Genomic DNA, 115343 nt, shown 5'->3' with positions numbered 1-115343 from the left:
AGTGAACGCCACGGCCAGCCAGATCGCCTTTACCTATACCCAAATGGGCGCGCGGGTGTATGGCACCTTCAGCAAGTTCCAGGCCTCGCTCAACTTCGACTCGGCAAACCCCGCCGCCGCCCAGGCGGCATTGATCATTCAACTGGACAGCATTGATGCCGGCAGCAGCGACGCCAATACCGAGTTGCAGAAACCGGGCTGGTTCGACACCGCTCAATACCCGGTGGCGAAGTTTGAATCCACCAGCGTCAAGGCCATCGATGACAACCGCTACGAGGTCTCAGGCAAGCTGACGCTCAAGGGTCAGACCCGTGACGTCAGCGCGTTGATGGTGTTGAGCGAACAAAACTCCATCGGCGTGTTCAATGGCGAATTCATTCTCAAGCGCGCCGACTTCAAGGTCGGTGAAGGTGAATGGGCCGATTACGGCGTGGTGTCCAACGACATCAACATCAAGTTCCGCATGGTCGCGCCCGAACAGTAAGCCGCTTCACAAATGCTTCAATGGATTGCCCAGGTCCTTGATGTACTCGTCACCCAGGGCGGCGGCCGCGATGGCATTCAGGTGGGTGCCATCGGTGGTGAACAGAATGTTTCCGGCGACGCTGGGTCGGCATTCCGGCTGGCACAGCGCGTCATTGGGGTCGATCAGCACCACAGCGGGAAATTTCCGTTTGATCGTGTATTCAATGCGCTCGGCGTGGGACTCCGCCGGTTTGAAGGTCATCGCTTGCAGGTTCAGGTGATGCAGTTTCATCACGCGCAATTCGTTGACCTTGACCCGGCCGATTTCGGCGAACGGCTGAACCACGATCACCACCTTCACCCCGGCATCCAGTAGCTCTTTGACGGCGCTGAAGTAAGCCTGATCCATGCTGTCCGTCAGGTCTTCCCGCTGTTCGTTGTGAATGCTGTAGCGCTGATTCCAGTGATCGTAGGCATTCCAGAAATTAGACAGGATGGCGATGCGCTGTTTCTTCGCAAATTCGAAGCGCTCCGTCGAGTACTTGATAATGGCCTCGGCCTCGGCTGGCGACGCCTTGCTTTGCGCGTCGACCACAAAAATGCCGGGGATCGACGGCGTCGAACTCATGGTGCTGTCATGGATCATCAGCCCGGCATCGACGGCCAGGGCATTGATGAACGGCGCGTAGGCATTGGCGAATGAGTCACCGATCAGCACGCCATCGAGGGTTGTTTTCTGCGGTCCGAGGTGACAATCCTCAACGTTGCCCACCACCCCGGCTTCCATGCATTTGCTGCGAATGGTGTGGGAATTGTTCTGCTCTTGAAGCTCCGCCACCGCCTGGTCGGCATCGGAACGAAAACCGTCGTGGGTCAGAATCAACGTCACCATGCCGACGGCGCACAACGAAGGCAGCACGTACAAACCGCCGAACACCCTGTTGAACTGTCCGGCCTTGATCACCCGGAACGGTCTTTCGACGAAGTGATAACTGATCACCGAGGCAATAAACGCGCCGGCCAGCAGCAGGCAGGCATTGCCCGCCGTCAAGGCAATGCCCTGGTACTCGGCAAGGATCAGCACCGGCCAATGCCAGAGGTACAACGAGTACGAAATCTTGCCGACATAGGTCACCGGCGCCAGGCTCAACAGGCGGGTAACCACTCCAAGGCGGTCGGTCATTCCAGAGGCGATCAGCAATGCCACGCCGACACAGACAGGCACGGCATTCAAACCGGGAAAGGTCGAGGATTCATTCAAGGTTATCGCACTGCCGATGATCAATCCGACGCCCAGCAACGAACAGGCTGTGGGATATTTCATGATCGTCGCAACCTTGTCGGCAGCGATCGCCAGGTAACAGCCGATCAGCAACTCGAAAAAGCGGAACGGCAACAGCAAATAGGCGGCATTGCGATGTTGGTGGGCAAACACTTCGGACAACGCCAACGAGCCGATAAAGATCCCGGCAATCACCCACGCGGGTGAAAGCCTGTGCCTGAATTTGAACAGCACGATGAGCAGAATCGGCCAGACCACATAGAACTGCTCTTCCACCGAGATCGACCAGGTGTGCAGCAGCGGCTCGTAACCCGCCGAACCGAAGTAACCGGTGCCCAACAGGAAGTAAACGTTACTCAGTCCAATCAGCGAATAGAGCGTACTTTTGGCAAACGAGATCAACTCATCGGCAAACAGAAAGTGGCTGCAGTAGATGAATAAGCACAACAACAAAAACACATAAGCCGGCAACAAGCGCTTGATTCGCCGCTCATAAAACCCGCGAAAGGTGAAAACCCCGGCGTCGATTTCCCTGGCGATGATGGAGGTGATCAAATAACCGGAGATCACGTAAAACACATCGACCCCGACAAACCCGCCCCACACCGGAAACCTGGCGTGATACAGCGCCACCAGTACGACCGCGATCGCGCGCAAGCCATCGATGTCCGGGCGATACGCCGACGTGCGAGGTAGAACAGTGGCAGGCTTCACGCAAGAGACTCCCTGTACTAATGCCGCTTAATTGCCCATTAGTAGCAGTGCATCTGCGCAAGAGAAATTGAATCTCGCTATTCAATCTGCGGGAGATAACCGCTGGCTGACGCCAGATCGCTGGCTAGTGGTGTGTCAGGTCTGGCGCCTGTTCACCACAAACAGACCGGCTTGCCTCCAACGGATACAATCAACCCTGCAAAGAAATATTTTTCCAAGGGGCACTCAAATGGCGCTTTTCAGCAAGAAAACCCTGGTACTGGTCTTGAGCCTGGCGGCCCTGCTCACCAGCATCGATAGCTATGCCACCACCAAAGCCCAGGCCAAACCGGTGGCGGCGCAAAAGCTTTCGACGTTAGACGGCAAATTTTCCTTCAGTCTGCCCAAAGGTTATGTCGCCAACGCGATGCCGGCCGGCAAGGAAGAAAGCAACACCGCGGGCGCGACCGGCACCATGTACGTCAGTCAGACCGACCGACGCGTGATCATCGCCGCCGAGAATAAGCTGTCGGAAGGACTGCCCACAGGGAATAACGACGATGCGTTCCTCGACAGCGCCGTCACCGGCTTCGTCAACCAGCAAACCAAGGCGCTGGGCAACTTCAAGCAAACCGGTGAAAACCGCTTTACCAGCAAGGGCCTGGGTGTGCGGGAGATCGACAGCACTGCGACCATGGGCGGCGGCGCCACGTTGAACACTACCTTCCTCGCCGGTTCCGGCAATCGGGTGTCGGTGGTTCAGGTGATTTCACGCGCTGATGATCAGGCCGGCCATGCGGCGCTGATCAAGCGCATTGTCGATAAGCTGCGGGCGCCCTAGCAGGCTCAGGACTTCACGTTAAACAGCGAATCCAGCGAGCTGTCGAACTGTTGCAGCGCGCTGACCTGCACGGTGTGTTGCTGGTTGATCACGGCGGCAATTTCCGGGGCGTTTTTGTTCTGCGCCCACACCGATGCCATGCTCTGGTCTGCATGACCTTCGGCCTTGCCAATGTAGTTGAGTTGCGCGTCGAAGAACTCGGCGACAATGCTCGCCTTGACGTCGGCGCTCTGGGCGCTGACCAGCGTGCTGCGGGTATCGAGCATCACGATTACGTCAGGCCGGGCCGCCATCAGGCTGTCGAGGTTGTCGTAGAACGTGACCGAGGCGAACTGCGCTTGCAGTGAGGTTTTGAACCAGTCGATGGCCAGGCTCGGCTCGGAACTGGAGATATAAGCCTGCTGCACCTGTTCATCGAGCTGTTGGCTGTTTTGCGCAACTGAATGGTAATGCTCGAGGTAGGCCTGATTGGCTTTGGTGTTCTCACTGAACACCACCGCAACGGACTGGGTGTGCCTCAGCGCGGAGGTCGAGGTCTGGGTCGCAGAGCGCAACAGACCGTTCTGATGATCGGAATAGGTCGACTTGCCGGGCGCGGCACAGCCTGCCAAGGCGACAATAAGGGTGAGCAGCGCGGCAATACGAATCTTCATTTCCCTTCTCCTGGGTGCCTCGTTTGGCAGAGTGGCATCTTGCCGCAACTCAGAAAAAACCCCGCGTCCTCTGTGTCAATGGTGGGTATCGACCAAAGCGATAGAGAAGCTGAATAGAAACACGGTCCCTGCAGGAGCTGCTGAAGGCTGCGATTGCGCCGTGTCATGGGAATCGCTTCGCAGCCTTCGGCAGCGCCTACAAGGGATTGCATTCTTAAGCGGCTATTTTGCCGACGCCAGCGCCTGCCCTTTCACCTGCCAGCCACCGCCCAGCGCCTTGTAGATCGAGACCACGCCGCGGTACAGATCGGTCTCGCCCTGGGCCTGGGCATCTTCAGCGCTCAGGCGTTCGCGTTCGGCATCCAGTAACACCAGATAATCCACCGTGCCTTCCTTGTACTGAATCGCCGCCAGGCTGGCCGCCGCGCGGCTCGACTCGCTTTGCTGGATCAACGACAGCAAGCGTTGCTGACGCTTGCTGTAGTCGCTGAAGGCGTTCTCCGACTCTTCCAATGCCAGCAGCACCTGCTGTTCATAGGTCGCCAGCGCGCCTTCAGCCTCGGCGTTGGCGCCACGAATCCGCGCCCGCACGCTGCCCAGATCGAATGCCGGCCAGGTGATGCTCGGCCCAAGGCCCCATGCTCTGGCCGCGCTGGAGCCTATTTGCGAACCCCGCGCCGCCGTAAAGCCGAGGAAACCACTCAAGCTGACCCGTGGGAACAGGTCGGCCGTGGCCACCCCGATGTTGGCCGTGGCGGCGGCCAGATGACGCTCGGCGCTGCGGATATCAGGGCGACGGCGTAACAACTCACCCGGATCACCAATCGGCAAGGCCTTGGAAATCGCCGGCAATTGCGCCGGCCTCAAGTCGACACTCAATTGTTCCGGACGCTCACCCAATAAGGTAGCGATCCGATTCCGTTGGCGAACCTGCTCGGCCTGCAGTTGCGGAATGGTGGCTTCAACCGCAGCGTAACGCGCATCGGCACGCATCACGTCCAGCTCGTTGCCGACCCCGGCGTCACGCATACTGACCGTGACCTTGCGTGATTCACCCTGATTGTTCAGGTTCTGCACGGCAATTTTTTCTCGCAGTTGCGCGCCGCGCAGCTGACCGTAAGCATCCACCAGTTCCGCAATCATGGTCACTTGCAGTTGATGCAGGTCCTCCCTGGCGGCATCTTCCTCGGCATTGCTGGCCTCCAGTTCGCGCTTGATGCGGCCGAACAAATCGATCTCCCAGGCCATGTCCAGCCCCAGGTCATAGCGCTCGGTGTTGACGCGTTTATCAGTGAGGCCCGGCTGCTGCGACTTGCCCAATTCACTGCTGACGCTGCTGGTGACCACCGGACGCGCATCGTTTTCGATGTCGTCACGGATCGCCCGAGCCGCCTTCAATCGGGCGAAGGCCACCCGCAGATCGCGGTTGCCTTCCAATGAGGTAGCGACCATCCGGTTCAAGGTCGGGTCTTCGAACTGCTGCCACCAGACCGCATCGAACTGGCGGTGGTCGTACTTGACCTTGTCGTTTTGCACGCCGGCATTATCCAGGGTCGCGGCCGCGGTTGGCGGGGTCTTGTAGTCCGGGCCGACGGCACAGGCCGCCAGCGCCAGGGTCAGCAGACTTGGCATAAAAAGCTTCAACAGATTCATCAATGCGACTCCACGGCAGCGGTCATCGAAGGCTGTGCCCTGGCTGCTTTACGCGCCTGCTGACGGCCCACGAAGTTGCGGATCAAGACAAAGAACACCGGGGTCAGCAACAGACCGAAGAAGGTCACCCCAAGCATGCCGGAGAACACGGCCACACCCATGGCGTGACGCATTTCCGAACCGGCGCCGGTGGATGTCACCAACGGCACCACACCCATGATGAACGCGAACGAGGTCATCAGAATCGGCCGCAGACGCTGACGGCAGGCATCCAGTACCGCGTCCAGCGGGGTCATGCCGTGGTCCTGTTTCTCTTTGGCAAACTCGACGATCAGGATCGCGTTCTTACAGGCCAGGCCCACCAGAACGATCAAGCCAATCTGGGTGAAGATGTTGTTGTCGCCCTTGGAAATGATCACCCCGGCAATCGCCGACAACAGGGTCATCGGCACGATCAGAATCACCGCCAGCGGCAGGCTCCAGCTTTCATACAGGGCCGCCAGCACCAGGAACGCCAGCAGCACGCAGAGCGGGAACACCAGCAACGCCGTGTTGCCGGACAAAATCTGCTGGAACGTCAGGTCGGTCCACTCGTAGGTCATGCCGTTGGGCAACTCCTCCTTAAGCAGCTTCTCGATGGCGATTTGCGCCTGCCCCGAGCTGTAGCCAGGAGCCGCACCGCCGTTGATTTCAGCGGTGATGAAACCGTTGTAATGCATCACGCGATCTGGCCCCGAGGTCGGGCTGACTTTGACGAAGGTCGCCAACGGGATCATTTCCCCAAGGTTGTTGCGCACCTTCAACTGACCGATCTGCTCAGGCTCCTGGCGGAACTGTTGCTCGGCCTGGATGTTCACCTGATAAGTACGGCCAAAGCGGTTGAAGTCGTTGGCGTACAGCGAACCGAGGTAGATCTGCAGGGTGTCGAAAATGTCGCTGATGGCGACACCATGGGTCTTGGCTTTCTCACGGTCGATGGCCGCCTCGACCTGCGGCACGTTCACCGTATAGCTGGTGAACAGGTTCGCCAGTTCCGGCACGCTGCGGCTCTTGGTGATGATGTTCATCGTTTCTTTGTAAAGCGCTTCGTAACCCAGGTTGCCACGGTCTTCGATTTGCAGGCGGAAACCGCCAATGGTGCCCAGCCCTTGAACCGGGGGTGGCGGGAACACCGCTGTGTAGGCTTCCTGGATGCCGCCGAACTTGGCATTCAACGAAGCCGAAATCGCCCCGGCCGAGAGGCTTGGATCTTTGCGCTCATCGAACGAACTGAGACCGATAAACGCGATGCCGGCGTTGGGGCTGTTGGTGAAACCGTTGATCGACAGCCCGGGGAACGCCACCGCGCTATCGAAGCCGGGTTCTTTCATCGCGATGTCGCTCATGCGCCGAATCACTGCTTCGGTGCGATCAAGGCTCGCGGCGTCCGGCAACTGGGCGAAGGTCACCAGGTACTTTTTGTCCTGCGTCGGCACAAAGCCGGTCGGGGTGGTATTGAACCCCATCCAGGTCATGGCAATCAGGCCGCCGTAGACCACTACCGCAATGCCGCTGCTGCGGACCACCCGGCTGACCGTGCCGACGTAACCATGGCCAGCTTTTTCAAAGAAACGGTTGAACGGACGGAACAGCCAACCACCCAACACGGCGTCGAGGAACTTCGAAAAACGATCCTTCGGGGCGCCATGGGCTTGCAGCAACACGGCCGCGAGTGCCGGCGACAAGGTCAGCGAGTTGAACGCCGAAATCACGGTCGAAATCGCAATCGTCAGGGCGAACTGCTTGTAGAACTGACCGGTCAGGCCGGAGATAAAGGCTGCCGGGACGAACACCGCACACAGCACCAGCGCCGTGGCAATGATCGGACCGGTGACTTCGCCCATGGCCTTGCTGGTCGCCGCCTTGGGTTCAAGGCCCAGCTCGATGTTACGTTCGACGTTCTCCACCACCACGATGGCATCGTCGACCACAATCCCGATGGCCAGCACCAGGCCGAACAGCGAAAGCGCATTGAGCGAGAAGCCAAACAAATGCATGACGGCAAAGGTGCCGATCAACGATACCGGCACCGCCACCAATGGAATAATCGACGCACGCCAGGTTTGCAGGAACAGAATAACCACCAGCACCACCAGAATCAGCGCTTCGAACAGCGTGTGTACCACCGCCTCGATCGAGCTGCGGACGAAGATGGTCGGGTCATAAACGATTTCGAAATCCATGCCTTCCGGGAAGCTTTTCTTCAGCTCCGCCATCTTGGCGCGAACCTGATCCGAGATAGCAATCGCGTTCGAGCCAGGGCGCTGGAAGATCGGCATCGCCACCGCTTCCTGGTTGTTCAGCAGTGCACGCAAGGCGTATTGATTGGAGCCAAGTTCGATGCGAGCGATGTCTTTGAGGCGAGTGATTTCGCCGTTGGCACCGCTGCGAACGATAACGTTCTCGAATTCTTCTTCGCTGACCAGTCGGCCCTGGGAGTTGATCGACATCTGAAAGCTGGTGGCGTTGGGCGCGGGTGGCGCACCCAGTTGACCGGCGGCGATCTGCCGGTTCTGTTCACGAACGGCGTTGACCACGTCGGTGGCGGTCAGGTTACGCGAGGAGGTCTTCTCCGGGTCCAGCCAGATACGCAGCGAGTAATCGCCCATGCCGAACAGCTGCACATCACCGACGCCGTTCAAACGCGCCAGCTCGTCCTTGACGTTGAGAATCGCGTAGTTGGACAGGTACAGCATGTTGTAGCGCTTGTCCGGCGACACCAGGTGCACCAGCATCGTCAACTCGGGCGAGGCCTTGTCAACGGTGATGCCGATGCGGGTCACCTCCTCCGGCAACTTGGGTTCGGTGCGGGTTACACGGTTCTGCACTTGAACCTGAGCGTTGTCCAGGTCGGTGCCGAGGGCGAAGGTCACGGTCAGCGTCAGCTTGCCGTCAGCGGTGGATTGCGAGGACATGTACAGCATGTTCTCGACGCCGGTAATCGCCTGTTCCAAGGGTGCGGCGACGGTTTCGCCGATGACCTTGGGGTTGGCGCCTGGGTAGTTGGCGTGCACCACCACGGTCGGCGGCACCACTTCGGGGTATTCGCTGATCGGCAACTGGAACAGCGCGATCGCCCCGGCGATCAGGATCAACAACGACAGGACTGCCGCGAAGATCGGTCGAGTGATAAAGAATTGCGAGAATTTCATTTCACCCGTCCTCAGTTATGTGGCGCGGCGGCGCTGGCGATTTTCGGCAGCGCGACGGACTTGTTGTCAGCGGCGTTGCTGGCTTCCAGCGCCTGGCGGTGTTCGGCCAAGGCTGTCATGGTTTCCGGGCTGGCCATCGGTGTGTCTTGCGGGTCGACGCCCGCGCCAGGACGCACACGCTGCAAACCGGCAACGATGATTCGCTCGTCTTTCTGCAAGCCGCTGCGCACGATGCGCAGGCCTTCGAGCTTGGGCCCCAACTCCACCGAGCGATAAGTGGCTTTGTTGTCCTTATCGAGGACCAGCACGAATTTCTTGCCCAGGTCGGTACCGACCGCGTCGTCCTTGATCAGCACCGCTTCATAGGTCGCGCTGCCGACCAGCTTCAAGCGGGCATACAGACCGGGGGTGTAGCTGCCGTCGCGATTATCAAACACCGCGCGGCCACGGATGGTGCCGGTCTTCGGGTTGACCTGGTTATCGACGAAGTTCATCTGCCCCAAGTGGGTGTTGCCATCTTCGTTGGACAGGCCCATGTACACCGGGGTGGTCTGGCCGCGCTGACCGTTGCGCGCCAGTTGGGTGTACTTGAGGAACACCCGCTCGTCGGCGTCGAAGTAGGCGTAGACCTTGTCAGTGGAAACCACGCTGGTCAGCGGCGTCTGCTCGGCGGTGACCATGTTGCCGGCGGTGATTTCGGCACGGCTGACGCGACCGGAAATCGGCGAGGTGACGCGGGTAAAACTCAGGTTCAAGCGCGCCAGATCCAGTTGCGCCTGCACCGCAGCAACACCGGCGCGCGCTTCTTCGGCGGTGGTGGTACGGGTTTCGGCCAATTCTGCGGAGATGGCATTGCTGGTCAGCAGGCGCTGGCCGCGCTGGGCTTCATTGTTGGTCCGCGAGACGGTGGCACGAACCTGCTGCAGTTGGGCTTCGAGGCGGTGCACCTCGGCTTCGAACGGCCGTGGATCGATCTGAAACAGCAGGTCGCCCTTCTTCACCAGCGCGCCATCGACGAACGCCACGCTGTCGATCTGGCCAGTGACCCGTGGCCGAATGATCACGGTCTCCGGCGCTTCGAGACGCGCTGTGACTTCGTCCCATTCGTTGACTGGCTGGGTCAATACCTTGGCGGCGGTGACTTTGGTAGCTGCCGATGCCACGGCCTGGGTGTTTTGCGGGCTCCGTTCACAGGCGGCGAGCGTGATCACGGCCGCAGCCAGCGCGGAGTAACGGAAGAAGGACAACGACTGTTTCATGGAGCTCACCGCCTATTGATTTTAGGAATGAGCGGATTCTGGGTCAGTCGGTCCAGCGGGACGAATTGAACAAAACGAAACCTTACATCAACAATAATGATAGTTGTAATTATTAATAAAAAACGCTCTGTAATAGGCGTTACAGAGCGGTTAAAGCCGGGTCATGCGTGCTCCGTTTCCGCCATATAGGTGACCATCCTCGAGCGCAGCCAACGTTCTGCCGGGTCGAGGTCCTTGCACGAGTGCCACACCAGGTGCAGGTCATATTCAGGCAAGCCCACGGGAACCGGCTCTGCGCGAATCTCACCGCTTTGGCTGAACACGTGCGCCGTGTAGTCGGGGACCACCGCGATCAAGTCAGTGCCGGCCAATAACGCTCCCAACCCATTGAACTGCGGCACCACCAACATCACCTGGCGTTTGCGTTTCAGCGCTTCCAGGGCGGAATCAACCACCCCCAGCACGCCGCCGAGGAACGACACCATGGCCTGCGGGCGGGCGCAAAACTGGTCGAGACTCAACGCCCCAGGTGCCGAATCGCCACGGATCATCACCGTGCGTATCGGCCTGAGGATCTTGCGCTTGGCGGCGGCCGGCAAGTCGCGGGTGTGGGCAATGCCCATGGAAATTTTGTGCTCGGCGATCAGCCGCGGCATGGTCAGGTAATTTGCCCGGTGCACCACCAGCACGATCCGTGGCGCTTCAATGCGCAGGTGTTTGAGCAGGCGCGGGAGCAAGGCGAACTCCACGTCATCGCTGACCGCAATATGGAACACCCCTTCTGCGGTGCTCGGGTCAAACACCGGTCGCGGCGCCACCGCCTGGGTAATCGAATCCAGCGCCGGCTCCAGCAAGGCGGCAATCTCGAAAGAGCGCGCGGTCGGCTGCATCAGGCTGCCGGCACGCACAAACAACGGGTCGCCGAACAACTCGCGCAGACGCGCCAGGGTCGAACTCACTGCTGGCTGGCCGAGAAACAGGCTCGCAGCGGCCTGGGTGACGCTGCGTTCGCGCATCAAGGCTTCAAACACCACCAGCATATTCAGATTGATGTGACGCAAATGGTGGTGGTTCACGTTGCGCGCTCGATCAACGCGCCCAGGGCTGTGCGCACCTCACTGAGGATTTCCTGCGACAACGCTGGATCGGAGACCGCCCGCGACAGGCTCAAGGCGCCGACACAGGAGGCCACCGCCAACAATGCCGTCGAACGTTGTTTCTGCGGATCCTGATGGCCAGCCGGCTCTGTGAACCCGGCAATCCGCGACTTCAATTGATCGGTAAAGGCATCACGCACGGCCATGCTTTCGCGACTCACTTCGCTGACCGTGGCACTCAGCTCACAGCCTTCGCCAGGCATATCGCGATGTGTCCGCGAAAGATAAATGCCCACCGCCCGCATCAGGTCATAGTTGCCGGGTTCAAGACGGTCCAGCGAGGTCGACGCCGCGCGTATCGCTTCGACGACCAATTCGTCGCGGGACTTGAAGTGGAGGTAGAATCCCCCCACGGTCAAGCCCAGCTCACTCATCACGCCTTTGATTGCGATGCCTTTGATCCCGTCTTCACGGATCATCCGTGCCGCCGTGGTGATGATTTTCTGCCGGGTTTCGGCGGCTTTTTGCGGAGTGTATCGACTCATGATGGATGGCCCGTGCGCATTGCAATTTTTACATGACGGATGTAATTATTATAGAACTACAAGCGATCCGAACCAATGTCAATCGCACGCGACGACAGGAGCGCAGGCATGAAGGTCACTAAAGAGAAAGCCGCAAGCAACAAAGCCTCGATTCTGCAGGCCGCTGCCAGGCTGTACCGCGAGAACGGCATCGAAGGCATCGGCATTGGCCAATTGGCGCGTTCCGTGGGCCTGACGCACGGTGGTTTCTATGGCCAATTCCCCGGAGGCAAGGAGCAACTGGCGGCCGAAGCCATCGGACAAATGTTCGAACCCAACCTCAGTTCTTTCCAACAAGCCGAGACCCTAGAGGAGATTGTTGACGACTATTTGTCGACGGCTCACCTCGACGACGTCGGCATCGGCTGCCCGATTCCGGCACTCGGCGCCGATATCGCGCGCCTGCCGGATTCCGCCAAACAGCCCTTCACCGTCGGCGTACTGGCGATGATGGACGCCATCAAGCCGCTGACCGGCAGCGAGGACGATGCGACACAACGTCTGCGCGCTGCGCAGGTCCTTGCATCGATGGCCGGCGCGGTGCTGATTGCCCGTGCCGTGGACGATCCTGAGCTTTCGCGCTACTTTCTCGAAGCCGTCGCAACGGCGTGGAATGCGCAAGCAGCTGAATAAACCCGGCGCATCCGCTCAGTTCAACCGGGAGTGGCAGCATGCTCGACAGCCAGATCAGTGACGGTCTCGATACGCTCTGCCAACTCATGGCGGAAAAACCGTTCGTGGTGCTAACCGGCGCGGGGATCAGTACGCCTTCCGGAATTCCCGACTACCGCGACAACGAGGGCGTGCGTCGCGGCAAGTCGCCAATGATGTATCAGGAATTCATCAGCGCGCCCGAGTCGCGCCGGCGTTATTGGGCGCGCGCCATGTTGGGCTGGCCGCGTATTCGCAAGGCCCAACCGAATGCCGCCCACCACGCCCTGGCGACCCTGCAATCACGGCAGCAGATTACCGGGGTGATTACCCAGAACGTCGACACCCTGCATGATCAGGCCGGCAGCCCGGAGGTGATCGAATTGCACGGCAGCTTGCATCGGGTGATTTGCCTGGATTGCTCGCAGCAGATCGATCGCCAGGCCGTGCAGTTGCTCATGGAAGCGCAAAATCCGTACTTGTCCGGAATCGATGCGCAACAGGCGCCCGATGGCGACACCCTCCTCGACCCGGCGTTCGAAGCGCATTTCCAGGTGCCGCGCTGCCCGTTCTGTAACGGTGAACGTTTGAAACCCGATGTGGTGTTCTTTGGTGAGAACGTAGCCCAGATCACCGCAGCAAAAGCGACCTTGAGTATCGATCAGGCCGCGGGGCTGTTGGTGGTGGGCTCGTCACTGATGGCCTATTCGGCGTTTCGTCTGTGCAAGGCCATGGCTGATTTACACAAACCGTTGATCGCCATCAACTTCGGCAAGACCCGCGCCGATGATTTGCTGGACCTGAAAATCGAGGCCTCTTGCGAGCTGCTGTTACCGCGAATTGTCGAGCGTTTGACCCACTGATTAGTCTCACTTGCATCCCCTTCGCCAGCCTCTACGCTCTAGTGACCATTGTCTGGCTCGAGGGCCTTCATGAGCACTTTCAAAGACCGGCTGAAACTCGGCAAGGACGCGCGTAAAGACTGCCCGCGCAGCTCGCAGAACGAAGTGGGCAACATTGATCGCGACCCGATCCCGCTGATCCAAAACTCCAGTGAGGGCCGGGTCAAATCACTGGTCGAATTGCGCTACGGGCGGATGCTGGTCTCGCCGTTCACTTTCTATCGCGGCAACGCCCTGTTGCAGGCCCACGACCTCGCCAGCACACCGAACATGGGCATGACGTTCCCCATTTGCGGCGACTGTCATCTGATGAACTTCGGCGGCTTCGCCACCCCGGAACGCAACCTGTTGTTCAGCGTCAACGACTTCGACGAGGTGCATCCCGGCCCTTGGGAATGGGACCTGAAGCGCCTGATCGCCAGCTTTGCGGTAGCGGCCCGCGACCTGCGCCACGGAGCTTCGGTGGAAGAACAAGTGTGTCGCGAAGTGGTGGCCTCGTATCAGAAAACCATGGCCATCTGCGCCAATCAAAGTGCCCTGGACATCTGGTACGACTCCATCACCTACGAGGACTTGCTCGAACAAGCGAAGACCAAGGCGACGATCGAACAGGTCGAGCGCTCGATGCAGAAAGCCGAACGCCGCACTCACGCCGAACTGCTGCCGAAAATGACCGCAATCGATGAGCACGGGCACCTGACGATTCGCGATGACCTGCCGGAGATCTTTCACCTGCACCACGCCACCTCGTTGCTGGACGCCAGCGATGACTGGTTGACCGCCCACAGTTGGCATTCGATCTACGACACCTTCATGCGCGACTACCGCGCCACGCTGGCCGGCGACCGGCGCGAGCTGCTGGGGCGCTTCGAGGTGCAGGACATGGCGTTCAAAGTGGTGGGCGTCGGCAGTGTCGGCACCCGCTGCCTGGTGGCGTTGCTGACGGATAATCAGCAACGGCCACTGTTCCTGCAATTCAAGGAAGCGCGGCAATCGGTGCTGGCGCGTTACATCAAGGCCAAACCGCGTGCCCGGCACAACGGTCAGCGGGTAGTGGAAGGCCAACGCTTGATGCAGTCCGCAAGCGACCTGTTCCTCGGCTGGACCACAGGTCCCAATGGCCGACAGTTTTACGTCCGGCAATTGCGCGACATGAAAATCTCGGCGGAACTGGAGACCTTCGACGCCGACACCTTCGCCGCCTATGCCCGCGTCTGCGCCCGCGCCCTGGCCGGTGCACATGCCAAGGCATCGGGACGCGCGGCGGAAGTCAGCGGCTACATCGGCCGCAGCGACACCCTTGCCGATGCACTGCTGCGTTATGCCAAGGACTACACCGATCAAAACGAACACGACTTCGAACGCTTCCAGCAAGCCTGCCGCAAAGGCCGCCTGATCGCTCGCTCGGAAGCAGATTTTGCGGCGGATCATTTGCCATAACTGGCGAGTTGTCTGTAGGAGCGAACGTGTTCGCGAGGCGGTTTGCATGACACACCGCGTCTAACCGCTCGCTAACACGTTAGCGCCTACAGAGTGCCCGCCTTCAACCTGGTCGCCGGCCACTGTCACTGTGAACCAACAGCGCACAGGCCCCCGCCACCAGGCAGACGCAGGCGGCCACCATCACCGCGCCATGAAAGGCCCGAGTCAGTGACGCCCCCTGGTACGCCAGCACCTGGCCCAACAACGCGGTGCCTACCAGACCACCGGTGCGGGCGATGGCGTTGTTTAGCCCCGAGGCCGAGCCCGTGTGTTTTTTATCGACCGACGCAAAGATAGCCGTGGTCAGTGGCGCCACGGTGAAACTCATGCCCAGGGCGATCATCCCCAGCGCTGGCAACACCTGAGTCCAGTAACCAACGTCCGCCCCGATCCGCAACATCAGCAGAAACCCTGCGGCCACCACCGACGGCCCGATGATCAGAAACAGCCGCGTGCCAAAACGTCCGGCAAGGCCGCCGAGCCAGGGCGAGACCACCGCCAGCAGCAACGGCAGCGGCAGTAACGCGGCGCCAGCCTGGGTGCTGGAATAGCCGCCGGCGACAATCAATACATAAGGCAACAACACCAACAGACAGCCCAGCGCGCCGTACAGCAGGAAGGTCAGCAGGGTCAAACCGACAAAATCCGATGAACCGAACAGCGTCAACGGCATCATCGCCGCTTCGCCCTTTCGCCGTTCGCAGACGACAAACAGCAGCAACAGCAGCGTGCCGAGCAGCAGACCGATAACGCCCTCAGTGGTCCAGCCTTCCGGACCGGTCACGCCAATCAGCGCCCAGGTCACCGCTCCCAGACCAACAGTGGCCAACAGCGCGCCGGGCCAGTCCAGCGAGATCCCGCCCACTCGCAGCGGGTCTGGCTGGACGTTTCGCAACGCCAGGTAAATCGCTGCACTGGCCAGTGGGATATTGATGAAAAAAATCATCCGCCAACTGAAGCTGTCGATCAGCCAACCACCCAGAATCGGCCCACCGGCGCCGGTCGCCGCACCGGCCGCCGCCCAGATGCCAATGGCACGCCCGCGCCTTTCGCCCTCGAACGTTACCCCGAGAATCGCCAAACTGTTGGGCATCAAGAACGCCGCACCGATGCCTTGGGCAAACCGCGCGGCAATCAAGGTCTGGAGATTCGGCGCCAGACCGCAGACCACCGACGCCAGCGCGAACAGCACAATGCCCAGCACCAGCATGCGCCGCCGGCCAAAACGATCGCCCAGCGAACCGCCGAGCAGCAACAACGCGCTGAGGGGCAACAGGTAGCCGCCAATCAGCCATTGCAATCCCGCATGATCAGCGTCCAGGCTGCGGCCGATGGCAGGCAGGCCGACGTTGACCACCGAGCTGTCGATGAACGCCAGACTGGAAGCCAGCACACAGGTCACGAGGGTCAGGATGCCACGGCGATTCATGGGCTAAGGCCTTTATCAATGCAGTCCGATGCGCTGCGCGATGAGTCATCGGCGAGTGCGTATTTCACCACGGTATCCGATCAAATGCTCTCGCGTGTCGAAGCCGAGTCATAACACCCCCTCTGCGCTCAATAACGCTTAAACTGCGCGCCTCACGTAGCAACGATTGACAGTCGAACCATGAATACCGATGCCCTCGCAGTCCTCCAGCAGCACCTGACCGACGCCCTGAACGCCAAGCCCGACGAAGCCCGCCGGCTGTTTCACGGCCGAGGCCACCTGTGGCCGGGACTGGAAGAGGTGACGGTCGACTGGCTGCAAGGCGTGGTGCTGGTGTCGCTGTTCAAAGCACCTGGCGCCAGCGAGATGGCTGGTTTGCGCGCACTGTTGGCCGAGCTGATCACCACCGCTGCCTGGCAGCAGGCTCAGCCGCACGCCCTGCTGTTGCAGCACCGCTATCTGCTGGAGAGCACCACCGAGTGGCTGCTGGGCGACACGTTTGACAGTGGGGTCATCACCGAGAACGGCCTGCAGTACAAGCTGGACTTCGGCCGCAACCAGAACACCGGGTTGTTCCTCGACATGCGTTACGGACGGCGCTGGGTGCAAGCCCAGGCGCAAGGCAAGCGGGTGCTGAACCTGTTTGCCTACACCTGCGGCTTTTCGGTGGCGGCGATTGCCGGTGGCGCGGAGCACGTGGTCAACCTGGACATGGCCAAGGGCGCGCTGAATCGCGGGCGGGAAAACCATCGCCTGAATCGACATGACACGAATCGCGTCAGTTTTCTCGGGCATGACCTGTTCAAGTCTTGGGCGCGGATTAAGCGCGACGGCCCTTACGACCTGATCATCATCGATCCGCCATCGTTTCAGAAAGGCAGCTTTGTCCTGACCAAGGATTATCAGCGCGTGCTGCGGCGCCTGCCGGAACTGCTCAACCCCGACGGTGTGGTGATGGCGTGTATCAACGATCCGGCCATCAGTGCCGAGTTTCTGATCGACAGTATGGCCACCGAAGCGCCGGCCCTGAGTTTCCAGCAACGCCTGGAAAACCCGCCGGAATTCGCCGACCTGCTGCCGGAAGGTGGCTTGAAGGCGTTGATTTTTACCCTTAACTAAGGCGTCTACGCGCTGGTTTCAGGGGGTGCTTTGGCGGACGTCAGGTAGTGACGAAGCAGCTCCCTGAACTCGGCCAACAACACCGAGCGGGTCGCTGGTTCTTCCTCGGCGATTGCCGGAATCGCTTTCAGGGTGTGCAACAGGATCGTCGCCATTACTGTGGATTTCGCCTCGGAAATCGCCGGCAATGCAGTGCGCAACAGGCTGGCAACACTGGCGCGTAACGCCTCGCGAAAACGCTGGCGGACATCCAGTCCCGCCCCGCGCGCGTCGACCAGGGTCAACACCATGCTACGGCGCGATTGCAACGCCAGCATGAAGTCGATCAACGCCCCGGCGAGGCTGTCGAGGGTCAAGTCGGCGGCATTGTGCTGCAGCTCGGCCAGCCCTTCCAGCGCCTGTTCGGCGTAGCGCGACAGCAAGGCATCGGCAATCGCTTCCTTGGACGGAAAGAAACGGTACAGCGAGCCAATCGCGGTGCCGGAACGGGCCGCGATCTCAGTCATGGTGGCGGCGTCGTACCCCTTTTCGGCAAATACCGCACTGGCTTCGTCCATGATCGCGGCCACCCGAATATGACCCCGCTGACGCTTCGGCGCCTGACCGCTGGTGGCGGTTTTCAATTCTATTTGAGAGGGCATGCTCTAGTACGCGGGCTACTGGAAAACGCGAGCATAGCATTTTGTGGACTTACGCAGAATCACGCAATTTACGGTAGGCGATTCTATGTATCAAGCGCTGCACCTATCCACTGTAGGAGCTGCTACAGGCTGCGATAAGGCCTGAACGGCCTTCGCGATGCCGATTGGTCGCAGCCTGCGGCAGCTCCTACAGTGGAGTTGTGCCTGCCGCAGAACCACTGTGGGAGCAGGCTTGCCTGCGAAGGGGCCAGTGGGCGGGAGCACCCTTCTGGCCACTTCCATTTATAGTTATGAGAGGGTAACCTCTCATTTCTTCCACCTTCAGTGTCCGCCCATCATGTCCAGCGAACCCGGTTTCACCTTTTACCTCGCGCTGCTCTTCGCGGGCGCCTTGCTGTGCAACTGTATTCCGCACCTGGCCGCCGGGCTGCGCGGTGAACTGTTCCCCACGCCATTCGCCACCCCGCGCGGCGTTGGCAACTCTTCGCCGTGGGTCAATACCCTGTGGGGCTTCTTCAATTTATTGCTCGGCATCTACCTGCTGAATGGGCATTCGATCAGCGCTGGCCTCAATCCGGGATGTGCCACTCTGGCAGTGGGCGCGCTGGTGATGGGGCTATACCTGTCTTGGCATTTCGGCAACGTCCAACGCAATCGGCGAGCGGTATAAGGAACGGATGATGAATGCAGAAGGCGGTCTACCGGTCCCGCAACGCCATTGGGCGGCGCTGGCGTTATTGCTCGGCCTGGTGCTGGCCGTGCTCGACAGCGCCATCGCCAACGTGGCGCTGCCGACCATCAGTCGCGCGCTGGGGGTCAGCGCCGCCGACTCGATTCTGATCGTCAACGCCTACCTGCTGGTCATCACCGTTTCGATGCTGCCGCTGGCTGCACTGGGCGAGCGCATTGGTTTTCATCGGGTCTACCTCTCGGGCCTGGCCCTGTTCACCGTGGCCTCGATCGGCTGTGCCATGGCTGACTCGCTGCTAAGCCTGACCCTGGCGCGGGTCATCCAGGGCTTTGGCGCCGCCGCGATCATCAGCATGAACTCGGCCTTGATGCGCACGATTTACCCTACCGGCAAACTGGGTCAGGGCATCAGCCTCAACACCGCAGTGATGGCGATTGCCTCAGTGACCGGCCCCAGCGTGGCCTCCGCCGTGCTGTCATTCGCCCAGTGGCCCTGGCTGTTTCTGATCAACCTGCCGGTGGGCGCGCTGGCCCTGGCCGTCGGCCTCAAAGCCTTGCCTCGGATGGCGGGACATGGCCGGCCTTATGACCTGACCAGCGCGTTGATGTGTGCCGTGACGCTGGGGCTGGCCATCGCTGGCGTCGATGCCATAGGTCGTGACACCCAGCTGCTCTGGGTTGCGCTGACACTGGCGGTTGCCTTGGTCTGCGGCTGGTTTTTCGTCAAGCGACAACTCACTCAAGCCACGCCGCTGTTACCGCTCGATCTGCTGAAGATCCCGGTGTTCTCGCTGTCCATCGGCACTTCCTTCAGCACCTGCGTTGCCCAGGGCCTGACCTTTGTCTCGCTGCCTTTCCTGATGCACAGCGCCTGGGGCATGAGCGCCTTGCAGATCGGGCCGTTGATGATGCCCTGGCCCTTGGCGATCGTCTTCACAGCGCCGCTGGCCGGTTATCTTTCGGACCGCTACTCCGCCATGTTGATGTGCAGCATCGGTCTGCTATTACTGACCAGCGGCCTGCTGCTGATGGCTACCGTCGGCGCACACCCGGCCGCTGCCGACATCGCCTGGCGCATGGCAATCTGCGGCGCCGGCATCGGCTTCTTCCAGGCGCCCAACGCCCGCCAGGTACTGACCTCCGTCCCGCGCCAACGCAGCGCGGGCGCCAGCGCCATGCAATCCATCGCACGCTTTTCCGGCCAATCCTTCGGCGCGGCGCTGGTGGGCCTGTTGTTCGGCCTCAGCAGTGAAACCTCTACCACACCCGTGCTGCTGGCCGCCGGCTTTGCCGCTGTTTCGGCGGTGTTGAGCCTGAGCCGGGGACTAGGGTTGAAGGCCGGGATGCCGGAGGTGAAAGTGGATTGAGCACGGTTTACTCTGACTCACCGCATAAAGCCATTCGCCAACGTGTTGGCGAAGACGGCCTATGGTGACTACACCTCTCAGATCAGCCGCAATTCATGAGCGCCGAACCCGAGACAGCATTAAACGGAGTGACCCCATGCCCACCACGCATTTCGATGTACTGATCATTGGCGCTGGCCTGTCCGGGATCAATGCGGCTTATCGGCTGCAAACCGAATGCCCCGGCAAGCGCTACGCGGTGCTCGAAGGCCGGGCAGAGATTGGCGGGACCTGGGATTTGTTCCGCTATCCGGGGCTGCGCTCCGACTCCGACATGTTCACCCTCGGCTACCCGTTTCGCCCCTGGACCCAAGCCAAGGCGATTGCTGACGGTGCGTCGATCCTGCACTACATTCGTGAAACAGCTCAGGTGTTCGGCATCGAGCCACACATTCGCTTCAACCATCAGGTGCAGTCCGCCGCCTGGTCATCGGCTGACGCACGCTGGACCGTGGAACTCGCCGGCACCGCGGAACCGCTGCTCTACAGCTGCGATTTCCTTTACGTGTGCAGCGGCTATTACGACTACGCGGGCGGTTATAGCCCGGACTTTCCCGGTCGAGAAACCTTCAGCGGCACGCTGGTGCATCCACAGAAATGGCCCGAGGATCTTGATTACGCCGGCAAGCGCGTCGTGGTGATCGGCAGCGGCGCCACGGCGGTGACACTGGTACCCGCGCTGGCCGAGACCGCCGGGCACGTCACCTTGCTGCAACGTTCCCCCTCCTACATTGCCTCATTTCCCGCGCAGGACCCGATCGCCGACTTCTTGCGTAAGCGCCTGCCCGAGCGAACCGCGCACCGCGTGGCGCGCTGGAAGAACATCCTGATCGCCCTCGGCTTCTATCAGTTCTGCCAACGCACCCCGCGCCTGGCGAGAAGGTTGTTGCGCTACGGCACCCGCAAAGGCTTGCCGAACGGCTATGCCGTAGACGAGCACTTCAAACCGCGTTACCAGCCTTGGGACCAACGCTTGTGTTTGATTCCCGATGCCGACTTGTTCAAGGTCCTGTCCTCCGGCAAGGCGTCGATGGTCACCGACCAGATCGACAGCTTTACGCCCGATGGCATTCGCCTGAAGTCGGGGCAGGAGCTGGCCGCCGACATCATCGTCAGCGCCACCGGCCTCAAACTGCAAGCCTGTGGCGGCATGCGCCTGTCCGTCGATGACCAACCGGTGCAACTGAGCGATGCGTTCGTCTACAAAGGCGTGCTCTTGAGTGGCATCCCCAACTTTGCACTGTGCGTCGGCTACACCAACGCCTCATGGACCATGCGCTCGGACCTGTCTTGCCTGTATGTCTGCCGCCTGATCAACCACATGAGCGAGCATGGTTACAAAGCCGCCGTCGCCCTGTATACCGACCCCAGCGTGGAGAAACGTCCGTTGCTGAACATCACGTCCGGTTATGTGCTGCGGGCCAACGACGAGCTGCCCAAACAAGGTTCCAAAGGCCCGTGGCACTTGCGCCAAAACTATTTGCTGGACCTGATGACGTTGAAATACAAAGGCATCGCTGACAGTCACATCAGCTTCCAGCGCCACCCGTCGCCGGTGTCGATTCGCGGCGAGGGTGTGCCGTTTGTGAGGACGTAAACGCCGAAGGAACCCTCGACAATGCTCTCGATCGAACTGCACGCGGCGCACCAGGAAGACCTGCAAAGCATCGAAAACCTGATGCAGTTTTACATGCATGACTTCAGCGAGTGGCTGCCGCTGAAACTGTCGGACCACGGCTTCTTCAGCGTTCAGTCAATGCAAAATTACTGGAGAAAGCCCGCCACCCAACCATTTCTGATCAAGGTCGACGGCGAGCTGGCGGGGTTTGTCACGGTCGATGGCGACGGGCCGTTCACCGATGCCCACTACAACATCGGCTATTTCTTTATCAGCCGCCGCTTTCGGGGGCGCGGAATCGCCCGCTTTGTGGTGAGCGCGCTGCTGAGCAAATTTCCCGGTCAGTGGCAGATTTTCCACATCGATGCCAACCAGCCGGCTCGCGGTTTCTGGGAAAAAATCATCAGCGAGCTGACCCAGGGTGCGTTCAGTTGCCATCCGGTCACGGTCGATGGCTATCCGTGCACGCTGTATCGGTTTGAGTCGGTGGCCGGTTGAGTCAAGACCGACCAGCAGTATCACGGCTAAAAGTCGACGGCTTCGCTGGCAACCGCCTGAATCAGCACACCAAAGCTCTTGACCCTCGACAGGGTCGCCTCTCGCCCAGACGCCAGGACAGATCAATCGTCCGGTTCGATCGGTGGCTCGGCGGGTTTGCTCGGCTTCACAGGTTTGCCATTCTTGCCGACTTTCCCGGGCTTGGCTTCCGCCGCTGGCGTCGGAGGCGGTGCTGGCGGTGCGACTTCTTTCTCCTGCGGCGGCAGTTGGTCGATGGTGGCAAACAGCTCCTTGGGGTCGAAGTCGTCACCGGTTTTAACCGTTTTCTCCATTTTCTTCTCGCCGTCCTTGCCCACCAGAATCACTCGGGTGCCGGCTCCGGCCCCGAGGCCGAGCTGGCGAATCAGCGCCATGGTGGTTTGCGCGTCCATGTCCTTGCCGTTGCGCTGGCCGATGAGGTTGACCACGGTGTAAAGCACGATGTTGCGATCAACAAAGGCCTGGTGATTGGCCGGTTCGTCCAGCGATTTTTTCAGATCGACCAGTGTTTTATCGACGGTACTGGGCGCAATGACAATCAACGGGCGAGCCTGCCCGCGGTCCTGGGCCAGGGGAGCATCGCTGTCGGCCATGACGGGGCCGGCTGCGAGCAGAATAGCGAAGGTCAGAGACCGAGTGAGCATGCGCACCTCCTTTTGGAATCCATGCATCAATGATTGCGCAGCGTCGCTAAGGTTCCGATTTTGAACCTTATTTTCTGATTAGCCGAGTAACGGCATCGCCATCGCGCTGAGCTGAAGCTTAGGTCAGACAACGAAAAACCGCCGCCCGCGCATGCAACGAACGACAGTTTTATAACCACTGATTACAAGGTGCGTTGTTCCAGCCCCAGCAAACCGTCGCTATCGACCTGCGCCCGCACCCGTTGATAATCATTGATCGACGGATGCGGGGTCTGCAACGGGTGGACGTGAGTCGCCGTCACCACCCTGACACTGACCCCCGCCGCTTCCCCCGCTCGAATGCCAATCGGTGCATCTTCGAACACCAGGCAGTCCGTCGCTTCAACCCCAGGCACCCCAAACCCGCTCGGCGACCGCGATGGAGTTAAGGACTGTGCCGTCCATGTCGAACAGGAAAGCGCTGTATTTACGGGACAATGAATTGCTGGCAGACACTGTTCAGTTTCCTTTCGAGGGTGGGAACCGCAACACTACGCACTCGGCTCGACAGAGACTTCCGGGGCGTGACTGACGGGGAAGTTGACGGATCGAGCGATGAAACACATTTCATGTGCCTTATGGTGCAGGGCGACTGCTTTTTCGACGTCTGCACCGCAGGCCAAGATGACCTTCGGCCGAAGTACAACCGATGAGAACTGCCCTGCTCCGCCAGCACCTTCGACCATCTCACCTTGGGCATCATCCTCATAGGCTACGACCACCACGCCCGCCTCGGCGCAAAGGCTCAGATACCATAATTTGTGGCAGGCGGATAAAGATGCCAGTAACAGTTCTTCCGGATTCCAGCGTGTTGGATCACCGCGAAAACTTGGGTCGGACGAGCCATCGATTGGCTGCTTGCCCTTGCCCTGTATGACATGCGACCGGCTGTAACCACGATAGGATGCGGTGCCCGTGCCTTCATTCCCGGTCCAGACTATCTTGACGTTGTAGTGATGCAGTTTGTCAGCCATTTGATCCTTCCTTGAATTGCCTGTGAGTAAAAAATATCCCGGCAGCGCTGATTGAAATACAACGTTGTCGATCAAACACGCCCCGACATCGAGGCAATTTTTGTGTCATTAGGCGGGTAGCCAAAGTGCGCCTTGAATGCCCGACTGAACCCCGCCTCCGACGCATAGCCAACCTTGAACGCGGCCTCGCTGACGCGCACTGAACCGCTGGCCAGCAAGGTCGCCGCCAGGGTCAGGCGCCAGCGCGAGACATAGCGGTGTGGCGACTCGCCGACCATGGCGGTGAAGCGCTCGACGAACACCGAGCGCGACATGCCGGCGATTTGCGCCAGGCCAATGACCGTCCAGGGTTTTTGCGGGTCGGAGTGGATCGCGCTGAGGGTGCGGCTCATGCGTTCATCAGCCAGCGCACCGACCCAGCCACCGATGCTGACGTGACCGTCGGCCCAGGTCCGCAGGGTGCGAATCACCAACAGGTCGATGATCCGCGAAATCATCAGCGTCGAGCCCGGCATCGATACGTGGGTTTCCGCCATCATGAAATAGGTCATTGCTTGCAGCCAGTCCGGCGCGTTGCCGTCTTCGCTGCGGATATGGATGACGGCGGGCAGCGCGGCGATCAGCGACGACAGCATCGGCCCGTGCAGGGTGAAGGTGCCGCTCATGAGCTGGGTGGGTTGTTGGTCGCCATGGCTGATGACATGCCCAACGCCATGGGGCAACAGCAGCAAGTCACCCTGCCCGGCCTGTATCGCCACCCCACCCTGCGGCATGACCGATACGCTGCCCGAGCGCACTACGTGGAAGTGCGACACACCCGCCGGGTAGCCAGTGCTCCACGGCGCCTGATGCTCGCTGAGGTAGACCGATTCGCCATTCAAGCGGATCAGGGTGAGTATCTGCGACAGCAGGTCCATGCGCTGGAAAGGGTCAGGCTCTGGCGCAAGTCCGGACGATTGGTCATGTATCTCGGTCATCCCGATATTCTGCTCCATCCCAAGGGTCCTTACCATTTGCTGCGACGATACCTCAGCCCTTGGATGGAAACCTCATGTCTATTTACGTTATTGCATTAGTGATCGGCGTTGTCGCCGGTCTGCGTGTCTTCACTGCCCCTGCCGTGGTCGCCTGGGCGGCTCACACTGGCGCGCTGGCTTTGGGCCAAGGATGGGCCTCATTCATGGCCAGTGCCTGGACGCCGTATGTGTTCAGCGTGCTGGCCGCGGTTGAGTTCGTGACTGACCAGCTGCCGAAAACCCCGAGCCGCAAAGTACCTCAGCAATTCATCCCGCGCCTGGTCAGCGGCGGTTTTTCCGGCGCGGTGATCGGCGCATCTACTGGCTCGACCGTTGCCGGACTGGTGTTGGGTGTGGTCGGCGCGGTAATCGGTACCTTCGTCGGTTACGAACTGCGGGCCAAAGGCGCCAAGGCCATGGGCAAGGACTGGCCGATTGCGGTGCTGGAAGACGTCATTGCCGTGATGCTCGCGGTGCTGGCGGTCAGCGCGGTTTAAGACCGTTGGATCGGCGGTGTATAGAAATGCGATCGTCTGTAGGAGCTAACGTGTTAACGAGACGTTGTAAGTCTGAACACCGCCCTCGCGAACAAGTTCGCTCCTACAGACGACGTGATTTCCGTCATCTACCCCACAACCCCACCGCATAATCGACAAACGCGCGCACCTTAGGTAACCGATAACGGTCCTGTGCATACACCAGGTGCATCGCCCGCCGCGCCAGTTGATAGTCCTGCAACAACGCGACCAGTTTCCCCTCGCGTAAATCCTGGCTGATCAGCAGGTCCGGCATCATGACCACACCCATGCCGGCAATCGCCGCCTGACGCAATGCCGGGGTGCTGTTGATGGTCATCGGGCCTGAAACCGGCACCGCCACTTCACCCTCTTCGCCCTTCAACACCCATTGCTTGGCCGTGGAACTCCAGTCATCCCCCGCGGGGTAGGCGAACGCCAGACACTGGTGATGCTGCAAGTCCTCAGGCTTGAGCGGCGTGCCGCAACGCTGCAGATACGCGGGCGCGGCACACAGGGTCAGGGTGTAATCCTGCAACGGCCGCGCGATCAGTGCCGAGTCGTCCAGCGTGCCCAACCGAATCGCCGCATCGAAGCCACCGTCGATGAAGTCCAGCACCAGGTTGGTCAACACCACGTCGAGCTTGACCTCTGGGTAGCGTTGCACGAAACCGCTCAAGGCCGGGGCCAGGCATTCGGCACCAAACGCCGGTGGTGCGGTGATTCGCAGTGTGCCTTGCGGGTCGCCTTGTACCTGCTCAGCCAGCCGTTCGGAATCCGCCACCAGCCCCAACACCTCGAGGCAGCGCTGGTAATACGCACTGCCAAACTCGGTCAGGCTTTGTCGTCGCGTGCTGCGCTTCAACAGACTGACCCCCAACCGCTGCTCCAGCGCCCGCAAGTGGTTGCCGACCATGGTGGTAGACATCCCGCACAGTTGCGCAGCGGCGGTCATGCTGCCGGTCTCCACCACCTTCACGTACACCGTCATTGCCTGAAACAGGTCCATTATCAAGCCCAGCTTTAAATTGTTTGAAAGTAATCGGCGTTTATCCAGCTCAAGTTGCTAACCATACTGCAAACCCCAGCAAAGATGGAGCTTGATGCCATGACCGCCGCCCACCTGATGAACACCTACCAACCACTGCCCTTGAGTTTCGTCCGAGGGCTGGGCACGCGTTTGTGGGATCACGACGGCCGTGAATACCTGGATGCCGTCGCCGGCGTCGCCGTCACCAGCGTCGGTCATTCGCACCCGAAGATTGTCGCGGCCATCAGCGAGCAGGCGGGATTGCTGCTGCACACCTCGAACCTGTACAGCATCGACTGGCAGCAACAGCTGGCGCAAAAACTCACGCGGCTCTCGGGGCTCGATCAGGCGTTCTTCAACAACTCCGGTGCCGAAGCCAATGAAACCGCGCTGAAACTGGCGCGACTGCACGCCTGGAAAAAGGGCATCGAACGGCCGCTGATTGTGGTCATGGAAAATGCCTTCCACGGCCGCACGCTGGGCACCCTGTCTGCCAGCGACGGGCCCGCCGTGCGCCTGGGGTTCAACCCACTGCCGGGTGAGTTTCTGAAGATCCCCTTCGGTGACCTCAAGTCTCTGGCGACGATCACCCGCCTCCACGGCGAACGCATCGCCGCGATTCTGCTGGAGCCGATCCAGGGCGAAAGCGGTGTGCAGATGGCGCCAGCGGGTTTCTTGCTGGCCGTGCGTGAACACTGCGACCGCAACGGTTGGTTGATGATGCTCGATGAAATCCAGACCGGCATCGGTCGCACCGGCCAGTGGTTTGCTTTTCAGCACGACGGTATCGTCCCGGACGTCATGACCCTGGCCAAAGCCTTGGGCAACGGCATTCCGATTGGCGCCTGCCTGGCCCGCGACAAGGTTGCGCAATTGTTTACCCCCGGCAGCCACGGCAGCACCTTTGGCGGCAATCCGTTGGCCTGTCGGGTCGGCTGTACCGTGCTGGAAATCATCGAAGAGCAAGGGCTGCTGTCGAATGCCGAACGGCAGGGCCAACATTTGCTCGACAGGTTGCGCGCCGAATTGAGCGGCTACCCGGAGGTGCTGGCGATCCGTGGTCGCGGCTTGATGATCGGTATCGACCTCGCGTTCCCCTGCCGGGATCTGATGTTGACTGCAGCACGGGAACACAGCCTGTTGATCAATGTCACCCGTGGCTCGACGATTCGTCTGTTGCCGCCGTTGACCTTGGCCGCAGAGGAAGTGGAAACGATCGTTCGGGGTATTTGCCAGACCTTGAACAGTCACCGTTCGCACAGCGAAATCGCCCACGCCGGATAGACCAATGAGCGCTTGACTCTAGACCTTGGCGCAGAAATCATGGTGGTCATCGCATGACCGCCCTGATGCCACCGACCTGCCGGACCCACCCACGCATGAAGCGCTTTGCCTCCCGAATTACCCTCGCGGCCATTGGCCGATGAGCAGCACTTTCCGCTCACTGAAAGGCTACAACTACCGACTCTTTGCCGGCGGCGCGCTGGTGTCGAACATCGGCACCTGGATGCAGCGCACCGCGCAGGATTGGTTGGTGCTGACCCAACTGACCCATCGCAACGCGACCGCCGTGGGTATCGTCATGGCCCTGCAGTTCGGCCCCACGCTGTTGCTGCTGCCGTTCTCCGGATTTGCCGCCGACCGCTTCGACCGGCGCAAATTGTTGCTCGTCACGCAAGGGGCGCTGGCCTTGCTCGCGCTGGGTCTTGGGCTGCTCACGGTGACCGGGCAGGTACAGTTATGGTCGGTGTATGTGTTCGCTTTTCTGTTGGGCTGTGTCACGGCCTTCGATGCCCCGGTGCGACAGACCTTTGTCGCCGAGCTGGTGGGTGATGAGGAGTTGTCCAACGCCGTGGCCCTGAACTCGGCATCGTTCAACGGCGCCCGGATGATTGGCCCGGCCGTCGCCGGGGTGCTGATCGCAGCCATCGATTGTGGCTGGGTGTTCCTGATTAACGCCGCGACCTTTGCGGCGGTGATCGGCTCGTTGCTGATGCTGCGCGTCCACGAGCTGCATCGCCATGAGCGCGCTTCACGCGCGCGTGCCAGTTTCGTCGAAGGCTTGCGCTATGTGTGGAAGCGCCCCGACTTGATGACCGCCTTGATCATGATGTTTCTGTTCAGCACCTTTGGCCTGAACTTTCCGATCTTTATCTCGACCATGTCCGTCACAGTGTTCCATGCCGGCTCTAGCCAGTACGGCTTGTTGAGCTCGCTGCTGGCCTGCGGCTCGGTGACCGGCGCCTTGTTGGCGGCCAAACGCGCAACGCCGCACATCTCCCTGTTATTGACCGGTGCCGCCCTGTTCGGCCTTGGCCTGCTGGTGGCCGCACTGATGCCCAACGCATGGGGATTCGGCCTGCTGCTGATCGGCATCGGCATCGCAGCGCAGACCTTCAACACCACCGCCAATGCGCTGGTGCAACTGACCACCGAACCGGCAATGCGTGGCCGGGTGGTGGCGATTTTGCTGGCCATCGCTTTCGGTGGCACGCCGCTGGGGGCGCCCATTGTTGGTTGGGTCGCCGACACCTGCGGCCCGCGCTGGGCACTGGGCATCGGCGCGTCAGCGGGCTTCATCGCGGCTGCGGTAGGCCTGCGTTACCTGGTGAAATACCGCGACCTGCGGGTGCGCTTCAACAACGGCCGGGTGAAATTCAGCATCGACACCCCGGATGCCTGAAGCTTTTAACCGCCCGCCAGTAACGCCTCACTAAGCTGCCACAGGCGTTCAGCGGCGTTCACATCGATGGCATGCGACATCACCCCCAGCGCCATCGAGCCCACGCGGCGAACCGCCTCGCTGCTGCGATTCACCTCAACCTCCGGCGACACTAGCGGTGCGATGTCACAGTTCTCGCAATAGACGCCACCAAGGCCATTCAACTGCGGACTGGTGGCGCACCAGACGCTGGTCGCCGCGCCTTGCTCAGGCGTTTTCAGGTTCTTTTGCGGGTCGAGAATCGGCTGGCCTTGCGCATCGATAACACCGGCCGCGCGCAGTTCTTCCTCGGACATATACCGCGCCAGGTTGCTGACGATGCCACCCGGATGCAGGGCAAACCCACGAACGCCATCGGCCTTGCCTCGGGCGTCGAGGGCCACGGCGAACAGCACGTTGGCGGTTTTCGATTGCCCGTAAGCCGACCAGCGATCGTAGGCGCGACGCTCAAAGTTGGGGTCTTCAAACACCACCGGTGAATGGCGGTGCCCCCAGGATGACACCGACACCACCCGCGCGCCCTGGGCCCGGCGCAGTGCGGGCCACAGGCGTTTGATCAACTGGAAGTGGCCGAGGTGGTTGGTGGAAAACTGCAGCTCATAACCCCGTGCATCACGCTGCAACGGACAACCCATGATTCCGGCGCTGTTCACCACGATCGGCAGCGCTTGGCCAGTGGCGAGAAAGCGATCGGCGAATGCATCGATCGAAGCCGGATCGCTCAGGTCCATCGGCTGGATATCAACGCCCTCGATACCGGCCAGCGCGGTGGCGGCCCGGTCCAGATCCCGCGCCGGCACAATGACGCTGGCCCCCGCCCTACGCAAGGCGCGTACGGTTTCCAGGCCGATGCCGGAGTAACCGCCGGTGACGACGGCGATCTGTCCCGAAAGATCGATGCCGTGCAGGACATCGGCGGCGGTGGACGCCGCATCGAAACCGGAACCCAGGGGAGCTTGTACAATGGACATGGCAGACACCTGTAAGAAGAGACGCCACCACTGTACGGTGCCCCGGTCGGACGCTGAATACTTGAACGTACGCGTTTATTGCGCGACAGTACGGAAATGCTCAATGACCCCTTCTCCGACATTCTCAAGCTGACCAACGCCCATTCCGTCGTGTCCGGTGGTTTCACCGCGTCCAATCCGTGGGCCATCGGCTTTGCGCCACCGAACAAGATCAAATATTTCGCCGTGGCCAAGGGCGGCTGCTGGCTGTGCATCGAGCGCGACCCGCCGCTGTGGATCGCTGCCGGGGAGATGTTTCTGCTGGCTGCACCGCGTGCCTTTGTCATGGCCAGCGACCCGACGGTAGACCCGGTGGATGCCAACACATTATTCACCGCCAACGCCGGCACCCTCATCCAGCTCGGTGCCGGTGACGAGGTGTTGGTGATCGGCGGCCATGTGCAACTGGACACCGCCAATGCCGGGCTGCTGGTGGATGTGCTGCCGCCGTTGATCCACGTCCGCGCCGACTCACCCCAGGCCACGGTGCTGCAATGGCTGGTCGAGCAACTGCTGCGTGAGCGTCAGGCACAGTTACCGGGGGCGCAGGTGGCGTCCGGTCAGTTGGCCCAGTTGATGTTCGTGCAGTTGTTGCGCGCCTACCTGAGCGACGCCGGCACGCTGCCCGCCGGCTGGTTGCGGGCCCTGGCCGATCCGCGTATCGCGCCGGCCCTGCGCCTGATGCACCGCGAACCGGGCCGCGCCTGGCAACTGGAAGAGCTGGCGCAATCGGTGGCCATGTCGCGCACCACCTTTGCCTTGCGCTTCAAGACAGTCGCCGGGGTGCCGCCGCTGACGTATCTCTACCACTGGCGCATGCAACTGGCCGAACGCTGCTTGCGCGAGGACAACACGCCGCTGTCGGTGCTGGCCCTGTCGCTGGGCTACACCTCGGAAAGCGCTTTTAGCACTGCGTTCAAACGCAGCGTCGGTCTGGCACCAAAACGTTACCGGGAGGCCGCGCGGGCCACCGCCGCCGCCGACGATCCGGCCTGAAGTCACCTATTCTTTCCCTTGAATGACTCATTCAAGGAGCACAACGTGAAGCGCAGCGACGTGCTGATCATCGGTGCCGGCCCAACAGGGCTGGTGCTGGCGCTCTGGCTCAGCAAATTCGGGATCAAGGTGCGGATCATCGACAAGACCGCAACCTCGGGCACCACCTCGCGGGCACTGGCCGTTCAGGCGCGCACCCTTGAGCTCTACCGCCAGCTCGGTCTCACTGACGCGATTGTGAAAAACGGTCACAGGATGCCGGCGGTCAACCTGTGGGTCAGGGGCAAGCAAGCCGCGCGCGTGCCGTTCGACGCCATCGGCAAAGACCTCACGCCCTACTCTTTCCTCGAAATATTCCCCCAGGATCAACACGAACAACTGCTGATCGAGCGGCTGCAAGCCTTCGGTGTCAGCGTCGAACGGCAGACTGAATTGAAAACGATGGTCGACAACGGCACGCACGTGATTGCCGTGCTCTCAGGCGCTGGCGGTCATGAAGAAACCTGTGAGGCGTTTTACCTCGCGGGCTGTGACGGCGCGCGCTCGACCGTGCGCAAAACCCTCGACCTGGGTTTTCCCGGGGGTACCTACCAACAGGTGTTTTACGTCGCCGATGTGGAAGCCGAGGGTCAGGCGGTCAACGGTGAGCTGCATGTCGACCTCGACGAGGCCGACTTCCTCGCGGTGTTCCCCATGGCCGGCAGTGGCCGTGCGCGGCTGATCGGTACGGTGCGCGATGAACGCGCCCGGCACGCGGAGACCTTGCAGTTCGAGGACGTCAGCGGCCGGGCCATCGAACACCTCAAGGTCCAGGTCAACAAGGTCAACTGGTTCTCCACCTACCACGTCCACCATCGCGTCGCAGCGCATTTTCGTCGCGGCCGGGTATTCCTGCTGGGCGATGCTGCCCACGTGCACAGCCCGGCCGGCGGTCAAGGCATGAACACCGGGATTGGCGACGCGATCAACCTTGCCTGGAAACTCGCCGTGGTGCTCAAGGGCAACGCGTCGGACAACCTGCTCGACAGCTATGAAACCGAACGCATCGGCTTCGCCAGGCAACTGGTGGCGACCACCGACCGGGTGTTCAGTTTCGCCACGGCAGACGGGCCGATTGCCAATCTGGTGCGCACCCGTATCGCACCGCTGCTGATTCCCTCGGTGATTGGCCTGGAGGCAGTGCGTGAATGGTTGTTTCGCACGGTGTCGCAGATAACCCTGAACTACCGTGGCATGCCCTTGAGCACCGGGGGTGCGGGTGATATTCGCGGCGGCGATCGCCTGCCCTGGGCGTCCGACGGCGATAACGACAATTTCGATTCACTGGCCAATGTCTGTTGGCAAATCCATGTGTATGGGGTGGCGGGCGATAACCTCGTCGGCTGGTGCGCCCTGCGCGGGTTGCCGCTGTACGTGTTCGACTGGAAGCCCGTGCACCACGCCGCAGGCCTCACCCGCGATGCGTTTTACCTGTTGCGGCCCGACACCTATATCGCACTGGTGGAAACCGCCGACGATGCCAGCGTGCTCGACCGCTACTTCGCCGAGCGCAAGCTGCAACCACGCATGGTCTAGCGCAGCATCGGGTCAGGCACCGACCAAGCGTCAAATGCCTTGCTTGGCCAAGTCCATCGCGAAGTAGGTGAAGATCAAATCAGCACCGACGCGTTTGATCGCACCCAGGCTCTCGGGGACGATGCGCGCCTCGTCGATGGCACCCGCCTGCGCGGCGAATTTGAGCATCGCGTATTCACCGCTGACCTGGTAGGCGGTCAACGGCAGGTGCAACGCTTCGCGGATATCGCGCAGGATGTCGAGGTACATGCCCGCTGGCTTGACCATCAATGCGTCCGCGCCCTCTTGCCCGTCCAGCAACGATTCACGCAGCGCCTCGCGGCGATTCATCGGGTTCATCTGATAGCTTTTACGATCGCCCTTCAACGCCGTGCCGCCAGCCTCACGGAAAGGTCCGTGTAGCGCCGAGGCGAACTTCAGATCATTCAGGCTGAACGCCGTTTCCTGAAACATACCGCGCAGCGACTTAGAGCGACGCAGGCGACGAGGACGAACAGCAGGAAACTGGCTAGGCATCGGGAACCCGGGGTAACCGATTGGTGAGGCGTGGAGCTTAGGCCAGGTGGGGGCAAGGGCACAAATGCCGGGTTGGGAAAAGCCTCATGCCTGGTGCGCAATAATCCCCGCCGCCTACTTGGCCTTGCCTTCGTGCGGCTTGTAGAACAGGAATTTCTCAGTCTCGGCGGTCTTGATGTATTCCTTGGCCCATTCTGGTTTCACCTTGCGGTCGTGGAAGTACATGGCGCCGCTGGTTCTGTCCTTGAGTTGCTGGTTAAGCGCCTTGCGCGCGATTTCCTTGGCCATCGCGTAACGGTCGTCCTCGTCGACCTGATCCGAATGACCGTCGCACCACCAGGAAAACTGACAGACCTTCTTATCCGCGCCTTGCTTGACCACCTCGCAAATCGTGCCAGGGAAGCCGTCATGTCCCAGTCGGTTCAAGACCACGCTGGCAACGCCCTCCATGTCGGCATCCGAGCCACCCTTGGCTTCCCAGAAAATTGTGCGCGACAGGCAAACGATGGCATCGTCCAGCGACGCCGTACCCGTCGGGTCGACCGCTTGCACTTCAGTTTTGGTAATGATCGCGGCCTTCGGCGCAGCCGCCACACTTTCTTTTTCGGCGGCCTTCTGTTCCAGGGCCTGGGATTTGTCTATCGCGACTTCCGCCGTGGGCGTGGGATCGGCCGCGAGGGCGTGGCTTGAGACGAGAACAGTGACAAGGCAGCTGATTATCCAGTTGAGACGCATGGTCAAGCCTTCCGAATGAAGCCCAGTGATCCTGCCTCCGCGCCACGTCTGTCCGGCCTTTGAAAGGCACGCCAGGCAGTGCTGTGAATCGGAACGTCGCAGCCGTTTTTTATTAGGTCGAAAAGCGGCTTTTTAACCCGCTATATGGAGTCGACACCGGGCTGGATAAATCATTCCAATTGACGAACAACTCTCTGCGCTTTTGTGCGCCAATTAATGCGAGGTCTGTACATCGCCGGATGGTCGATAGGAGCACATGTTGAAGGCGCTAAAGACCCCCGTCCCTGTAGGAGCTGCCGAAGGCTGCGATAAAGTCGGCACGACTTTCCTCATTTCTGGCGTTGGCCACTTTTGCCAGCGCTGCGCACTGGATCGCAGCCTTCGGCAGCTCCTACAGGTCGGTGCTAAGGCTTGAAATAGGTAGTTTTCTGTACTATCGCGCGACTTTCGCAGTTCCAGCGTTCGCAGAAAACGGCTCCGCACATATCCATTCGGCTCGTGTAGCTGCTGATGGCGCAGATCACATCGGTGCGAACCGCATCAGCTAAGACGTCCCCCGCGTCAAACCCAGCCCGGCTCTTGCCGGGCTTGATTTTGTTCGGCAGATATATTTACGCCCCCTTTTCACACAGCCTGTGTAGGAGCTGCCGAAGGCTGCGATCTGTCGCGAAGCGGCAGTAAAACCGGTGAATGCGGTGTACCCGTTACAACCGGCAACCCGGATTTACGACTGCTCCGCAGCCGATCGCGAGCAAGCTTGCTCCTACAGTATCTGCGCCACTATCAGTAACCCAACGAAAGCCCGGTGTTACGCCGTGGATCGTTGGCGCCGTAGAAGCGGTTGTTGCCGACCGGTTTACCGCCCAGTGAAGGCGCGCCGACAAGGATCGCGGCCAGGTGGTTCGACGGTTGTGCACCGGCGAATTTATGCCCCCAGCTTTCGAGGATTTTTCTCGTGTCAGGGCTGGCAGCGAAGTTTTCCAGGTTGGTTGCTTCAGGCAGCCACTGCTGATGGAAACGCGGCGCGTCCACCGCTTCCTGAATGTTCATTCCGTAGTCGATCACATTGAGCATGGTCAGCAAGGTGGCGGTGATGATCCGGCTGCCACCCGGCGTACCGACCACCATCACCACTTTGCCGTCTTTGGTGACGATGGTCGGGCTCATGGACGACAGTGGAGTTTTGCCCGGTGCGATGGCGTTGGCTTCGCCCTGGACCAGGCCGTACATGTTCGGCACGCCGACTTTCGAGGTGAAGTCGTCCATCTCGTCGTTGAGGATCACCCCGGTCTTGCTCGCCATCACCCCGGCACCGAACCAGTCGTTGAGGGTGTAGGTCACCGACACCGCGTTGCCCCACTTGTCGACGATCGAGTAGTGGGTGGTGTTGTTGCCTTCATGCGGCGCGACACCCGGGTTGATGTCCTTGGAGACTCCGGCTTTCTGTGGGTCGATCGCGGCCCGCAACTTGGCCGCGTAGTCTTTGTCCAGCAGATGCGCGACCGGATTTTTAACGAAATCCGGGTCGCCCAGGTAGCTGTTACGGTCGACGTAGGCGTGGCGCATGGCTTCGATCTGGTAGTGCATGCCCTGCGCCGAATGGAAGCCCAGGTCTTTCATCGGGTAGCCATCGAGGATGTTCATGATTTCGCAGATGATCACCCCACCCGAGCTCGGAGGCGGCGCCGAGACCACGTGATAACCCCGGTAGTCGCACTCGATCGGCGCCAGTTCGCGGGTCTGGTATTTGTCGAGGTCAGCCTGGGTGATGATGCCCTTGCCGGCTTTGCTCGACGCGACGATGGAGTTGCCCACCCAACCTTTGTAGAAACCGTCGGCGCCCTTCGCGGAAATTTCCCGCAAGGTTTTCGCCAGGTCTTTCTGCACCAGCTTCTGCCCGACTTTCATCGGTTCGCCTTTGCTCAGGAAAATCGAACCCGAGTCGTGCATGTCTTTCTTGAATTCATCGGTCGCGGTTTCCAGCAGATCGACGTCACCCTGTTCCAGGGCGAAGCCTTCGTCGGCGAACTTGATCGCCGGGGCGATGACCTTGGCGCGCGGCATGGTGCCGTATTTCTTCAGCGCCATCTCCATGCCCGACACCGTCCCAGGCACGCCAACGGCCAGGTGGCCTTTGGAGCTCAGGTCAGGGACGACATTGCCGTCCTTGTCGAGGTACATGTTGGCGGTGGCGGCCATCGGCGCCTTTTCGCGGAAATCGAGGAAGGTCTTGCGGCCATCGGCCAATTGAATCGTCATGAAACCGCCACCGCCGAGGTTGCCCGCGGCCGGGTACACCACAGCCAGCGCATAGCCCACGGCGACAGCGGCATCGACCGCGTTACCGCCGGCCTTGAGCACGTCGACACCGACATGGCTGGCCAGGTGTTGCGCCGTAACCACCATGCCGTTTTCGGCGGCAACCGGCGCCTGCGAGGCGGCCTGGGCCCCCGTGTAACTGAGGATAAGCGCCGTCGCAATCAGTGATTTGGCGAAGGGTTCGAATTTCATGAGTCGATTCTCTTGTTAGAAATGACGGGAGGAAGTCGTATCAAACGTGTTGCCGAGTCTCATCGTGACACCGCCCCATAATGGGGCGCAGCCGAATGCCAAAGTACCGACTTTGTAACGCCTAACATAGAGCCAATGTAAAAAATTATGACAGTGCCAAGGTTTATAGCAGCGGGCCGGGCGTCTTCGACCGCACGGACCGAGCCGTCCTGGCTCACATTCGACTGCGAGCGGTGTCTGGGTATCAACGACCAAACGGCACGCAAGCACCGCACTCACATGCTGAACAAAACCCAAGCACCGAATGTTTGCGCTTTGCTGTATATGGCCCCCTACGCCGGCTGGCTAGAACTTCCGCAGTAAGTTAGGTCTAACTTCAACTTTACACGCACGTGTTTATTTTTAATCATGACTCTTAAAGATATTATTTAGTTTACCTTTTAAAAAAACCAACCTAAGCTTCTGTCCACTCGCCACTTCATCGGTGAGTTCTGTTCTACCTGGATTTAAATTAAAGGACGTTTGAACATGATCGATAGTATGTTGAAAGCTGGTAGCCACCCTTCCCTTAGCAGCAATAATCTCAAGGCCAGCGCGCAAGCAACCACCGCGGCCTCGGTGATTATTCAAAACTATGTCGGGACTATCTTGAGCCAGCCGGATTTGTCGCTACCTGATGTATTGCCAAACTTGCCTGCGCACCAGAAAACGGCCCGCGAACATGCCACTGGCTGGCGCGATACTGTTCAACCGAAGATGATTTCCACCAACACGGATATTGTCAGTTTCTCTAACGCCTTCGATTCTTACTTCACACCGCTGTTGGCGCTGGCCGTCAAAATTCAGCAAAACCCGTCCGATTCGGCCTCTATTAACACGTTCAAAACGGGGATCCAGCAGTTGCAGGCGCTGGTCACTGCCAAACAGAATGCCACGACCGCCGTGATCACGTCGGTGTCTGGGTTCCAGACCGATTTGGCCGGTGATGCGCGCAACTTCAACACCGACTTCAACACCGCGCAATCAGTACTGGCCGGGAAGGACGGGCAAATCGCGGCCCTTGGCAAACAAATCGATGCCATTAACTCGGCCATGAGCAAAGACCTGACCATGATCGCTGCCGGCTCGACCGCAGCCGTAGTCGGCGGGCTGATGATTGCGGTCGGCGCCCTGGCTGAGATTGCGACGGCCGGGGTCAGCACGGCTTTGATCGTCGGCGGCCTGGTGGTGGTCGGTGCCGGCGCAGGTGTGGCCATCGCCGGTGGCGTGGATTACGCCAAGCAAACCAGCGCCCTGGGTGATGCCATTTCGAAAAAGACCACCCTGCAACAGCAATACGCCGCCACCAAGCAAGTCAACAGCATCGTCCAGGGGCTGTCCGACCAGTCAAGCGCGGCGGTGAAGGCAGCGGGCGCGCTGCTGGCCGGCTGGCAGACACTGGGTCAGGACTTTATGCAGTTCCAGACAGCCTTGAACTCCTCGACCCCCGACCTGGGTTTCTTCCTTATCGCCCAGTTGAATGCGGCCAAGGCTGACTGGGACGACGTCGCAGCCCAGGCTCGCAAGCTGCTGGATTACGGCACCCTCACCGTGAGCCCAAGTACCGTTGCCCACGATGGTGTGCTGACCATCAATCCTACCGCTGCCTTCGCGCGTCTGGCGGCTGCCTGACAACACCGGCACTCGCATTTTCAATGCGTCTGTTTGAGCGGTGTGGTTCGCGAACCACACCGCTTTTTCAATCTGAAAAGGACCTTCGTATGCCGATGTTAAGCATGTCAGTCGCCTTGGGCGCACAACAAACCGTTCGCCAGCAAATGCAGCAAGTTGCGCAACAACTGGGGGCGATGCCACTGATTCAAAACCCGCAACTTCCAGCGTTGGCAGGACATATCGACACCGTTAAAAACCACGCCAATGTTTACTTGTCTGCGATCAGCGCAGAGATGAATACGGTGTGTGCGCTGATCCAGCAATACGGCGTGCAATTGAACGCCACCACCGGCCAGGTTTTAACTATCGTCAACGTCAACAGTGATAACGCCGTTATCGGCCAGGCACAAACATTACTTAAAAATGTATTGAATGCCAGCGGACCGTTGAATGCAGCCCTAAATCAACTGGTCAGCCAGGTTGCTGCTTTTAATAACGACATCACCGCAGACTCACGCAACTTGATTGTCGACCAACAACAGGCGCAACAAATTTTCGCGGCTGACCAAGCACACCTGCAAAGCCTGACTGCACAACTGCGGGCTCTACAACAGCAATTGGCAGACAAAAAGCGCGATGAAATTATCATTGGCATTTTCACCTTTGGCATCGGCGCGGCCATCATGGAACTGACCGGTTATGTGCAAAGTACGGAAAACGCCATCAACCAGGCCAATCAACAAACCAACCAACTCAGCCAGGAAATGGCTCAATTGATGGCCACCCTTCAGGCGTTGAGCGCGTTCTCCAGCGGGACCGCCATATTGTCCGGCCTGTCCCAATGCCTGCTCAAGGGCTGGCAAACCGTCAACGCAGACCTGCGTGAAGTCACGCAATCCATGATCCCGGCGGCATTCCTCATTGCCACCGTGAACACGATCAATGCGAACTGGAACGAAGTGGTGACCGCCGCTGCGCAGTTGCAAGCGTAACGACAGTTTCCCCTCTCAAGCGTACCCATAAAGGACATCATCATGGCTATGAATGCAGTCTTGGCGGTCGATAACGACCTCAATATCAAAGCCGCAGCCACCCTGTTAACCGGCATTCAGGGCATTGGCGCCGCCTCCGTCACCTTGCAAACCTACTGCTCGACCGTGCTGGCCCAGGCGGACATCGGCCTGAGCATCCTGCCGGACTTGCCTGCCCAGCAAGCCAGCGCTCGCGACAGCGCGCAGATATGGCTGCAAAAAACCAATTCCGAGGCGATTGCGGCACTGGCGGGCGTGCGCAGCTTCTCCAACCAAGTCAATACCTACGTCGATGCAATCATGCCGCTGGCACAAAAATACGACCTGGGCGACAAAAGCCAGTTGCCGCTGATCATCAAAGGGCTTCAAGAACTGTTGATCAGCGCCCAGGTGAAAACCGACGCCGCCAGAACGCTGATCGACAGCACGCAGCTGTATAAGAACGCGATCAATATCACCTGCGCCGCTTTTGCCGACGCCAATACCAGGGTTCAGTCGCAGATCGAGGGTGATACAGGTCAACTGGCGACCCTGCGTCAACAACTGGCCGATCTGAACAAACGGATGAACGCCGACATCGTGCAGATCTCCGCCGGGGCGGTGAGCGACATCATCGGTATCGGCATGATCGTGATCGCCGCCACCACGTTGATCGAAACGGGCGGAGCAACGCAAACCATACTCGCCGCCGGTATTGCCCTGGTCGCCGGTGGCACCCTGGCCATGGCGATCAGCGCCTCGGACATTGTCCAGGCACAGAAGGAATACGGCAGCACCATCAGCGAGTTGGTAGGCCTGGAACTGGAAGTGGCCGCCTTCGATACCGTGGCACACCAGATTACCGCGAACCAAAGCCAGGCCCAAAGCGCCTGCGTGGCTGCCGGGATCCTGGCCGAGGGCTGGAAAGGCGTCACCGGCAGCTACCAGCAGACCATCGATGAGCTGCAACAAAACCAGCAAAAAGGCTACCTGGCCCTACGCTTGAGCGCGCTGAAACGCAGCTGGACCAACCTCGGCGCGCAAGCCCACGGGATGATGCAGCAAGGTAACCTGGCGTTTGAAACGCAAACCACCGAGCGCCTGCAACAACGGCCCTGATCGGACGTGGGCGCAGTCCGGCTTGCCAGCGGTGGCGATTATCCCGACACTGACGCCGGCAAGCCGGGCTGCTACAGAGTCGGGCAACCCAAGCACCGACTTCGGGATTCATCTTCCGGTGATGCGGTGTATCAGGCAGGCCGAATCGCCATTACCAACACGACATCAATGCTAAAATCGCCAGCAAAAAAGGAGTCGTCATGTTCGAACCCTCTACGCTTGGCACGTTTATCCTGGTAGTCCTTGGTCTGTTCCTGATCCCCGGCCCGGCCGTGCTACTGGTCCTGACGCGAACAATTCAGGGCGGGCGCAACACCGGCATCATGACCGGACTTGGCGTCGCCAGTGGCGACCTGGTACACACCCTGTGCGCGGCCGTCGGACTGTCCGCCTTGCTGATGACCTCGGCACTGGCCTTCAATGTTGTGAAGATCGCGGGTGCCGGTTATCTGGTGTACCTGGGTATTCGCGCGCTGCTGGAAAAACCCGGCGACCCATCGCTGCCGAACGTGGCTTCGGTGACCCCGGCCAAAGCATTTCTGCAGGCAATTCCGGCTGAGGTACTGAACCCGAAGACCGCCCTGTTCTTCCTCGCTTTCCTGCCACAGTTCGTGCACCCGGAACGCGGCTCGTCTTTCCTGCAGTTCATGACTCTGGGCTTGATCTTCGTCGCCATGAGTGCCAGTTACACCACGCTGCTGGTGGTGGCGATCCGGCCACTCGGCCGACTGGTCAAGCGCCTGAGCTGGCTCAGCCGCTGGCAGGGCAAGATCATCGGCACGCTGTTTATCTCACTCGGCCTGAAGGTGGTTACGCAACATCGATGAACGACACGAACCCGCCGCCGCAATCACCCGCATCGATAGTCACAATGCGTAGCGGTGTTTTCTCAAGCGGCGGGCAGCCCGGTAGATTAGCCCCATCAACTCGAAACACCTACCTACTGGAGCTAAATCATGAAACGTTCTATCGCTTTCGGCTTTGCCCTTTCGGTCCTGACTGCCACTGCAGCCATCGCCAGCCCTCAGGTTGTTGCTACTAACCACTCCAACACTGCAGTTGCTCAGGTTTCAAGTGAAGTGCACGTCGCCGACGCCGGCAAAACCGCAGTCCGCCCTGCCCTCGACCTGCGCAGCGGCACTCTCGTCGCCGAGAACCGTTCGGAATTCGGCTCGCAGTATCAGCGCTACTGAGTTTTTGCTCTTGTAAGCCAAAAGCCCGGTCTGACCGGGCTTTTTTACGTCCGCTGATTCAGCACTGATAAAGTGCCTTCGCCGGCACCCCTGACTCCCACTATTAATGACCACCGTTAAACACACTTAAACGATAATCCTGTCTATCAACCCCTCAATACAAATCGCTTATGCACTGCAACTTACGCACAGCATTGGCCCATTCAAGACCCAAACCGATTAAAACTTAAAACCAACAAACACACTTCCACCTGTTCACCAACAGGGTGCACGCACTTTATCTCACCGCCCTGCAACACCGTTTAAATAGCACTTCACGTTCCTCGTCGCCTCTTGTTACCCGCACGGTACACCTTCCCTCAGCAATTACTTTGCCAGCAATGTAAACGCACCGACAAATCCAAATAAAATCCTTATAAATCAATAATTAAAATCCACAACTCAAGCTTCACCGGGCTGGGGAATAGCCCCCAACATTGGGGAAATCGCCACCCGAAACGTGGTCTTTCCGGGGAACTTTTTTATTCACTAACGCCCTTCAATACATCCAATAGTCACACCCATTAATATTTCACTTCCCCAGAAAAATATTATTCAACCGCACTACCAATTTTCTCCAACAGCGCTAAAGTCACCTTAAGTACCGCCCTGTCTCGACACGACGGCGCTTACACCATCCCTAATAATAACGTGATTAGCTGCCTGGCTACGCTGCGCGCCAATCCACCTCCCGTCGACGTGAATATTCACGCAGACCGGCGTTGTTTGGCCTGAATTTATTAGTTTGCAAGGAACAGCAGATCCGGCAACCCACTGAATCGAGAGAGTCATTATCATGAATTACTTGATTAGCCTTCGAACCCTCAGTTTGGCCTGCGCTGTCGCTGGCGGCCTGGTTGCCACTGGCCTGCCTTCAAGCAATGCGTTCGCCGCCAAAGTGGTCACCCCGGTCGCTAAAGCCCCCGACCCTGTGACCAAAGCGCCAGACCCGGTTGTCGAGCCGCCGGATCCGGTCACCACCGTACCGGACTTGCCCACCCTGCGGACCCTCAAGGGCGTCTTTGCTCCCGATCCGTCAGGCACCGAAGGCGGGCGCAAGGTCGATCTGATGAGCGATTACGTGCTGAACCGCGACGCTGCGATTCGCCTGGGCAAGGCGCTGTTCTGGGACATGGACGTCGGCAGCGATGGCGTCACTGCCTGTGCCACCTGCCATTTCCACGCCGGTGCCGACCATCGGGTCACCAACCAGATCAACCCCGGCCAGGCGAATACCAATCCGAACCTGGTCATGTTGTTCAACAAGCCCTTTGCGGCCGCCAACATTCCCGCCGATCTGCCCTCCTACACCACGCGGTCCGGTGGCAAGGGCGGCCCGAACTACACCCTGAAAAAAACCGATTTCCCGACCCATGTGCTGGCCGATCCGCTCGACCGCAACTCGGCGATCCTGTACTCCACCGACGACGTGATCGGCTCACAGGGCGTGTTCGACGCCAACTTCGTCAAACCACGGCAGTCGCGTTTCGACAAATGCACGCAACAGCCCGACGGGATCTTCCAGGTCAACAATATCAACGTGCGCCGCAGCACTGGGCGCAATGCACCGACGGTGATCAACGCCGCCCTCAACGTGCGCAATTTCTGGGACGGTCGGGCCAATAACGTGTTCAACGGTTTCTCGCCATTCGGTAACCGCGACCCGGATGCCGGCATCTTCGTCACCAGCGATCGCAGCGGTGTGGCGACCAAAGTCCGGCTGGCACTCAACGATGCCTCTGCCGCCTCTCAGGCAGTCGGCCCTCCCGGCAGCGGCGTGGAAATGTCCTGCGGGGGACGCACCTTCGCTGACATTGGTCGACGCCTGCTGGATGGTCTGGTGCTCAACCATCAGCGCATCGCCGGCTCTGATTCGGTGTTGAGCTCGCTGTCCGGCGCCCGGCGTCCGACCTACCGTGACATGGTCAAGGCCGCCTTCCAGCCACGGCTGTGGAACGCCACCCAACAGGTCTCGCTGGGCGGCGCGGCCTACACTCAGACCGAAGCCAACTTTCCGCTGTTCTTCGGCCTGGCGATTCAACTGTACGAATCGACCCTGATCTCGGATCAGGCGCCGCTGGACGCCTACCTGCAAGGCAACACCCAGGCGATGAACGCGCAACAGGTACAGGGCATGAACCTGTTCATCGGCAAGGGCAAGTGCGTCAGTTGCCACGGCGGACCGGAGTTGACCAACGCCGCCACCCGTCTGCGCCTCGAACCGCGTGAACGCGTCGAACGCATGTTGATGGCCGACAACCTGATCACGCTGTACGACAACGGTTTCTACAACACCGGTGTGCGTCCGACCTCCGAGGACCTGGGCGTGGGTGGCAGCGATGCCTGGGGCAACCCGCTGTCCTTCACCCGCCAATACAACACCCAGTTGCAGGGCAACAGCGTGCCGGATCCGCTGGATGTGGACGTGTGCAAATTCGAGGTGCCGTTAAGCGCGGCGATTCCTTGCGACGCGACGCTCAAACCCAACGTCGGCTTCCGCGATTCAGTCGACGGCGCGTTCAAGACACCGACCTTGCGCAACATCGCCCTGACCGGCCCGTACTTCCACAACGGCAGTCGCTCGACCCTGCAGCAGGTGATGGAGTTCTACAACCGCGGCGGCGACCGTCGCGGCCAGGACGCGAGCAACACCAGCGGCTTCGATCACCCGACCGTGAACCAACACAACAGCTCGAACCTCGACGCAGAAATGTCGCCGCTGAACCTGACGGCGGATGAAATCAATGCGTTGGTCAAATTCATGGAAGTCGGCCTCACCGACCCGCGCGTGGCCTGGGAGCAGGCGCCCTTCGATCATCCGTCGCTGATCCTCCCGCAAGGTCACATCGGCAACGAAAACGCGGTATTTGCCAGGCCGTTCGATATCCGCTTCCCTGCCTCACGGGCGATCGATGCGGAAACGGTGCTGTTGCCCGTCGGCGCCGAAGGTCGCAGACCTAGCGAAGGACCGTTGAAGCCTTTTGCCAATGATCTTTGAGTGAACGCCAGCGCCAGCGCCTGTGGATGAGCCTGATGCAACACATCAAGCCATTCACAGGCGCCGGTGATTTCATCTGCATTGACGCTGGCCAGCCGAGCGATTATGGGAAAACGTCTAACCTGAACCACAGCTGAGCCCGTTCAAGGATTGTCCCTCGCACCTTGCTTCCTGTGATACATAGTTACAAAACTGCGATCGGAGACACCGAGTGACTTTGCCCGAACCCCTGAAACCCGATTCAAGGCCCCGTGCCCGTTATTTGCTCAGCCTTGGCGCGGTGGTGATTCTCACCGGGATTGGCGCCGGACTGGGCGGTACATTATTGGCGATGTTGCTGCACGGCATTCAGCACCTGGCGTATGGCTACGGCCAGGACAACCTGACCAGCCACGAGAGCTTCCTGATCGGTGTCACCAGCGCATCGCCAGAACGACGCGTGTGGGTTCTGGCGCTGTGCGGGCTGGTGGCCGGCGTGGGTTGGTGGCTCGTCTATCGCTTTGGCCGTCCCTTGGTCAGCATCAAAAAGGCACTGTCCGCCGACGCGCCGCCGATGCCGGCCAAGACCACCCTCGCCCATGCACTGCTGCAAATCATCACCGTCGCCCTGGGTTCACCGCTGGGTCGCGAAGTGGCCCCGCGTGAAGTCGGCGCGCTGGTCGGCAGTTGGCTGTCGCGTCGGGCGCAACTGACACCTGATGCCCATCGCTTGATCGTCGCGTGCGGCGCTGGTGCCGGGCTGGCAGCGGTCTATAACGTGCCATTGGGCGGCGCGGTGTTCGTTCTGGAAGTATTGATCGGCAGCTTCAGTTGGTCGGCGGCGATCATTGCCCTGGCCACCTCGGCGATTGGCGCCAGCATTGCCTGGATCGGTTTGGGTGCGCAGGCGCAATACGTCATTCCGACGCTGACGTTATCCCCGGCGCTGATCATCTGGTCGGTGCTGGCCGGCCCACTGTTTGGCCTGGCGGCCTACGGTTTCGTGCGCCTCACCGGGCACGCCCGACAGCATGCAGCGCGGGGCGCGTCGTTGCCGGTGCTGGCATTGATCAATTTCACCCTTCTCGGTTGCCTGGCGATTTTCCTGCCGCAGATCCTCGGCAATGGCAAGGGCCCTGCGCAGTTGGGCTTCGACAGTCAACTGACCATCGGCCTGGCGGCTGTGTTGATGGTTGCCAAGGTCGTGGTCAGCACCAGTAGCCTGCGCGCCGGGGCTGAAGGCGGTTTGCTGACACCCGCGCTGGCGGTCGGCGCGTTGATGGCGATTGTCCTCGGTGGCTTCTGGAGCATGGCGTGGCCGGGGGTTGCGCTGGGCGCCTTCGCCATCGTCGGCGCGGCCGCTTTCCTCGCGTCGTCGATGAGCATGCCGATCACCGCCATCGTGCTGGTGGCTGAGTTCACTCGCATCGACCACGACTTCCTGGTGCCGATCATCCTCGCGGTGGTGGGCTCGGTGTGCGCCAGTCGCTTGTGTGAAATGATCAGCACATCCCGGAGTACAATGCCCCGCGCGCTGTAGTCTAATTCCTCTTCATCTGCTCATCCGCTAGGAACTGTCATGATCGACGGCCCCGCCATTCTCACGGTTTTCTTCGTCTACCTCGCCGGGGTGATCATTCCCGGGCCGAACTTCGTCGCGGTGGTGCATAAGGCCGTGGCCGCAACGCGCGCCGAAGCGCTGGCACTGGTCGGCGGCATCGTGGTGGTCAATGTGTTTTGGGCCACCTGCGCCATTGCCGGGATTGGCGTGGTGTTCAAGGCGTTTCCGTGGGCGGCGCTGATCGTCAAACTACTGGGCGCGGCCTACCTGATCTGGTTCGGCTCACGGCTGGTGCTCAATGCCGGCAAGCGCCCACTGGCGGCCAGCACCGCAGCGGCCACCGTGAGTTTTCGCCAGGCCTTCGTCCAGGGTGTGATCACCAACATCGGCAACCCGAAATCCATCGCTTTCTTTGCCGCGATCTTCTCCACGGCAGCACCGGCGCACGCCTCGACCGGCACCTTTTTGACGATGCTGGCCGTCGTCGCACTGACCTCGTCGAGTTGGTACGGCATGGTCACCCTGGTGCTGTCGCAACCAAGGATTGCGTCGGCGTATCGCCGGGCGAAGAAGACCATCGACCGGCTGTGTGGTGGTTTGATTTTGTTGCTGGGGGTTCGGCAGTTGGTTCAGTAAATCGGGCTTTGGTTACTGAGGGTCAAGACGGTATCTACAGGGGTTTGGGCGGTGTGTCAGGCACACCGCCCAAGCCAGGCAGATCAGTGCTTGCCGTTACTCGTCACTCGATCAAGAAAGCCACGTACATAGCCCGCGATTTCATCCGGCTTTTCGTCCAGTGCGAAATGCCCCGCGTCGAGGATATGGGTCTCGGCCTTGGGCAAATCACGCTGGTAGGCCGCGACCTCGGCGACCTGGAACGACGGATCGTACTTGCCCCACACCACCAGCGTCTGCGGTTGATGTTCGCGCAGCCATGCTTGCCACGCCGGATAGCTCGCCACGTTGGTGCGGTAGTCGTAGAACAGGTTGATCTGGATATCCGCCTCTCCCGGCTTGCTCAGGAACGCAAACTCGTCGGTCCACAAATCCGGGTTGATGGTCTCGGGGTGCGGACTGGAGCCGACATGCCGCTGCCGTGTTGCGGCCAGTGACGAAAAGTTCTCGCGCAACGCAGCCTCGTTCGGTGCACGGTCGGCCCAGAATTGTCGGCGTTTCTCCCACAACGGGCTCAGGCCCTCTTCATGGGACACCGCATTCTGGATGATCAGCCCGTCCAGCCGTTCAGGATGAGCCACCGACATGCGCAGGCCGACCGGTCCACCGTAATCCTGGACGTACAACACATAATGCGTGAGCCCCAGGGTTTCGGTGAAGTGCTGAGTGATTTCCGCGAGATGGTCAAAGGTGTAGGCGAACGTTTTTGCGTCCGGCGCATCACTGTGGCCGAAGCCAGGGTAGTCCGGCGCCACCAGGTGGTAATGATCGGCCAGTCGGCTCAGCAGCGGGTCGAACATCCGCGATGACGACGGAAAACCATGCAGCAACAACAAGGTCGGTGCCTCCGGGTTGCCGGCCTCGCGATAGGCAATCGACAGGCCGTCGACGGTGACGTTGCGATAATAAACCGGGCTCTGAGGCGCCACAGGTTCGGCATTACCGGGACCTGACATTACCATGCTGAAGCAAAAAGCAGCGGCCCCGAGGAAAGGGAGTTTGCGCATTATTGTAGGTATCCAGAAAAATGGTCAGCGTCGACGACGCATAACCGGGTTCAGGTAACGCGCGTGCCCATCCGTCGCCTCGACGCTGAACACGCTCGGTGAGCCTGTATTCAGAACTTCGAATGTATCTGGCTTATGTCCACAGAGGACGGTTGCGTATGAGCGTGTATCGACGTGTGCGGCAGATACAGTGTCATACCTGGACCGCCATACCGACACCTCACACAGTTGATCCCTCCCCCAACTCATGCAACCCTTGCCGCCTTTTTCCGGGGGATTCATGACCAAGACCATCTACATCGCCGCCGCCCTGTTGATCGGCACCGACGGCCGTACCCTGCTGGTGCGCAAACGCGGCACCCTGGCGTTCATGCAACCCGGTGGCAAAATCGAAGCCACCGAACGCCCGATCGACGCCCTGGCCCGTGAGCTGCTGGAAGAACTCAACCTGCACATCGACCCACTACAGGCCAGTTACCTCGGCCAGTTCAGCGCGCCAGCGGCCAACGAGCCAGGTTTCGAGGTAAAGTGCGAGTTGTTCCAGGTCTCCATCGCCGAAGCGGTTGAGCCGGCGGCGGAGATTGAGGAAGTGATCTGGGTTGATCAATCGAGCCATGCCGATTTGGTATTGGCACCGTTGACTCGGGACTTTATTTTGCCGATTTATCTGCGGGCCAGCCCGAAACCATAAGTGCGCGCTGGCAACCACGATGCCGGCACTGTCGAACAGGAGAGAAAAGATGTCACTGACTCTTTACTACCATCCGCTGTCCTCGTTCTGCCACAAAGTGCTGATTGCACTCTACGAGAACGGCACCGAATTCGAAAAGAAAATCATCGATCTCGGGGACGACGCAGACCGGGCGACGCTGCACGCCCTATGGCCCATCGGCAAATTTCCGGTGATTTACGATGATGCTCATCAACGTAGCGTGCCGGAATCCACGGTCATCATCGAATACCTGGATCAACGGTACCCCGGTCAGCAGTTGCTGATTCCAGGCGATGGGGATGCGGCGCTGGAGGTGCGCCTGTGGGAGCGGATTTTCGACCAATACGTCCACCTGCCGATGCAGCAGATTGTTGCTGATCGCCTTCGCGGAACCCAAGGCGATTTGACCCCGCAACGATCCACGCTGAACACCGCCTACGCGATGCTAGACCGCCAACTGATCGCAAAAACCTGGGTGGCCGGCCCGGACTTCAGCATGGCCGACTGCGCCGCCGCCCCGGCGCTGTTCTACGCCAGTACGCTGCAGCCGTTCCCCACTGACCACCCGCATCTGATCGCTTATTTCGACCGGTTGGTCGAACGACCGTCCGTGCGACGGGTGATCGATGAAGCCCGGCCCTACTTTTCGCTTTATCCGTTTGCGCAGGACATACCGGACCGCTTTCGTGGTTGATAAACCACACCGACTCCGCAGTCCGGCTTGCCGGCCTCGCGTTTGTTAGATCGCCATCGCTGGCAAGCTGGACGGCTACGCAGAGTTGCGGTGAGGTTTCTGTGGAATGCATAGGTGCCGAGCCTGCCCGCGACCTGGGCAATTCTGCCCCTACAGCGTCTTGCTTACATCAAATGAGTACCGATTGCGCCCCGCGCTCTTGGCCTGGTACATCGCATGGTCGGCATGCTGGATCAACGCGCCGATGTCGTTGCCGTCACGCGGGAAGATGCTGACGCCCATGCTGGCGTGGACCTGCACTTTCTGGCCTTCGATCAACAGCGGCAGCTGGAAGCACAGGTGCAATTTTTCCAGCAAGGCGACGATTTTCTGCGGGTCTTTGACGTCTTCGAAAAAAATCACGAACTCGTCGCCGCCCAGGCGTGACACGCAGTCATGAGCACCGCTGGCGGAGCTCAACAGCTTGGCCACCGCTTGCAACACCTGATCACCAAAGCGGTGACCGTACTGGTCATTCATTTGCTTGAAATGGTCCAGATCGACAAACAACAGCGCCATTTGCTGACCGCTCACACGCGCCTTGACCAGGGCTTGCTCCAGTCGCTCGAAGCACTTGCGACGGTTGGGCAAGCCGGTCAACGAGTCATGGCGGGCCAAGTGTTCGAACGCCGCGCGGCTGCGGGTCAGGTCTTCGAGCTGGCTGAGGATTTCCTGTTTCATCGCGCGAAAGCTGCGCGCCAGCATGCCCAACTCATCCTGCCGGGGTGCCAGATCGGTGATTTTCCGCTCGCGAGAAAACAGCTCAACCGCATCGGTCATATTGCGCAACGGGCGGATCAGCGTGCGCGAGGCGATGAACGCAGCGAACAGCGCCAGGACGCTAAAGAACAGCGCAATCTGCGCGATATTGGTCCCGGCCCGCGAGGCCTGAGCCAACACATGGCTCTGCGGCTGACCCAGACCGAGCACGACAAACGGCTCGGATGTCCCGGAGTTATCGGACAGTCGGACGAAGGCGGCGACCAGCCGATCCTGCTGGCTTTGCTCGACGCTGCGGCTGATCAGGCTGTTGGGGCCGGTTTCACCCAGTAGTCGGCCCACTTCCGGAAATTCATCCTGAAGGAACAAGCGCCGGCCCTGATCAAAACCGAAGGTGCGGCGATGATCCGGATGAATCAGCAAGTCGCCCCAGCGATTACTCAGGTAAACCTGATACTCCTTGGGCAGATCGCTTTGCAGTTGGCTGAACAACTGATCAAGGTCGACGTTGATCACCACTATCGCGAACACGTTGCCCGCAGCGTCGGCCACCGGCGTCGAGACGTGCAGCGTCGGCTTGTCCAGCCCGGAGTGCGCGCCTTGCTCGTGGTTGATCACAATCGGTGAAATACGCACTTCTCCCGGCGCCAGGTGCAGCGTCTCGAAGGCATAGGCGTAATGCCCCTTCTCTTGCAACTCGTCACCGTCGACCCGGACGATGCGGTCACCGTCTCGGTCCTGGCGAACCCATTCCAGGCCGTGATCGGTGGCGCTGATCAGGCGAATCTGCATGTAGTCGGGATGCGCCAGCAACATCGCGCGGAACGATGCGGCCAGATCATTCTGCACGTCTTCACGTTGCGGCGCGTCCTGGATACTGGCCAACTCGTGCACCTTCGGGCCGTTGGTCAACACCGAGGCATCCAGGGAAATGTTGCGCAGGCTGCTGTGTAAGTTACGCCCGAGCACCTGCACCGAGGTCAGCATATCGCGCTCGGCGGCCTGCAGCAGCATCTCGCGACTGCTGTTATAGATGTAGTAGCCGGCAAGCCCGGTGGGCAGCATGCCAAACAGCGCCATCAGACAGCCGAGTTTGAAGGCGATACCGAACTTCATCGTGTCTCCCTCAACGGCGGCCGCTCGCCAGACACGATACGCTGCCACAGTGCAGCGCGACGCTGGTCATCTTCAACGGGACGCAGCCAGATCAAGCGGCTCGCCGGGCTGATATCTTTAGGTTCCTCCAGAGTATTGGAGAGCCCCTGACGCTCGCTGAGCGTCCGACTGACCTGCGGTTCAAGCATGAAGTTGATCCAGGCGTGGGCCAGTGCGGTATCGCGCGCGCCGCGGCTGACGGCCCAACAGTCGAGCCAGGCCAACGCGCCTTCACGCGGAATCACATAACCGACGTCGGCCCCGGCATCGCGCAGTTGCAGGAGTTGCTGGCGACCGTAGTTGGCAAACAACAGCGCCACCGCGTGAGTACGAAACAGCTCGGCGGCCTCTTCGGGCAGCGAATAAAAGGTCAGGACATTGCGGCGCAAGGCAATCAATTGCTCGGACACCCGGGGGAAATCGTCGGCGTTTATCCAAAAAGGATCGCCACCCAACGACAGACTTGCCAGGGAGAAATTGTGGTTGCTGGTGTTGAACGCCAGCACTTTTCCCTGAAACCTGGGGTCCCACATGCTGGTGATCGAGTCCGGAGGCTGACGGAACTGCTTGCGATCATAGATCAGCCCCATGTCCGACCAGGCATAGGGAATCGCATAGACATGGCCATCGATCAAAATATCGGGGATTTGCGCATAGTCGCGAAAACGCGGCAGCTGGTAGGCGGTATTGGTAATGCGGTCCGGTCGCAGCGGCTGTAACAGACCCTGGTCCACATAGTAATGGACTTCTGCGGTGTTGGCGGCAATCACGTCGAAATCGCCGCCGTGATGCTCCAGCATCTTGCTGCGCAGCACCTCGTCACTGCCCACCAGCGTGACTTCGACCTTGACCTTGTAGCGCTTCTCGAAATCAGCCACCAGGTCGCTGTCGGCATACCCCGGCCAAGCGAGTACCCGCAGGGTCTGTTCTTCGGCGCTCACCTGTATAGACGCGAACATCAACAATCCGACCAACCACAGCGGGCACAAGTACTTCATGGGATAGGCCCAGAGCGTGCGATGACGCCACTATACATATGGCATTGTGCCGGTGTTTGGCAAGCTCATTTGAAGGAGGTCACCTTCGGTCGGAAACACATTGCCGCGTAGACAACCTCGGTTGCGCAGGCTCAACGTTGGTTTATGCCACCACTTGTATCGATAGTTTCAGCGCTCTCGTTTGGTCGACCAGACGAAGCGCAATCGCGCATCAGATTTGGGCATTCCAAACCACGCCCGTCCTGGTACAGCAGGACCTATCGATGCACTAGAACGCTGGCGCATGTCTTCCCAGGGCTCATCGATCAACAGGGCAATTTCCGGGTCATCCGCCAGCATTTGCACCAGCAGATATAAAGCGCCCAAGGAGATGAATGCGACCAGCAACAATCGTCGCCAATGACACCGATCAAATTTCAACCTTGGCGTCATAGAGACTGACGACTTCGGTTTTGCACTCGGAAAACGGGATGGTGTTGTGATTGAGGCGCTGTTTATCACTCGGGTGATCTTTGAAACACTGGCTCATGGTTCGGCTTCCCCGGTTGGAATGGCGGGACCCTACCAGCGAAAAACCCGCGCAAAACATCGCCGAGAAAATTCAGAAACCTCCTACAATCGCAGTTTACGAATCACTCAGAACGCAGTGCCAAAAGTAGGACACTCAACCATGACCATCACCCCCTTCACCCTCGCCATCAGCGACGCCGCGCTCGACGACTTGCAGCAACGCCTGAGCAATACCCGTTGGCTCGACACGCTGCCCGACAATGGCTGGAGCGAAGGTTGTGATGCGGCAGTGCTCAAGCGCGCCGTGGCCTATTGGCGCGATGGCTTTGATTGGCGGGCGCAGGAACAACGGCTGAATGCCTTGGGCCAGTTCATGGCCGAGGTGGATGGGCAGTCGCTGCATTTCATTCATCGTCGTGGTACCGGTCCCGCTCCGCTGCCGTTGATTCTGACCCACGGCTGGCCGGGGTCTTTCGTCGAGATGGCCGAGATCATTCCGCTGCTGGCCGATCCTGGCAGTCATGGCGGCGATCCGCAGGATGCATTCCATGTGGTGGTGCCGTCGTTGCCGGGCTACGGTTTTTCCCCCGCGCCCACCTCGCCGGGCACCGGTCCGCGGCAAGTGGCGCAGTTGTGGGCCGGGCTGATGACCCAATTGGGCTATGACCGCTTCGGTGCACAGGGCGGCGATTGGGGGGCCAGCGTGTCGACCTGGTTGGCGTTGCAGCATCCGCAACGGGTCACGGGCGTGCACCTGAATTTCATTCCGGGTTCGTATCGGCCACCGCTGACCGATGCCGAACCGCCGATCACTGCCGAGGAGCAAGCCTTCCTGCAAACTGCCGCCGCCTGGCGCGATGCCGAGGGTGCGTATGGCCACATTCAGGGCACCAAACCGCAAAGCCTGGCCGTCGGCCTGAACGACTCTCCGGCAGGGTTGGCGGCGTGGATTCTGGAGAAGTTTCATGGCTGGAGCGGCTTCGACGGCGACATCGAACAGGGGTTCGGTCTGGATGAGTTGCTGACCAACCTGTCGGTGTACTGGTTTACCGGCAGCATCGGCTCGTCGTTCCGTATGTACCTTGAAGGTCGTGCCCGACCGCTGCACTTGGCCAGTGGGCAACGCATTCTACCGCCGCTGGGGGTTGCGCAATTTCCGCATGAACTGCCGATGCCGCCACGTTCCTGGATTGAACGCTGCTTCAACGTGCAACGCTGGACGATGATGCCCCACGGCGGACATTTCGCGGCGATGGAACGGCCGCAGGATCTGGCGGAAGACATCCGGGCTTTTTTCCGGCCTTTTCGCTAGAGACGGTAGCTCCTGCAAAAAACCAGCGCTGGCTCATTTACCTGAGCGATCGCCAGACGCAATTCGTCTCACTCGATAGGTCGTGCATGAGCCTCACCCCGAATTCGCCTGACACTGGAAATCGCGCTCCAATGAGCCGTTCAGGCGACGGGCACGCAATGCGCTGCTATCTTGGTGATACCGGGCATGGCCCACGAAAGCGATTGGACTCAACGCGGGCCTGAGCTTCTGACCCGCACGCCCGTTTGCGCCATAGGTCCCTGATGAACAACGACAACCTGACCTCTGTCCCCCATGCCCTGACCAGCAGTGATCGCCAGATCCATTACGGCCACCGCGGCGCCGTATTGTGGTTGACCGGTTTGTCTGCCTCGGGCAAGTCCACGCTGTCGATGGCCCTGGAACTGGCGCTGACCCGACTGGGTTACAGTTGCTATGTGCTCGACGGCGACAATGTGCGCAAAGGTCTGAATAACAACCTGGGCTTCAGCGCTCAGGACCGCACCGAGAACATTCGTCGCGTGGGTGAAGCGGCGGCGCTGTTCGCCGACGCCGGGTTAATTTGCATCACCGCCTTTATTTCGCCCTATCGCACTGACCGCGCCAATGCCCGGCACTCCGTCGGCCAGGCGTTTCACGAGATCCATGTCGCGGCGGATCTGGCCAACTGCGAGGCGCGCGATCCCAAAGGTTTGTACAAGAAGGCTCGATCCGGCGAGTTGCCCGATTTCACCGGAGTCAGCGCACCCTACGAGGCACCGGAGCACCCGCAATTGCGCCTCGATACCGGCAATGAGTCGATTGCAACCAGCCTGCAGACATTACTGGACTATGTGGTGAGCCACATCCCAATCAGTGAAGGTTCGCGTCACTGATCGGCGGCGGCCCACTCGACGACCTTCTGCGCACTGATGCTGACTCCGCCGCAGACCACGATCACCACATCATGAGCGTCGGCTATCGACGGGTGATCGAGGTAAGCGATTGCCAGCGACACACCGCAAGCCGGCTCGACCAACTGGCGCAGGTCATCGGCATAACGCACCACGCCCATGATCGCTTCGGCGTCGCTCAGCACCACGCTCTGGTACGGAAAACCCTGAATATGCTCCACCGGCCATGCCGCCACTTGCGAGGCGCCGAGTGAACTGGCGACGGTGTTGATCTCAGGTAATCGCACGGGGTGCCCAGCCTTGAGCGCTGCGGCAAAGGACGCAGCACCTGCGGTTTCGCAGGCAATGATTCGGCAGTCGTTGCGCCCATGGCGTTGCAAACCCGTGAGAATCCCGGCCAGCAACCCACCGCCGCCCACCGAGGTCACCACGGTATCGACCTGCGGGCAGTCTTCGAGGATTTCATCGATCATGCTGCTGTGGCCTTGCCACAACACAGGATGGTCAAAGGCCGGGACGTATTCGGTCTCGGCGTCCTGGGCCAATTCCAGCGCCAACTGATTGGACTCGTCCCAGACTTTGCCGTGCACGATCAGTTTGGCCCCGGTGTCGGTGATGCGATCGCGGGTGGCTTGCGGGGTGGTGTGCGGCACGATGATGCACGCCTCCAGCCCGAGCGCGACCGCCGCCACCGCTGTAGCCAAACCGGCGTTGCCACCGGAGGGGCAAACCACTTTTTTCTTGCCCTGCTGCAGCGCCTGAGTACAGAGCAAACCCATGCCGCGCAGCTTGAATGAGCCACTGGGTTGCAGGTTCTCCAGCTTGAGCCAGATCCGCCGCGCCGGCGTCGATAAGCCGGGGTGGAGGAGCAAGGGCGTTCTGATGTGCAGCATGGCGATCACCTTAGTCAACGAAACAGGGCTTCAATCACTCGTAAAACGGCGCAACCGATTCCTTGCTGCCGACAAAAAAACTGTCCGCGACAATGCGCAGCGGTTGCAGGTCCATGTCGCTGGCCTTGTCACCGATCAATTGAGCGAAGTGACGATAGATCGCCGCGTATTCGCCGTCGTCGGCCACCACCTGACGCACACCATCGACGCTGACGTCAGCACCGCCACGGTCAAGACGCAACAGACCTTCGGCACAACGCAGCTGAATGCTCCACTCTTCGTTTTCGCCGTGGTCGAAGTCGAACGCCGCCTCGATCTGCACCTGTTCGGCACCGCGCATCTGCAACGACGCGGCGATGGGCGACTGGCAATTGCTCGGTACCTGCAAGACGGCGGATTCGACGAACAACGGCGTGGGCAGCAACTCAGTCACGATCGACAGTGCATTGATGCCCGGATCGAACACGCCCAAGCCGCCCGCCTGCCAGATCCAGGCCTGCCCCGGGTGCCACTTGCGCACTTGTTCTTTCCAGTCGACGCGCACCTGCCGCAGGGTTTTGCCGTCCAGCCACTGACGGGCATACTCGACCCCCACGGCAAACCGTGAGTGCCAGGCGAACAGGCCAGAAACGCCCGCTTGCTGCACATCATCGACCAGCGCCATGGCCTCGCCGAGGGTCGCACACGGTGGTTTCTCTACGAGCACATGCTTGCCGGCGGCCAGTGCCTGACGTACCAGGGCGAAGCGACCTTGCGGCGGAGTGCAGAACGCGATGGCGTCCACCTGCGGGCCACGGGCGAGCAGTTCTTCCAGCGAGCTGAAGTTTTCCACGCCAGCACACGGCTGGCCGAGGGTCGCGACGGCCACCAGTTCAAACCGTGGGTTGGCGCGGATCGCCGGCACGTGTTGGTCCTGCGCAATCTTGCCGTAGCCCACCAGCCCTAAACGAATCGGATGCATCGATGACTTCCTGTTTTTTGAAATTATTGTGTTAGCCGGCAATCATTGGGTGCCAAACATCGCTGTCCAGTAAATCCCCGCGTCGCTCTTGGGGTCGACCGCGTAGGCCGCGCCTAGCTCGCGAAACTGCGGGCTCATGATGTTGGCGCAGTGGCCGGGACTGGCAAGCCAGCCGTCGACCACTTTACGCACGGTGTCTTGGCCGGCGGCGATGTTCTCACCAATGGCGCGGCCGATGTAACCGCCCAGTTCCGCCCGATCACCCGGCGTGTGGCCGTCGCGGTCTTTGTGGTCGAAAAAATTGTTGTTGGCCATCGAGCGGCTGTGGGTCGCGGCGACGCTCGCCAGGGTCGGGTTCCAGGCCAGCGCGGTGGTAGGGCCGAACGATTGAGCGCCGCACTGGCGCGGCTGGCTGCGCGCGCTGTTAATCATGCCGAGTAGTTTTTGCCCTTCCACTTGCCAGTCGCCCAGACGCCCGGCCAGCAATGGACGCGCCAGCACAATACGCCACTGCGACCCGTCACGGCTGACGCCCACATCGATAAATTGCGGGTCCAGCACCACCTGACAAAAGCTCTCTTTGATCGCGGTCATCGCCGACTGTGCATTTTGCGGCCCGCCCAGGGTGATGGCCTGCACACTGACCATCGGGTACGCCCGTTGCGCCAACGCCTGTTGCAAATCACCACCACCAGTGGCCGGCAGGATCAGTCGCGGGTCGGCGGTCAGCGGCGGCAGTTCCAGTGATGCCTGGGTCCCGCAGCGTTGCGACTGGCTGCGATAGGCATTGATCGAGCTCACCAGTTGCGACTCTTCGGAAGCCATGGCGTTGGCGGCGAACAGCAATGCCAACGATAACGCGGTAAAACATATGACGGATGACAGGACGCGCATGAACCTCTCCCTTGAACTGACCATACCCATGATGCGCGATGTCGACCACCTTCGCGCACGGGCTTTTCTCATGAACCCCATTCGGCTTCTCCCTTCCTGCTCAGGCGCCGCCATAACCTTGCTGGTACTCACGCGGCGTGCAACCAAACTCGCGCTTGAACACCGTATGCAGGTATTGCGCCGACTTGAAACCGCAGTCCTGGGCAATCTCGGCGATCGCGGCTGTGCTGCTTTCAAGCCCGGCCGCGGCGGCGGCCAGTTTGAAGCGCAGGACCTCGTCATGCACGCTACGGCCCAGTTCCCGGCGGAAATGCGCCTCCAGAGAAGACCGCGAGACACCGACATAATTCGCCACCTGCTCGGTCTTGATCCCCTGGCAGGCGTACTGACGAATAAAGTGCAGCGCCTGCATCACGTAGGCATCGCCCAGTGGTTGGTGCAGGCTTGAGGTCTGCACGTTGATCGCTTCCGGCGGCACCAGAATCTGCGTACCCGCCGACGGCATGCCGTGCAGCATCTGGTGCAGCAACCGAGCGGCGGTGCGGCCCATGCTTTCGGTGCCCTGGATCACCGAACTGAGCGGCACCCGGGTCAGGCTGCGGGTCAGCGGATCGTTGTCGATGCCGATCAGCGCCACTTGTTCCGGCACCGCGATGCCAGCGGTCAGGCAGGCTTGCAGCAGTTGCCGGGCGCGGGCGTCGCTGACGGCGATGATGCCGATCGGCTTGGGCAGGCTGTGCAGCCAGGCGATTTGCTGCTCGACCGCGCTGTCCCACAGCGGCGCACTGGTCTCCAGGCCACGATAGACCTCCACCGGCAAACCGTCGCGCTGCAACAGTCGGCGGAAGGCTTTTTCACGCTCCTGGGCCCAGCGATTGGTCTGCGCTTCCGGCAGGCTGAAACACGCAAAGCGCGTCAACCCGGCCTCGATCAGGTGTTCGTACGCCAGCTTGATCAGGGCGAAGTTATCGGTGGCCACGTAGGGAATGTGCCGTGGATAGGCGCGTTCGTCCTCATAAGAGCCGCCCACCGCCACCACCGGCAGTTTGATCCCCGTCAGCGCCTGGCCGATCACCGGGTCGTCGAAGTCGGCAATGATGCCGTCGCCCTGCCAGTGCTCGATGCCCTTCAAACGGCAGAGAAAATCCTCCTCGAGAAACAAATCCCAGGTCGCCCGGGTGCTGCTCAGGTAATTGCCGATGCCGCTGATAATGCCGCGATCGTAGATTTTATTGCCGTTGAACAACAGGGCGATGCGGTGGATGGGCGGGACGGTTTTCATTGTTTTTCTCCGGGCCGATCAGCACAGGTTAGGCGCGCGGCGGCGGAATCTCAATACTCAAAATCGAACTCGGGTTTGGTGATTTTCATAATAAGTCACACCTGAGGCGGCGCTACTATCGAGGTCAGGTTAGCGCCCCCCTCACAACAACAAGGAAATTGCAGATGACCTACTTTCCCGCTGTCGAGCGAATCATTTACGAGGGTCCCGGTAGCGACTCACCTCTGGCCTTCCGTCATTACGATGCCAACAAAATCATCCTCGGCAAGCCGATGCGCGAGCACCTGCGGATGGCCGCCTGTTACTGGCACAGCTTCGTCTGGCCCGGCAGCGACATGTTTGGCGTCGGCACCTTCAAGCGCCCCTGGCAGCAGCCGAGCAATGCCATGGAACTGGCTCACCATAAGGCCGCCGCGGCCTTTGAATTCTTCTCCAAACTGGGCATCGACTATTACAGCTTCCACGACACTGACGTGGCCCCGGAAGGCGCGAGCCTGAAGGAGTACCGCAATAACTTTGCGCAAATGGTCGACCAACTGGAGCGCCATCAGGAAGAGACCGGCATTCAACTGCTGTGGGGCACCGCCAACTGCTTCAGCCATCAGCGCTACGCCGCCGGTGCCGCGAGCAACCCGAACCCGGAAATGTTCGCCTACGCCGCCGCGCAAGTATTCAGCGCGATGAACGCCACTCACCGCCTCAAGGGTTCCAACTACGTGCTGTGGGGCGGCCGTGAAGGTTACGAAACCCTGCTCAACACCGACCTCAAACGTGAGCGCGAACAACTCGGGCGCTTCATGCGCATGGTGGTCGAGCACAAGTACAAGATCGGTTTCACCGGTGACCTGCTGATCGAACCCAAACCCCAGGAGCCGACCAAGCATCAGTACGACTACGACACCGCCACGGTGCATGGTTTCCTGCATCAGTTCGGGCTGGAGAAAGAAATCAAGGTCAACATCGAGGCCAACCACGCCACCCTCGCCGGCCACAGCTTCCAGCACGAAATCGCCACCGCAGCGGCGTTGGGGATTTTCGGCAGCATCGACGCCAACCGTGGTGATCCGCAGAACGGCTGGGACACCGACCAGTTCCCCAACAGCGTCGAAGAGCTGACCCTGGCCACCTACGAAATCCTCAAGGCCGGCGGCTTCACCCACGGCGGCTTCAACTTTGACTCCAAGGTCCGCCGCCAGAGCCTGGACGAAGTCGATCTGTTCTATGGCCACGTCGCCGCGATGGACGTCCTCGCTCTGGCGCTGGAACGCGCCGCGAGCATGGTGCAGAACGATGTGCTCGAGCAATTCAAAACCCAGCGCTATGCCGGTTGGGACCAGTCCCTCGGACGCGCGGTGCTCGCCGGTAACTACAGCCTCGAATCCCTGGCCGAACACGCGTTCCAGCATGAGTTGAACCCGCAACCGGTCAGCGGCCGCCAGGAGATGCTCGAAGGCGTGGTCAATCGCTTTATTTACCCTTGAAACGAGGGGGAGGATGTTGCTGTGCGGGGCTATCGCCGACGCTGCCAACGAGGCATGATCGGCAGTTCTTCATGACGGCAACGGACGCCACGCAACACCTCTCCCCGTTCGCCTTTTTTGCCTCGATGCTTTACAGCTTCACCCGCAGTACGGTCACGGTATTGATGTGCCTCTAAACAAAAATAAAAGGACACAGCATTATGAAGAACCTGAAAACCGCCTTACTCGCCAGTTTCCTGGTCATGATCGGCAACTCGGCCATGGCCGACGCGCAACACCCGAAAATCGGCTTTTCCATCGACGACCTGCGCCTCGAGCGTTGGTCGCGCGACCGGGATTACTTCACGGCCGCCGCTGAGCAATTGGGCGCCAAGGTCTACGTTCAATCGGCCGATGCCAATGAACAGCGGCAGATTTCCCAAATTGAAAACCTGATCTCGCGCGGCGTCGATGTGATCGTCATCGTGCCGTTCAACGCCACGGTGCTGAACAATGCCGTCGCCGAAGCCAAGAAGGCCGGGGTCAAGGTGCTGTCTTACGACCGCCTGATCCTCAACGCCGATATCGATGCTTATATTTCCTTCGACAACGAGAAGGTCGGCGAGATGCAGGCCGAAGGCGTGGTCAAGGCACAACCCAAGGGCAATTACTTCCTGCTCGGCGGCGCACCGACGGACAACAACGCCAAGATCCTGCGTGAAGGTCAGATGAAGGTGCTGAAACCCTTGATCGACAAAGGCGACATCAAAATCGTCGGTCAGCAGTGGGTGAAAGAGTGGAACCCGACCGAAGCGCTGAGCATTGTCGAGAACGCCCTGACCGCCAATAACAACAAAATCGATGCCATCGTCGCGTCCAACGACGCTACAGCCGGCGGTGCGATCCAGGCCCTCGCCGCGCAGAAACTCGACGGCAAGGTACCGGTCTCCGGCCAGGACGCCGACCTCGCGGCGATCAAGCGCGTGATCGCAGGCACCCAGACCATGACCGTCTACAAGCCGCTGAAACTGCTGGCTTCGGAAGCGGCCAAGCTGTCGGTACAACTGGTGCGTAACGAGAAGCCTACCTTCAACTCGCAATACGACAACGGGGTCAAGAAGGTCGACAGCATCCTGCTCAAACCGACGCCGTTGACCAAAGACAACATCAACGTGCTGGAGGAAGACGGGTTCTATACGAAAGCGCAGATTGCGGGGCAATGACTGATTAAATCGGCTCCTCTGTAGGAACCAACTTGTTGGCGAGCCGCTTGATGATGTGCATCAGGCACAAAGCCTCGCGAACAAGTTCGCTCCTACGTAAGGACGCGGTTGTCTGCAAGCCAACACGTTGCGTTTCGCCCCTTGCGTTCGTATGAGAATTCTCGATGCCCGACTACTTGCTGGAAATGAAAGGAATCGTCAAAGCCTTCGGCGGGGTGCGTGCGCTGAATGGCATCGATATCAAGGTCAAGCCCGGCGAGTGTGTGGGCTTGTGCGGGGAAAACGGGGCCGGTAAATCGACCCTGATGAAAGTGCTGTCGGCGGTCTACCCGTGCGACACCTGGGAAGGCGAAATCCTCTGGGACGGGAAGCCACTCCGGGCCCATTCCATCAGCGAAACCGAAGCCGCCGGGATCGTGATCATTCACCAGGAATTGACCCTGGTGCCCGACCTGTCTGTCGCCGAAAACATCTTCATGGGCCACGAACTGACCCTGCCCGGCGGCCGGATGAACTACCCGGCGATGATCCACCGCGCCGAAGCCCTGATGCGCGAACTGAAGGTGCCGGACATGAACGTCTCGCTGCCGGTGTCGCAATACGGCGGCGGTTATCAGCAACTGGTGGAAATTGCCAAGGCGCTGAACAAGAAAGCCCGCCTGCTGATTCTCGATGAACCCTCCTCGGCCCTGACCCGTTCGGAAATCGAGGTGCTGCTGGACATCATCCGCGACCTCAAGGCCAAGGGCGTCGCTTGTGTCTATATCTCGCACAAGCTCGATGAAGTGGCAGCGGTCTGCGACACCATCTCGGTGATCCGCGACGGCAAACACATCGCCACCACCGCCATGGCCGACATGGACATCGCGCGCATCATCACGCAGATGGTCGGCCGCGAAATGAGCAACCTCTACCCCACCGAACCGCACACCGTCGGCGAGGTGATGTTCGAGGCGCGGCACATCACCTGTTATGACGTCGACAACCCCAGCCGCAAACGCGTCGACAATATCTCGTTCAGCCTCAAGCGCGGCGAGATCCTCGGCATCGCCGGGCTGGTCGGCGCCGGGCGCACAGAGTTGGTCTCGGCGCTGTTCGGCTCCTACCCTGGCCGCTACGAAGGCGAAGTGTGGCTGGACGGTAAAGTCGTCGACACCCGCACCCCGTTGAAGTCGATCCGCGCCGGCCTGTGCATGGTGCCGGAAGATCGCAAGCGCCAGGGGATCATTCCCGACCTGGGCGTCGGGCAAAACATCACCCTCGCGGTGTTGGATAATTTCTCGCGCATGACCCGCATCGACGCCGAGGCCGAACTCGACAGCATCCAGCAGGAAATCACCCGGATGCAGTTGAAAACCGCGACGCCGTTCCTGCCCATCACCAGCCTCTCCGGCGGCAATCAACAGAAAGCGGTGCTGGCCAAGATGCTGCTGACCAAACCCCGCGTGCTGATCCTCGACGAGCCCACCCGTGGCGTCGATGTCGGTGCCAAGTATGAGATCTACAAGTTGATGGGCGCGCTGGCGGCCGTCGGTGTGTCGATCATCATGGTTTCGTCGGAACTGGCCGAGGTATTAGGCGTTTCCGACCGTGTACTGGTGATCGGCGAAGGCCAGTTGCGCGGCGACTTCATCAACCACGAACTGACTCAGGAGCAAGTGCTCGCTGCGGCGCTCAGCCAGCCGAACGGGCATGACAACAATGATCGGAAGTCCGCGTAAATGAATCAGGTCAAACAGCTGTTCACTCGCTACAAAATGCTCGCCCTGCTGATCGCCGTGGTGATCATTTGGCTGTTCTTCAGTTGGCAAACCGAGGGCGGTTTCGTCACCCCGCGCAACCTGTCGAACCTGCTGCGGCAAATGTCGATTACCGGGATCCTTGCCTGCGGCATGGTGCTGGTGATCATCAGTGGCGAGATCGACCTGTCGGTCGGTTCGATGCTCGGCCTGCTCGGCGGCGTGGCGGCGATTCTCGATGTGGTGTACCACCTGCCGCTGCCGCTCAACCTCGCCATCGTCGCCCTCTGCGGGTTGCTGATCGGCCTGGGCAACGGCTACATGACCGCCTACCTGCGCATCCCCTCGTTCATCGTCGGCCTGGGCGGCATGCTGGCGTTTCGCGGGGTGCTGCTGGGCATTACCGGCGGCACCACGATTGCGCCGGTGTCGGCCAACCTGGTGTACATCGGGCAGGGTTACTTGCCAGCGCTGGCGGGGGTAATACTCGGTGTGTTGCTGTTTGGCCTGACCCTGTTCCTCACCTGGCGCCAGCGGATCAACCGCGCACTGCACGGTTTATCCATGCACTCGCTGCTGCGCGACAGCATTCGCGTGGTGCTGATCGGCGCGGTGCTGACTGGCTTCGTCTACACCCTCAACAGCTACGACGGCATTCCGGTTCCTGTGCTGCTGTTGTTGATCTTGCTTGGCGTGTTCAGCTACGTCACCAGCCAGACCGTGTTCGGCCGCCGCATCTATTCGGTGGGCAGCAACATGGAAGCCACGCGCTTGTCCGGGATCAACGTGCAGGCGATCAAGCTGTGGATCTTCGGCATCATGGGCGTGATGTGCGCCCTCGCCGGGTTGGTCAACACCGCCCGCCTCGCCGCCGGCTCACCCTCGGCCGGCAACATGGGCGAACTTGACGCCATCGCCGCCTGCTTCATCGGTGGCACCTCGATGCGCGGCGGCTCTGGCACGGTGTACGGCGCGCTGCTCGGGGCGTTGGTGATCAGCAGCCTGGATAACGGGATGTCGATGCTGGATGTCGACAGCTACTGGCAGATGATCGTCAAAGGCAGCATTCTGGTGTTGGCCGTGTGGGTCGATGTGAGCACCCGGGCGGGTCGACGTTGAACTGGCTTTAACCCACACACAAGCCTTCTCGAAGGGACGCGAGTGTCTGTACCTCAACATCGCGTCCCCTCCCCCAGTATTTGGGAACACGCCCCCAACATTTGGCATGGCTATCGGCCAGCTCTGTGAAAAAAACGTCAACTGACCAATAAAAAATACTCACTTTTGGCGTTTCGACGACTGCTCACACAATCAGGCACGACTACTGCACTGAGGGTCTCAGACATATGGAAATGTCTCTCGCGACGGTGTTCCAAACTGGCCAGTGCATCGCGACTTGATCTTGTCTGGAAGACAGATGATCAACGACTGGCCTGACTGGATGTGGAGCGAACCATGAGCACATTTTCCAAAGCAAAAAAGCAGGTCGCCGTGCCGTATCCGATGCGACGTAGCGACACCATTGGACGTCCCGCATTGATTACGGGAGTACTGACCCTGGCCCTCGCACTGGCCTTCACGGGCGTCGGCAACGTCCAGGCTCAAGGCGGTGGCGGGACTGCCAAGCCGCCGGTCAAAGGGGCCACGCCGCCTTTCAGCACGCCGACCTTGCCTGATCCGGTATTCGTCAATCCGACCGCGATTCATGCGTTCGCCGTCACCGGCTTCATCCAGGACATGACGGTCGACCCCGGCAACATCAACTGCCCGGCGACCACCGACCCGAGTCGGTTGGGCGGTACGGTCGCGCTGAATGGCACCACCATCATCGTCCCTTGCAACAGCGTGATCCAGATGCCGGCCAACACCTTGAACTGGGCCGATTTCGTCCACGGCGGACAACTGGGCTTGAATAAAATCCCCAATACTTACCCGTCGTTCGAAGTCCACGTGGTGGGCAACACCGTCAGTGGCAAGCAGATCGCCGGCCTGATTTACGTCTCTCAGCTATCGGTGCAAACCGGCAGCGGCTACATCAGTCTGATCGACCAAACCACCGGCAATATCGAAGTCACCAGCGCCAACTCGCCGCACCCGACGGTCCTGCAAATCAACGACCCCAGTGGACGTTTCGGTCGAGCCCAAAGCCCTGACCCTCGCTTCTCCGTAGACGACGCCAACCCGACCATCCACGCGGCCACCGGCTATCCCATGTGCGTACCCCGCACCGGGGATGACACCCTCTGCCCACAGAAAAACCGGCCAAAGGTGGTCACCCCCATTACCACCAATAACTGCCGTAATTTCAGCCAGGCCGGTGTCGTCCAGCCCGCTGCCGGAGAGCTGACGCCGCCGGTTGCAGGCCAGACCTGGTGCAGCCAGTACGTCATGAAGCGCTTCAGTGACCCGACGCGCCTGGCGACCGATCCCGACCCGACCCAACAAGCACCCTTCGAAGTCGGTGACTTCATCACCTACTCCGGGACCCTGTTCAAATCGACCACCGCCGGCACCCCGGACTTCATCTCGGCGCACACCATCGAGGCCGCCATCGGCATCTACACCCAGCCCGGCACCCAGCCCAGCTATGTGTCCATCGGCGACTTCGGTATCGGCAGTGCCGACCCCGCCGTCACCGCCGTCAACGGCGTGGCACAGGAAACCCAGGACCGGATCTTCCTCGAAGCTTCGACCACCGACGTCAAGACCGCCGTGGACATCTACCTGATCGACGTCGACCCTGCGACCGGCGTGCAACGCCACCGCTGGGTAACACCGTTTGAGATGACCGGCGAATGCAACCCGGCAGCCACCCTGCCCACCAGCTGCTTCGGCGCTTCAGGTGGCATCAGCACCCAGAACACCGGCGCACAGCCCAACCGCGCGCGGATTCGGGCAACCAAAGCGCCGACCGGATTGCTTAGCCAACCGACGCGTACCCTGCGGGTGATCCTGCGTTCCCTGTGCGTGCCGCAGAACGGCCTCGCCCAGACCGCCGTGGACAGCTGCATACAGAATGCCAGTCACTTGACCGTCGCCAACGGCCTGGTGGCGGGCCAGTACCTGGCGCCAGTGTTTGAGTTCATCTTTCCGGAAAACGTCAAACCGGGAGATCCAATCATCCCGAACGACTTATGGCACCTGCCGTTCTTGCGCAATGGCGAAGGCGTGGGCATTCCGAGCGGTGTCGGCCCGCTAGAGCCTACGCCATGGTGAGCAAGGTCTGACGTGTGATCTGGCTCCCACGCTGAGTGTGTGGGAGCCAACTTGTTGGCGAAGCGGTCCTGTCTAACGGCACATCGACGAACGGTAACAACAATAACTTTGCTTTTAAATCAGCCTCTTACACTCATATTCCGCACCTGGCCTCCTCCTGAAAACAAACCCTGCCGAATTTATTTCAAAATTTATATTGCGCACAATATATTTGCGCGATACATTTACTTCGCAGTCAGTTAGCGCACAAACATTCAGCGCAACACACACCTAATTCATACCTAATGAGGCCTCACCATGAACACTCTCTACACCGCAGTTGCAACCGCCACCGGTGGCCGTGATGGCCGTGCCGTTTCCAGCGACAAGATCCTCGACGTCAAACTGGCCACCCCGAAAGAACTGGGCGGCGCTGGCGGCGAAGCGACCAACCCTGAGCAGCTGTTCGCTGCCGGTTACTCGGCCTGCTTCATCGGTGCACTGAAATTCGTCGCCAGCCAGACCAAAGGCACCATCCCGGCAGACGCCTCGATCACGGCCCACGTCGGCATCGGCCAGATCCCCGGCGGTTTCGGTCTGGACATCGACCTGCACATCAGCCTGCCAGGCCTGGAACAAGCCGCTGCCCAGGCATTGGTCGACGCCGCTCACCAGGTTTGCCCGTACTCCAACGCCACTCGCGGCAACGTTGATGTACGCCTGCACGTAACCGTGTAATCGCAACACGCTTCACCCTGTACGAAAAAGCCCGCAGCGATGCGGGCTTTTGTGTCTCAGCCGCACTGAAGATTCTATCCAATGCCTTGAACACCCCGGCACTCGACTAGAGTGCATACGACACAGAGGACTGACCATGAACGCAAACCACAGCGGCTCCCCCAACGCCAAGGACTACAAGCACCTGCTGCTCGACAGTCAGCTGTGCTTCGCATTGCACTCCACATCCCTGGCCATGACCCGGGTCTATAAACCACTGTTGCAGGCACTCGGCCTGACCTATCCGCAATACCTGGCAATGATGGTGTTGTGGGAACAGGACGGCTTGACCGTAGGCGATCTCAGCAGCCGCCTGCTGACTGACCCCGGCTCCATGACCCCCGTGCTCAAACGCCTGGAAAGCGAAGGCCTGCTGAGCCGCACCCGCAGCAAGGAAGACGAACGCGTGGTGTTGCTGCAACTGACCGAACAAGGCTGGGCCCTGCGCGACAAAGCCAACGGCATTCCGGACTGCATCGTCGACGCCTCCGCCATGTCAATCAAAACCCTCAGCGAGATGCGCGCCGAGCTGCTGGAACTGCGCGGCAACCTCAACGCCAGCCAGGGCTGATCCGGCGTTCGGCGAGCTGTGCCGGGAGCGGAATCACGTTGCCAGTTAAATACTGTTACCTATGTGCCTGAACTGATTTGTTACCTATGTGGGTGAGTCATACCGCAAGAAGCTTTTGCCAGAAGCGCGCTGTGTTGCAAAACAAAGTCTAACGCCCTAGTGGAGCTGTCCCGTTCGAGACTACGCTGAAGCAGGCGTAACCCTCAGTTTGCCGGAGCCCTCATGCGGCTGATCACCCCCTACCTCGCGGCACTGCTCGCGTTGTGCCTGAGCCTCGATGCGTCAGCGCAAAGCGCCGCCTGCCCGCCCGGCGAAAAACAGATATGCCTCGACGGTTGCCTGTGCCTGCCCGACCTCAGCCCGATGCTCGGCACCCTGCCGGCCGACCTCTATCAGGTCGCCGCACCCGCCCTGGCGCTGTGGCTCAGTCAGTCCCACGCCGAAGCCGCCATGGCCGGCACTCAACCAATTCCAGCCGAAATCCGCGAACAATTGCTGCGCTGGTACGGCCCCGAAGTCCTCGATGCCGCACGCTACAAAGTGGGCGACAACGGCGAACTCAGCGCGGCCAACGCGATGCTGCAAAACCCGGACATCGGCGCCGTGACCTTGATCGACATCATCGTCTTTCGCACTGACGAGACCGCGCACGACGTCGCGTTATGGGCGCATGAATTGAAGCACGTGCAGCAATACCAACAATGGGGAGTGGATGGCTTCGCCCAGCGCTATGTGCAGGACTTCAATCAAGTGGAAGCACCGGCGTATGCGGTGCAGGCGGAGGTTGGGCGGGTGTTGAGGGGCTTGGCGGATTGAGCAGAAAACTGGAAGCGGATGCGGATCTAGTTCTCTGCTTTTTGACCGTTTGATTGTAGAGAAGCCGCACCATGCAACGATTCACTTTCAAAGCCCTCCTCCGAAGCGATACTGCCAGGCAATGCCTGCGACATCGTATTCGCTGCCGGTACGGGTATGCGCACCCTCACTCGCAAACAGCTTTATCGAGTTATTTCGATTCAACGGCAGCGTGAGGGTGCACCCATAGCGTGTGTTTTCCTGAAAATCGTGGTTACCGACCCCATCGACAGAGGTGCTCCCGCCCGCGAAGTAGGTCCCATCCAGCGAGACCCAGACACCGTTGTTAAAGGCATAGATAAGATGCGCCTGTGCCTGATAAATCGGGTTCTGGGAAAGTGTCTGGTGCCCAAGGTACTGGTCGTTGTCGGTGTAAAAGGTTCCTGCACCGGATAATTCCAGGGTCACGGGCCCCAGACGCTTGGAAATCCCAAGTTCGGGTTTGAATGACCAGCGATTGTTGCCGAGATTTACCAATTTACTGGAGTCGTATTGGCCAAGCGGCGCCGTAATCGCCAGGCTTGCGCCGATAATCACATCCTGTTGATAGCTGGGGAATTCGGCCAGGGACAACGCCGGGGCGCCATATAAGTTGACCGAGAAGCGGAATCTTGGATCGATCAGCCCGGTGATATCACGCTCCTTGGGTTCACCGGCGAACAGAGCCGAGCCTGTCAATCTGGCCTCAGGTACGACTACATCGAACTTCCCGGAGCGGCCCCAGACGTCCAGGGATCTGGCAAAGGCAAACACGGTAGTCTTGATATCGAGTTTGGCATCCTGGAGCGGGACTGAGGGATTGGCGGTCACGCTGCCATGGAGATCGCTGTAGCCCATGAGCAGAAAATTGATACCCACCGGCGTATTAGCGTAGGACCTGGGTTCGAGATCCTCTGCGACTGCGCTGGCGGCTACCATGATGAGCGAAGCGGACGCGAACCGAACCAGCCTGACGACGCAAACGTTGTATTTCATCCACATTCACTCGATTCCTATCTGGCCCCGTAGTGCTATGTATTGTTGTAGCGCATCTGCATCCATCACTGCGTGGCCGCACGTGCTATTTGATCGGATACTCCTGGCCGATCGGCCCTGAGCACAGTGATTCGTAGCTCCCAGCGCCTGCCGGGTCCCGGAGGCAGGGAAGAAACGCCAGTTGATCGCAACTTCCAATGCCTGACCATCGCCGACGCTTGTGCCAGCGGTGACCGGTACGCCCACGATGCCGCGCTGTATATGGTGACCGTGGAGAACGGAATTTTCGGCGCACTCACTGACGCTGCCGCCGTGCTGGAAGGACTGGCTCGACTCAATGTCCAGACGCTATGAAGTGCTCAGACCCGCTCACCGTTGATGGTATTTCGCAGCGATAGGGAAGACTTCCTACGCACTCAACCAACCTGTCCAGAAATGCCTTGGCGGCCGGGCTCAGGTCGTACTCACTGCGGGTGATCAGCCCGATATCTCGGCTCAAGGCCGCTTCCTCTATCCTGAGGCTGACCAGCCCGTTATGGCCCAGCGCGGCGGACTCGGGCAACAAGGTGATGCCCAGGCCCTGTTTGACCAGCGCTATGACTGTGGACATGTAATTGGCTTCGATATGCCGGTTCAATACCAGGCCTCGGTCTTCAAATAGTCGCTCTATCTGCATGCGCACGCTGCTGTCGCGCCCGGTCAGTATCATCGGCTGCCCCTCAAGCTCAGCGAGCGTAAGGTTACGGCCGTCGGCTAATGTATGGCCGGTGGGGAGCAGCAGGCACAGGTGATCGACCATCAGCGGTTTGAAGGCCAAGCCTGTGGCGTTTTTGGCCTGCACTCCGAGGCCAAAGTCCACGTCGCCGCTGCGTACCAGCTCGTCTATTCGCTGGGCCACCACATCGCGCAGGCGTATTTCCACACCGGGGTAATCATCGCCAAATCGTTTGAGCACTTCGGGCAGGATCCCTGAGCAGAGTGAGGGAAGCGCGGCGAACTCGATCACGCCGCGTCTGACCGCCGCCAGGTCCTGGTTCTGCTCAACAATGTTGTCGAGGTCCATCAGGATCTTTTCCATCGGACCGATGTTCTGCCGCCCTGCCTGAGTCAGTTCCAGATGGCGAGGGCCGCGGTCGAGCAGCGCCACGCCCAGCCAACTCTCCAGTTGCTGGACCTGCACCGTCAACGCTGAAGGCGACAGGTGCAGTTGCGCCGCCGCCTTGGCGAAGTGGCCGGCTCGGGCCACCGCCACGAATGCTCGAATGCATTGAATCGAATTCTTCATTCTGTTTTTCCGAACGTGATGCAGTGTGTATTTCAATTTACAACACGCGGCGGAAATTTCAATACTGATTTCACAACAACAAACCAGCCGTCCGGGACTCGATCACCAGGAGGGCACACACGGAGAGCTAACATGCTCGCTTCCATTGGTGTGATCACCATTCTCTGTTTACTGCTGGCGGTCATGAGTAAGCGCCTGTCACCGCTGGTGGCCCTGATCGCCTTGCCGATCATCGCTGCACTGATAGCGGGGTTCGGCCTACAGACCAGCGCGTTCATCATCACCGGCATCAAGAACGTTGCACCCGTGGTCGGTATGTTCGTGTTTGCCATTCTGTTTTTTGGGGTGATGACCGACGCCGGCATGCTCGACCCGATCATCGACCGTATTCTGAAGACAGTTGGCACCCGCCCTACTCGCATTGTTTTTGGCACGGCGCTGCTGGCGTTGTTGGTGCACCTGGACGGTTCCGGTGCGGTGACCTTTCTGGTGACAGTGCCGGCAATGTTGCCGCTCTATACCCGCCTGGGCATGGACAAACGCATACTGGCCTGCGTCGCCGCCATGGCCGCCGGGGTTAATTTTTTACCCTGGACCGGGCCGGTGCTGCGCTCTTCAGCGGCGTTGCACGTGACGGTCAGCGAACTGTTCCAGCCCTTGATCGTGGTGCAACTGGTCGGCTTGTTATTCGTGTTCGCCTGCGCCTGGGGACTGGGGTTGCGTGAAGAGCGGCGGCTGGGCCTTGGCGCGGGTATGTCAGCGAGCGATGTCATGCCGCAGCGCATCCTCAGCACAGACGAAGAAGTGCTGCGTCGCCCTCGCCTGTTCCTGGTCAATCTGCTGCTCACAGTCGTCGTCATGGCGGTGATGATTGCCGGCTGGGTCGACCCGGTGGTGATGTTCATGGTCGGCACCGTCATCGCCCTGTGCCTTAACTATCCCAACGTCGACGCGCAGCGCGCACGCATCGACGCCCACGCCAAAACCGCCCTGACCATGGCCAGCATCCTTTTTGCCGCTGGGGTGTTCACCGGCATCATGCAGGGCACTGGCATGCTCAAGGCCATGGCCGAAGTGGCGGTGGCGGGTATCCCTGCCGGTCACGGCAAACTCATTCCGGCAGTGGTCGGTTTCCTGTCGATGCCCTTGAGCCTGCTGTTCGATCCCGACTCCTACTACTTTGGCGTGATGCCGGTGATCGCTGAAGTCGGCCGCTCGCTGGGTGTCAGCCCGTTGCAAATTGCCCAGGCGTCACTGTTGGGCGTGCATACCACCGGCTTCCCGGTCAGCCCGCTGACGCCGGCGACGTTCCTGCTGGTGGGCCTGTGCAAGATCGAACTGGCCGACCATCAACGCTTCACCATTCCGTTCCTGTTCAGCGCATCGGTGCTGATGACCATCACCGCCCTGTTGCTGGGAGTGTTTTGAATGAAAACCTTGAGAATCGGCGCTGGCGCCGGCTATTCCGGTGACCGTATCGAGCCTGCGGTGGAGTTGGCAGAAAAAGGTCAGCTGGACTATCTGGTGTTCGAATGCCTGGCCGAGCGCACCATCGCCCTGGCGCAACTCGAACGGCTGATTGATCCGCAACGCGGCTACGACCCGTTATTGCTTGAACGCATGCGCAGGGTCTTGCCCTTCGTCCATAGCTCAGTGGCGCGCGGGCGCAGGTTGCGAATCATCACCAATATGGGCGCTGCGAATCCTCGATCAGCAGCAAAAGCAGTCCGCCAATTGGCCACGGAGCTGGGCTTCAGCGGGCTTAACATTGTCGCGTTAAGCGGCGATGACGTACTTGAATCATTGCGCGCTCAGCCCGAGCAACTGCTCGACAATGGGCAGAGCGTCGCTTCGCTGGGCGATAACCTGGTGTCGGCCAACGCTTACCTTGGCGCCGACGGAATCGTCCAGGCATTGGCGGCCGATGCCGACATCGTCATCACCGGCAGAGTGGCAGACCCTTCGCTGTTTCTTGCCCCGCAACTGTTCGAGTTCGGCTGGGCAAACGATGACTGGCTGCGACTGGGCCAGGGCACGCTGATTGGCCATCTGCTGGAATGTGCCGGGCAGATCACCGGCGGCTATTTTGCCGACCCCGGGCGCAAGGACGTCACTGACCTGGCACGCCTGGGCTTCCCAATTGTCGAGGTCGATGAACAGGGACGCGCCACGATCAGCAAGGTCGCCGGCAGTGGTGGCCGGATCGACAAGGCAACCTGTACCGAGCAGATGATTTACGAAGTGCACAACCCTGCGTGCTACCTGACGCCCGACGTGAGCTCCGACTTCAGCCAAGTGAATTTTGTCCAGACTGGCGAAAACCAAGTGGTGGCCCACGGTGCAGGCGGCACACCGCGACCTGAGAATCTCAAAGTATCAGTGGGCTACCTCGACGGCTGGATCGGCGAGGGTCAAATGTCCTATGGCGGCCCCGGCGCACTGGCTCGCGCGCGGTTGGCAGGTGAAGTGGTGATGGAGCGCTTTCGACTGACCGGCGTGGCAACGCGCGAGGTTCGCATCGACTTGATCGGCGTCAATGCGCTGTACGGCGAAACACTGCCCATGGCCCACGAGCCCACCGAAGTGCGCTTGCGGGTGACTGCCCGCTGTGACAGCCGCGAGCAGGCCGTGTTGATCGGCAACGAAGTGGAAACGCTCTACACCAATGGCCCGGCCGGTGGCGGTGGCGCCAGCAAATACATTCGTCAAGTGGTCGCGGTGGCCTCTGTGCTGATGCCCCGAAGTGCCATTCGCCTCGAACTCAATCAGGAGCTCTCATGATGACCACTCGCACCGTTGCCGACCTGGCACACGCCCGCACGGGAGACAAAGGCGATACCTCGAACATTTCGATCATTGCCTACCGCGAGGAAGACTACCCGTTGCTGCTGGAGCGACTAACCGAAGCCGCCATCGCGCAGCACTTCGCCCCGCTGCTTGACCCGGCTGCGGGGCCGGTGCGTCGCTACGAGCTGCCGCAATTGCACGCCCTTAATTTCGTCCTGCCGGGCATTCTCAAGGGCGGCGTCACACGTTCACTGGCCCTTGATGCGCATGGCAAAACCTTGGGGGCGGCACTTCTGGCCCTGGAGCTTTGAGTGCAGCGAAGGTGATTCAGGCGGCAGCAAGGCCTCCATCAATCAGGTAGATCGCCGCAGAAAAGGTCACGATCGACAGCACGGTACTGACCAGAATGGAGGTCGCGGCTTCACTCTGATAGGCGCCGGTCTGGTTGGCAAACATCGCCGGGATCGTCGCCGACGGCAGCGCGCAGAGCAGTATCATCTGTTGTGCGTAGAGCCCATGAACGCCCAGCAAAAGAGTGGCCGCGAACATCAACACCGGGTGAATGAACAGCTTGAGCCCCAGGTTGGTCCACACCTCACCCGACATTTTCAGTTTCTCCGACGACATGATCAATCCCAGGCACAGCAGGGAGACGCCAGGTGTCGCCTTGCCGAGAAGCGTGAGTGACTCTGCGGCAACGGGGGGCAGTTTGACCTGAAGCAGCGAAAGCAGAATGCCCAGTGCCGGAGCCCACATCAGCGGACGGCGTACCGCACCCGACAGGCTCGACACGAAGGCTTGGGTGCCGCTGCCCTTTCCATCGGCGATGGTGAGCAACATGGTCGTCACCGGGATCATCACCAGACTCGCGATGAGGTTCAGCACCAGCACTGAATAGATGCTGCTCGGTCCGAACATCGCGCCGAGGATCGGGATGCCCATGAAGGCGGCGTCAGGATAGCCATTGACGAAGCCCTTGAGCGTGGCAACCTTGAGATCGCGAAAGCGCAGCCAACCGATCACCAGCGCCATTGTGTACATGCCCATGATGCCGATGAACGTGGCCACGATGAATTTGAAGTCGAACAGCTGCTCACGCGGCGTGCTCGCCATCCCGACAAACAGCAGCGCCGGGAAGATCCAGCCGAGCACCAACCGGCTGATCAGCAGGCTGTCCGATTGGGTAAGCCGTCCGCGCTTGCCGGCGATAAAGCCCAGCACGATCACAAAGGCGACGGGCAAAATGGGCCCTACGATTCTGTCTAGCATGTCTTCAATCCTCGTATTTATTTTTATCGAAAATGTCGCCATAGCTGATCGAGGCCGGCGCGACGGCTGTTGCGTCGGCGTCGATCAAGGCGGCAATGACCCAGCGGCGTATGCGGTTAAGGTTTGAAGCGGTAGTCGCGAATGACGTCCTGATCAGGCTCGATGCCGAGGCCCGGCCCTTGCGGTACGTCGATGCGTCCGTTACGCGGAGTAATGGCGTCGCCATAGAGCTGCGCTTCGAGATCGAAATAACGCCATTCCACCAGTGACTTCGCACCTCCCAGAGCCGCACTGCCATGCACGGCGGCCAGCAGGCCGGGGCCGTCATAAAAGGCGTGGACCATCACGGTGACGTTATGCGCATTGGCCAACGCATAGACTTTTTGCAGTTCGGTGATGCCGCCCATTTTTGCCGGGCTTGGCTGAATGAAATCGACCGCACCGGCTTCCAGCAGATGCTGGAAATCCATCAGCGTCGATGCATTCTCACCGGCCGCAACCGGGATGCCGCCTTGCTTGCGGACCGTAGCCAGACCGGAATAGTTTTCCGGCGGCCACACCGGTTCTTCGATCCAGCGCAGATTTAACGGGCGAAGTTTCTCGGTCATGTCCAGCGCCTCGCGCACCGTCCACGGGGCGTTGACGTCGAGCGTGATCTCCACGCCGGGGCCAGCGGCTTCGCACGCGGCGCGGATAACCTCGACATCAACCTCATGCAGCTTGAGGTGGCGGAAACCGCTGTTGACCGCGCGCTGCACATTGGTGCGGATCAGGTCGGCGTCGGCATAACGGATCAGGCTTGCATACGCCGCAAGCGACGTGGCCTCACTGCCGCCCAGCAGCTGGTAGATCGGTTGACCGGCCGCCTTGCCAGCGATATCCCACAGCGCGATATCAATCGCCGACAGGCCGTAGATGAACGCGCCGCTACGACCGAAGACGTGAAACTTCTTCTGCAGGTCGCCCTGCAGTTTTTCGCGGCGCGTGACATCACAGCCGATCAGTTCAGGCGCAAGGATCGTGTCGATCACGATTTTCACAGACGGTATCGCAGTGAAGCCGAAGGTTTCGCCCCAACCGACGATACCGTCATCGGTGGTGACTTTAACCACGAGAGAATCGACCATCTGCAGGTCTTTCGGCCCCCAGACCCCGCCGGCCGACTTACCACCCGTGGTGAAAGGGATCCGCAGCGGAATGGTTTCAATGCTGGCAATTTTCATGAGACGGCGCCTCGAGCAGGTTGCAAAGGTGGCGCGGCAATTCTTGGACTTCGACCGCGTCAGGGTGAGGACAACGTACATGACGTCCTGTTGTCCTTCAACTGAACAACTGATGCTTTTGCACCGACCTTCGCTATATTTCTATCAACTTATTGATTTTGTTATCTTTAATTATTAGAGCCGATAATGAAATTCAGTATTAACTGACGGGAACAAGTCTTCTGATGTAGATTAAGAAGACAAGTGAAAGGGACAACCGAACATGAGTGAAATGAATGTGCAACCCGTAGCGCGGCGCCCTCATCTGGCCGAGCACATCGCGCGCTCGTTAAGCGACGAGATTGCCTCCGGACGATTGCGCCCGGGAGACCGCTTGCCGACCGAACAGTTTCTTGCTCAAAACTTTGGCGTCAGTCGTAACGTGGTACGCGAGGGAATCGCGACGCTACGAGCGCAGGGGCTGATCCAGTCTCGCCAGGGCGTGGGCGTTTTCGTCTCGGCTGCAACCCCATCGCCGGAGCCATTACCTCTGCGCGAAAATGCACCGCTGCTGGACGGTGACAACACGGTCCGCAACATGTTCGAAGTGCGGGCTGTACTGGAAAGCCAGGCCGCCGCGCTGACGGCGTCGCACATGACTCCGCGCAAGCTGAAAACGATTCAGGCGGCGGTCCTGCGCATGCAATACGAAGGCGAACCGACGCTGGACACGGTCAACGCTGACCTGGACTTTCATCGAGCGGTGGCCGCCGCGTCGGGCAACGACTATCTCGAGACCATGATTCGTACGGTGCTTGAGCCGATGCGCGCCCTGATCACGATGAACTTTGCACGACGAGGCCCGGTGTTCAGCAATATCCCTCATGCGGCGCGCGGCGAGCATGAAGAGCTGGTGCAGGCTTTCATCGACCGCAATGCGGCGGCGGCGCGACAGATCATGGGGCAGCACATCGTCAGCGCAGCCTCACGATTCGGTTATGAGATTAAGTTCTTCTAACGTTGTTCGTTGGCGGGAGGTTGTCTCGTTGTTCTACAAGCAGGTGAGGTTGTGCCCTGAGATTCATAGATGCTGCTTGCGCAGCAGTCCGGCCTGCTTGCTGGTGCTGCGCGACAGCGCGGCTGTCTGGACGACGGTTGATCTCTCATTTGTGAAGCCCGCTTTTGTGCCTGGCACGGACTTGCCTTCATAGCACTCGGTCAGGAACAGAAGGTACCTATGCAGTTGGAATGGCTTGAAGATTTCATCGAATTGGCCCGAACTCGAAGCCTGTCCCGTGCTGCCGAAAATCGGTTCGTCACGCACCCAGCGTTCGGTCGACGAATTCGCGCACTCGAAGAGTGGGTCGGAACCGCTCTGGTCGAGCGCAAGCAACCTATTTCGTTGACCCCGGCGGGTCTGTTGTTTCTGGACACCGCCACTCAGGCACTGGACTTGCTCAATTCTGCTCGCGCGCAGTTTCAAGGCATGGGGTTGACCAGCGAAGAGCCGTTGCGTATCGCCACAGGCCATACCTTGGCGACCAATTTTTTTCCGGACTGGTATGAGTTACTCAGTCCTCAGTTCGGTACATTTCCGGTATCACTGATCACCAGTGGAGCGCAGGAGGCGATCATGCGATTGTCCGCTGGCGACGTGGATCTGCTGCTGAGTTTCTCAAGCCCGCTCACTCAGAGACTGATCGACCCCGAACGCTTTGATTCATTGGTACTCGATCACGAAGAGTTACTGCCCGTCAGCGCCCCCAACGAACAAGGCAATCCCAGGTTCCAGATTTCATCGTCGACAACGACAGTCACTCCCTGGCTGGCTTTTTCACCTTCGCTTGCCCTTCGTGGCGTGCTGGCCAAGCATCTCGCCCACCTGCCCCGCAAACTCGCGCTGCACGAGATCTATCAGGCAAACTCTTACGAAGCGATTATGGAAATGGCCAAGCGCGGTAGCGGCCTGGCCTGGCTCCCTCGAATGGTCGTCAACGACGCCCTGGAAAGAGGTCAGCTACTGATTTGCGGCGGTGCGGATATGCAGATTGGCTTCGACATTTCATTACATCGCCTTCGCTCTAATAAAAACGAACGGGTCATGAAAATATGGCGCGGCCTCGCACTGAGCGCACCAACAAGAAGCAAGTGAAGGAAAGTTGAGTGGGCCGTTGGCCGACGCGCGCCAGTAACGTTGCGACTCTTGCGCGATGAGCCCAGAGATGTGCCGAAACGGCAATTGCGGGCGCTGCCCTATTCATTCAAGTTCAACCCCGGACCGACCATGTATCCAGGCGTCAACGCCTTGGTTAGATGCCGGTCAGATTTTATCGCCAACAGCGTATGCGCAATGGCCAGCCGATTGCCTAACGCGATAATAATAACGGGGTTATCTCATGTCTGTTCACCCACAATCCTCCGCGCTAAGCACACCCTGTGCTTCAGCAAAGCGAAGTCCATGGAAGGAAATAGCGGCCGCCAGTATCGGCAACGCTTTGGAGTTTTACGACTTGCTGATCTATGGCTACTTTGCGGTGGTCATTGGAAAACTATTCTTCCCGTCCGAGAATGAAACCACTTCGCTGTTGCTCAGCGTCGGCACTTTCGGCATTTCCTTTCTCATACGTCCCTTGGGTGCGATGGTTCTGGGTTCCTATGCCGACCGCAAAGGGCGCAAAGCTTCGCTGACCTTGTCCATCACGATCATGATGGCCGGCACTGCGTTGATTGCCTTCGCGCCCACCTATGCCCAGATCGGCATTGCCTCACCGATCATCATCATTGTCGCCCGTATGCTTCAAGGGTTCTCTACCGGAGGGGAGTTCGGCGCAGCGACAGCGTTCATGGTCGAGCATGCAGCAGCCGAACGCAGAGGTTTCTTCGCCAGTTGGCAATTGTCGACCCAAGGCTTGGCCACCGTTGTGGCGGGCGGGGTCAGCGCATTACTCAGCTACTCCTTGAGCGACGCGCAACTCAACGACTGGGGCTGGCGGGTAGCTTTTTGCTTCGGCTTGTTGATCGGGCCGGTCGGGTTGTATATCCGTAGCCAAATCGACGAAACCCCAGACTTCAAAAAAGTTGCCAACAGCACGTCGCCAAAGAGCCCTTTGCTCGAGGTGCTGATCAAGGATCGAGTGAACCTGTTGTTGGCTATCGGCGTAGTGTCGGGCGCAACGGCGTTCAATTACGTGCACAAACTCTACATGCCAACCTACGCATTGAAACAGTTGCACATCCAGGCTACCTCATCCTATCTAGGCGCCATGATCACGGGCCTGACCCTGATGATCATGGCGCCGATCTTCGGCACGCTGTCCGATGTTCATGGGCGCTTTCGGGTGCTGACTATCGCGTTGCTGATTACCGGGTTCTCGTCTTATCCGCTGTTTCTACTGTTGACCAGTTTTCCCACGGTACTCACGCTGTTCACCGTCCAGGCGATGGTCGGCATACTGATTGCTGCGTGTCTGGGCCCCATTCCGGCAATGCTCGCGGATATATTCCCGACCCGTACGCGAGGGACCGGCCTGGCGCTCAGTTACAACTTCTCGATCACTCTATTCGGCGGCTTCGCTCCGCTGATCGTGACGTGGATGATCGATGTCACTGACAACAAGATGATGCCGAGTTTTTATGTGATGGCGACCGCTGTCATCAGTGTCGTCTCGGTGCTCTTTCTGGGCCGACGCATGAGCCGCAACGCGGCGAGCTGACACTCCCCCCTTTTTAACTCTAAACGCGATACCCGCCCATTGGCTGGGTAACTGTTAGCCATTGTCTGTTGGAGACCTTTAATGCAAACCCTGGAACAGCTTCGCGCCACCTTGCCGCCCTACCCTATCGAAGTCGATTTTCCGGATATCCGACAGTGGAAGACCGGTAATTGCGGCATCGACTATGTGCACAGTTTTGACAGCGGAGTGCCTGGCCCCCATGTATTGATCATGGCGCTGACCCATGGCAACGAGGTCAGCGGTGCCAATGCCGTGGATACCTTGCTGAGCAGCGGCTTGCGACCGCGTCAGGGGCGGTTGAGCTTCGCTTTCGGGAATGTCGAGGCCTATCACCGCTTCGACCCCCACAATATCGACGCCACACGTTACCTCGATGAGGACATGAATCGCGTCTGGCTGCCGCAGCGTCTCGACAGTACCGAAGACTCCATCGAACTGTGCCGTGCCCGGCAGTTGCGGCCGTTAATTGATAGCGTCGATCTGCTGCTCGATATCCATTCCATGCATGAAGAATCGCCGCCGCTGATGATGTGTGGCTCGCGTGCCAAAGGCCTGCGCTTTGCTGCACAGTTGGGCACCCCTGAGACGGTCATCGTCGACGCTGGGCATCCGAACGGTAGGCGGATGCGCGATTACGGCGGTTTCAATGATGCCAGCAGCCAAAAAAACGCACTGCTGGTTGAGACCGGCCAGCACTTTTCACGCCGTAGCCAGGAAGTGGCTTTGGACGTCGCCGCCCGGTTTTTGATCACCACCCAAGCGGTTCACGAGCAGGATGTCGCGCGCTTTTTGACACGTGCCAAATCCCTGCACCAACGCTTTTTGCGGGTTACCGAACCGGTGGTGGCGGACAGTATGAACTTCAGATTCACGGAAGATTTTCGCGGCCTCGAATTGATCAAGCGCGCTGGCACACTGATAGCACGGGACGGCGCCCGGGAGGTTGTCACACCCTATGACAACTGTGTGCTGGTACAGCCTTCACTGCGGCATCTCGGCGCGGGCGTCACGGTCGTGCGGCTTGCACAAATTATCGACGTTACTGCTACGCACCCAATCTTATAAACGCTCGGGAGCATTCATCTGATAAAAAAGTCTCGTTGGTCGTGACAGTAGCCGCAGGCGCGAAGGAGCAAACAGCCACTCTGAGGAAAACGCTCACTGTCTGTCCTCCATTGACGCCTCAGCTATCTCGCGAAATGCATAACGCCTGAGTGATCAGCTTTCAGAGGAAATGATTGACTCGTGACTGGATTCAGCAGCCAGTTTCAATCGGTCAGCTTTACTGATGTATTTAGACTTGTTTTGCGGTGCCAGTTTGGCACTGGCCTTTTTGGCGTTAGCCTTTAATATCTGATTTAATTTTTTACGACGATTCATATTTTTCTACTCAGCTTGCAAATGCTTGAATGATATCAGGTTAAAACATTGAGTCCGATCCCCTGAGAACGTTACTTGCTCATTCGTACTCCTTGATCGGCTTGAGTCCCGCTTTAGCCAACGCGACAGACTGCGGGGAGGAAAATCACATGACTACAGAGCACATTACGGAGTCATGTGCCCTGTGTCCATGGTCCGCGCCTTACCGTTTTCTGCCGCCCGTCACCGACCACAAAGGCTCGTACGCAGACCGCCTGACGGGAACTCGAAGTGAATAACCACCGTTGATAAGTCATTCAAGCGTGCACCCAACCAGGTGCCTCAATTGCCAGCGTCGCGCTGAGCCACAGCCTCCCGCGAACCTCGTCCACACATTAGGTCGGGCCGGTTTGGCCATCACCCGCTCAACCCTCGCACAGTGGGTCGGCAACTAGGGTGTGCAGTTGCAGGCGCGGGTCGATGCCCTGCGCTATGCTGTTCTCGAACATGGCCGCGTTCGCTTACGACTTCAGCCTTAGCCGCGCCGGAGAGCACGCACGTAACTTACTGCATGGCTGGAAGGGCAAGCTGGTGTGCGGCGCTAGTTCTTCGAACTGCACGCCACCCACTAGAGCCCGCTCGCCGAACAGGCTGTGCGCTCCATCTAACTGCCGTAGAAATAGAACGGGAAGTCTGCCACTTGGAACAGGGTTTACGCCGCCGAATACGCCGAGAGAAAGCGGTGCCAGTGATGGATGCTTGGCATGCATGGACGATCGCCCGGCGCCATCTGGTGCACGACGGCTTGGCGATGAGCAACGCGCTGGATGATCGCCTCAAACACAGGGTCTTGATCCAGTCGGCGCGGCTCAACGGGCATGATCCGCATGCTTGCTTGAAGGAAGTGCTCACGCGCCTATCGACGCAGCGGGCGAGTGATAGTGCGCTGGTGCTGCCGCATAGGTGGCAACCGGTTTAGAGACGCAAGACGGGATGCCCGGACGCATACCCTGCGTCAGCGTCCGTCTGACAGGGCATTACCGCGCGACTCAGCCAAGGCGTAACAACAAGGAGAAAAACCCGTGTCAGACCAAGCCACGCCTTTACCCCATTCAGTGTGCGTCGTGATCCCAATGTACAACGGCGCCGACAGCATTGAGCAAACACTGTCGTCGCTGGTCGCGCAAACCCGACTGCCCGATCACGTCATCGTCGTCGACGATGGTTCCACCGATGACGGACCACAACGGGTCAAAGACTTCGCGGCGCCGTTCCGCCTGACGCTGTTGCAGCAAGTCAACGAAGGCCAGGCCAGCGCCCGCAATCACGGATTGCGGCACACTCAAGAGATATTTGTGGCGTTGCTCGATGCCGATGACCAATGGCGTCCGCAAAAGCTGGAGCAACAACTGGCGCTGTATGACGAACTCAGTCGCCAGGGAAGGCCGGTGGGGCTGATCGACTGCTACACACAGATCAATTACAGCGACGGTAGGCGGCAAGTGGACAACCGGCGCAAGAACGGCATGCATTTCTACGACTTCATCCACGCCAACGTCGTCAATGGCGTATCCACCGCGCTGGTCAAGCGCGACGTGATCATGCAACTCGGAGGCTTCGATGCCGGCCTGCGCTACTCCGAAGACCGCTTCATGTGGACCCGAATCGCCGAACATTGGGAAATCCACACGGTGCCACAGGTGCTGCTGGAGCGCACGGTCAACAGCGGCAACATGACCGCGCAACCGAAAAAGTACTACCAGAACAAGATCAGGTTCATCGAAGTGTACCTCGCCCGCTATAGCGCGCAGCTAAGCAAGCAGCAACGGATCGATTTCGTGCTGGGCAACCACACCGACTTCCTCAATGCATTTTCCCGACGCGGCGAGCACGACCAGGTGATCGACGTGTACCGGCGAATGTTGGAGTATTCCTGGCAAACACTGATCTTCTCCAACGGCAAACCGACCTTGCGCTACCTCTATGCCCGCGCCAGATCATTGCGCAAAACAACTGCGTCGACCAACGCTAGTTGAATCGGCATACGCCATGGCCAGTCACGGTCTGGTTAGTTCATAACCGTCGGACAAACACGTTTTCTGAACGTCAGAACATCGGGGGCGGATCTATTTATCTCCACGCGACCCAGAATGCCCGAATAACATCCCACCTTGAGCTGTCAACTGGCGTGATATAGCAAAAAGCCGAGGGCAACCAGGTTTCAACGCAACCGGGGGGTTCACTCGCAGGCATCAATGATGCGATGCGTCAGTTAAGACTCACCGATGAAGGCCGCCTGTACCTGCAACACTGCCGCCAGGCGTTGCAGTCGCTGGACGATGCCCGGGCGGCGCTGTCGGCGGAAAAGAAGGGGATTCGCGGCAAGATTCGCGTCTCCGCCACCTCGGACTTCGGCCGCCATGTGCTGCGTCCCTGGCTGGATGAGTTCACCACACGCTACCCCCAGGTCGTCCCTGCGCTGCTGCTGTCCGACTCGCTGTCGCACCTGATCACCGACGATGTCGATCTGCTGATCCGCTTTGGCGTGCCACCGGACAGCTCGTTGATCGCACGCCCGCTGGCGGCCAATCGCCGCGTGCTGTGCGCCGCGCCGAGCTATTTGAAACGCAAGGGTACGCCCAGCCATCCCGCTCAGTTGGGCGACTTCGATCATATCGTTGCCGGCCAGACCGGGTGGTCCAGCGAGTGGCGCTTGCAGTGCGGCGAGGAAACAATACTGTTGAAGATTCCTCTGGAGGCTGCGCGCGAGACCAATGACGGCGCCGTGGCCCGCCAATGGGCCATCGATGGCCACGGCATCGTACTCAAATCGATCTGGGACGTGAGCGCCGACCTTGCAGCGGGTCGTTTGAGTCGGGTGATGCCCGACTGGCAATCAACCGAAGCGCCCGTACACGCCCTGTATCCGCAAAGTCGCTATCTGGCGCCACGGGTGCGCGCCTTGCTGGATTTTCTGCGTGAACGATTCGAACACGCCTCGCGGGAGATAGTTGATGCTAATCCGCAGGCTTGAACGCTGTCCGCACACAGTGCGTCAGACTCCGACCTGACTCGATATTTCCAAGTATTTTGATAATCCATCAACTACCAGCCTAATTTTCAAATGCATGCCCGCGCTGCACAATGGAACCACTTCATTGGCAGCGCTGGGCATCCTCATGCATCTGGATCACGCAAATATCGTCACATCGGATCTCGACATGATCGTGCGTTTCTTCACTGACGTGCTGGGATTCACCACAGGGCCGCGGCCGAACTTCCGGACACCTGGCCACTGGCTGTATAGCGAAGGCCGACCATTGATTCATCTGTCACAGGCCACCGGCGGATTACCCACTGCAAGCGTGTCGCCGCGCATCGACCACATTGCATTACGCATCGCCAACCTCGACGAGTGGAGCGCTTTGCTCGACCGCTTGAAAGCCCACGGCATCGAGTACCAACTCAGTGCGCCCAATGACGGCAGCGATCTCCAACTGTGGGTCTCACCGGCGGCTGGCGTAACCATTGAATTCATCATCACTCCTGCCTCCCGTCCTCAAAAATGTGAGCACCGGTAGCGAGTATCGCCGCCCCCGTTTCAGCCGGCCGCGACTGAACCTGATGTTTACCGGGTTTCAGCCGCTTCTTTCCCGATGCAGGCACGGCCTGGAGATGCGAGTAGAGAATGTGAGTGAACGCTCACAAAATAGACCGCACGCTCACTCAAGCCCATTTCTCTGCCCGCTATCCCCAAGGAGCCTCGCCATGAACTCAACAGAGACTGCTTTTACCGCCGCGTTGCTGCGTAGCATCACCGACGAAATTGCCAGCCGCGTCCAATCCACCTCCGGACGCGAGAGCATCCCCGAACTCATCGAGCGGGTTTCTACCGTGAGCAGGCAGGCCCAGGCGCAGATGCGAGCGGCGCTGGCAGGCACATTTCCCGACATCGGCTGGAACGAGTCGGAAGACAAACATGATTCTCAGGTCTGCAATGGGCCTTACTGGGTCTACGATCCCATCGACGGCGCCTACCATTACCTTCAGGGACTGCCGTTGTGGTCCAGTTCTCTCGCGCTGGTCAAGGACGGAAAAGCGCTCGCTGCCTTCGTCTACGACCCCTGCCAGCATGAGCTGTTTGCTGCACAGGCCGGTAAGGGCCCGACCCTCAATGGTCAGCCGATCAAGGCCTCGGCCAAGACCGACCTGCACACCGCCGTTGTCGGAACCGCCCTGCCGCCCTTCGCCGCCGTGCCTGCGGCAGAACACGCACTCGCAGCCAGACTGCTGGTGGAAACCTCCAGGCACGTGTTCGTGATGCGGCAAATGGCGGCAGCATCCCTGCAACTGGCCTACGTGGCTGCGGGACGCCTGGACGCCTATGTCGAGACTGGCGACGATGTCTACGACTGGATCGCAGGCTGCCTGCTCGTGCAAGAGGCCGGCGGGGTCACTACATCACTCGACGGCACGCCATTCGACATCACCGCAAAGGGTGTTCTTGCCGCAGCTACGGGCCTTCATGCCAAGGTTCAGAACGCTATCGCAAGCGTCATTCCAGCGAACGCGTGAAGACCCAGAGCGGGTGGATGTTTTTGTGCGAACAGCAGTTGTTGTCGGAAGAGACCGCCCCACTCACTTCAAATCCTGCTCGATCCAATCTGCCGTCGTCGTCACATTAGCTGTGGAGGGGCGGTTGCGGCATGCGGAAATAGCCCGGCGCATGAGTGGCGTGACCCAGCGGATGTTGACCCGCAGCTTGCGCCAGTTGGAAAGGGACGGTCTGGTTTTACGTCGGGATTACAACGAGGTACCGCCGCGTGTCGACTACGCGTTATCCGACCTGGGGCGGGGCCTGCTGGCGCGGATGATTCCGTTGTGGATGTAGGTAGCGGAGAACGCTGAAGACTTTCGTGACGCTCGTATTCTTTACGTTTCTGACAATTCGACGGATGACAAGTGAGTGCTTCTGGCCTCCGGGTCAGGCAACGGAGAGCCGATTGGCCAAACCGCCTGCCCCTCAGACAACATGCGTCGGTGCAAGCTGACAGGGTTTCGCCGCATCGCCGCGTTCAATTTGAACGGTCGCATGACCAATTCCAAAATGTGTCTCCAACTCGGCCATGACGTCATGCAAAAAATCGTCATCGTAGTCTGTGTCGGGGAGTACCAAATGCACAGTGAGGGCAGTATCCGTGGTGCTGAGTGGCCAGATATGCAGGTCATGTACCTCAGTCACGCCGGGAAAGGACGCGAGGAACGTTTGAACCTCTGAAACATCAATTCCCTCCGGAACCTTATCCAGAGCCAGATTCACGCTATCGCGCAAAAGTCCCCACGTGGAAACCAGGATCAACGCGGCGATTATCAGGCTTGTAACAGGGTCGAGCCACGCCCAGCCGGATAGAAATATGATCAGTCCGGAGATCACGACACCTGCGGAAACAGCCGCATCTGAAGCCATGTGCAAGAACGCCCCTTTGACGTTCATATCACCCTTGCGGCCCCGCGCGAACAGCATTGCAGTCACACCATTTACAGCTATTCCAACGGCTGCTACCACCATCACGGTTTCCCCCCCACCGTCGGCGACAGACACGCCTTCGACCAAACGCCTCCCGGCTTCAACCGTGATACCTCCAACGCCGACGAGGAGCACCACTGCGTTTGTGAGTGACGCCAGAATAGAGCTTCGGCCATAGCCATAGGTTCGCGTGGCTGTGGGCGCTCTGCGGCCAAGCCAAACGGCTAGCCAAGCGAGCAGCAATCCTAGAACATCACCCAGGTTATGAGCCGCATCGGCAAGGAGCGCGACGGAGTTGGCGGTCAGGCCGTAGATGACTTCGGCAACAACGAATGCAGCGTTCAAGGCAGATCCGATAGCAAACGCGCTGTCAAATCCGGCAGGAGGACTTGCGTGTTGATGCCCCGATGACGCATGTCGTTCGCCACCGAGTCCATGCTGATGATCATGTGCGCTCATTATCGAGTCCGTCTGAAAGTAAAGAGAGTCATGGCCCTGCTGGCGCTTTGGCGCGGAGCTGTCTGGAGTAGGACAACAAACGGAGCGCGATTATCAAAACTTCGCGGGAAGTGTAGCTAGACCAATTTCCATCAGCACAACACACCAGTGAGTCACCTTGAGTTCCCCGACACCGGGAAGCGCCGCTTCACGCCCAGAGGAAGTCAGTCAACCTTGATCTCGACCGTCGACTCTCGACCCATTGCAGCCTTTCAGTATTGGCAGAATCTGCTATCAGCAGACAGCGGATCCCCGACGGATAGAGCTGTAACCGTATCATCGGTCGAGACTGTACCTGTGACAGCCTCACCTTTCAGCTTATCGTGAGATGCTGATTCTTATGGAGGAATCCCAGATGCCGGACGCTGTCAATCTTTCCCTGTTCCTTGCCGCCGCCATGCTTCTTTTGATCGTCCCCGGCCCCAATATGGCGTTTGTCATGAGCCATTCCCTGGCCCATGGTTGGCGCGGGGGGCTAGCTGCCGCGCTGGGAATTTCCTGTTCCGACCTTGTGATGACCTTCATGGTGAGCGCGGGCGTTGGGACCATTGTGATGAGCTGGGCACCCGCATTTGAACTCCTGCGTATAGGCGGCGCCTGCTACTTGATGTGGCTTGCGTGGCAAGCGGTGAAAAAACCAGCGAGGAAGCAGGGCTGCGAAGTCAAGTTGGAGTCGTTCGGGTCTATTTTTATTAGGGGTATGCTCAATAGCCTTTTAAACCCCAAGGCATTGCTTTTCTTCATGGTGTTCCTACCTCAATTCGTCGCGCTCGGTCGCGGCTCCATCTCATTCCAGCTTATATTTCTAGGATCCCTGCTTGCTTTGATCGCCTTGGTTTTTCATGCGGTATTGGGTGTAGTGGCTGCGAGACTGGGCCGAACCCTAAGAGAGCCCCGTAACCGACCTCTGGCAAACTACGCATTTGCGGCGGTTATGGCGGCAATGGCGGCAAGACTGATACTGTTTGAGCGGCCCACTTAATTTGTCATTGCCTTGACTGCTAAGTATTTCCTTCGAGTAGAGCGCTCACGGCCACGATCATTCCCATAACGTGCCAGGCAAATGTTCCTGGGCGCCTTCGGTGAGGTGACAGTCCGTTCGTCGTTACAGGCAGTTATGCGTCTTGGCGGTGTAAAACGGCTCGGGGAGCAGAGTCGGCCAAAAACAGAGTTGGAATTGCACGTTCTTACTCAAAATCGACAAACCATAAGGTGAATTTTATTGAAATCATGCCTGGTTCGTGAATTGAAAAATACTGATACCGAAGCCTTGCTCTCCTTCGAAGTCCAGAACCGGGCCTGGTTTGAATCGCACATTGACGCACGAGATCCTTCTTTTTACTCAGCAGGGGGGGTCAATGATCATATTGAAGATTATTTGTCTAGGTATGCCACCGGAACGTGGCATCCTTTTGTTATTGAGAGCACAGATCGCCAGATCATCGGCCGAGCTAATCTTAAAGATATAAATCCAAACAATGGCTGCGCTGAGGTCGGGTATCGAGTTGCATACCAGGCCGTCGGACAAGGGATTGCGACGCAGGCTTTAATGCATTTGATTCAGGCCGCACGGGGACGTTGGAAACTCAAGCAGTTAATTGCGTATGTGTATCCTACGAATGTCGGCTCCAAAAAGGTGCTTGGCCGTTGCGGTTTCATCACAGACTCAAAATCAACTGACGAGGACGCCGATCAGGAGTGCCGATTCGTTCTGGCGCTTTAGGAGCTGAGGTAGCGATGCCCGGCAGACTGCTTCTGGCCGCTCTCTGCCTGTCACGACGGACAGCCGTCAGCCAATTGCGGTCACTCAGCGCCAGAACGATCTAACCTCCCAAGGTTGATACCAGCGCTTGAGTTAAGTCCCGTAGTGACGCACGGACTGCTGGCATCAGAACATTCTCTAGCCGCATTTTTGCGTGATCATCAGCGTTTGCATGCTGCCCACTCCCAAAGCCATGATATTGCCAGTATTGTATGATCCGTCGCCCGTAGGGGAGGGGGAATTCCAGTCCTTCAGCTGTTCCCTTTGGTTATGGTTCTGCGCGATAGTGGCTTTTTGTTATCGCCTTCAAGAAGGGCGACTCACCTAGAAGCTCATCGGCAGTTCAATGCAAGGGAACGCGGTGAAGACAATTGTCACGATGGTTCTATTTTTGGGGTTATACGGCTGCGTTTCCGATTCTCGCAGCTCTGCGCCTACTCTCTGGACAGATGGCATCATGCTGGAGCAGAAGCAGGTCACAGTAGATGATCAACACGCCAAAGTGATCCTGCAGGCATCAGGTGATGTGGCCAACCCAGTAGATTTCCAAGTGGTCCGAGGTAACGACCCGGATAAACGCCCCGATCAGCTAGGGACAGTGGTCAAACCGTTTTGCAGTAAGGTCGGCGGATGGTTCAATCGTCTTAACAGCGCGATCTCCAAACATTTCCCCGAGCTGGAAATGCAGGCCGATCCCGGTGAGATATTGCAAGTGGGTGGGTCATCGACGATCAGTAGTCAGATTCCAGCACCGGGGTATCGGACTCTCTACAACGAAGACTATGTATTCAACCAGTCGAAAAACAAGTATGAGAAAAAGGTAACCGCCAATCCGACCGTCTCGTCGTATTACACCTGTGGGCCGATCACTAGTACTTTCATCCCCGAGAAGCAAAAGGTATATCTGGCGGAGTTTGTCTTCGTCGATCGAGGTGAAGGGTGTGAGCTACAGGTCTATGACATCACGCTGCCCGAACAACGTGTCCGAGTCATTGCCATTAAAAGCCCGCAGCCTTCGTCCGGCAGGTCGTACCGCTACCCCTAGGCTCTCTAAGAAGTCTGCTTGATCGCCGCTCCGTGAGTTGCGTTCAGACCCTAAGCACCTAGATAGACGGTGATTCTTCGCAAAGTGGGGGGCTCAGCTAACAGCCTTCCCTGTGTACCTACTTGTGAAGGTATTGCCGTTGCTGCAGGATGATTGCCGAATAACCAACGGAAGGCCCGAAGCCCTGCCGCTCGAACAAGGCACGACAATTGTGAATGCACCAGAGACCCTGGCGAACGAAATAGACCTCGGCAATTGTATGATGAAGGTTGACCATGCAGGTGAGCATGGCGCGATCTGTATTTACAGTGGGCAGCTGATAATGGCCCGGTTGTTTTTCCCGGATATGGTGGATGAACTCAAGGAGTTTCTCTCCCACGAACGCCGTCATCGAGCAGTCTTCTTCGCAGAACTGCAACGTCGCGGCTATCCTCGCTGCCGCAGTTACTGGCTATGTGGTATTGGTGGCTTGGCTTTGGGACTGATCACCGGCCTCTGTGGCCGGAAAGCTATTATTGCCACCACCGTCGCGGTTGAAAGTGTGGTGCTCAAACACCTGACCCATCAGCTTCAGGTTCTGGGCGATATCGATCCGCACGCGGTGGTGGCCATAGCTTCGATCGTGGAGGAAGAACAACATCATCACGACCACTCAGCAGCGCAAATTGATGTAGGCGATCCTTGGTTCAGATTACTGACACCGATGGTGATTGCGTGGACTGAAGCCGTGATATGGATGGGTATGCGGTCTTAGTAAAAGCTCAACAATCAACTAGTTTTTTCCACCAGCAATGTAAGTGAACGACCGTACTTTTCTGGTCGTCAGCGGACGTAGTCGAACGTCAACTTCTGACCGATATCTGCCTATCGTAATCGTCAGCTACGGGCCAAGAGCAGTCACCCGTCTTCAACAAAACAGACTGCGCCCAGTTTGCCGACTCACTATTCAGGTGCAAACGTGCGCGAACGATTATTATTTTGACCTTAATCAGATCGTACGCCGAAGGCGCACAATACAGATCGCCGATAAACCAGAGTCAGTGCTCTCTGACTATAGGTAAGAATTTCGGATGTAGTGACCGGCAGAGTTTCGCGTCTACGCCGCTAACCAAGGGAATTCGCGCCACCGCCCGCTGATTCTGACTGCAACCTCGCAAAGCTCAGTTTTCGCAAAGTTTTCTGCGCTTTCACACAGCCTGGGCCCAACCCTGTCTGTCGCAACACGCAGAAACCGACCCGGATATGCGATGGACCGGTCGCTCGAAGTTCAACCTTGAACCTATCCACGCCTTAGACCGGCCGCGCTTCTAACACCTCCAATCTGGCCGGAAGTTTCGCCAGCAAAGCGTCCACCGCCACGCGTGTTTTCAAAGGCAAGTGGGGGGTTCGTGGCCACAGGGCGTTGATCGGAAAGGTGACGCCTGAATGGTCAGGCAGCACTTCCGTCAGCTCGCCACGAAGAAGATGATTGCGCGCCAACCAGTAAGGCAGCCACGCAACGCCGAAGTTGGCGATAGTAGCGTCTGTGACGGCGCGAAGGTCGTCCATCAGCAGGCGGGCTTTGGGCTTGATTTCCTGCACTTGTCCATCGACGCGCAACTGCCAGTTGAGCACTCGGCCAAAGCGCATATAGGCTACCGCGTCGTGTCGCTTCAGGTCTTCGATTGTCTTCGGTTCCCCGCGTATCATCAGGTAGGCTGGGGAAGCGCAGAATGCCATGTGGTGCTCGCCCAGCCTGCGGGCTACCAAGTCGCCGCTGTCCTGCAACGAGCCATTGCGGATAGCCAGATCGAAGCCTTCTTCGACCAGGTCCACCATCCTGTCGTTGAAGGACATCTCCAGGGTCAGGCCGGGATGCTGCTCTGCCAACTCGATCAGGATGGGCGCTATGCAAAGGTGCCCGAACAGCACAGGCATCGAAACGCGCAAACAGCCGCTCACCTGCCACTTGCCGCTCTCCAGCAGCGCTTCTCCGGCCAGGATTTCTTCCAGCGCCCGCAGGCAATACTCATGGAATAAGGCGCCCTCATCCGTGAGGTTTTGGCTGCGAGTCGTGCGGTGGAACAGTAATATTCCCAACCGATGTTCCAGGCGGGCAATGCTCTTGCCGACCGCAGACCTGGTGATGTGCCGCTTCACGGCCGCTTGGGCGAAGCTGCCTGCTTCCACGACCGCCACGAAAACCTCGATGCCGTTCAGATTGCTTTGCATGGGTTTGTAGCCAAAAAGTAGCCAATTTGTAGAGATATTATCTCCACTGGAGAGAAAAAGGCGATGGTAGGATTTGCGCACTCAATGGCCAATTCATCTGAAGCTCATTTATGACCAAGGTTCTCGTACTCAAGTCCAGCATTATGGGCAGCAATTCCCAGACAAACGCTCTGATCCATACCTACCTGGCCGAGCGCCAGGCCAGAGAGTTCGATGACGAGATCGTAATGCGAGATCTTGCCACCCTCGACCTACCGGTTCTCGACCATGAACTGTTCCACGCGCTGAGGGGAGCCGAGAACCTGAGCAAGCGCGCGAAAGACGTGGTGTCCCTGTCTGACGAACTGGTCGCCGAACTCAAGGCGAGCGATGTGCTGCTGATAGGGGCTCCCATGTATAACCTGAACGTGCCGACCCAACTGAAGAACTGGTTCGATCTGGTTGCCCGTGCCCGGGTGACCTTCCGGTATACCGAGACCCATCCCATGGGCCTTATTGAAGGTGTGAGCGCGGTGGTCATCAGCTCCCGGGGTGGCGTGCATGTCGGTCAGGGGTCCGATGCGGTTACGCCTTATCTGCGGTCTGTGCTAGGCCTGATGGGCATCACCGATGTGAAGTTTGTCTACGCCGAAGGGCTGGATGCAAGACCGCACGGGACGGAGAACGGACTTGCTGACGCCCACGCGCAAATCGTCAAGCTGACTGCCTGATGGCAGGAAAAGGGGCATGTTTATTTTTCACTTCACTGCCCGCTCCAGCCGCTCTCTGACTGTCACGGCAGGTGAGGGGTGGCCAATAGCGTTATTTACCCCAATATTCCATGGGCGCTTCGGTGGGAGGCAATTAAACGAGCCTTGCGAGACGCCAACACCTCGCTTGAGCAAATTGCCCGCGAGAGCGGCATGGCGGCACCTGCCATGTTGAAACCAAGCATTACCCATCCTGGCAGCAGGCCATCGCAACAGCACTTGGCCTGGCTCCCGAGAACCTGTTTCCAAAGCCCTCCCACCGCGTAACTGACCCGGCTTGAAACGCCCAAGCTGGTGGGGAGCGGTCGACGGATTTAGATGCAACAAGGGGCATATATTGATTTTTTTCTGTAATGTTGATAATGGTAAGTATTATCTGGCCATTTTCTACTATGTCGAAATATCTATCCACTCTGGAAACTGCAGCTCGACTTGGCATTTCTCGTCAGACGCTGTACGCCTATGTCAGCCGCGGCTTGCTTCAATCGTTGCCAAGCGACACTCCGCGCGAAAGCCGTTATCTGGAAAGTGAGGTTGAACGCCTCGCACTCAAACGCCGTCGCGGCAGGAAGTCAAAGGATGTCGCCAGGGCGACCCTCGATTGGGGCTTCCCGGTGCTCGAGTCATCGATCACGCTTATTCACGATCAGCGCCTGTATTATCGCGGGCTCGACGCCATCGCACTCGCGGAGACAATGACCCTTGAGGATGTTGCCGCCCATTTATGGCAAATGCCGAAGGCAATCGCGTTTGGCGATAATCAGCCGCTTGAGCCCACTCGTCAGGCAGCGCTCACGAAACTGCCCGCCGAGAGATTCGAACAAAGCATGCTGCGCGACTTCACTCTCGCCAGCGAGGACATCGGGACTGCTGCATGGCAACGTTCTCCGGAACGCATCGCAGCGGGCTGCGGAACACTCGTTCGGTTGTTGGCTGCTTGCTTGCTGAATTCCCAGCCGAGCGAGGAGCCGATTCACGTACAGTGCGCGAAGAAGTGGAAGCTCGACGCGGATGGAGCAGAATTGATCCGGATGGCACTCGTGCTCTGCGCAGACCATGAATTAAACACCTCGTCTTTCGTCGCGCGCTGCGTGGCATCCACGGGAGCAAGTCTACGTGCAGCTGTGATTGCCGGCCTTGCTGCGTTGACGGGCAGTCGCCACGGCGGCACTACCGCACGCGGCGAAGCGCTTTGGGAGGAGCTAGGAGAAAGTGAGCCCATCGCCAAATTGCGCGCGCGGCTCGCTCGTGGCGAAGACCTCCCTGGGTTTGGACATCATATTTATCCGAACGGAGACCCTCGCGCGGTGGCACTGCTCACCCGTGTTTTGTCTCACCACGAGCAATGGCAGGCGTTTATTGACGAAGGCGCTACATTGGTCGGCGCTCGCCCCTCGGTTGATCTCGCGCTGGTCGCTTTACGGCGGCATCTGAAATTACCCGTTGGCGCCGCATTCGGTCTGTTCGCGCTAGGTCGCTCGGTTGGCTGGATCGCCCATGCTATCGAGCAGCGCACGATGAGCGATCTAATACGGCCACGAGCCGCATATGTTGGCCCAGCACCTACTCTTTCACAGAAGGAGCAGCTTGCGTCCCCCAAAGGAAGGAGGCGGGAAATATGAGGTATCGATAGCTATTGTTTCACGTTGTTTAGCACCAACTTCACGTTGAAAACCCCTGAGTGCCCCTCGGGTTGTCTTCGTCATGCGCGTCCGCAGTGGGTGGTCTCAAGCAGCGTTCACTGAAAAGGCCGGTATCCTGCTGAGAACCTACAAGCGGTTCGAACCCTGCGGGGCGGGACGCATCGACACCTTAGTGAGTATATTGATCGCCCTCGGCCATGCCCTCGGGGCTTCTTCACATAGTCCCGCATCCATAGCCAGCAACCGCTCTCACATTAATCGAGCGCCTCAAAATCATTGGTCACCGCCGCCCGTCGTGAGCGGGACTACACCGGCGCACGAGTCCTCGGCATCGCCCTAGAGGTAATCTCCGACGCATCGGATGCCGCCGCTGGCTCGACCTCGAACAGAACTCCCTCGCCACGCCTATTATTGGTTGCGGCACACCTTTGGTACGCACGCGGTGCCGCGCTCGATGTGGTCAAAGGCCAGATGGGGTATGCCAGCTTGGCCACCACATCACACCATTTCCATCGACAAGTGGGGCACTCGCTTTGCCACCCAACCTGCCCGGAACCGCGCCAAGCAGACCTTACGGTTTCAGGCAGCGACAGTACGGCGGGCCACCGAAATACCTTCCCGATTCATTAGCTGCCAGATCTTCGATACGTCATAGACCTGCATGTTGCCCTGCCAGGAGCGTTTGAGCTCGGGCTGCAGGGTCTGGTCGCGTGTCTGATCTGAAACGGGTAGTCGATGAACGTCAATCAAGTTGATTATATTAATCAATATTTACATATAAATTTGTCGGCATATGATTGCATCAACATATTTATCGAGTGTCTCTCAACGCTCGTTCGAGGCTGATCACCATGCGCTCCTCCACGCTCTCTGCTCTTGGCATTACCGCCACGCTGCTCTCGGGGCCTTCTATGTCATCTCCCGTTCCGCCCGCTCTTGCATCAGAGAACGACACCTTGGTGTCTATCTCGCAAACATTAGAGGCACAGTCGAATGGCTCGATGACTTGCGTCGCTATCGCGCAGCAGTCGTTGGACGAAATTCATCGTCTCAACCCAACTCTGAAGGCATTCATCACTGTCAATCCGAACTTGCTGTCTGACGCAGCAAAGCTAGATGCTCTTCGTCGGGCCGGCACGGTCTTGCCGCTGCACTGCGTAACGGTTGCGGTAAAAGACAACATAGACGTTGCTGGCATGCCGACCACCGGCGGCTCCGTGTTGCTTGAGAACAATCATCCTGAACATGATGCCGACGCGGTAGATCGCCTCCGCGCCGCCGGCGCATTATTTGTTGGCAAGACCAATCTTGACGAACTGGCTGTCGCCGGCAGCACGATGAGTTCGCTGGGTGGGCAGACGCTTAATCCTTATGACAACACACGGTTTGCGGCGGGTTCCAGCGGTGGTTCGGCGGTATCGGCATCGACCGGAATTTCAATCTGTTCTATCGGTACCGAGACCGTGAATTCGCTGCGCAATGCGGCAAGTTCAGCCGGCGTTGTAGCGGTCCGTACGACACCTGGCCTCGTTAGCCGAAACGGTGTTATCCCACTATCTTCGTCAATGGATGTGGTGGGGCCGATCTGTCGTCACGTCGAAGACTCGGTCCGGATGCTTGAACAAATGACAGGGCACGTCCCGAGCGATTCGCCGACGACTGCGGATGGAGGGGCACATACACGAATTGCCCTGGAGAACTTGCACCCAGCCGAACTAAAAAGCGTGCGGCTCGGTGTGCTCAAGAATCTCTTTTCAACTGAGCCAGATGGCGCGCCAGCCAATGAAGTCCTCGAGGCCGCGCTCGTCAAATTACGCTTGGCCGGTGCTCAGATCGTTTCAATCGACGATACGGAGTTCGACTCCGCGACGTCGAGTGAGCGGATGAACGTAAGTAATTATGAGTTCCGCCCTTTGTTCGACAAGTATCTGGCGTCGATCAAATATGTCTCCGGCGTTCAAAATACTCAGGATTACTATGACGCACATCGGTTCCCCGCGTCGACTATGGAAAATTTTCTGAAGAATGCGGCTAGTTGGGACGATCCTTTGCATATGCCTGAGTATCTCGCCGCACTTAGATACACCGCGACATTTAAGACGAAACTGCTCGATCTGATGCACGCGCATGAACTAGATGCGCTTGTGTACCCATCACAGAAGCGTCCGCCGATTTTGCAGACTGACAAGCCGCGTCCGGAACGTAACGGGGTGTTCGCTTCGGCTATGGGGCTGCCAGCGATTGATCTACCGGCTGGTTTCACTGAGCCGACTGCAAATGCACCTGTGGGGCTGCCGGTGGGTATGGATTTGCTTGCCCGGCCGCATGACGACATGAAACTGCTCAATGTCGCCTTGGCAATTGAAAAAACGCTTGATGCGCGTCGCTCTCCATTGCTTGCACGCCCGTAAGGGTCAGAGCAGCGTCGCGGGCAACGCAGTCGAGCGGATCGTTGACTGGATAAAGAATGCTGTCACTTCAACAATAATAAGGAGACTCCCGTATGACTATTCAAAGTTCTATTGACGACCGCGCTGGATGGCCGCCAGGTTTTTTTATCGGCTCGCGCGAGCGGGTCCCGACGGACGCTCAAATCGCTGCATATACCGGTAGGCCAGTCGCGACTATTGGAGATTGTCTCGGACGTAATTTGGGTGCGAGAGGTTTGAAGATTTATCACGAATCTTTACGCCTGACGATGTGCGGCCCCGCGCTCACAGTGCGCGTCCGTCCAGGCGACAATCTGATGATCCACAAGGCGCTGGAACTCGCGCGAGCGGGTGACGTACTCGTCATCGATGGTGGGGGTGACCTCTCACAAGCGGTAATTGGCGGTCTGATACGAACCACTGCTTTGGCTGTCAAGTTGGGCGGGATCGTGCTGGACGGCGCGTTGCGCGATGTCACTGAATGGAGTGATGGTCTTATGCCCATTTTCGCGAAGGGGCACACCCATCGCGGACCGACTAAGAGCGGCCCTGGGGAAATCAATATTCCGATCGCCTGCTCAGGTATGACGATAGCGCCAGGGGATCTGGTGATTGGGGATGCCGACGGCGTGATCTCTATTCCAGTCGACCAACTGGATGAGTTGCTGCCACGCGTTCTCGAGCATGAGCGGCGTGAAGCGGTCATCCGCGAGGCTAATGCTAGTCGCTGCTCCGATCCTGAGCGCTTCAACGCGATATTGCGCTCTTGCGGATGCCCGGTCTGAGTGCTGCTTGTATCAAGGAGACAATGAAATGAAATCTATTGCATTGCACTCGCCTGACGATACATGTCGGGTCACGAGTACCCCAATCAGCTTAACTGGACAGCAGATATCGGTACTTGAGAAAGTCCGTCGTCGCATGTTGCCAATACTGATGCTGTGCTACTTTGCGGCCTTTCTTGATCGCGTTAATGTTGGTGTTGCTGCGCTTCAGATGAATGCTGACCTCGGTCTAACCAATGCTCAATTCGGCCTCGGTGCGGGGCTTTTTTTTGTTGGTTACGTCATATTCGAAGTGCCGAGTAACCTGCTGCTAGTACGTCTTGGCGCGCGTCGGTGGATTCCACGGATTCTCATCAGTTGGGGGGTCGTGTCGGCGTGCATGGCGTTGGCCTGGGATCACGGTAGCTTCTATGCATTGAGGACACTGCTTGGAATTGCAGAGGCTGGTTTTTTCCCCGGCATGCTCTTCTATTTGACACTGTGGTTTCCGCGTAGCTATCGGGCGCGTGTCTATTCCTTGCTGTCGGTGGCAGTTCCGCTCGCGTCGGTCATCGGCGTACCTCTATCTAGCTGGATATTGAACAACTTTCACGGCTTCGCGGGGCTGAAGAGTTGGCAATGGATGTTCATTATCGAAGGGATGCCTGCGGTTGTTATGGGTTTCGTGTTCTATTACTTCCTGCCGAGCCGTCCTGAGGAGGCAACATTCCTGAGCGCGGATGAACGAACTACCCTTGTCGAGCTTATGCATGCCGACCGGGGGGCACATCAGCTCGCTAATAAGCATGAGAACGACCACTCTTCATTGAGACGAATGATCGCCGACAAGCGGATATGGGCTATGTGCCTGATCGAGATGTGCCTGATAATCGGATCGAACAGCGCGGCAATTTGGATGCCACAATTTGTCAACGCATCTCACATTCAGATGTCGTTAATCCAAGTCGGCTTTGTTGCAGCGTTGCCGCCTCTGGCAGCGTGCGCCGCAATCCTATTCAGCGGATGGAATGCTGACCGAACTGGCCGGCGTGTTGCGCATGTTGCGATCCCTTTTTTGATCGCCGCCGCAGGTTTTGTACTAGCTGCATGCTCGGATTCCGATGTGGTACGACTGATCGGGCTAGTGATCGGCAGTGCAGGGATTTCAGCGAGTATTCCGAACGTTTGGTATATCCCAACGGCGCTGCTTTCCGGTTCTGCAGGCGCTGCCGGGCTTGCGCTAATCAATTCGGTTGGTAGCGTCGGTGGTATTTTCGGGCCCTATGTAATTGGTGAGATACGAGACTTAACCGGTTCTTTCAATGGTTCCTTGCTGTTTCTCGCCGGTGTGGTGGCACTCGCCTCAATCACTGTGACCATACTTGGGCATCGCATGCGGTTGATTCTAAATCCTCCAGCATAGGGCGTCCTCAATTCACCATGTTACGACCCGGTCCCCGACGCAATATCGGTTTTTACGTAGGATATCAAAATGAATAATCAAGTAAGAGATTATGTACTTTCGTCCAGCCACGTTCGGATCAAAGAAGTACGACTTATATCGATTGCCGCTGCGCCTCGATCAAACTGGTCGTTTTTATCGCTGGACACAGATGATGGCCGAACTGGCTGGGGCGAACTCACGTTACGCTCGCATGAGCACTTGCTCGGCTTGGCACTCGAAGATTTGCGGCCGTCTCTGATCGGTAAATCGCTTACCCAGGTTTTCAGCGATTTTGCAGCCCGTCCATCCTTACCAAGTGGGCGAGTCGGTAATGCGCTGCTATCAGCGCTCGATCAGGCGGCAACAGACCTGCTTGCACAGATGAAGGGGGTGCCTATTTTCGAATTGCTAGGCTGTCGAAGCAAGCATCCGTTGCGCGGCTATGCAACTGTCAATCGCAGCGTTCGTGAACGCACGCCGGAAGGGTTTGCTCAAGCGACCCTGCGTGCGGTCGAGGCAGGTTATCGAGGCGTCAAGATTATGCCATTTGACGCATTACTTCCTGCGACTGCTTCAACTCCTCAAGGCCAGGGCGAAATCGAGCGAGCGCTTGAGCGGATAGAGGCGGTGCGTGAGGCAGTGGGAAGTGAAATCCAGTTGATGGTTGATTGTCACTGGCGACTTGATGAAGCGAGTGCAATGACGTTTATCGAACGTGCTGCTCAATCGCGCCTGCATTGGGTTGAATGTCCTGTGCCCGAAAGTGAATTATGGGACGCCGCTATCGCGCGGCTACGACAGCACGCGAATGCACATGGGTTGCTGCTCGCGGGTGCCGAGAATGGGGTGTGCGCCAGTGGGTACGCTCGTTTTATCCAAAAGAAACTCTATGATGTGGTGATGCCTGATATCAAGTATTGCGGTGGCTATGGTGAGCTAGAGCATATCGTCCGGCTAGCGCGGGAAAATGGAGTTTCCGTGTCACTGCACAATCCCAGTGGACCAGTCGCGCACATGCATACGTTACATGCGTGTCTCGCACTGGGGCTTGATCAGCCGGTCGAGCATCAGTTTTCGGAGTCGCCTCTTTTCCAATCATTAACTATCGGTGATGGGCCAGTTGCGGTGAATGGCTGCTTCGAAGTTGGTGATGCTGCAGGCCTGGGAATCTCGGTCGATACTGAGTGTGCAGCAGGTCACCCGCTTGCTCATGTTCCACTGTCGCTGGCCGATCCCAGTTTTGCATAATGAATGACAGGGGGTGCGGATAAATGGCCTTGATCGCTGCAATTGTTCGAAGCGTTGAGTCCATCTGCACTCTCGGTTAGTCACTCGAAAAATCCCCCGTCCCTCATTGCTGCTCCACGCAGAAAATCCGTCCAGAAGGTTCTGCTTCCGGAGTGCCGACTTGCATGCCGAGAACTTCGCGCCCACCGTTTGTGTTAACGGCTATGGTGATTATGACGGCGACCGACACAAAGCGTCCTGCCTCCCGAACTTTGACTTACGTGGCGTCAATCCACAGATAAGGCCAGTCGCCCTCAAGTGATCGATCCAGGCACGCGTTGACGCGCTCGTCGATCTCCGGCCTGGCGCGATACCCGACCGGCTGCTTCTGGCCGACTGCTGCCTGATTCGACCGGCCGAATTGGGTCGACTACGACCAGTAGCCGCCCTACGCCACCCCTTCCAACTCCACCAGCATCTCCGGTGCAATCACCAACTCACTCGCGGTCAGGTTTTCCCGCAGATGTGCCACCGAGGAGGTACCCGGAATCAGCAGGAGGTTGGGCGCACGCTGCAGCAGCCACGCCAGCGCCACCCGCATCGGTGATGTATTCAGACGCGCTGCGACGCTCGACAGGGTTTCCGATTGCAGGGGTGTAAAGCCGCCCAGCGGGAAGAACGGCACGTAGGCGATGCCCTGCTGGCCCAGCTCAGCGATCAGTGGCTCGTCAGCTCGATGGAACAGGTTGTAGTGATTCTGCACGCAGACAACGTCGGCAATCCCTTGCGCCTGCTTGACCTGAGCGGCTGTGACGTTACTCACCCCAAGGTGACGAATCAGACCCTGACGTTGCAATTCAGCCAGCGCGGTGAATGACTCTTCGATGGACTCATCGCCTGGCGCATGCATGTTTCCCCATGCGCGGAAGTTCACCACTTCCAGAACGTCCAGGCTCAGGTTGCGCAGGTTGTCGTGCACGGCACGCGTCAACTCGGCAGGGCTGTGTGCGGGATTCCATGAGGCATCGGCTCCGCGCTGGGCACCGACCTTGGTCACAATCACCAGTTGCGCAGCGTAGGGATGCAAGGCTTCGCGGATCAGTTGGTTGGTGACATGGGGGCCGTAGAAGTCGGCCGTATCGATGTGATTCACCCCCGCCGCCAGCGCCTCGCGCAACACAGCAAGCGCTGCTTTGGGATCTTTGGGCGGACCAAACACCTGGGGACCGGCCAACTGCATCGCGCCGTAGCCCATGCGATTGACCGTCCGGTCGCCCAATACGAAGGAACCTGCTTTGCTGGCGTTGCTCATCTCGTGTGCCTCTATCAAGGTGTGTGGGGCCACTATAGGCATTGACCACTTCCTTGATAATCGGGTGCAATCGGCACAGGTTGTACGGACGAGCGAACAATGACGACGGATATTCAAGACTTACTGGCCTTTGTGGCCGTCGTAAAAGCCGGCGGCTTTCGCGAAGGCGCGCGAACGAGCGGTAAATCTGCGTCAAGTCTCAGTGATGCGGTGCGCCGCATAGAAGCCCGGCTGGGCGTACGTTTGCTCAACCGCACGACGCGCAGCGTAGCGCCCACCGAAGCGGGCGCACGCTTGATGGAGCGAATCGTGCCGGCACTGGGCGAAGTCGAATCCGCGCTGGACGTGGTCAACGAGTTCCGCGACCGCCCCTCGGGCACCCTGAAACTCAACGTGCCCCTCAGTGCCGCGCGATTGATCCTGCCGCCGATCATCACGCCCTTCCTGCACGCCTACCCCGACATCCGCCTGGAAGTGGTTGCCGAAGAAAGCTTTGTCGACATGCTGGCTGCAGGCTGTGACGCCGGTATTCGTTACGATGACCGACTTGGGCAGGACATGATTGCCGTGCCCATCGGCCCCAGGCTTCAGCGCTGCGCAACAGCCGCCTCACCGGCCTACCTGAATGCCAGAGGCCGTGCTGAACACCCACGGGACCTGCTTGAACACGCCTGTCTACGCGGCAAATTTCCCAGCGGCGCCATGCCGCTATGGGAATACGAACGTGATGGCGAGATCGTCCGTGTCGACCCCAGCGGTCCGCTGATCGTCAAGATTGGCGGTGCCGTGGACCTTGCTGTGCAGGCCGCCATCGATGGCCTGGGCATCATCTATTTGTTCGAGGACTGGCTGCGTCCCCATCTGGACAGCGGGGCACTCGAACCGTTGCTCGAACCCTGGTGGCAGACGTTCAGCGGACCCTTTCTTTATTATCCGGGACGCCAATACCTGCCCTCCCCGCTGCGCGCGTTTGTGGACTTTATCAAGGCGGGTGGCGGTGAACGTCTGAACGTCTGAATTCGGCTCAGCGTGCAACTCGACAGTCGGCGCGAAGGGTATACCCTGTCTTTCACCGGGATGGCTTTGTATCACACTGTATCTAGGCGTGGTTTTGACACTTGCCAATGCGATATCCCGTCCACATCGACACATTCGGGATACCTCAGCGATATGTAATCGACTCCATTGAGGCAACCGATACCCGCCTCGAACCTGGATGTTTGATGCCACTTGGACTGAGGAAGCCCGGATGAACCCGAAAACCACGCTCGCCCTATGCCTGTTTGCAACGCTGAACCTGGGCACGGTTGCCGCCCACGCGGAAGCCACGACCGCTAAATCGACGGCAGTCAGCGCCGACAGCGTCAAGCCAACCGCAGACGCTTCATTTGGTACGCTGAAACACGTGAAAGCCGGTTTGCTGAACGTGGAATACGCCGAGGCGGGCCCCGTTGATGGGCCTGTGGTCATTCTGCTGCACGGCTGGCCATACGACATTCACAGCTATGTCGATGTGACGCCGGTCCTGGTCGCGCAGGGTTATCGGGTATTGATCCCGTATGCTCGTGGTTTCGGCGGCACGCAGTTCCTGTCTTCCAAGACCGTACGCAATGGCGAGCCGGCGGCGCTTGCCACTGATCTCATCGACTTCATGGACGCCCTGAAGATCAAACAGGCCGTGCTGGCCGGCTACGACTGGGGTGCGCGGACGGCGGACATTGTCGCCGCGCTGTGGCCGGAGCGGGTCAAGGCGCTGGTCGCGGTCAGTGGCTATCTGATCGGCAGTCAAGAGTCAGGCAAGACCCCGCTGGCGCCCGCCGCCGAGCTGCAATGGTGGTACCAGTTCTACTTCGCGACTGAACGAGGCCGCCTCGGTTACGACAAAAACCGGCACGACTTCGCCCAGTTGATCTGGAAACTGGCCTCGCCCAAGTGGAACTTTGACGACGCCACCTACGATCGCAGCGCTGCAGCGCTAAACAACCCTGACCACGTTGCCGTTTCGATCTTCAACTACCGCTGGCGTCTGGGGCTGGTCAAGGGCGAAACCAAATACGATCCTCTGGAAAAACGCTTGGCCGCGTTCCCCTCCATCAGCGTGCCGACCATCACCATGGAAGGCGACGCCAACGGTGCACCGCATCCACCGGCCGAGGCCTACGCCAAGCGTTACACCGGCAAGTATGAGTACCGACTGATCAACGGCGGCATCGGCCACAACCTGCCGCAAGAAGCCCCGCAAGACTTCGCTAAAGCGGTGATCGACGCGGATCATCTTTGATCGCTGGCGAAATGAGGTGACGATGTTGGCGCAGGCCCTGGTGACGGACTCCCAAGGCGTGCGCTGTTGTCGATCGGGGTCATTAAGGGCGGTCCATGGCATTAGGTCGACGTTGCGTTGGGTGTCCTGCCGTAAAGGGCAGGTATTGGCCCGTGGCTGGCGGTGACGATAGGCAGATATCGGCCAAAAGCGGCCTGTGGCCGCATTGCCGTGCCGGTTGCACTTCGCTCATCTGCTGGCAGCCCCACTGTCAGCATGCGACACCCTCGCGACCCGTCCGCGTCTCGATTGAAAGTTACCGCCGCCCACGCAACGCCACGAATGCCACACCGGCAATCGCCATCAAGCCACCGAACAGGGTCGCGATGCCTGCTCGCTCACCTGTGAGCCATATCGACAAAGCTGTGGCCACAACGGGAGTTAGATAGAGGAAATTCGCCGCCCGCGCCGCGCCGTAATAACCGAGCGCGAATGTCCACGTGGCATACCCGAGTGCCGCCGGAAAAACCCCGAGCACCAGCACCGCTACCACCGTGCCGTTTGGCGCGCCGCCAAGCGATCCCAGCGCGCTGGGCAGCCAGGGCGTGAGCAGAACCGCACCCGCGAGCAGTGTGTATGCAGTACACGCCAGCGCTCCATACACCGGAATCAACCGCCGCTGCAAGACGAAGTAGCTCGCCGCACACAGCGCCGCACCGAGTATGAGCGTGCTGCCCCCGCCGAGCGTCAAGCCGCCCGGTTGACCGCGCGCAATGACGGCAATGCCGGCAAGACTCACCAGTGAACCGAGCCATCCCCAACGGTTGATGCGCTCGCCGAGAAATATGACCGCCAGCACGGCTGTTAAAATCGGCAAGGTGTTGACGATAAAACTGGCCGCCCCCGGGGCCACTGTCTTCTCACCGGTGTTGAGTAGCGCGTTATACAGCGCGATGCCAAGAAAGCCGCACAGTATGAAGCGCAAAGCATCACGCCACCCCGGCAGACAAGGCCGTTTCCATGCAAGCCAAGCGATCACGAGCAACGCGGCGGTGGCGAAACGCCCCGCCGCGAGTTGCAACGGCGACATGCCCTGTAATCCAATCTGTATGAATGGGAAAGCGGCCGCCCACGAAAGAATCGTGAAGACGACTGCGCCTGCTGCCAGCAGCGGCTGCCTTGTATCGCGTGAGGTACTGGGTTTTGTGGCCGAAGAGAGCGTGTTCATCGTGTGATCCTGCCGAATGTATTCGTGGCGGGATCGTGCCGCGCAGCGATTTGCTAAGCTAGCGCGCAGATCAACTACTGGATGTGAATATGGCTCACACCTCTTCAGGCCGGCAGGCAGGCGGGCCGACGCGCAGCGACCAAGATGCTCGGATTCCATCCGGCGCCGCGCCATCGCCTGCCTCGTTGCCTGCGGTAGCCGCGCGGCCACCACTTGCCAGCCTCGAAACGGTTTGCATCGTCGCGCGTCAGGGCTCGTTTCTGGCGGCCGCCGAAGTCTGCGGTCTCACCCACGGCGCTATCAGCCGACGGGTTGCGGCCGTGGAGAACTGGCTCGGCATGACATTGTTCGAACGTCACGCGCGAGGTGTGCGGCTGTCGCCGGACGGACAACGCTTCGTCGGCCAGATCGAGCAGGCGTTCGGCATCATCGACGGTGCGGCGAACCAATGGCGCTCGCCGCGCAGTCCGCGATCGGTCAAGGTGAGTGTGGTTCCCTCATTCGCCAACCTGTGGTTCTTCGAGCGCCAAGCCGCTTTGGAGAGTGAAGCGCCGGCGCTGCGTATCGAGCTCGATATCGATCACCACAACGCAGATATTGCAGGTGGGCAGGCAGATCTGGGAATTCGTTATGGGCGAGGCAATTGGCGCCAACTCGAGGTCAAACCGTTCCTCACCGAAACGCTATATCCCGTCGCGCATCCTGAGTTGGCCGCGCATCTGGTGGAACAAATCCGTCGTCGAGGCGACGCCGCGCTGCTCGACGTGCCGCTGCTGCACGACTCCGATGTGACCGGCTGGCGCGCGTGGTTCGACGCGCTGAACATCCCGCTCAAACCACGCCCCCAGGACCGCCGTTTCGAGGACTACACGCTGGTACTGGCCGCCGCCGAGGCAAGGCTGGGCGTAGCGCTGGCGCGCACGCCGTTCGCTGATTCGCATCTCAAGCGCAGCGGACTCGTACGTGTGAGCCATCACGAGGTAGCATCACCGCTCAGGTTTTACTTCGTACATGCGAAGGGAGAGAGCCGGCCCGAAGTGCTCGCGCTGATTGAGCGGATGGTGAGGGTGTAGGTGGAGTGCCATTGCAATAAATGGCTTCTAAATCGCCGTCTGTTGGATCAGACGGTTGAATACCTGCGCTGATGTGGCGCGAGGACGAACGGCCGCTTTTGGCTCGCTCGTATGTCCTTTTGGGGGCGATTTCTGCCGGCGCTGACCGGCAGCTGTGGGTCGAAAGAGGTCCTTCAGCGCTCAAAACCAAATGTTTTGGCCAGCTTAGTTGCACCCTTAGCTGTCAAAGTGAGTGCTCTGGAATCAAGATGGCGGCTCATCCAGCCTCGCTTGAGCATCAAATCAAGCAACGCTGCACCCAAGGCACCACCGATGTGTGGCGCGCGCTCGCTCCAATCCATGCAGGGATAGGCCAAGCGTCTGCGTTGATGCAATACGGAATCTACGTCAATCCCCAGTCTGGCCAACAGATCGGTACCTTTTTCAGTGAGGCCGTAGTCTTTTTCTCGCATGTGAATCCAGTCCGCCCGGAGCAATGCGTCATGCAACCTCACCGCGATTTCGCCAGCGCAATGGTCGTAACACGTCCTTGCATGCTTCAAGGCAGAAGGCGTTCCGGGCTTGTACGCTGTCGCCCTGTGATCGGAGATGGCCAGCAATGCCTCCAGCGCTTGGGCCACTTGAGCATTGGACAGTCGGTAGTAACGATGACGACCTTGAACATGCATCTCCACCAGGCCCTGCTCACGCAATCGCAAAAAATGACCACTCGCTGTGGACGCGCCTATATCAGCCAGCGCGGCCAGTTCAGTCGCCGTGCGAGCGTGGCCGTCCAGCAGCGCACACAGCATTCGTGATCGTGCTGGGTCAGCAATTGCGCCGGCTACTGCCGCCAGAGAAAGCTCCGCAGCTTCTACATCCATATTTCACCCAATCCCGAAGTGTCGAGGTACGCAGTCATCATACTGAGGCTTCCGCATGTGAAGGAGTACATCGATGAGTCAATCAAGCTTTTTTGGCGGTAAGGTCTTAGCGGCGACATTTTTGATGGCTGTTTTCGGCTGGGGAATTGGTTTTTATGGCCCACCGATATTCATGTACGCCGTGATCCAGAAAACCGGCTGGTCATTGGCCTTGTGTTCTGCTGCCGTGACGGTGCACTTTTTGGCCGGCACGTTGATCGTCGTGAACCTGCCTGTTTTGTACAAACGTGCCGGCCTTCCCCTAACGACTGTTTTAGGGGCAACAATCCTCTCTCTCGGCGTGTACGGATGGGCGATTTCCACTCAGCCTTATCAGCTGTTCATCTCCGCGACCCTCAGCGGTTTCGGTTGGGTAACGATGGGCGCAGCCGCCGTTAATGCAATCATCGCCCCATGGTTTGTGAGCAAGCGTCCAGGTGCCTTGGCCATGGCCTACAACGGCGCAAGTATCGGTGGCGTCGTCTTCTCATCTGCCTGGGTCTACCTAATTGGCAGGTTTGGCTTCCAGCAGTCGGCCATAGGGGTGGGAATACTTTCAACCGTGGTTATTGGGGCGCTTTCTTTGAAAGTATTCAAGATCCAACCCGTACAGATCGGCCAATACCCCGATGGCGCACATCAAGACCCGACTAAGCTGACACAGTCACCAAGCAACACAGCGATACCGCTGCGGGCCAATCGACAATTCGTCACGTTGGCGTTAGCCATGTCCCTTGGACTGTTCGCCCAGATCGGACTGATCAGCCAGTTGTTCCTGCTGGTGGTCGATCACGTCACGCAAGAAATAGCCGGCCTTGCAATGGGCCTGACAACCGCAAGCGCCATAGCGGGAAGGTTTTTGTCCAACTGGCTGATATCGCCAAGCACCAATCGCCGCACGGTTGCCTGCATGAGCTATGGCTGCCAGTTGGCAGGTTGCCTGACCCTGATGGGCATAAGCGCAATCCCCGCACTGCTTTGGATAGGCATGATCCTTTTCGGCATGGGTATTGGCAACGCAACGTCCCTGCCGCCGCTTATCGCTCAGTCAGAGTTTCCACGCCAGCAAATTCACCGCGTGGTTACGCTGATCGTTGCAACTGCACAGGGTTGCTACGCCTTTGCTCCGGTTTTTTTTGGAGGCATTAAATCGCTGCTTGCAGGAGCACAGGGTGAATTATTGATACTGGCTTTGGCTGGAGGCATTCAGAGTCTTGCAATGCTTGCGCTTTTTATTGGTGGTAAAGGCTCAGAGCAACCACGGAAGAACGACGCCATGATCAACGGGCAGTAATCGGCCAGGAGCGGTCATCCGCGCACGTATAAAGCGCAAAAGCTGGACAACGTGAACCTGCTCTACAAAAAAACGGGTGCAGTGCGAGACACCACTCATCCAAATTAAACATCAGACTGGCGTTAAGTTTGGAGTGATTTATGGGAGCGCGGATCAATCCATCGCCGTCAGCACCGCACTGTCACGCCACAGTTGCTGTGAAACATCATCGCGGCGAGCCAGTTCCGATGGCTCTGGCCATGTCAGTTGACCTCTAACCAACGACGCATACAAATGCCCTTTCGGCGGAACGATTCGACCCAGCACCAGATCGGCCAGGACCTCTCCTGCCTGGATGCGCATGCTTTCTGCGAAGTACGGACTCAGCGCCGTGGACAGTCCAGGAAGTGCACCATTCGGCAAATTGCGCCCCAGGCCGGTGCCGGGGGTATAGCCCGGGTTGTACGCGATAATCCGCAAACGCCGAGCCTTGACCTCGTTTGAATGGGCGAACGCTCGGGCTGTCAGCAGATTGCATAGCTTCGATGTGGCATAAGCACGAAAACCAGCCTCAAAGGCCACGCCTCCACGCGGATCTTTGCCGAGGTCCAGTTGCGACAGTTGGTATGCATCAACATACGGGAACGGCGCGACCGGGCTATACAGAGGATCATGGGTATTGCTGGCGGTCAGCACCACGATTGCATTGCGCGCCAGCGACGGCGCGAGCAAACGCAGCAACAGATAGTGTCCCAGGTGATTGACCGCGAACGTGGTTTCGTAGCCGTCTTCCGTGCGCGCCTCGGTCGGGAAGCTCAGCCCGGCATTGAGGACCAAAGCGTTGATCCTGATCTTGCCCAGTGTGTCGAGGACTTGCCGGGCGAACCGTCTGACACTGCTCTGGCTGGCAAGATCGAGCGGTATGTGGGTTTCCCGGCCACCTATGATCAATCGGGTGTCGGGGGAAGCGCTCAAACACTGAGCAGCTGCCGCGCCGAGACCAAAAGTACCGCCGGTCATGATGATCGTATTCATGCTCAACACACCTCGACCAGTACCACTTCAGTATCGTCGATGGCCTCGACCACCAGCAGCACCTCGTCGGTCATTGCAATTCCGCTCCCTGCTTCCACTCTTTCGCCGTTCACCTTCACGGCACCGAGTGTCGGCACTAAATAAGCGTGGCGAGTCTTCAAGCAATCGATACTCAATAACTGGCCGGCCTTTAGCGATGCACCCAGCACACGTGCATCGGCACGGATAGACAAAGCTTGTTCATCGCCAGGCATCCCGCTAGCGAGCACGGCCCATTGACCGGCCCGCTCAGCCTTTGGAAATGGACGCGAGCCCCAGCGGGGTTCGCCGCCACGTGTGCGCGACTGCAACCAAATTTGGAAGAGTCGCAATGGAACGAGCTCTGTATTGCGCTCTTCATGGCGGATGCCGGTGCCGGCGCTCATGACCTGTACGTCGCCAGCCACGGTGCGGCCCTGCCCGCCCGCGCTATCGCGATGGCTCACTGCACCTTCCAGCACGTAGCTGACAATCTCCATGTTTTCGTGGCCATGCATGGGGAAACCAGTACCGGGTGCAATCTCGTCGTCGTTCCAGACCACCAACGCCCCCAACGGACGGTGGGCGGGATTACCGTCGGCAGTGACATTGAAATGATGCTGGGCCTTGAGCCAGCCAAAATCGCCACCGCCGAGATCGGCCTTCAATCGATGCTCTAACATTATTGTTCCTGAAGAATGCTCCAGCCGCGCACGAGGCGTCGGCCACGCTGTGTTGATGGGTTGAACCGCTGGTGCCCTGAGGGTGGTTCGACTGGGGTTATTCAAAAAACGGCATAGAGTCAGATCCTTGGGGCTGTTTCAGGTACTCGCGCAGCCGACTACCGATCTCGGCAATGTTCGCCTCCCCCGCGCGCAGGGCCAGCCGGTTGGTATGCACCGAGTAGTTCCCCAGTGCCAGCTCATAGGGATGAGGCTTCGCTGAACCGATCACAAAGACTGTGTCCTTGTGCATGGCCTTGAGCGTTACCGCACCGTCGCCGGGAGCGAAGACGACCATTTCACCCGCCATGACCACGCTTGGCGCCGAAAGGGAGCCGCGGCTGACGCTCAACCACAATGACTCATGCCCCTCGGGTGGAACGTACCGCCAGGACTCTCCGGCCCGCAGCGTGACCAGCAAATAATTCATGCCGGCGGGTGCGCGGACCGGACTTTTCACCCCTTGGTATGCACCAAGAATCACTCGCGCAGGCCCCACCTCGGGCATCGCGCCGGACTCTAGGTATTGGCTGTCGACACTGGTGTTTTCCAGCTCTGGCGGCAGTGCAATCCACAGCTGAAAACCCTGTATTCGCTTTGACGTGCCGACCGACATTTCTTTGCCGTGCCAGACGCCGGCGCCCGCGCGCATCCACTCAACACCTCCGTAGTCGATCATGCCCTTGCCCGACTCGGCATCCTCGAAGCGCAAGTTGCCTTCGGTAATGAGGGTAACGGTGGCAATTCCCGAGTGCGGGTGCATCGGCATACCGTTGATGAAGGAACTCTCGCCTTCAAACAGATCAAGGAAAACGAAAGGCTTGATCAGGTGCCCCAGATCGCCAGGGCTCATCAGCCGGACAATCGCGCCATGCCCACTGCCGGTGGTGCGGTAGCTGATTGCACGGAGGGTAAGGGTTTCGTGTGTGGCGTCAGGGGACGCTCCGGTGTGCGGTCGTTGCGCAAGGATCACGATGATTGCTCACGGCAGTGGGAGCCTGTCGGCCCGATGCCACAAACAATAGAGCCACACTGATTACTTGATTAGCCGATACAATTAGGTTGCACTCGTCCAAAAACACTAGGAATACCCGCCATGCTCGACCTCAACGACATCGCCATGTTTGTACAAGTGGTACGCAGCGGCAGCTTTGCCGAGGCGGCGCGACGACTGGGCATGCCGCCCAACACTGTGAGTCGGCGCATCCAGCAGCTTGAGGAACAACTTGGTACGCGGTTGCTGCAACGCTCTACCCGCAAACTCACGCTCACCAGTGCCGGAGAGTACTTACATGAGCGCTGCGTGGGCGCGATCGACGGTCTGTTTGAAGCGGGACAGGAACTGAAGACGGGCAGTAACGAACCCAGTGGCCTGGTGCGCGTGGCGGCCCCGGCCGACTTCTTCGACTTCTTCCAGATGGAATGGGTGAGCGAGTTTCTGGCTGCGTACCCGCGGGTGCGTCTCGACTTTGTGCTCAGTGATGCGCAGGCCGACCTGATCGCAGAGCAGATCGACGTCGCCTTTCGCGGGGGGCCTTTGCGCGACTCAGGTTACGTCGGCCGTCAGATCGTTGGTTCACGCAGTGTCGGGATGGTTGCCAGCCCCGCCTACATCGCAGCGCGTGGCGCACCACGTACGCTGCAGGATCTGGCAAGCCACGATTGTGTGGTTACCGCGCAACCTGGCGGCCACGCCATCTGGCGTTTGATCGGTCCCCATGGCGAAGAAGACGTGCAAGTGATCGGGCGCTTCAGCGGCAACACCGCACAGGCTTTGCGCAAGGCTGCCTTGGCCGGACTCGGCATCGCCCTGCTCCCGCCCGTGATGGCCGGGATTGAGGTAGAGGCCGGAACGCTGGTTCCCGTACTGGCGCAGTACCGTCCTAAAGGTTATGGCTTGAATGTCTTGTACCCGAGCCGCCGGCAACTGCCACTCGCCGTGTCGGCGTTCATCGGATTGGTGATCCAGAAGATGAACGCGACAGACACGTCGCAGGAGTGACGATTGCCAGTAGTGCGGGTTGCGTCAAGCGTACGCCGGCACGTTGACGTTTGCCCGTGCCCATGCCGCAAACTTCCTCGGCTGTTGCCAGGCGACGCTGTTGGCCAGCGCGATGGCATCACGGACGAAGACCTCAACCCCTGTTTCGCAACTGAAGTCGCAGGTGTAGAAATCAGGCTGAAAACGTCGAGGAGCCACGAATCGAATATTTGTTTAGCGCTTCCCAAGTGAAGTCTGACCGTCCGCAATGGGTCGACAGTCGCCGATCAAGATGCGCGCCGCCAGCCAGTCGATCCACGCTTGCTTGTCCGCCGAACGATGCAGCAGCGCGAAATGTACAAGGTCGTCCACTGACTCCAGCCGGGGCACCAAGTCGCTCAAGCCTGGCGGGACAAAATCGGAACGGATTTATTTATCTGTAGCCAAGAAGTGGTTTTGGACGTCGCCGCCCCGTTTTTTGATCACCACCCAAGCGGCCCACGATGTACGGGTCAACCACATAGGTAACAGAAAAGTACAGGCACATCGGTAACACCTGACATTGCCCACATAAATCCTGAGGCGCCCTTTGTTTACCACGCCACATGACGTCCACCACGTACGCCTCAACGTGACTTGGATAGCTCATCTCTGGCAGCTTCTCTGGATAACAACGTCCTGAGCCGCTTAAGCAGGTAGCTTTGAAGTGCTCAACGCTCTGTCTGTCGGGATCTACTGATCGTCTTCAACGGTCGCGAGGTAATTGAAGAGGTTGGTCGCTTCCGGTGAAAGCCGTGAGTTTTTCGCCACTCCCACGTAAAGCGTCCTCGTTGCCCAATCGTCTTCAAGGGTTATCGCTCGGAGACGGCCTTCGAATACCTCTGGCCGTAACGAGGCAATTGGCAGAATTCCGATACCCAGACCGGCTTCGATCATGCGAGAGATGCCGTCGAAGCTGCTGACCTGAATCCGTACTTTGAGAAGCCTGCCTGCGCTTGCTGCTGCGTCTGTGATGCGGCGAAGTAATGAACTGCCCTGATTCAATGCGACATAGTCGTAATCCAGTGTATCCAACAGAGAAACACTGCCGCGATCTGCCAAAGGATGCTCCTGTGGTACCAGTACGACCAACCGGTCGCGTCGATAAACGCGCTTGTCCAAATTGCTGGCTGCCACGTTGTCGGCAAAAATCCCTACATCTGCAACCCCGTCCTCAATGGATTGCACCGTCTTTTCGCTGAGCGCCTCTTCGAATCCAATGCGCACGTGCGGGTTTACCTCGAGGAAACGCGCAAGGTCATTGGGCAGAAACTGAATGACGGCCGACGTGTTGGCAAACAGCCGGACGTGGCCGCGCACGCCACTCGCGTAATCGCTGGCGTCATACGCCATGCGTTGTGTGCTTTCCACTATGTGTCTTGCGTGCTCGGCCAATCCGCGACCAGCCGGTGTCAATTCCAGACCTCTGGGCAGGCGCACGAAAAGTGTGCAGTCAGTCACTCGCTCCAACTCTGCGAGCCGTTTACTCGCGGCGGACACACTGAGGTGCGCTGCGTCAGCAGCCTTCGTCAGATTCTCGGTATCCGCAGCCAGTACCAAAAGGCGCAACGACATGAGATCCAGTTGAAGAAGATTAAGCATGGGTGCATTCCGTGTTTCCATTTAGGAAAGAGTAGTGGAAATCTTTGAAATTTTCAGCCTTCCGATTTGAGTGGATGATCAGTCCATCACCTCAAACAAGAACGGAAAACGTCATGAGCCTACCGCTTAAAGGCATCAAGGTCCTGGAAATGGGCCAACTGATCGCAGGTCCCTTTGCGGCGAAAATCCTCGCGGAGTTCGGTGCTGATGTGATCAAGATCGAACCGCCAGTGACCGGCGACCCGTTACGAAAATGGCGTCTCCTGCACGATGGCACCTCTGTCTGGTGGGCTGTGCAGTCGCGTAACAAGCAATCAGTCACGCTGGATCTCCGACAGCCCGAGGCGCACGACGTGGTTAAGCGTCTGATCAAAGACGCCGATATCCTCATCGAAAACTTTCGTCCCGGCACCCTCGAAAAATGGGGCTTGGGATGGGACGAGCTAAGCGCTATCAAGCCAGGGCTGATCATGCTTCGGGTGTCGGGCTATGGACAAACCGGGCCTTATCGCGATCTTCCTGGTTTTGGCGTGATCGGCGAAGCCATGGGTGGACTGCGCCATCTTTCAGGTGAGCCTGGCCGCACGCCTGTCCGCGTCGGAGTATCGATTGGCGACTCGCTCTCAGCCCTTCACGGTGTGATTGGTGTTCTGTTAGCTCTACGTCATCGTGAGCAGCAGCAGGGTGCGGGCCAGCAAGTCGACGTCGCCCTATACGAGTCAGTTTTCAACATGATGGAAAGCCTGATTCCCGAGTACTCGGTGTTTGGAACCGTACGCGAGCCAGCAGGCAGCAGCCTTCCGGGAATAGCTCCTACCAATGCATATATGTGCCGTGATGGAAAATATGCGCTGATTGCCGGTAACGGCGACAGCATCTACCGGCGCCTGATGGAAAAGATCGACCGTCTTGATCTTGCGAACGATCCTGAGCTGGCTCAAAACGACGGTCGTGTCAGACACGTTGCTCGCATCGATGCGGCCATTTCCACCTGGACCGCCGAGCGTTCGCTCGATGAAGTGCTCCAGGCACTGAAGGACGTGAACATCCCGTCCGGCAAGATTTATGACGCTGCGGACATCGCTGCGGACCCTCACTACCAAGCCCGCGACATGCTGTTGGCCAGCACACTGGATGACGGTACACCCGTCACCTTGCCAGGCATCGTCCCGAAGCTGACGGCCACACCCGGCCGAATTCACGCCCGCGCACCCACCCTCGGTCAGCACACCGAATCGGTCCTGGAAGCCTTGGGCATTGATGCTCAGACCCGTAATCAATGGCGCAGCCGCGGCGTTATATAGCCCTCTATAAAAACAACAGGAGCACCGTATATGAAACGCCTGTTCATGCAGGAAGTTGCGACCCGTGACGGCTTCCAGAACGAGAAAACCT

The 115343-nt window shown here is 59.1% G+C and carries 103 protein-coding genes and 6 pseudogenes (2 of these 109 running past the window's edge); 66 read left to right on the top strand and 43 right to left on the bottom strand.

What is annotated here, in order from left to right; translation table 11 throughout:
* Window positions 1-484, top strand: the 3' portion of a protein-coding gene (locus tag ACF0H7_RS11685; protein ID WP_397452906.1) for a YceI family protein. It extends 89 nt beyond the left edge of the window; the window shows 484 of its 573 coding nt (coding positions 90-573); its start codon lies off the left edge, out of view; its stop codon occupies window positions 482-484.
* 6 nt (window positions 485-490) lie between these two features.
* Here ACF0H7_RS11685 and ACF0H7_RS11680 read toward each other — a convergent pair whose 3' ends face one another.
* A complete protein-coding gene (locus tag ACF0H7_RS11680) occupies window positions 491-2461 on the bottom strand; it encodes an acyltransferase family protein (protein ID WP_397452905.1) in 1971 nt (656 codons plus the stop codon).
* Window positions 2462-2690: 229 nt separating this feature from the next.
* On the opposite strand from ACF0H7_RS11680, the gene ACF0H7_RS11675 reads away from it, so the two are divergent.
* Window positions 2691-3281, top strand: coding sequence for a hypothetical protein (locus ACF0H7_RS11675; RefSeq protein WP_397452904.1), 591 nt, complete (start codon window positions 2691-2693; stop codon window positions 3279-3281).
* A gap of 5 nt (window positions 3282-3286) precedes the next feature.
* Here the strand turns inward: ACF0H7_RS11675 and ACF0H7_RS11670 are convergent, their stop codons facing one another.
* The 6 genes from ACF0H7_RS11670 to ACF0H7_RS11645 all read right to left on the bottom strand — a co-directional run bounded on the left by ACF0H7_RS11670 (window position 3287) and on the right by ACF0H7_RS11645 (window position 11679).
* Window positions 3287-3934: an ATPase gene (locus ACF0H7_RS11670; RefSeq protein ID WP_397452903.1), complete on the bottom strand. Its 648-nt coding sequence runs from the start codon at window positions 3932-3934 to the stop codon at window positions 3287-3289.
* 222 nt (window positions 3935-4156) lie between these two features.
* Window positions 4157-5587, bottom strand: coding sequence for an efflux transporter outer membrane subunit (locus tag ACF0H7_RS11665; RefSeq protein WP_397452902.1), 1431 nt, complete (start codon window positions 5585-5587; stop codon window positions 4157-4159).
* Window positions 5587-8778 carry an efflux RND transporter permease subunit gene (locus tag ACF0H7_RS11660; RefSeq protein ID WP_397452901.1) on the bottom strand — a complete coding sequence of 1064 codons (3192 nt, stop codon included), beginning with the start codon at window positions 8776-8778 and terminating at the stop codon, window positions 5587-5589. The genes ACF0H7_RS11665 and ACF0H7_RS11660 overlap by 1 nt, the downstream gene beginning before the upstream one ends.
* 11 nt (window positions 8779-8789) lie before the next feature.
* The gene (locus ACF0H7_RS11655; protein WP_397452900.1) at window positions 8790-10037 is read right to left on the bottom strand and encodes an efflux RND transporter periplasmic adaptor subunit; all 1248 of its coding nucleotides are present in this window, start codon (window positions 10035-10037) and stop codon (window positions 8790-8792) included.
* 161 nt (window positions 10038-10198) lie between these two features.
* The gene (locus ACF0H7_RS11650; protein ID WP_397452899.1) at window positions 10199-11113 is read right to left on the bottom strand and encodes a LysR family transcriptional regulator; all 915 of its coding nucleotides are present in this window, start codon (window positions 11111-11113) and stop codon (window positions 10199-10201) included.
* A complete protein-coding gene (locus ACF0H7_RS11645; protein WP_397452898.1) occupies window positions 11110-11679 on the bottom strand; it encodes a TetR/AcrR family transcriptional regulator in 570 nt (189 codons plus the stop codon). The genes ACF0H7_RS11650 and ACF0H7_RS11645 overlap by 4 nt, the downstream gene beginning before the upstream one ends.
* A 108-nt stretch (window positions 11680-11787) precedes the next feature.
* On the opposite strand from ACF0H7_RS11645, the gene ACF0H7_RS11640 reads away from it, so the two are divergent.
* The 3 genes from ACF0H7_RS11640 (at window position 11788) to ACF0H7_RS11630 (ending at window position 14711) form a co-directional block, all read left to right on the top strand.
* On the top strand, window positions 11788-12351 hold the full coding sequence (locus ACF0H7_RS11640) for a TetR/AcrR family transcriptional regulator (RefSeq protein WP_397452897.1): 564 nt from the start codon (window positions 11788-11790) through the stop codon (window positions 12349-12351).
* 38 nt (window positions 12352-12389) lie between these two features.
* Window positions 12390-13232 (top strand): NAD-dependent protein deacetylase, encoded by an 843-nt coding sequence (locus tag ACF0H7_RS11635; protein ID WP_397452896.1) that lies wholly within the window; start codon window positions 12390-12392, stop codon window positions 13230-13232.
* A 69-nt stretch (window positions 13233-13301) separates the two neighbouring features.
* Window positions 13302-14711 carry a DUF2252 domain-containing protein gene (locus tag ACF0H7_RS11630; protein ID WP_397452895.1) on the top strand — a complete coding sequence of 470 codons (1410 nt, stop codon included), beginning with the start codon at window positions 13302-13304 and terminating at the stop codon, window positions 14709-14711.
* Window positions 14712-14814: 103 nt separating this feature from the next.
* Here ACF0H7_RS11630 and ACF0H7_RS11625 read toward each other — a convergent pair whose 3' ends face one another.
* Window positions 14815-16182, bottom strand: coding sequence for an MFS transporter (locus ACF0H7_RS11625; protein ID WP_397452894.1), 1368 nt, complete (start codon window positions 16180-16182; stop codon window positions 14815-14817).
* Between the two features lie 180 nt (window positions 16183-16362).
* On the opposite strand from ACF0H7_RS11625, the gene ACF0H7_RS11620 reads away from it, so the two are divergent.
* On the top strand, window positions 16363-17301 hold the full coding sequence (locus ACF0H7_RS11620) for a class I SAM-dependent methyltransferase (RefSeq protein ID WP_397452893.1): 939 nt from the start codon (window positions 16363-16365) through the stop codon (window positions 17299-17301).
* Window positions 17302-17306: 5 nt separating this feature from the next.
* Here the strand turns inward: ACF0H7_RS11620 and ACF0H7_RS11615 are convergent, their stop codons facing one another.
* Window positions 17307-17942, bottom strand: coding sequence for a TetR/AcrR family transcriptional regulator (locus ACF0H7_RS11615; RefSeq protein WP_397452892.1), 636 nt, complete (start codon window positions 17940-17942; stop codon window positions 17307-17309).
* A 337-nt stretch (window positions 17943-18279) separates the two neighbouring features.
* Here ACF0H7_RS11615 and ACF0H7_RS11610 point away from each other — a divergent pair, with 337 nt between their 5' ends.
* The 4 genes from ACF0H7_RS11610 to ACF0H7_RS11595 all read left to right on the top strand — a co-directional run bounded on the left by ACF0H7_RS11610 (window position 18280) and on the right by ACF0H7_RS11595 (window position 22154).
* Window positions 18280-18612, top strand: a complete 333-nt coding sequence (locus tag ACF0H7_RS11610; RefSeq protein ID WP_397452891.1) for a hypothetical protein — start codon at window positions 18280-18282, stop codon at window positions 18610-18612.
* A 10-nt stretch (window positions 18613-18622) separates the two neighbouring features.
* The gene (locus ACF0H7_RS11605; RefSeq protein ID WP_397452890.1) at window positions 18623-19999 is read left to right on the top strand and encodes an MFS transporter; all 1377 of its coding nucleotides are present in this window, start codon (window positions 18623-18625) and stop codon (window positions 19997-19999) included.
* Window positions 20000-20135: 136 nt separating this feature from the next.
* Entirely contained in the window at window positions 20136-21635 is a 1500-nt protein-coding gene (locus ACF0H7_RS11600) for a flavin-containing monooxygenase (RefSeq protein ID WP_397452889.1), read from the top strand.
* A 21-nt stretch (window positions 21636-21656) separates the two neighbouring features.
* Entirely contained in the window at window positions 21657-22154 is a 498-nt protein-coding gene (locus ACF0H7_RS11595; protein ID WP_397452888.1) for a GNAT family N-acetyltransferase, read from the top strand.
* 122 nt (window positions 22155-22276) lie between these two features.
* Here the strand turns inward: ACF0H7_RS11595 and ACF0H7_RS11590 are convergent, their stop codons facing one another.
* From ACF0H7_RS11590 to ACF0H7_RS11575, 4 genes are all read right to left on the bottom strand, one after another.
* Complete coding sequence (locus ACF0H7_RS11590) at window positions 22277-22837, bottom strand: DUF4174 domain-containing protein (RefSeq protein ID WP_397452887.1); 561 nt, start codon at window positions 22835-22837, stop codon at window positions 22277-22279.
* 182 nt (window positions 22838-23019) lie between these two features.
* Complete coding sequence (locus tag ACF0H7_RS11585; RefSeq protein WP_397452886.1) at window positions 23020-23202, bottom strand: hypothetical protein; 183 nt, start codon at window positions 23200-23202, stop codon at window positions 23020-23022.
* 165 nt (window positions 23203-23367) lie between these two features.
* Window positions 23368-23850, bottom strand: a complete 483-nt coding sequence (locus tag ACF0H7_RS11580; RefSeq protein ID WP_397452885.1) for an OsmC family protein — start codon at window positions 23848-23850, stop codon at window positions 23368-23370.
* A gap of 71 nt (window positions 23851-23921) precedes the next feature.
* Window positions 23922-24845, bottom strand: coding sequence for an AraC family transcriptional regulator (locus ACF0H7_RS11575; RefSeq protein WP_397452884.1), 924 nt, complete (start codon window positions 24843-24845; stop codon window positions 23922-23924).
* Window positions 24846-24901: 56 nt separating this feature from the next.
* On the opposite strand from ACF0H7_RS11575, the gene ACF0H7_RS11570 reads away from it, so the two are divergent.
* The gene (locus ACF0H7_RS11570; RefSeq protein ID WP_397452883.1) at window positions 24902-25363 is read left to right on the top strand and encodes a DUF4126 family protein; all 462 of its coding nucleotides are present in this window, start codon (window positions 24902-24904) and stop codon (window positions 25361-25363) included.
* Window positions 25364-25487: 124 nt separating this feature from the next.
* Here the strand turns inward: ACF0H7_RS11570 and ACF0H7_RS11565 are convergent, their stop codons facing one another.
* Window positions 25488-26390 (bottom strand): LysR family transcriptional regulator, encoded by a 903-nt coding sequence (locus tag ACF0H7_RS11565; RefSeq protein WP_397452882.1) that lies wholly within the window; start codon window positions 26388-26390, stop codon window positions 25488-25490.
* Between the two features lie 99 nt (window positions 26391-26489).
* Here ACF0H7_RS11565 and ACF0H7_RS11560 point away from each other — a divergent pair, with 99 nt between their 5' ends.
* Together ACF0H7_RS11560 and ACF0H7_RS11555 are read left to right on the top strand one after the other, a co-directional pair.
* On the top strand, window positions 26490-27695 hold the full coding sequence (locus tag ACF0H7_RS11560; RefSeq protein WP_397452881.1) for an aspartate aminotransferase family protein: 1206 nt from the start codon (window positions 26490-26492) through the stop codon (window positions 27693-27695).
* 139 nt (window positions 27696-27834) lie between these two features.
* Complete coding sequence (locus ACF0H7_RS11555; protein ID WP_397452880.1) at window positions 27835-29094, top strand: MFS transporter; 1260 nt, start codon at window positions 27835-27837, stop codon at window positions 29092-29094.
* A 5-nt stretch (window positions 29095-29099) separates the two neighbouring features.
* Here the strand turns inward: ACF0H7_RS11555 and ACF0H7_RS11550 are convergent, their stop codons facing one another.
* The gene (locus tag ACF0H7_RS11550; RefSeq protein WP_397452879.1) at window positions 29100-30104 is read right to left on the bottom strand and encodes an oxidoreductase; all 1005 of its coding nucleotides are present in this window, start codon (window positions 30102-30104) and stop codon (window positions 29100-29102) included.
* Window positions 30105-30182: 78 nt separating this feature from the next.
* On the opposite strand from ACF0H7_RS11550, the gene ACF0H7_RS11545 reads away from it, so the two are divergent.
* Together ACF0H7_RS11545 and ACF0H7_RS11540 are read left to right on the top strand one after the other, a co-directional pair.
* The gene (locus tag ACF0H7_RS11545) at window positions 30183-31139 is read left to right on the top strand and encodes an AraC family transcriptional regulator (protein ID WP_397452878.1); all 957 of its coding nucleotides are present in this window, start codon (window positions 30183-30185) and stop codon (window positions 31137-31139) included.
* Between the two features lie 45 nt (window positions 31140-31184).
* Window positions 31185-32714: an FAD-dependent oxidoreductase gene (locus ACF0H7_RS11540; protein ID WP_397452877.1), complete on the top strand. Its 1530-nt coding sequence runs from the start codon at window positions 31185-31187 to the stop codon at window positions 32712-32714.
* Window positions 32715-32744: 30 nt separating this feature from the next.
* On the opposite strand, the pseudogene ACF0H7_RS11535 reads toward ACF0H7_RS11540, so the two are convergent.
* The 3 genes and pseudogenes from ACF0H7_RS11535 to ggt form a co-directional block, all read right to left on the bottom strand.
* A pseudogene (locus ACF0H7_RS11535) lies at window positions 32745-33134 on the bottom strand (porphobilinogen synthase); the annotation flags it as partial.
* A gap of 210 nt (window positions 33135-33344) precedes the next feature.
* Window positions 33345-33965 carry a cell wall hydrolase gene (locus ACF0H7_RS11530; RefSeq protein WP_397452876.1) on the bottom strand — a complete coding sequence of 207 codons (621 nt, stop codon included), beginning with the start codon at window positions 33963-33965 and terminating at the stop codon, window positions 33345-33347.
* Between the two features lie 783 nt (window positions 33966-34748).
* Window positions 34749-36476 (bottom strand): gamma-glutamyltransferase, encoded by a 1728-nt coding sequence (ggt, locus tag ACF0H7_RS11525; RefSeq protein ID WP_397452875.1) that lies wholly within the window; start codon window positions 36474-36476, stop codon window positions 34749-34751.
* A 528-nt stretch (window positions 36477-37004) separates the two neighbouring features.
* On the opposite strand from ggt, the gene ACF0H7_RS11520 reads away from it, so the two are divergent.
* The 8 genes from ACF0H7_RS11520 to ACF0H7_RS11485 all read left to right on the top strand — a co-directional run bounded on the left by ACF0H7_RS11520 (window position 37005) and on the right by ACF0H7_RS11485 (window position 46664).
* On the top strand, window positions 37005-38147 hold the full coding sequence (locus ACF0H7_RS11520) for an HBL/NHE enterotoxin family protein (RefSeq protein WP_397452874.1): 1143 nt from the start codon (window positions 37005-37007) through the stop codon (window positions 38145-38147).
* Window positions 38148-38236: 89 nt separating this feature from the next.
* Window positions 38237-39121, top strand: coding sequence for an HBL/NHE enterotoxin family protein (locus tag ACF0H7_RS11515; protein ID WP_397452873.1), 885 nt, complete (start codon window positions 38237-38239; stop codon window positions 39119-39121).
* 42 nt (window positions 39122-39163) lie between these two features.
* Window positions 39164-40258, top strand: a complete 1095-nt coding sequence (locus ACF0H7_RS11510; RefSeq protein ID WP_397452872.1) for an HBL/NHE enterotoxin family protein — start codon at window positions 39164-39166, stop codon at window positions 40256-40258.
* A 200-nt stretch (window positions 40259-40458) separates the two neighbouring features.
* On the top strand, window positions 40459-41085 hold the full coding sequence (locus ACF0H7_RS11505) for a LysE family translocator (RefSeq protein ID WP_397452871.1): 627 nt from the start codon (window positions 40459-40461) through the stop codon (window positions 41083-41085).
* A 129-nt stretch (window positions 41086-41214) separates the two neighbouring features.
* Window positions 41215-41451, top strand: coding sequence for a hypothetical protein (locus ACF0H7_RS11500; RefSeq protein ID WP_397452870.1), 237 nt, complete (start codon window positions 41215-41217; stop codon window positions 41449-41451).
* Window positions 41452-42286: 835 nt separating this feature from the next.
* Window positions 42287-44488 carry a cytochrome-c peroxidase gene (locus ACF0H7_RS11495; protein WP_397452869.1) on the top strand — a complete coding sequence of 734 codons (2202 nt, stop codon included), beginning with the start codon at window positions 42287-42289 and terminating at the stop codon, window positions 44486-44488.
* Window positions 44489-44699: 211 nt separating this feature from the next.
* Complete coding sequence (locus tag ACF0H7_RS11490) at window positions 44700-46007, top strand: chloride channel protein (RefSeq protein WP_397452868.1); 1308 nt, start codon at window positions 44700-44702, stop codon at window positions 46005-46007.
* A gap of 39 nt (window positions 46008-46046) precedes the next feature.
* Window positions 46047-46664 carry a LysE family translocator gene (locus tag ACF0H7_RS11485; RefSeq protein WP_397452867.1) on the top strand — a complete coding sequence of 206 codons (618 nt, stop codon included), beginning with the start codon at window positions 46047-46049 and terminating at the stop codon, window positions 46662-46664.
* Window positions 46665-46747: 83 nt separating this feature from the next.
* Here ACF0H7_RS11485 and ACF0H7_RS11480 read toward each other — a convergent pair whose 3' ends face one another.
* A complete protein-coding gene (locus ACF0H7_RS11480; RefSeq protein ID WP_397452866.1) occupies window positions 46748-47710 on the bottom strand; it encodes an alpha/beta fold hydrolase in 963 nt (320 codons plus the stop codon).
* Window positions 47711-47990: 280 nt separating this feature from the next.
* Between ACF0H7_RS11480 and ACF0H7_RS11475 the strand changes: the two genes are divergently transcribed.
* Window positions 47991-48401, top strand: a complete 411-nt coding sequence (locus ACF0H7_RS11475; protein ID WP_397452865.1) for an NUDIX domain-containing protein — start codon at window positions 47991-47993, stop codon at window positions 48399-48401.
* Between the two features lie 49 nt (window positions 48402-48450).
* A complete protein-coding gene (locus ACF0H7_RS11470) occupies window positions 48451-49116 on the top strand; it encodes a glutathione S-transferase family protein (protein WP_397452864.1) in 666 nt (221 codons plus the stop codon).
* A gap of 150 nt (window positions 49117-49266) precedes the next feature.
* Here the strand turns inward: ACF0H7_RS11470 and ACF0H7_RS11465 are convergent, their stop codons facing one another.
* The 3 genes from ACF0H7_RS11465 to ACF0H7_RS11455 all read right to left on the bottom strand — a co-directional run bounded on the left by ACF0H7_RS11465 (window position 49267) and on the right by ACF0H7_RS11455 (window position 52415).
* Window positions 49267-50991, bottom strand: a complete 1725-nt coding sequence (locus ACF0H7_RS11465) for a diguanylate cyclase domain-containing protein (RefSeq protein WP_397452863.1) — start codon at window positions 50989-50991, stop codon at window positions 49267-49269.
* On the bottom strand, window positions 50988-52028 hold the full coding sequence (locus ACF0H7_RS11460; protein ID WP_397452862.1) for a PotD/PotF family extracellular solute-binding protein: 1041 nt from the start codon (window positions 52026-52028) through the stop codon (window positions 50988-50990). Before ACF0H7_RS11460 ends, ACF0H7_RS11465 begins: the two co-directional genes overlap by 4 nt.
* 168 nt (window positions 52029-52196) lie before the next feature.
* Window positions 52197-52415, bottom strand: coding sequence for a hypothetical protein (locus tag ACF0H7_RS11455; RefSeq protein WP_397452861.1), 219 nt, complete (start codon window positions 52413-52415; stop codon window positions 52197-52199).
* 283 nt (window positions 52416-52698) lie between these two features.
* Between ACF0H7_RS11455 and ACF0H7_RS11450 the strand changes: the two genes are divergently transcribed.
* Both ACF0H7_RS11450 and cysC read left to right on the top strand, forming a co-directional pair.
* Window positions 52699-53850, top strand: coding sequence for an epoxide hydrolase family protein (locus ACF0H7_RS11450; RefSeq protein ID WP_397452860.1), 1152 nt, complete (start codon window positions 52699-52701; stop codon window positions 53848-53850).
* 263 nt (window positions 53851-54113) lie between these two features.
* Window positions 54114-54725 carry an adenylyl-sulfate kinase gene (cysC, locus tag ACF0H7_RS11445; RefSeq protein WP_397452859.1) on the top strand — a complete coding sequence of 204 codons (612 nt, stop codon included), beginning with the start codon at window positions 54114-54116 and terminating at the stop codon, window positions 54723-54725.
* On the opposite strand, the gene ACF0H7_RS11440 is transcribed toward cysC, so the two are convergent.
* From ACF0H7_RS11440 to ACF0H7_RS11425, 4 genes are all read right to left on the bottom strand, one after another.
* Window positions 54719-55636: a pyridoxal-phosphate dependent enzyme gene (locus ACF0H7_RS11440; RefSeq protein WP_397452858.1), complete on the bottom strand. Its 918-nt coding sequence runs from the start codon at window positions 55634-55636 to the stop codon at window positions 54719-54721. The genes cysC and ACF0H7_RS11440 overlap by 7 nt on opposite strands.
* Before the next feature lie 34 nt (window positions 55637-55670).
* Window positions 55671-56597, bottom strand: a complete 927-nt coding sequence (locus ACF0H7_RS11435; protein ID WP_397452857.1) for a Gfo/Idh/MocA family protein — start codon at window positions 56595-56597, stop codon at window positions 55671-55673.
* A 42-nt stretch (window positions 56598-56639) separates the two neighbouring features.
* Entirely contained in the window at window positions 56640-57491 is an 852-nt protein-coding gene (locus ACF0H7_RS11430; RefSeq protein ID WP_397452856.1) for a CAP domain-containing protein, read from the bottom strand.
* A 100-nt stretch (window positions 57492-57591) separates the two neighbouring features.
* A complete protein-coding gene (locus ACF0H7_RS11425) occupies window positions 57592-58773 on the bottom strand; it encodes a XylR family transcriptional regulator (RefSeq protein WP_397452855.1) in 1182 nt (393 codons plus the stop codon).
* Between the two features lie 164 nt (window positions 58774-58937).
* On the opposite strand from ACF0H7_RS11425, the gene xylA reads away from it, so the two are divergent.
* The 8 genes from xylA to ACF0H7_RS11385 all read left to right on the top strand — a co-directional run bounded on the left by xylA (window position 58938) and on the right by ACF0H7_RS11385 (window position 68554).
* Window positions 58938-60254, top strand: a complete 1317-nt coding sequence (gene xylA / locus ACF0H7_RS11420; protein ID WP_397452854.1) for a xylose isomerase — start codon at window positions 58938-58940, stop codon at window positions 60252-60254.
* Window positions 60255-60454: 200 nt separating this feature from the next.
* Complete coding sequence (xylF, locus tag ACF0H7_RS11415) at window positions 60455-61456, top strand: D-xylose ABC transporter substrate-binding protein (protein ID WP_397452853.1); 1002 nt, start codon at window positions 60455-60457, stop codon at window positions 61454-61456.
* Window positions 61457-61620: 164 nt separating this feature from the next.
* On the top strand, window positions 61621-63177 hold the full coding sequence (gene xylG / locus ACF0H7_RS11410) for a D-xylose ABC transporter ATP-binding protein (protein ID WP_397452852.1): 1557 nt from the start codon (window positions 61621-61623) through the stop codon (window positions 63175-63177).
* Window positions 63178-64314, top strand: a complete 1137-nt coding sequence (locus ACF0H7_RS11405) for a sugar ABC transporter permease (RefSeq protein ID WP_397452851.1) — start codon at window positions 63178-63180, stop codon at window positions 64312-64314.
* A gap of 336 nt (window positions 64315-64650) precedes the next feature.
* Complete coding sequence (locus tag ACF0H7_RS11400; protein WP_397452850.1) at window positions 64651-66411, top strand: hypothetical protein; 1761 nt, start codon at window positions 64651-64653, stop codon at window positions 66409-66411.
* A 297-nt stretch (window positions 66412-66708) separates the two neighbouring features.
* Window positions 66709-67128, top strand: coding sequence for an organic hydroperoxide resistance protein (locus tag ACF0H7_RS11395; protein ID WP_397452849.1), 420 nt, complete (start codon window positions 66709-66711; stop codon window positions 67126-67128).
* A gap of 136 nt (window positions 67129-67264) precedes the next feature.
* Window positions 67265-67738 carry a MarR family winged helix-turn-helix transcriptional regulator gene (locus tag ACF0H7_RS11390; RefSeq protein ID WP_397452848.1) on the top strand — a complete coding sequence of 158 codons (474 nt, stop codon included), beginning with the start codon at window positions 67265-67267 and terminating at the stop codon, window positions 67736-67738.
* A 222-nt stretch (window positions 67739-67960) separates the two neighbouring features.
* Window positions 67961-68554, top strand: a complete 594-nt coding sequence (locus ACF0H7_RS11385; RefSeq protein ID WP_397452847.1) for a DUF4157 domain-containing protein — start codon at window positions 67961-67963, stop codon at window positions 68552-68554.
* A gap of 87 nt (window positions 68555-68641) precedes the next feature.
* Here ACF0H7_RS11385 and ACF0H7_RS11380 read toward each other — a convergent pair whose 3' ends face one another.
* Window positions 68642-69574, bottom strand: a complete 933-nt coding sequence (locus ACF0H7_RS11380; RefSeq protein WP_397452846.1) for a transporter — start codon at window positions 69572-69574, stop codon at window positions 68642-68644.
* Between the two features lie 120 nt (window positions 69575-69694).
* On the opposite strand from ACF0H7_RS11380, the gene ACF0H7_RS11375 reads away from it, so the two are divergent.
* On the top strand, window positions 69695-69922 hold the full coding sequence (locus tag ACF0H7_RS11375; RefSeq protein ID WP_397452845.1) for a hypothetical protein: 228 nt from the start codon (window positions 69695-69697) through the stop codon (window positions 69920-69922).
* Here ACF0H7_RS11375 and ACF0H7_RS11370 read toward each other — a convergent pair.
* A complete protein-coding gene (locus tag ACF0H7_RS11370; RefSeq protein ID WP_397452844.1) occupies window positions 69903-70853 on the bottom strand; it encodes a LysR family transcriptional regulator in 951 nt (316 codons plus the stop codon). The two genes, ACF0H7_RS11375 and ACF0H7_RS11370, sit on opposite strands and share 20 nt — an antisense overlap.
* A gap of 132 nt (window positions 70854-70985) precedes the next feature.
* Here ACF0H7_RS11370 and ACF0H7_RS11365 point away from each other — a divergent pair, with 132 nt between their 5' ends.
* The 3 genes from ACF0H7_RS11365 to ACF0H7_RS11355 are packed head-to-tail and all read left to right on the top strand — an operon-like array spanning window position 70986 to window position 73951.
* Window positions 70986-72281 (top strand): CitMHS family transporter, encoded by a 1296-nt coding sequence (locus ACF0H7_RS11365; RefSeq protein WP_397452843.1) that lies wholly within the window; start codon window positions 70986-70988, stop codon window positions 72279-72281.
* On the top strand, window positions 72282-73634 hold the full coding sequence (locus ACF0H7_RS11360; protein ID WP_397452842.1) for an acyclic terpene utilization AtuA family protein: 1353 nt from the start codon (window positions 72282-72284) through the stop codon (window positions 73632-73634).
* Window positions 73631-73951, top strand: a complete 321-nt coding sequence (locus ACF0H7_RS11355; RefSeq protein ID WP_397452841.1) for a hypothetical protein — start codon at window positions 73631-73633, stop codon at window positions 73949-73951. The genes ACF0H7_RS11360 and ACF0H7_RS11355 overlap by 4 nt, the downstream gene beginning before the upstream one ends.
* A 16-nt stretch (window positions 73952-73967) precedes the next feature.
* Here ACF0H7_RS11355 and ACF0H7_RS11350 read toward each other — a convergent pair whose 3' ends face one another.
* Window positions 73968-74909, bottom strand: coding sequence for an AEC family transporter (locus ACF0H7_RS11350; protein ID WP_397452840.1), 942 nt, complete (start codon window positions 74907-74909; stop codon window positions 73968-73970).
* 116 nt (window positions 74910-75025) lie between these two features.
* On the bottom strand, window positions 75026-76132 hold the full coding sequence (locus ACF0H7_RS11345) for a mandelate racemase/muconate lactonizing enzyme family protein (RefSeq protein WP_397452839.1): 1107 nt from the start codon (window positions 76130-76132) through the stop codon (window positions 75026-75028).
* A gap of 262 nt (window positions 76133-76394) precedes the next feature.
* Between ACF0H7_RS11345 and ACF0H7_RS11340 the strand changes: the two genes are divergently transcribed.
* The 4 genes from ACF0H7_RS11340 (at window position 76395) to ACF0H7_RS11325 (ending at window position 80910) form a co-directional block, all read left to right on the top strand.
* Window positions 76395-77129, top strand: a complete 735-nt coding sequence (locus tag ACF0H7_RS11340) for a FadR/GntR family transcriptional regulator (protein ID WP_397452838.1) — start codon at window positions 76395-76397, stop codon at window positions 77127-77129.
* A gap of 219 nt (window positions 77130-77348) precedes the next feature.
* Window positions 77349-78263 (top strand): LysR family transcriptional regulator, encoded by a 915-nt coding sequence (locus ACF0H7_RS11335; protein WP_397452837.1) that lies wholly within the window; start codon window positions 77349-77351, stop codon window positions 78261-78263.
* A 244-nt stretch (window positions 78264-78507) separates the two neighbouring features.
* Window positions 78508-79824, top strand: coding sequence for an MFS transporter (locus tag ACF0H7_RS11330; RefSeq protein ID WP_397452836.1), 1317 nt, complete (start codon window positions 78508-78510; stop codon window positions 79822-79824).
* An 81-nt stretch (window positions 79825-79905) separates the two neighbouring features.
* Window positions 79906-80910 carry a M14 family metallopeptidase gene (locus tag ACF0H7_RS11325; RefSeq protein ID WP_397452835.1) on the top strand — a complete coding sequence of 335 codons (1005 nt, stop codon included), beginning with the start codon at window positions 79906-79908 and terminating at the stop codon, window positions 80908-80910.
* A gap of 153 nt (window positions 80911-81063) precedes the next feature.
* On the opposite strand, the gene ACF0H7_RS11320 is transcribed toward ACF0H7_RS11325, so the two are convergent.
* The gene (locus tag ACF0H7_RS11320; RefSeq protein WP_397452834.1) at window positions 81064-81225 is read right to left on the bottom strand and encodes a DUF2986 domain-containing protein; all 162 of its coding nucleotides are present in this window, start codon (window positions 81223-81225) and stop codon (window positions 81064-81066) included.
* A 377-nt stretch (window positions 81226-81602) separates the two neighbouring features.
* On the opposite strand from ACF0H7_RS11320, the pseudogene ACF0H7_RS11315 reads away from it, so the two are divergent.
* The 6 genes and pseudogenes from ACF0H7_RS11315 to ACF0H7_RS11290 form a co-directional block, all read left to right on the top strand.
* Window positions 81603-82183, top strand: a pseudogene (locus ACF0H7_RS11315) (transposase); the annotation flags it as partial.
* Window positions 82184-82286: 103 nt separating this feature from the next.
* Window positions 82287-83240 carry a glycosyltransferase family 2 protein gene (locus ACF0H7_RS11310; protein ID WP_397452833.1) on the top strand — a complete coding sequence of 318 codons (954 nt, stop codon included), beginning with the start codon at window positions 82287-82289 and terminating at the stop codon, window positions 83238-83240.
* A gap of 227 nt (window positions 83241-83467) precedes the next feature.
* Window positions 83468-84238 carry a LysR substrate-binding domain-containing protein gene (locus ACF0H7_RS11305; protein WP_397452832.1) on the top strand — a complete coding sequence of 257 codons (771 nt, stop codon included), beginning with the start codon at window positions 83468-83470 and terminating at the stop codon, window positions 84236-84238.
* A gap of 124 nt (window positions 84239-84362) precedes the next feature.
* Window positions 84363-84785, top strand: coding sequence for a VOC family protein (locus tag ACF0H7_RS11300; RefSeq protein ID WP_397452831.1), 423 nt, complete (start codon window positions 84363-84365; stop codon window positions 84783-84785).
* Between the two features lie 187 nt (window positions 84786-84972).
* Entirely contained in the window at window positions 84973-85779 is an 807-nt protein-coding gene (locus ACF0H7_RS11295; RefSeq protein WP_397452830.1) for an inositol monophosphatase family protein, read from the top strand.
* A 94-nt stretch (window positions 85780-85873) separates the two neighbouring features.
* A pseudogene (locus tag ACF0H7_RS11290) lies at window positions 85874-86170 on the top strand (winged helix-turn-helix transcriptional regulator); the annotation flags it as partial.
* A 57-nt stretch (window positions 86171-86227) separates the two neighbouring features.
* Here ACF0H7_RS11290 and ACF0H7_RS11285 read toward each other — a convergent pair.
* On the bottom strand, window positions 86228-87190 hold the full coding sequence (locus ACF0H7_RS11285; RefSeq protein ID WP_397452829.1) for a cation diffusion facilitator family transporter: 963 nt from the start codon (window positions 87188-87190) through the stop codon (window positions 86228-86230).
* Window positions 87191-87584: 394 nt separating this feature from the next.
* On the opposite strand from ACF0H7_RS11285, the gene ACF0H7_RS11280 reads away from it, so the two are divergent.
* The 4 genes from ACF0H7_RS11280 (at window position 87585) to ACF0H7_RS11265 (ending at window position 90790) form a co-directional block, all read left to right on the top strand.
* A complete protein-coding gene (locus tag ACF0H7_RS11280; RefSeq protein ID WP_397452828.1) occupies window positions 87585-88211 on the top strand; it encodes a LysE family translocator in 627 nt (208 codons plus the stop codon).
* A 240-nt stretch (window positions 88212-88451) separates the two neighbouring features.
* Window positions 88452-88952 carry a GNAT family N-acetyltransferase gene (locus ACF0H7_RS11275; RefSeq protein ID WP_397452827.1) on the top strand — a complete coding sequence of 167 codons (501 nt, stop codon included), beginning with the start codon at window positions 88452-88454 and terminating at the stop codon, window positions 88950-88952.
* Between the two features lie 400 nt (window positions 88953-89352).
* Window positions 89353-90036, top strand: coding sequence for a hypothetical protein (locus ACF0H7_RS11270; protein ID WP_397452826.1), 684 nt, complete (start codon window positions 89353-89355; stop codon window positions 90034-90036).
* 139 nt (window positions 90037-90175) lie between these two features.
* Entirely contained in the window at window positions 90176-90790 is a 615-nt protein-coding gene (locus tag ACF0H7_RS11265) for a demethoxyubiquinone hydroxylase family protein (protein ID WP_397452825.1), read from the top strand.
* Between the two features lie 536 nt (window positions 90791-91326).
* Here ACF0H7_RS11265 and ACF0H7_RS11260 read toward each other — a convergent pair.
* Complete coding sequence (locus ACF0H7_RS11260; RefSeq protein ID WP_397452824.1) at window positions 91327-92247, bottom strand: LysR family transcriptional regulator; 921 nt, start codon at window positions 92245-92247, stop codon at window positions 91327-91329.
* 110 nt (window positions 92248-92357) lie between these two features.
* On the opposite strand from ACF0H7_RS11260, the gene ACF0H7_RS11255 reads away from it, so the two are divergent.
* From ACF0H7_RS11255 to ACF0H7_RS11230, 6 genes are all read left to right on the top strand, one after another.
* Window positions 92358-92957, top strand: coding sequence for an NAD(P)H-dependent oxidoreductase (locus ACF0H7_RS11255; protein ID WP_397452823.1), 600 nt, complete (start codon window positions 92358-92360; stop codon window positions 92955-92957).
* Window positions 92958-93349: 392 nt separating this feature from the next.
* Complete coding sequence (locus ACF0H7_RS11250; protein WP_397452822.1) at window positions 93350-94618, top strand: citrate/2-methylcitrate synthase; 1269 nt, start codon at window positions 93350-93352, stop codon at window positions 94616-94618.
* 872 nt (window positions 94619-95490) lie between these two features.
* Window positions 95491-97050: an amidase gene (locus ACF0H7_RS11245; protein ID WP_397452821.1), complete on the top strand. Its 1560-nt coding sequence runs from the start codon at window positions 95491-95493 to the stop codon at window positions 97048-97050.
* A gap of 92 nt (window positions 97051-97142) precedes the next feature.
* Window positions 97143-97853, top strand: coding sequence for an RraA family protein (locus tag ACF0H7_RS11240; protein ID WP_397452820.1), 711 nt, complete (start codon window positions 97143-97145; stop codon window positions 97851-97853).
* 28 nt (window positions 97854-97881) lie between these two features.
* Window positions 97882-99255 (top strand): MFS transporter, encoded by a 1374-nt coding sequence (locus ACF0H7_RS11235; RefSeq protein WP_397452819.1) that lies wholly within the window; start codon window positions 97882-97884, stop codon window positions 99253-99255.
* Between the two features lie 69 nt (window positions 99256-99324).
* On the top strand, window positions 99325-100524 hold the full coding sequence (locus ACF0H7_RS11230; RefSeq protein WP_397452818.1) for a mandelate racemase/muconate lactonizing enzyme family protein: 1200 nt from the start codon (window positions 99325-99327) through the stop codon (window positions 100522-100524).
* Between the two features lie 101 nt (window positions 100525-100625).
* Here ACF0H7_RS11230 and ACF0H7_RS11225 read toward each other — a convergent pair.
* Both ACF0H7_RS11225 and ACF0H7_RS11220 read right to left on the bottom strand, forming a co-directional pair.
* Window positions 100626-100861: pseudogene (locus ACF0H7_RS11225) on the bottom strand (transposase); the annotation flags it as partial.
* A 90-nt stretch (window positions 100862-100951) separates the two neighbouring features.
* A complete protein-coding gene (locus tag ACF0H7_RS11220; RefSeq protein WP_397453880.1) occupies window positions 100952-101815 on the bottom strand; it encodes an aldo/keto reductase family oxidoreductase in 864 nt (287 codons plus the stop codon).
* Window positions 101816-101914: 99 nt separating this feature from the next.
* On the opposite strand from ACF0H7_RS11220, the gene ACF0H7_RS11215 reads away from it, so the two are divergent.
* Entirely contained in the window at window positions 101915-102832 is a 918-nt protein-coding gene (locus tag ACF0H7_RS11215; RefSeq protein ID WP_397452817.1) for a LysR substrate-binding domain-containing protein, read from the top strand.
* Between the two features lie 232 nt (window positions 102833-103064).
* On the top strand, window positions 103065-104096 hold the full coding sequence (locus ACF0H7_RS11210) for an alpha/beta fold hydrolase (protein ID WP_397452816.1): 1032 nt from the start codon (window positions 103065-103067) through the stop codon (window positions 104094-104096).
* A 295-nt stretch (window positions 104097-104391) separates the two neighbouring features.
* Here ACF0H7_RS11210 and ACF0H7_RS11205 read toward each other — a convergent pair whose 3' ends face one another.
* Entirely contained in the window at window positions 104392-105303 is a 912-nt protein-coding gene (locus ACF0H7_RS11205; protein ID WP_397452815.1) for a DMT family transporter, read from the bottom strand.
* Between the two features lie 89 nt (window positions 105304-105392).
* On the opposite strand from ACF0H7_RS11205, the gene ACF0H7_RS11200 reads away from it, so the two are divergent.
* The gene (locus ACF0H7_RS11200; RefSeq protein WP_397452814.1) at window positions 105393-106376 is read left to right on the top strand and encodes a LysR substrate-binding domain-containing protein; all 984 of its coding nucleotides are present in this window, start codon (window positions 105393-105395) and stop codon (window positions 106374-106376) included.
* Window positions 106377-106549: 173 nt separating this feature from the next.
* Here the strand turns inward: ACF0H7_RS11200 and ACF0H7_RS11195 are convergent, their stop codons facing one another.
* Window positions 106550-107239: an ArsR/SmtB family transcription factor gene (locus ACF0H7_RS11195; RefSeq protein WP_397452813.1), complete on the bottom strand. Its 690-nt coding sequence runs from the start codon at window positions 107237-107239 to the stop codon at window positions 106550-106552.
* 73 nt (window positions 107240-107312) lie between these two features.
* Between ACF0H7_RS11195 and ACF0H7_RS11190 the strand changes: the two genes are divergently transcribed.
* Window positions 107313-108572, top strand: coding sequence for an MFS transporter (locus tag ACF0H7_RS11190; RefSeq protein ID WP_397452812.1), 1260 nt, complete (start codon window positions 107313-107315; stop codon window positions 108570-108572).
* Between the two features lie 153 nt (window positions 108573-108725).
* Here ACF0H7_RS11190 and ACF0H7_RS11185 read toward each other — a convergent pair whose 3' ends face one another.
* The 3 genes from ACF0H7_RS11185 to ACF0H7_RS11175 all read right to left on the bottom strand — a co-directional run bounded on the left by ACF0H7_RS11185 (window position 108726) and on the right by ACF0H7_RS11175 (window position 111299).
* The gene (locus ACF0H7_RS11185; protein WP_397452811.1) at window positions 108726-109586 is read right to left on the bottom strand and encodes an SDR family NAD(P)-dependent oxidoreductase; all 861 of its coding nucleotides are present in this window, start codon (window positions 109584-109586) and stop codon (window positions 108726-108728) included.
* Between the two features lie 2 nt (window positions 109587-109588).
* Window positions 109589-110287, bottom strand: a complete 699-nt coding sequence (locus tag ACF0H7_RS11180; RefSeq protein WP_397452810.1) for a pirin family protein — start codon at window positions 110285-110287, stop codon at window positions 109589-109591.
* Between the two features lie 97 nt (window positions 110288-110384).
* Window positions 110385-111299: a pirin family protein gene (locus tag ACF0H7_RS11175; protein WP_397452809.1), complete on the bottom strand. Its 915-nt coding sequence runs from the start codon at window positions 111297-111299 to the stop codon at window positions 110385-110387.
* A 123-nt stretch (window positions 111300-111422) separates the two neighbouring features.
* Between ACF0H7_RS11175 and ACF0H7_RS11170 the strand changes: the two genes are divergently transcribed.
* A complete protein-coding gene (locus ACF0H7_RS11170) occupies window positions 111423-112328 on the top strand; it encodes a LysR family transcriptional regulator (protein WP_397452808.1) in 906 nt (301 codons plus the stop codon).
* 276 nt (window positions 112329-112604) lie between these two features.
* Here ACF0H7_RS11170 and ACF0H7_RS11165 read toward each other — a convergent pair.
* The 3 genes and pseudogenes from ACF0H7_RS11165 to ACF0H7_RS11155 form a co-directional block, all read right to left on the bottom strand.
* Window positions 112605-112715, bottom strand: a pseudogene (locus ACF0H7_RS11165) (LysR family transcriptional regulator); the annotation flags it as partial.
* Window positions 112716-112865: 150 nt separating this feature from the next.
* Window positions 112866-112989, bottom strand: a pseudogene (locus ACF0H7_RS11160) (IS481 family transposase); the annotation flags it as partial.
* Between the two features lie 50 nt (window positions 112990-113039).
* On the bottom strand, window positions 113040-113948 hold the full coding sequence (locus ACF0H7_RS11155) for a LysR family transcriptional regulator (RefSeq protein ID WP_397452807.1): 909 nt from the start codon (window positions 113946-113948) through the stop codon (window positions 113040-113042).
* 113 nt (window positions 113949-114061) lie between these two features.
* Between ACF0H7_RS11155 and ACF0H7_RS11150 the strand changes: the two genes are divergently transcribed.
* Window positions 114062-115252, top strand: coding sequence for a CaiB/BaiF CoA transferase family protein (locus ACF0H7_RS11150; protein WP_397453879.1), 1191 nt, complete (start codon window positions 114062-114064; stop codon window positions 115250-115252).
* Window positions 115253-115282: 30 nt separating this feature from the next.
* On the top strand, window positions 115283-115343 hold the 5' portion of the coding sequence (locus ACF0H7_RS11145; RefSeq protein WP_397452806.1) for a hydroxymethylglutaryl-CoA lyase. The gene runs 905 nt beyond the window's last position; the window shows 61 of its 966 coding nt (coding positions 1-61); it begins with the start codon at window positions 115283-115285; the stop codon falls past the right edge of the window.

Origin of the sequence: Pseudomonas sp. NA-150 (assembly GCF_044336365.1) — a bacterium.
Lineage (GTDB): Bacteria > Pseudomonadota > Gammaproteobacteria > Pseudomonadales > Pseudomonadaceae > Aquipseudomonas.
Note: the sequence above shows the minus strand (reverse complement) of the source record. Positions and strands in the feature narration are given on the sequence as shown.

Excerpts from the sequence above, each read along its gene's own strand:
- ACF0H7_RS11235 (WP_397452819.1), top strand. The coding sequence starts at position 97,882 with ATGAAATCTATTGCATTGCACTCGCCTGACGATACATGTCGGGTCACG.
- ACF0H7_RS11385 (WP_397452847.1), top strand. The coding sequence starts at position 67,961 with ATGCGGCTGATCACCCCCTACCTCGCGGCACTGCTCGCGTTGTGCCTG.
- ACF0H7_RS11390 (WP_397452848.1), top strand. The coding sequence starts at position 67,265 with ATGAACGCAAACCACAGCGGCTCCCCCAACGCCAAGGACTACAAGCAC.
- ACF0H7_RS11200 (WP_397452814.1), top strand. The coding sequence starts at position 105,393 with ATGGCTCACACCTCTTCAGGCCGGCAGGCAGGCGGGCCGACGCGCAGC.
- ACF0H7_RS11500 (WP_397452870.1), top strand. The coding sequence starts at position 41,215 with ATGAAACGTTCTATCGCTTTCGGCTTTGCCCTTTCGGTCCTGACTGCC.
- ACF0H7_RS11475 (WP_397452865.1), top strand. The coding sequence starts at position 47,991 with ATGACCAAGACCATCTACATCGCCGCCGCCCTGTTGATCGGCACCGAC.
- ACF0H7_RS11575 (WP_397452884.1), bottom strand. The coding sequence starts at position 24,845 with ATGGAGCAGAATATCGGGATGACCGAGATACATGACCAATCGTCCGGA.
- ACF0H7_RS11435 (WP_397452857.1), bottom strand. The coding sequence starts at position 56,597 with ATGCATCCGATTCGTTTAGGGCTGGTGGGCTACGGCAAGATTGCGCAG.
- ACF0H7_RS11675 (WP_397452904.1), top strand. The coding sequence starts at position 2,691 with ATGGCGCTTTTCAGCAAGAAAACCCTGGTACTGGTCTTGAGCCTGGCG.
- ACF0H7_RS11340 (WP_397452838.1), top strand. The coding sequence starts at position 76,395 with ATGAGTGAAATGAATGTGCAACCCGTAGCGCGGCGCCCTCATCTGGCC.
- ACF0H7_RS11520 (WP_397452874.1), top strand. The coding sequence starts at position 37,005 with ATGATCGATAGTATGTTGAAAGCTGGTAGCCACCCTTCCCTTAGCAGC.
- ACF0H7_RS11330 (WP_397452836.1), top strand. The coding sequence starts at position 78,508 with ATGTCTGTTCACCCACAATCCTCCGCGCTAAGCACACCCTGTGCTTCA.
- ACF0H7_RS11610 (WP_397452891.1), top strand. The coding sequence starts at position 18,280 with ATGTCCAGCGAACCCGGTTTCACCTTTTACCTCGCGCTGCTCTTCGCG.
- ACF0H7_RS11565 (WP_397452882.1), bottom strand. The coding sequence starts at position 26,390 with ATGGACCTGTTTCAGGCAATGACGGTGTACGTGAAGGTGGTGGAGACC.
- ACF0H7_RS11440 (WP_397452858.1), bottom strand. The coding sequence starts at position 55,636 with ATGCTGCACATCAGAACGCCCTTGCTCCTCCACCCCGGCTTATCGACG.
- ACF0H7_RS11335 (WP_397452837.1), top strand. The coding sequence starts at position 77,349 with ATGCAGTTGGAATGGCTTGAAGATTTCATCGAATTGGCCCGAACTCGA.
- ACF0H7_RS11470 (WP_397452864.1), top strand. The coding sequence starts at position 48,451 with ATGTCACTGACTCTTTACTACCATCCGCTGTCCTCGTTCTGCCACAAA.
- ACF0H7_RS11395 (WP_397452849.1), top strand. The coding sequence starts at position 66,709 with ATGAACACTCTCTACACCGCAGTTGCAACCGCCACCGGTGGCCGTGAT.
- ACF0H7_RS11205 (WP_397452815.1), bottom strand. The coding sequence starts at position 105,303 with ATGAACACGCTCTCTTCGGCCACAAAACCCAGTACCTCACGCGATACA.
- ACF0H7_RS11640 (WP_397452897.1), top strand. The coding sequence starts at position 11,788 with ATGAAGGTCACTAAAGAGAAAGCCGCAAGCAACAAAGCCTCGATTCTG.
- ACF0H7_RS11620 (WP_397452893.1), top strand. The coding sequence starts at position 16,363 with ATGAATACCGATGCCCTCGCAGTCCTCCAGCAGCACCTGACCGACGCC.
- ACF0H7_RS11155 (WP_397452807.1), bottom strand. The coding sequence starts at position 113,948 with ATGCTTAATCTTCTTCAACTGGATCTCATGTCGTTGCGCCTTTTGGTA.
- ACF0H7_RS11510 (WP_397452872.1), top strand. The coding sequence starts at position 39,164 with ATGGCTATGAATGCAGTCTTGGCGGTCGATAACGACCTCAATATCAAA.
- ACF0H7_RS11370 (WP_397452844.1), bottom strand. The coding sequence starts at position 70,853 with ATGAAGAATTCGATTCAATGCATTCGAGCATTCGTGGCGGTGGCCCGA.
- ACF0H7_RS11255 (WP_397452823.1), top strand. The coding sequence starts at position 92,358 with ATGACCAAGGTTCTCGTACTCAAGTCCAGCATTATGGGCAGCAATTCC.
- ACF0H7_RS11245 (WP_397452821.1), top strand. The coding sequence starts at position 95,491 with ATGCGCTCCTCCACGCTCTCTGCTCTTGGCATTACCGCCACGCTGCTC.
- ACF0H7_RS11185 (WP_397452811.1), bottom strand. The coding sequence starts at position 109,586 with ATGAATACGATCATCATGACCGGCGGTACTTTTGGTCTCGGCGCGGCA.
- ACF0H7_RS11240 (WP_397452820.1), top strand. The coding sequence starts at position 97,143 with ATGACTATTCAAAGTTCTATTGACGACCGCGCTGGATGGCCGCCAGGT.
- ACF0H7_RS11295 (WP_397452830.1), top strand. The coding sequence starts at position 84,973 with ATGAACTCAACAGAGACTGCTTTTACCGCCGCGTTGCTGCGTAGCATC.
- ACF0H7_RS11595 (WP_397452888.1), top strand. The coding sequence starts at position 21,657 with ATGCTCTCGATCGAACTGCACGCGGCGCACCAGGAAGACCTGCAAAGC.
- ggt (WP_397452875.1), bottom strand. The coding sequence starts at position 36,476 with ATGAAATTCGAACCCTTCGCCAAATCACTGATTGCGACGGCGCTTATC.
- ACF0H7_RS11190 (WP_397452812.1), top strand. The coding sequence starts at position 107,313 with ATGAGTCAATCAAGCTTTTTTGGCGGTAAGGTCTTAGCGGCGACATTT.
- ACF0H7_RS11170 (WP_397452808.1), top strand. The coding sequence starts at position 111,423 with ATGCTCGACCTCAACGACATCGCCATGTTTGTACAAGTGGTACGCAGC.
- ACF0H7_RS11505 (WP_397452871.1), top strand. The coding sequence starts at position 40,459 with ATGTTCGAACCCTCTACGCTTGGCACGTTTATCCTGGTAGTCCTTGGT.
- ACF0H7_RS11580 (WP_397452885.1), bottom strand. The coding sequence starts at position 23,850 with ATGGCTGACAAACTGCATCACTACAACGTCAAGATAGTCTGGACCGGG.
- ACF0H7_RS11600 (WP_397452889.1), top strand. The coding sequence starts at position 20,136 with ATGCCCACCACGCATTTCGATGTACTGATCATTGGCGCTGGCCTGTCC.
- ACF0H7_RS11260 (WP_397452824.1), bottom strand. The coding sequence starts at position 92,247 with ATGCAAAGCAATCTGAACGGCATCGAGGTTTTCGTGGCGGTCGTGGAA.
- ACF0H7_RS11230 (WP_397452818.1), top strand. The coding sequence starts at position 99,325 with ATGAATAATCAAGTAAGAGATTATGTACTTTCGTCCAGCCACGTTCGG.
- ACF0H7_RS11615 (WP_397452892.1), bottom strand. The coding sequence starts at position 17,942 with ATGCCCTCTCAAATAGAATTGAAAACCGCCACCAGCGGTCAGGCGCCG.
- xylF (WP_397452853.1), top strand. The coding sequence starts at position 60,455 with ATGAAGAACCTGAAAACCGCCTTACTCGCCAGTTTCCTGGTCATGATC.
- ACF0H7_RS11350 (WP_397452840.1), bottom strand. The coding sequence starts at position 74,909 with ATGCTAGACAGAATCGTAGGGCCCATTTTGCCCGTCGCCTTTGTGATC.
- ACF0H7_RS11485 (WP_397452867.1), top strand. The coding sequence starts at position 46,047 with ATGATCGACGGCCCCGCCATTCTCACGGTTTTCTTCGTCTACCTCGCC.
- ACF0H7_RS11365 (WP_397452843.1), top strand. The coding sequence starts at position 70,986 with ATGCTCGCTTCCATTGGTGTGATCACCATTCTCTGTTTACTGCTGGCG.
- ACF0H7_RS11655 (WP_397452900.1), bottom strand. The coding sequence starts at position 10,037 with ATGAAACAGTCGTTGTCCTTCTTCCGTTACTCCGCGCTGGCTGCGGCC.
- ACF0H7_RS11425 (WP_397452855.1), bottom strand. The coding sequence starts at position 58,773 with ATGAAAACCGTCCCGCCCATCCACCGCATCGCCCTGTTGTTCAACGGC.
- ACF0H7_RS11590 (WP_397452887.1), bottom strand. The coding sequence starts at position 22,837 with ATGCTCACTCGGTCTCTGACCTTCGCTATTCTGCTCGCAGCCGGCCCC.
- ACF0H7_RS11530 (WP_397452876.1), bottom strand. The coding sequence starts at position 33,965 with ATGCGTCTCAACTGGATAATCAGCTGCCTTGTCACTGTTCTCGTCTCA.
- ACF0H7_RS11150 (WP_397453879.1), top strand. The coding sequence starts at position 114,062 with ATGAGCCTACCGCTTAAAGGCATCAAGGTCCTGGAAATGGGCCAACTG.
- ACF0H7_RS11480 (WP_397452866.1), bottom strand. The coding sequence starts at position 47,710 with ATGCGCAAACTCCCTTTCCTCGGGGCCGCTGCTTTTTGCTTCAGCATG.
- ACF0H7_RS11635 (WP_397452896.1), top strand. The coding sequence starts at position 12,390 with ATGCTCGACAGCCAGATCAGTGACGGTCTCGATACGCTCTGCCAACTC.
- ACF0H7_RS11345 (WP_397452839.1), bottom strand. The coding sequence starts at position 76,132 with ATGAAAATTGCCAGCATTGAAACCATTCCGCTGCGGATCCCTTTCACC.
- ACF0H7_RS11400 (WP_397452850.1), top strand. The coding sequence starts at position 64,651 with ATGAGCACATTTTCCAAAGCAAAAAAGCAGGTCGCCGTGCCGTATCCG.
- ACF0H7_RS11560 (WP_397452881.1), top strand. The coding sequence starts at position 26,490 with ATGACCGCCGCCCACCTGATGAACACCTACCAACCACTGCCCTTGAGT.
- ACF0H7_RS11430 (WP_397452856.1), bottom strand. The coding sequence starts at position 57,491 with ATGCGCGTCCTGTCATCCGTCATATGTTTTACCGCGTTATCGTTGGCA.
- ACF0H7_RS11360 (WP_397452842.1), top strand. The coding sequence starts at position 72,282 with ATGAAAACCTTGAGAATCGGCGCTGGCGCCGGCTATTCCGGTGACCGT.
- ACF0H7_RS11550 (WP_397452879.1), bottom strand. The coding sequence starts at position 30,104 with ATGTCCATTGTACAAGCTCCCCTGGGTTCCGGTTTCGATGCGGCGTCC.
- ACF0H7_RS11665 (WP_397452902.1), bottom strand. The coding sequence starts at position 5,587 with ATGAATCTGTTGAAGCTTTTTATGCCAAGTCTGCTGACCCTGGCGCTG.
- ACF0H7_RS11670 (WP_397452903.1), bottom strand. The coding sequence starts at position 3,934 with ATGAAGATTCGTATTGCCGCGCTGCTCACCCTTATTGTCGCCTTGGCA.
- ACF0H7_RS11405 (WP_397452851.1), top strand. The coding sequence starts at position 63,178 with ATGAATCAGGTCAAACAGCTGTTCACTCGCTACAAAATGCTCGCCCTG.
- ACF0H7_RS11325 (WP_397452835.1), top strand. The coding sequence starts at position 79,906 with ATGCAAACCCTGGAACAGCTTCGCGCCACCTTGCCGCCCTACCCTATC.
- ACF0H7_RS11305 (WP_397452832.1), top strand. The coding sequence starts at position 83,468 with ATGCGTCAGTTAAGACTCACCGATGAAGGCCGCCTGTACCTGCAACAC.
- ACF0H7_RS11625 (WP_397452894.1), bottom strand. The coding sequence starts at position 16,182 with ATGAATCGCCGTGGCATCCTGACCCTCGTGACCTGTGTGCTGGCTTCC.
- ACF0H7_RS11515 (WP_397452873.1), top strand. The coding sequence starts at position 38,237 with ATGCCGATGTTAAGCATGTCAGTCGCCTTGGGCGCACAACAAACCGTT.
- ACF0H7_RS11285 (WP_397452829.1), bottom strand. The coding sequence starts at position 87,190 with ATGAGCGCACATGATCATCAGCATGGACTCGGTGGCGAACGACATGCG.
- ACF0H7_RS11460 (WP_397452862.1), bottom strand. The coding sequence starts at position 52,028 with ATGAAGTACTTGTGCCCGCTGTGGTTGGTCGGATTGTTGATGTTCGCG.
- ACF0H7_RS11660 (WP_397452901.1), bottom strand. The coding sequence starts at position 8,778 with ATGAAATTCTCGCAATTCTTTATCACTCGACCGATCTTCGCGGCAGTC.
- ACF0H7_RS11555 (WP_397452880.1), top strand. The coding sequence starts at position 27,835 with ATGAGCAGCACTTTCCGCTCACTGAAAGGCTACAACTACCGACTCTTT.
- ACF0H7_RS11215 (WP_397452817.1), top strand. The coding sequence starts at position 101,915 with ATGACGACGGATATTCAAGACTTACTGGCCTTTGTGGCCGTCGTAAAA.
- ACF0H7_RS11605 (WP_397452890.1), top strand. The coding sequence starts at position 18,623 with ATGAATGCAGAAGGCGGTCTACCGGTCCCGCAACGCCATTGGGCGGCG.
- xylA (WP_397452854.1), top strand. The coding sequence starts at position 58,938 with ATGACCTACTTTCCCGCTGTCGAGCGAATCATTTACGAGGGTCCCGGT.
- ACF0H7_RS11195 (WP_397452813.1), bottom strand. The coding sequence starts at position 107,239 with ATGGATGTAGAAGCTGCGGAGCTTTCTCTGGCGGCAGTAGCCGGCGCA.
- ACF0H7_RS11570 (WP_397452883.1), top strand. The coding sequence starts at position 24,902 with ATGTCTATTTACGTTATTGCATTAGTGATCGGCGTTGTCGCCGGTCTG.
- ACF0H7_RS11450 (WP_397452860.1), top strand. The coding sequence starts at position 52,699 with ATGACCATCACCCCCTTCACCCTCGCCATCAGCGACGCCGCGCTCGAC.
- ACF0H7_RS11645 (WP_397452898.1), bottom strand. The coding sequence starts at position 11,679 with ATGAGTCGATACACTCCGCAAAAAGCCGCCGAAACCCGGCAGAAAATC.
- ACF0H7_RS11355 (WP_397452841.1), top strand. The coding sequence starts at position 73,631 with ATGATGACCACTCGCACCGTTGCCGACCTGGCACACGCCCGCACGGGA.
- ACF0H7_RS11180 (WP_397452810.1), bottom strand. The coding sequence starts at position 110,287 with ATGTTAGAGCATCGATTGAAGGCCGATCTCGGCGGTGGCGATTTTGGC.
- cysC (WP_397452859.1), top strand. The coding sequence starts at position 54,114 with ATGAACAACGACAACCTGACCTCTGTCCCCCATGCCCTGACCAGCAGT.
- ACF0H7_RS11465 (WP_397452863.1), bottom strand. The coding sequence starts at position 50,991 with ATGAAGTTCGGTATCGCCTTCAAACTCGGCTGTCTGATGGCGCTGTTT.
- ACF0H7_RS11380 (WP_397452846.1), bottom strand. The coding sequence starts at position 69,574 with ATGTGGATGAAATACAACGTTTGCGTCGTCAGGCTGGTTCGGTTCGCG.
- ACF0H7_RS11250 (WP_397452822.1), top strand. The coding sequence starts at position 93,350 with ATGTTGATAATGGTAAGTATTATCTGGCCATTTTCTACTATGTCGAAA.
- ACF0H7_RS11495 (WP_397452869.1), top strand. The coding sequence starts at position 42,287 with ATGAATTACTTGATTAGCCTTCGAACCCTCAGTTTGGCCTGCGCTGTC.
- ACF0H7_RS11630 (WP_397452895.1), top strand. The coding sequence starts at position 13,302 with ATGAGCACTTTCAAAGACCGGCTGAAACTCGGCAAGGACGCGCGTAAA.
- ACF0H7_RS11320 (WP_397452834.1), bottom strand. The coding sequence starts at position 81,225 with ATGAATCGTCGTAAAAAATTAAATCAGATATTAAAGGCTAACGCCAAA.
- ACF0H7_RS11220 (WP_397453880.1), bottom strand. The coding sequence starts at position 101,815 with ATGAGCAACGCCAGCAAAGCAGGTTCCTTCGTATTGGGCGACCGGACG.
- xylG (WP_397452852.1), top strand. The coding sequence starts at position 61,621 with ATGCCCGACTACTTGCTGGAAATGAAAGGAATCGTCAAAGCCTTCGGC.
- ACF0H7_RS11280 (WP_397452828.1), top strand. The coding sequence starts at position 87,585 with ATGCCGGACGCTGTCAATCTTTCCCTGTTCCTTGCCGCCGCCATGCTT.
- ACF0H7_RS11210 (WP_397452816.1), top strand. The coding sequence starts at position 103,065 with ATGAACCCGAAAACCACGCTCGCCCTATGCCTGTTTGCAACGCTGAAC.